This is a genomic window from Rhodococcus sp. OS5, from assembly GCF_056837585.1.
Window position 1 is genome coordinate 2,318,734 of sequence record NZ_CM166368.1, and the last position, 115,343, is coordinate 2,434,076.

General features: G+C 63.5%; 110 protein-coding genes and 1 tRNA gene (1 of these 111 running past the window's edge). 74 read left to right on the forward strand and 37 right to left on the reverse strand.

Annotation, left to right across the window (positions count from 1 at the left end):
• Positions 1–8: 8 nt before the first annotated feature.
• Both ACVZUB_RS10935 and ACVZUB_RS10940 read left to right on the forward strand, forming a co-directional pair.
• On the forward strand, positions 9–1,706 hold the full coding sequence (locus ACVZUB_RS10935; RefSeq protein WP_050654893.1) for an MFS transporter: 1,698 nt from the start codon (positions 9–11) through the stop codon (positions 1,704–1,706).
• Positions 1,707–1,767: 61 nt separating this feature from the next.
• Entirely contained in the window at positions 1,768–3,078 is a 1,311-nt protein-coding gene (locus ACVZUB_RS10940; RefSeq protein ID WP_482628413.1) for an HNH endonuclease signature motif containing protein, read from the forward strand.
• A 109-nt stretch (positions 3,079–3,187) separates the two neighbouring features.
• Here the strand turns inward: ACVZUB_RS10940 and ACVZUB_RS10945 are convergent, their stop codons facing one another.
• From ACVZUB_RS10945 to ACVZUB_RS10955, 3 genes are read right to left on the reverse strand one after another with little or no spacing between them, the layout of a single operon-like run.
• Positions 3,188–3,829 (reverse strand): Maf family protein, encoded by a 642-nt coding sequence (locus ACVZUB_RS10945; RefSeq protein WP_047271716.1) that lies wholly within the window; start codon positions 3,827–3,829, stop codon positions 3,188–3,190.
• Between the two features lie 16 nt (positions 3,830–3,845).
• Positions 3,846–4,187, reverse strand: a complete 342-nt coding sequence (locus ACVZUB_RS10950; RefSeq protein ID WP_007731147.1) for an acyl-CoA carboxylase subunit epsilon — start codon at positions 4,185–4,187, stop codon at positions 3,846–3,848.
• Complete coding sequence (locus tag ACVZUB_RS10955) at positions 4,184–5,824, reverse strand: acyl-CoA carboxylase subunit beta (protein ID WP_003940853.1); 1,641 nt, start codon at positions 5,822–5,824, stop codon at positions 4,184–4,186. Before ACVZUB_RS10955 ends, ACVZUB_RS10950 begins: the two co-directional genes overlap by 4 nt.
• A gap of 115 nt (positions 5,825–5,939) precedes the next feature.
• On the opposite strand from ACVZUB_RS10955, the gene ACVZUB_RS10960 reads away from it, so the two are divergent.
• The 5 genes from ACVZUB_RS10960 to ACVZUB_RS10980 all read left to right on the forward strand — a co-directional run bounded on the left by ACVZUB_RS10960 (position 5,940) and on the right by ACVZUB_RS10980 (position 10,196).
• A complete protein-coding gene (locus ACVZUB_RS10960) occupies positions 5,940–6,794 on the forward strand; it encodes a biotin--[acetyl-CoA-carboxylase] ligase (protein WP_482628414.1) in 855 nt (284 codons plus the stop codon).
• A 118-nt stretch (positions 6,795–6,912) separates the two neighbouring features.
• On the forward strand, positions 6,913–7,488 hold the full coding sequence (locus ACVZUB_RS10965; RefSeq protein WP_003941007.1) for an HdeD family acid-resistance protein: 576 nt from the start codon (positions 6,913–6,915) through the stop codon (positions 7,486–7,488).
• A 74-nt stretch (positions 7,489–7,562) separates the two neighbouring features.
• On the forward strand, positions 7,563–8,129 hold the full coding sequence (locus tag ACVZUB_RS10970; RefSeq protein WP_003941034.1) for a PH domain-containing protein: 567 nt from the start codon (positions 7,563–7,565) through the stop codon (positions 8,127–8,129).
• Between the two features lie 37 nt (positions 8,130–8,166).
• A complete protein-coding gene (locus ACVZUB_RS10975) occupies positions 8,167–8,847 on the forward strand; it encodes a response regulator transcription factor (protein ID WP_003940916.1) in 681 nt (226 codons plus the stop codon).
• A 26-nt stretch (positions 8,848–8,873) separates the two neighbouring features.
• Positions 8,874–10,196 carry a sensor histidine kinase gene (locus ACVZUB_RS10980; RefSeq protein ID WP_007731154.1) on the forward strand — a complete coding sequence of 441 codons (1,323 nt, stop codon included), beginning with the start codon at positions 8,874–8,876 and terminating at the stop codon, positions 10,194–10,196.
• A gap of 26 nt (positions 10,197–10,222) precedes the next feature.
• On the opposite strand, the gene ACVZUB_RS10985 is transcribed toward ACVZUB_RS10980, so the two are convergent.
• Complete coding sequence (locus ACVZUB_RS10985) at positions 10,223–10,822, reverse strand: GtrA family protein (protein ID WP_064688941.1); 600 nt, start codon at positions 10,820–10,822, stop codon at positions 10,223–10,225.
• A gap of 191 nt (positions 10,823–11,013) precedes the next feature.
• Here ACVZUB_RS10985 and ACVZUB_RS10990 point away from each other — a divergent pair, with 191 nt between their 5' ends.
• The 7 genes from ACVZUB_RS10990 (at position 11,014) to ACVZUB_RS11020 (ending at position 18,424) form a co-directional block, all read left to right on the forward strand.
• On the forward strand, positions 11,014–12,213 hold the full coding sequence (locus ACVZUB_RS10990; protein ID WP_202426942.1) for a 5-(carboxyamino)imidazole ribonucleotide synthase: 1,200 nt from the start codon (positions 11,014–11,016) through the stop codon (positions 12,211–12,213).
• Positions 12,197–12,709, forward strand: coding sequence for a 5-(carboxyamino)imidazole ribonucleotide mutase (gene purE, locus ACVZUB_RS10995; RefSeq protein WP_482628415.1), 513 nt, complete (start codon positions 12,197–12,199; stop codon positions 12,707–12,709). The genes ACVZUB_RS10990 and purE overlap by 17 nt, the downstream gene beginning before the upstream one ends.
• A 7-nt stretch (positions 12,710–12,716) precedes the next feature.
• Positions 12,717–13,094, forward strand: a complete 378-nt coding sequence (locus ACVZUB_RS11000; protein ID WP_054187635.1) for a hypothetical protein — start codon at positions 12,717–12,719, stop codon at positions 13,092–13,094.
• A 35-nt stretch (positions 13,095–13,129) separates the two neighbouring features.
• Positions 13,130–14,317, forward strand: a complete 1,188-nt coding sequence (locus tag ACVZUB_RS11005; RefSeq protein WP_007731164.1) for a sensor histidine kinase — start codon at positions 13,130–13,132, stop codon at positions 14,315–14,317.
• A gap of 35 nt (positions 14,318–14,352) precedes the next feature.
• The gene (locus tag ACVZUB_RS11010; protein ID WP_482628416.1) at positions 14,353–15,045 is read left to right on the forward strand and encodes a response regulator; all 693 of its coding nucleotides are present in this window, start codon (positions 14,353–14,355) and stop codon (positions 15,043–15,045) included.
• 134 nt (positions 15,046–15,179) lie between these two features.
• The gene (locus ACVZUB_RS11015) at positions 15,180–15,977 is read left to right on the forward strand and encodes an ABC transporter ATP-binding protein (RefSeq protein WP_007731166.1); all 798 of its coding nucleotides are present in this window, start codon (positions 15,180–15,182) and stop codon (positions 15,975–15,977) included.
• Positions 15,974–18,424 carry an ABC transporter permease gene (locus tag ACVZUB_RS11020; protein WP_039973206.1) on the forward strand — a complete coding sequence of 817 codons (2,451 nt, stop codon included), beginning with the start codon at positions 15,974–15,976 and terminating at the stop codon, positions 18,422–18,424. Before ACVZUB_RS11015 ends, ACVZUB_RS11020 begins: the two co-directional genes overlap by 4 nt.
• 3 nt (positions 18,425–18,427) lie before the next feature.
• Here ACVZUB_RS11020 and ACVZUB_RS11025 read toward each other — a convergent pair whose 3' ends face one another.
• A complete protein-coding gene (locus tag ACVZUB_RS11025; protein WP_482628417.1) occupies positions 18,428–19,141 on the reverse strand; it encodes a TIGR03089 family protein in 714 nt (237 codons plus the stop codon).
• 38 nt (positions 19,142–19,179) lie between these two features.
• On the reverse strand, positions 19,180–20,712 hold the full coding sequence (locus ACVZUB_RS11030; RefSeq protein WP_482628418.1) for an LCP family protein: 1,533 nt from the start codon (positions 20,710–20,712) through the stop codon (positions 19,180–19,182).
• A gap of 66 nt (positions 20,713–20,778) precedes the next feature.
• Here ACVZUB_RS11030 and rfbD point away from each other — a divergent pair, with 66 nt between their 5' ends.
• The 4 genes from rfbD to ACVZUB_RS11050 are packed head-to-tail and all read left to right on the forward strand — an operon-like array spanning position 20,779 to position 24,458.
• Complete coding sequence (gene rfbD / locus ACVZUB_RS11035; protein ID WP_063316637.1) at positions 20,779–21,618, forward strand: dTDP-4-dehydrorhamnose reductase; 840 nt, start codon at positions 20,779–20,781, stop codon at positions 21,616–21,618.
• 43 nt (positions 21,619–21,661) lie between these two features.
• A complete protein-coding gene (locus tag ACVZUB_RS11040) occupies positions 21,662–22,576 on the forward strand; it encodes a glycosyltransferase family 2 protein (RefSeq protein ID WP_003940999.1) in 915 nt (304 codons plus the stop codon).
• Entirely contained in the window at positions 22,573–23,655 is a 1,083-nt protein-coding gene (gene manB / locus ACVZUB_RS11045; protein ID WP_037125580.1) for a mannose-1-phosphate guanylyltransferase, read from the forward strand. The genes ACVZUB_RS11040 and manB overlap by 4 nt, the downstream gene beginning before the upstream one ends.
• Before the next feature lie 32 nt (positions 23,656–23,687).
• Positions 23,688–24,458: an SGNH/GDSL hydrolase family protein gene (locus ACVZUB_RS11050; protein WP_003940765.1), complete on the forward strand. Its 771-nt coding sequence runs from the start codon at positions 23,688–23,690 to the stop codon at positions 24,456–24,458.
• Here the strand turns inward: ACVZUB_RS11050 and ACVZUB_RS11055 are convergent.
• The 3 genes from ACVZUB_RS11055 to cofD are packed head-to-tail and all read right to left on the reverse strand — an operon-like array spanning position 24,449 to position 27,388.
• Positions 24,449–25,009: an NUDIX hydrolase gene (locus tag ACVZUB_RS11055; protein WP_003940680.1), complete on the reverse strand. Its 561-nt coding sequence runs from the start codon at positions 25,007–25,009 to the stop codon at positions 24,449–24,451. The two genes, ACVZUB_RS11050 and ACVZUB_RS11055, sit on opposite strands and share 10 nt — an antisense overlap.
• Before the next feature lie 4 nt (positions 25,010–25,013).
• A complete protein-coding gene (locus ACVZUB_RS11060) occupies positions 25,014–26,399 on the reverse strand; it encodes a coenzyme F420-0:L-glutamate ligase (protein ID WP_482628419.1) in 1,386 nt (461 codons plus the stop codon).
• Positions 26,396–27,388 (reverse strand): 2-phospho-L-lactate transferase, encoded by a 993-nt coding sequence (gene cofD / locus ACVZUB_RS11065; RefSeq protein WP_003940958.1) that lies wholly within the window; start codon positions 27,386–27,388, stop codon positions 26,396–26,398. Before cofD ends, ACVZUB_RS11060 begins: the two co-directional genes overlap by 4 nt.
• A gap of 380 nt (positions 27,389–27,768) precedes the next feature.
• Between cofD and ACVZUB_RS11070 the strand changes: the two genes are divergently transcribed.
• Positions 27,769–28,047: a WhiB family transcriptional regulator gene (locus ACVZUB_RS11070; protein ID WP_020907098.1), complete on the forward strand. Its 279-nt coding sequence runs from the start codon at positions 27,769–27,771 to the stop codon at positions 28,045–28,047.
• Positions 28,048–28,222: 175 nt separating this feature from the next.
• Here the strand turns inward: ACVZUB_RS11070 and ACVZUB_RS11075 are convergent, their stop codons facing one another.
• Positions 28,223–28,711, reverse strand: coding sequence for a metallopeptidase family protein (locus tag ACVZUB_RS11075; RefSeq protein WP_003940797.1), 489 nt, complete (start codon positions 28,709–28,711; stop codon positions 28,223–28,225).
• 79 nt (positions 28,712–28,790) lie between these two features.
• Between ACVZUB_RS11075 and ACVZUB_RS11080 the strand changes: the two genes are divergently transcribed.
• From ACVZUB_RS11080 to secA, 18 genes are all read left to right on the forward strand, one after another.
• Complete coding sequence (locus tag ACVZUB_RS11080) at positions 28,791–29,177, forward strand: DUF3499 domain-containing protein (RefSeq protein ID WP_007731177.1); 387 nt, start codon at positions 28,791–28,793, stop codon at positions 29,175–29,177.
• Between the two features lie 127 nt (positions 29,178–29,304).
• The gene (locus tag ACVZUB_RS11085) at positions 29,305–30,678 is read left to right on the forward strand and encodes a phosphomannomutase/phosphoglucomutase (RefSeq protein ID WP_003941022.1); all 1,374 of its coding nucleotides are present in this window, start codon (positions 29,305–29,307) and stop codon (positions 30,676–30,678) included.
• A gap of 163 nt (positions 30,679–30,841) precedes the next feature.
• On the forward strand, positions 30,842–31,936 hold the full coding sequence (locus ACVZUB_RS11090) for a tobH protein (RefSeq protein WP_217018684.1): 1,095 nt from the start codon (positions 30,842–30,844) through the stop codon (positions 31,934–31,936).
• Complete coding sequence (gene manA, locus ACVZUB_RS11095; RefSeq protein WP_063316634.1) at positions 31,937–33,169, forward strand: mannose-6-phosphate isomerase, class I; 1,233 nt, start codon at positions 31,937–31,939, stop codon at positions 33,167–33,169.
• Between the two features lie 8 nt (positions 33,170–33,177).
• Positions 33,178–34,137, forward strand: a complete 960-nt coding sequence (locus ACVZUB_RS11100; RefSeq protein WP_482628420.1) for a cation diffusion facilitator family transporter — start codon at positions 33,178–33,180, stop codon at positions 34,135–34,137.
• Between the two features lie 86 nt (positions 34,138–34,223).
• Positions 34,224–35,720, forward strand: a complete 1,497-nt coding sequence (locus ACVZUB_RS11105; protein ID WP_030535015.1) for an amino acid permease — start codon at positions 34,224–34,226, stop codon at positions 35,718–35,720.
• Positions 35,721–35,831: 111 nt separating this feature from the next.
• Complete coding sequence (locus ACVZUB_RS11110; protein WP_030535014.1) at positions 35,832–37,058, forward strand: alkane 1-monooxygenase; 1,227 nt, start codon at positions 35,832–35,834, stop codon at positions 37,056–37,058.
• Positions 37,058–37,243 (forward strand): rubredoxin, encoded by a 186-nt coding sequence (locus tag ACVZUB_RS11115; RefSeq protein ID WP_003940827.1) that lies wholly within the window; start codon positions 37,058–37,060, stop codon positions 37,241–37,243. Before ACVZUB_RS11110 ends, ACVZUB_RS11115 begins: the two co-directional genes overlap by 1 nt.
• Positions 37,240–37,422 carry a rubredoxin gene (locus ACVZUB_RS11120; RefSeq protein ID WP_003940894.1) on the forward strand — a complete coding sequence of 61 codons (183 nt, stop codon included), beginning with the start codon at positions 37,240–37,242 and terminating at the stop codon, positions 37,420–37,422. The genes ACVZUB_RS11115 and ACVZUB_RS11120 overlap by 4 nt, the downstream gene beginning before the upstream one ends.
• Positions 37,423–37,470: 48 nt before the next feature.
• Positions 37,471–38,112, forward strand: coding sequence for a TetR/AcrR family transcriptional regulator (locus ACVZUB_RS11125; RefSeq protein ID WP_003941024.1), 642 nt, complete (start codon positions 37,471–37,473; stop codon positions 38,110–38,112).
• A gap of 60 nt (positions 38,113–38,172) precedes the next feature.
• Positions 38,173–39,651, forward strand: coding sequence for an adenosylhomocysteinase (gene ahcY, locus ACVZUB_RS11130; protein WP_003940766.1), 1,479 nt, complete (start codon positions 38,173–38,175; stop codon positions 39,649–39,651).
• Between the two features lie 80 nt (positions 39,652–39,731).
• Positions 39,732–40,373, forward strand: a complete 642-nt coding sequence (locus tag ACVZUB_RS11135; protein WP_482628421.1) for a dTMP kinase — start codon at positions 39,732–39,734, stop codon at positions 40,371–40,373.
• A gap of 116 nt (positions 40,374–40,489) precedes the next feature.
• On the forward strand, positions 40,490–41,167 hold the full coding sequence (gene mtrA / locus ACVZUB_RS11140) for an MtrAB system response regulator MtrA (protein WP_003941013.1): 678 nt from the start codon (positions 40,490–40,492) through the stop codon (positions 41,165–41,167).
• Entirely contained in the window at positions 41,164–42,903 is a 1,740-nt protein-coding gene (gene mtrB, locus ACVZUB_RS11145) for an MtrAB system histidine kinase MtrB (protein WP_042450112.1), read from the forward strand. The genes mtrA and mtrB overlap by 4 nt, the downstream gene beginning before the upstream one ends.
• The gene (gene lpqB / locus ACVZUB_RS11150) at positions 42,900–44,678 is read left to right on the forward strand and encodes an MtrAB system accessory lipoprotein LpqB (protein WP_042450111.1); all 1,779 of its coding nucleotides are present in this window, start codon (positions 42,900–42,902) and stop codon (positions 44,676–44,678) included. The genes mtrB and lpqB overlap by 4 nt, the downstream gene beginning before the upstream one ends.
• A 33-nt stretch (positions 44,679–44,711) precedes the next feature.
• Positions 44,712–45,443 (forward strand): ComF family protein, encoded by a 732-nt coding sequence (locus tag ACVZUB_RS11155; RefSeq protein ID WP_054826505.1) that lies wholly within the window; start codon positions 44,712–44,714, stop codon positions 45,441–45,443.
• Positions 45,444–45,618: 175 nt separating this feature from the next.
• Positions 45,619–46,299 (forward strand): ribosome hibernation-promoting factor, HPF/YfiA family, encoded by a 681-nt coding sequence (hpf, locus tag ACVZUB_RS11160; protein ID WP_003940893.1) that lies wholly within the window; start codon positions 45,619–45,621, stop codon positions 46,297–46,299.
• A 131-nt stretch (positions 46,300–46,430) separates the two neighbouring features.
• Positions 46,431–49,274, forward strand: a complete 2,844-nt coding sequence (gene secA / locus ACVZUB_RS11165) for a preprotein translocase subunit SecA (protein WP_007731191.1) — start codon at positions 46,431–46,433, stop codon at positions 49,272–49,274.
• A 36-nt stretch (positions 49,275–49,310) separates the two neighbouring features.
• Here secA and ACVZUB_RS11170 read toward each other — a convergent pair whose 3' ends face one another.
• Positions 49,311–49,829, reverse strand: coding sequence for an Rv3235 family protein (locus ACVZUB_RS11170; protein ID WP_482628422.1), 519 nt, complete (start codon positions 49,827–49,829; stop codon positions 49,311–49,313).
• 130 nt (positions 49,830–49,959) lie between these two features.
• Here ACVZUB_RS11170 and ACVZUB_RS11175 point away from each other — a divergent pair, with 130 nt between their 5' ends.
• The 6 genes from ACVZUB_RS11175 to ACVZUB_RS11200 all read left to right on the forward strand — a co-directional run bounded on the left by ACVZUB_RS11175 (position 49,960) and on the right by ACVZUB_RS11200 (position 56,190).
• Positions 49,960–50,385 (forward strand): HAD-IA family hydrolase, encoded by a 426-nt coding sequence (locus ACVZUB_RS11175; protein ID WP_003940859.1) that lies wholly within the window; start codon positions 49,960–49,962, stop codon positions 50,383–50,385.
• Positions 50,379–51,788, forward strand: a complete 1,410-nt coding sequence (locus tag ACVZUB_RS11180) for a WS/DGAT/MGAT family O-acyltransferase (protein ID WP_007731194.1) — start codon at positions 50,379–50,381, stop codon at positions 51,786–51,788. The genes ACVZUB_RS11175 and ACVZUB_RS11180 overlap by 7 nt, the downstream gene beginning before the upstream one ends.
• Positions 51,789–51,811: 23 nt before the next feature.
• Positions 51,812–52,312: a DUF6912 family protein gene (locus ACVZUB_RS11185; protein ID WP_030535010.1), complete on the forward strand. Its 501-nt coding sequence runs from the start codon at positions 51,812–51,814 to the stop codon at positions 52,310–52,312.
• A 92-nt stretch (positions 52,313–52,404) separates the two neighbouring features.
• A complete protein-coding gene (locus ACVZUB_RS11190; RefSeq protein ID WP_003940928.1) occupies positions 52,405–53,523 on the forward strand; it encodes a ferredoxin reductase in 1,119 nt (372 codons plus the stop codon).
• A 24-nt stretch (positions 53,524–53,547) separates the two neighbouring features.
• Complete coding sequence (locus tag ACVZUB_RS11195; RefSeq protein WP_003940901.1) at positions 53,548–54,810, forward strand: fatty acid desaturase family protein; 1,263 nt, start codon at positions 53,548–53,550, stop codon at positions 54,808–54,810.
• Positions 54,811–54,948: 138 nt separating this feature from the next.
• The gene (locus ACVZUB_RS11200; RefSeq protein WP_003940700.1) at positions 54,949–56,190 is read left to right on the forward strand and encodes a fatty acid desaturase family protein; all 1,242 of its coding nucleotides are present in this window, start codon (positions 54,949–54,951) and stop codon (positions 56,188–56,190) included.
• A gap of 98 nt (positions 56,191–56,288) precedes the next feature.
• Here the strand turns inward: ACVZUB_RS11200 and rsgA are convergent, their stop codons facing one another.
• The gene (gene rsgA, locus ACVZUB_RS11205; RefSeq protein ID WP_007731200.1) at positions 56,289–57,326 is read right to left on the reverse strand and encodes a ribosome small subunit-dependent GTPase A; all 1,038 of its coding nucleotides are present in this window, start codon (positions 57,324–57,326) and stop codon (positions 56,289–56,291) included.
• Positions 57,275–58,588 (reverse strand): 3-phosphoshikimate 1-carboxyvinyltransferase, encoded by a 1,314-nt coding sequence (gene aroA / locus ACVZUB_RS11210; protein ID WP_081557667.1) that lies wholly within the window; start codon positions 58,586–58,588, stop codon positions 57,275–57,277. The genes rsgA and aroA overlap by 52 nt, the downstream gene beginning before the upstream one ends.
• Positions 58,589–58,637: 49 nt before the next feature.
• Here aroA and ACVZUB_RS11215 point away from each other — a divergent pair, with 49 nt between their 5' ends.
• A complete protein-coding gene (locus tag ACVZUB_RS11215) occupies positions 58,638–59,390 on the forward strand; it encodes an SOS response-associated peptidase (RefSeq protein WP_007731203.1) in 753 nt (250 codons plus the stop codon).
• A gap of 3 nt (positions 59,391–59,393) precedes the next feature.
• Here ACVZUB_RS11215 and ACVZUB_RS11220 read toward each other — a convergent pair whose 3' ends face one another.
• Both ACVZUB_RS11220 and ybaK read right to left on the reverse strand, forming a co-directional pair.
• Positions 59,394–60,107, reverse strand: a complete 714-nt coding sequence (locus ACVZUB_RS11220) for an SIMPL domain-containing protein (RefSeq protein WP_021332569.1) — start codon at positions 60,105–60,107, stop codon at positions 59,394–59,396.
• Positions 60,108–60,131: 24 nt separating this feature from the next.
• Positions 60,132–60,626, reverse strand: a complete 495-nt coding sequence (ybaK, locus tag ACVZUB_RS11225) for a Cys-tRNA(Pro) deacylase (protein WP_047271686.1) — start codon at positions 60,624–60,626, stop codon at positions 60,132–60,134.
• Between the two features lie 207 nt (positions 60,627–60,833).
• On the opposite strand from ybaK, the gene ACVZUB_RS11230 reads away from it, so the two are divergent.
• Positions 60,834–61,532: a sigma-70 family RNA polymerase sigma factor gene (locus ACVZUB_RS11230; RefSeq protein WP_042922166.1), complete on the forward strand. Its 699-nt coding sequence runs from the start codon at positions 60,834–60,836 to the stop codon at positions 61,530–61,532.
• The gene (gene rsrA / locus ACVZUB_RS11235; RefSeq protein WP_081557668.1) at positions 61,529–61,810 is read left to right on the forward strand and encodes a mycothiol system anti-sigma-R factor; all 282 of its coding nucleotides are present in this window, start codon (positions 61,529–61,531) and stop codon (positions 61,808–61,810) included. Before ACVZUB_RS11230 ends, rsrA begins: the two co-directional genes overlap by 4 nt.
• Before the next feature lie 102 nt (positions 61,811–61,912).
• Here rsrA and ACVZUB_RS11240 read toward each other — a convergent pair whose 3' ends face one another.
• Positions 61,913–61,987: a 50S ribosomal protein bL37 gene (locus ACVZUB_RS11240; protein ID WP_022597109.1), complete on the reverse strand. Its 75-nt coding sequence runs from the start codon at positions 61,985–61,987 to the stop codon at positions 61,913–61,915.
• 136 nt (positions 61,988–62,123) lie between these two features.
• On the opposite strand from ACVZUB_RS11240, the gene ACVZUB_RS11245 reads away from it, so the two are divergent.
• Together ACVZUB_RS11245 and ACVZUB_RS11250 are read left to right on the forward strand one after the other, a co-directional pair.
• Complete coding sequence (locus ACVZUB_RS11245) at positions 62,124–62,339, forward strand: biotin/lipoyl-binding carrier protein (RefSeq protein ID WP_007731208.1); 216 nt, start codon at positions 62,124–62,126, stop codon at positions 62,337–62,339.
• Positions 62,340–62,347: 8 nt separating this feature from the next.
• Positions 62,348–63,850, forward strand: coding sequence for a sensor histidine kinase (locus ACVZUB_RS11250; protein WP_003940890.1), 1,503 nt, complete (start codon positions 62,348–62,350; stop codon positions 63,848–63,850).
• A gap of 119 nt (positions 63,851–63,969) precedes the next feature.
• On the opposite strand, the gene ACVZUB_RS11255 is transcribed toward ACVZUB_RS11250, so the two are convergent.
• On the reverse strand, positions 63,970–64,224 hold the full coding sequence (locus ACVZUB_RS11255; protein ID WP_003940950.1) for a WhiB family transcriptional regulator: 255 nt from the start codon (positions 64,222–64,224) through the stop codon (positions 63,970–63,972).
• Positions 64,225–64,479: 255 nt separating this feature from the next.
• Entirely contained in the window at positions 64,480–65,436 is a 957-nt protein-coding gene (locus tag ACVZUB_RS11260; RefSeq protein ID WP_007731209.1) for a diacylglycerol/lipid kinase family protein, read from the reverse strand.
• Between the two features lie 41 nt (positions 65,437–65,477).
• Here ACVZUB_RS11260 and ACVZUB_RS11265 point away from each other — a divergent pair, with 41 nt between their 5' ends.
• Positions 65,478–65,948, forward strand: a complete 471-nt coding sequence (locus ACVZUB_RS11265; protein ID WP_019747799.1) for a membrane protein — start codon at positions 65,478–65,480, stop codon at positions 65,946–65,948.
• A gap of 42 nt (positions 65,949–65,990) precedes the next feature.
• Here the strand turns inward: ACVZUB_RS11265 and ACVZUB_RS11270 are convergent, their stop codons facing one another.
• Positions 65,991–66,470 carry a GNAT family N-acetyltransferase gene (locus ACVZUB_RS11270; protein WP_003940724.1) on the reverse strand — a complete coding sequence of 160 codons (480 nt, stop codon included), beginning with the start codon at positions 66,468–66,470 and terminating at the stop codon, positions 65,991–65,993.
• Positions 66,471–66,487: 17 nt separating this feature from the next.
• Positions 66,488–67,111, reverse strand: coding sequence for an acid phosphatase (locus ACVZUB_RS11275; protein WP_080552758.1), 624 nt, complete (start codon positions 67,109–67,111; stop codon positions 66,488–66,490).
• A 71-nt stretch (positions 67,112–67,182) separates the two neighbouring features.
• Here ACVZUB_RS11275 and ACVZUB_RS11280 point away from each other — a divergent pair, with 71 nt between their 5' ends.
• A complete protein-coding gene (locus ACVZUB_RS11280; protein ID WP_030535000.1) occupies positions 67,183–67,980 on the forward strand; it encodes a ParA family protein in 798 nt (265 codons plus the stop codon).
• Between the two features lie 13 nt (positions 67,981–67,993).
• Here ACVZUB_RS11280 and ACVZUB_RS11285 read toward each other — a convergent pair whose 3' ends face one another.
• Both ACVZUB_RS11285 and ACVZUB_RS11290 read right to left on the reverse strand, forming a co-directional pair.
• Positions 67,994–69,196 (reverse strand): Rv3212 family protein, encoded by a 1,203-nt coding sequence (locus ACVZUB_RS11285; protein ID WP_030534999.1) that lies wholly within the window; start codon positions 69,194–69,196, stop codon positions 67,994–67,996.
• 9 nt (positions 69,197–69,205) lie between these two features.
• Positions 69,206–70,810 (reverse strand): DEAD/DEAH box helicase, encoded by a 1,605-nt coding sequence (locus ACVZUB_RS11290; protein ID WP_030534998.1) that lies wholly within the window; start codon positions 70,808–70,810, stop codon positions 69,206–69,208.
• A gap of 377 nt (positions 70,811–71,187) precedes the next feature.
• Between ACVZUB_RS11290 and ACVZUB_RS11295 the strand changes: the two genes are divergently transcribed.
• Both ACVZUB_RS11295 and ACVZUB_RS11300 read left to right on the forward strand, forming a co-directional pair.
• A complete protein-coding gene (locus ACVZUB_RS11295; RefSeq protein ID WP_029255047.1) occupies positions 71,188–71,883 on the forward strand; it encodes a ferritin-like fold-containing protein in 696 nt (231 codons plus the stop codon).
• Positions 71,884–71,990: 107 nt separating this feature from the next.
• Positions 71,991–72,221, forward strand: a complete 231-nt coding sequence (locus tag ACVZUB_RS11300; RefSeq protein ID WP_058039094.1) for a DUF3107 domain-containing protein — start codon at positions 71,991–71,993, stop codon at positions 72,219–72,221.
• 75 nt (positions 72,222–72,296) lie between these two features.
• On the opposite strand, the gene fasR is transcribed toward ACVZUB_RS11300, so the two are convergent.
• Positions 72,297–72,968 (reverse strand): HTH-type transcriptional activator FasR, encoded by a 672-nt coding sequence (gene fasR, locus ACVZUB_RS11305; protein ID WP_003942309.1) that lies wholly within the window; start codon positions 72,966–72,968, stop codon positions 72,297–72,299.
• 328 nt (positions 72,969–73,296) lie between these two features.
• Here fasR and ACVZUB_RS11310 point away from each other — a divergent pair, with 328 nt between their 5' ends.
• The 3 genes from ACVZUB_RS11310 to ACVZUB_RS11320 are packed head-to-tail and all read left to right on the forward strand — an operon-like array spanning position 73,297 to position 76,478.
• The gene (locus ACVZUB_RS11310; protein ID WP_007731223.1) at positions 73,297–74,343 is read left to right on the forward strand and encodes a DUF3152 domain-containing protein; all 1,047 of its coding nucleotides are present in this window, start codon (positions 73,297–73,299) and stop codon (positions 74,341–74,343) included.
• Between the two features lie 47 nt (positions 74,344–74,390).
• Complete coding sequence (gene moeZ, locus ACVZUB_RS11315) at positions 74,391–75,578, forward strand: adenylyltransferase/sulfurtransferase MoeZ (RefSeq protein ID WP_003942292.1); 1,188 nt, start codon at positions 74,391–74,393, stop codon at positions 75,576–75,578.
• Positions 75,579–75,623: 45 nt separating this feature from the next.
• Positions 75,624–76,478: a TIGR02569 family protein gene (locus tag ACVZUB_RS11320; protein ID WP_007731227.1), complete on the forward strand. Its 855-nt coding sequence runs from the start codon at positions 75,624–75,626 to the stop codon at positions 76,476–76,478.
• Here the strand turns inward: ACVZUB_RS11320 and ACVZUB_RS11325 are convergent.
• Positions 76,475–77,155: a FadR/GntR family transcriptional regulator gene (locus ACVZUB_RS11325; protein WP_482628423.1), complete on the reverse strand. Its 681-nt coding sequence runs from the start codon at positions 77,153–77,155 to the stop codon at positions 76,475–76,477. The genes ACVZUB_RS11320 and ACVZUB_RS11325 overlap by 4 nt on opposite strands.
• A 93-nt stretch (positions 77,156–77,248) precedes the next feature.
• Here ACVZUB_RS11325 and ACVZUB_RS11330 point away from each other — a divergent pair, with 93 nt between their 5' ends.
• The 7 genes from ACVZUB_RS11330 (at position 77,249) to ACVZUB_RS11360 (ending at position 85,565) form a co-directional block, all read left to right on the forward strand.
• Positions 77,249–78,511, forward strand: coding sequence for a CynX/NimT family MFS transporter (locus tag ACVZUB_RS11330; RefSeq protein ID WP_482628424.1), 1,263 nt, complete (start codon positions 77,249–77,251; stop codon positions 78,509–78,511).
• A 113-nt stretch (positions 78,512–78,624) separates the two neighbouring features.
• Positions 78,625–80,025, forward strand: coding sequence for an MFS transporter (locus tag ACVZUB_RS11335; protein ID WP_085989607.1), 1,401 nt, complete (start codon positions 78,625–78,627; stop codon positions 80,023–80,025).
• A gap of 49 nt (positions 80,026–80,074) precedes the next feature.
• Positions 80,075–82,576 carry a nitrite reductase large subunit NirB gene (gene nirB / locus ACVZUB_RS11340; RefSeq protein ID WP_070386895.1) on the forward strand — a complete coding sequence of 834 codons (2,502 nt, stop codon included), beginning with the start codon at positions 80,075–80,077 and terminating at the stop codon, positions 82,574–82,576.
• Positions 82,577–82,666: 90 nt separating this feature from the next.
• Positions 82,667–83,080: a nitrite reductase small subunit NirD gene (gene nirD, locus ACVZUB_RS11345; RefSeq protein ID WP_003942316.1), complete on the forward strand. Its 414-nt coding sequence runs from the start codon at positions 82,667–82,669 to the stop codon at positions 83,078–83,080.
• Positions 83,077–84,237, forward strand: a complete 1,161-nt coding sequence (locus ACVZUB_RS11350) for a uroporphyrinogen-III synthase (protein WP_003942336.1) — start codon at positions 83,077–83,079, stop codon at positions 84,235–84,237. Before nirD ends, ACVZUB_RS11350 begins: the two co-directional genes overlap by 4 nt.
• The gene (locus ACVZUB_RS11355; protein ID WP_037130090.1) at positions 84,224–84,973 is read left to right on the forward strand and encodes a sirohydrochlorin chelatase; all 750 of its coding nucleotides are present in this window, start codon (positions 84,224–84,226) and stop codon (positions 84,971–84,973) included. The genes ACVZUB_RS11350 and ACVZUB_RS11355 overlap by 14 nt, the downstream gene beginning before the upstream one ends.
• Complete coding sequence (locus tag ACVZUB_RS11360) at positions 84,918–85,565, forward strand: maleylpyruvate isomerase family mycothiol-dependent enzyme (protein WP_007731241.1); 648 nt, start codon at positions 84,918–84,920, stop codon at positions 85,563–85,565. Before ACVZUB_RS11355 ends, ACVZUB_RS11360 begins: the two co-directional genes overlap by 56 nt.
• Positions 85,566–85,616: 51 nt before the next feature.
• Here the strand turns inward: ACVZUB_RS11360 and ACVZUB_RS11365 are convergent, their stop codons facing one another.
• Positions 85,617–86,384, reverse strand: a complete 768-nt coding sequence (locus ACVZUB_RS11365; RefSeq protein WP_003942311.1) for an 8-oxoguanine DNA glycosylase OGG fold protein — start codon at positions 86,382–86,384, stop codon at positions 85,617–85,619.
• 89 nt (positions 86,385–86,473) lie between these two features.
• Between ACVZUB_RS11365 and ACVZUB_RS11370 the strand changes: the two genes are divergently transcribed.
• A complete protein-coding gene (locus ACVZUB_RS11370) occupies positions 86,474–87,052 on the forward strand; it encodes a hypothetical protein (RefSeq protein WP_058226480.1) in 579 nt (192 codons plus the stop codon).
• A complete protein-coding gene (locus ACVZUB_RS11375; RefSeq protein WP_003942308.1) occupies positions 87,049–87,393 on the forward strand; it encodes a hypothetical protein in 345 nt (114 codons plus the stop codon). Before ACVZUB_RS11370 ends, ACVZUB_RS11375 begins: the two co-directional genes overlap by 4 nt.
• Before the next feature lie 5 nt (positions 87,394–87,398).
• Here the strand turns inward: ACVZUB_RS11375 and ACVZUB_RS11380 are convergent, their stop codons facing one another.
• Genes ACVZUB_RS11380 through ACVZUB_RS11390 form a run of 3 tightly spaced genes read right to left on the reverse strand, consistent with a single transcriptional unit; the run spans position 87,399 to position 90,290 of the window.
• Positions 87,399–89,144 (reverse strand): NTP transferase domain-containing protein, encoded by a 1,746-nt coding sequence (locus tag ACVZUB_RS11380; protein WP_341514193.1) that lies wholly within the window; start codon positions 89,142–89,144, stop codon positions 87,399–87,401.
• A 50-nt stretch (positions 89,145–89,194) separates the two neighbouring features.
• Positions 89,195–89,491, reverse strand: a complete 297-nt coding sequence (locus ACVZUB_RS11385) for an MGMT family protein (RefSeq protein ID WP_003942322.1) — start codon at positions 89,489–89,491, stop codon at positions 89,195–89,197.
• 10 nt (positions 89,492–89,501) lie between these two features.
• Positions 89,502–90,290 (reverse strand): alpha/beta hydrolase, encoded by a 789-nt coding sequence (locus ACVZUB_RS11390; protein WP_054187621.1) that lies wholly within the window; start codon positions 90,288–90,290, stop codon positions 89,502–89,504.
• A 52-nt stretch (positions 90,291–90,342) separates the two neighbouring features.
• Here ACVZUB_RS11390 and ACVZUB_RS11395 point away from each other — a divergent pair, with 52 nt between their 5' ends.
• Together ACVZUB_RS11395 and ACVZUB_RS11400 are read left to right on the forward strand one after the other, a co-directional pair.
• Positions 90,343–93,705 (forward strand): PD-(D/E)XK nuclease family protein, encoded by a 3,363-nt coding sequence (locus ACVZUB_RS11395; protein WP_165638257.1) that lies wholly within the window; start codon positions 90,343–90,345, stop codon positions 93,703–93,705.
• On the forward strand, positions 93,706–97,098 hold the full coding sequence (locus ACVZUB_RS11400; RefSeq protein WP_073512807.1) for an ATP-dependent helicase: 3,393 nt from the start codon (positions 93,706–93,708) through the stop codon (positions 97,096–97,098).
• Here the strand turns inward: ACVZUB_RS11400 and ACVZUB_RS11405 are convergent.
• Positions 97,095–97,496 carry a DoxX family protein gene (locus tag ACVZUB_RS11405; protein ID WP_003942341.1) on the reverse strand — a complete coding sequence of 134 codons (402 nt, stop codon included), beginning with the start codon at positions 97,494–97,496 and terminating at the stop codon, positions 97,095–97,097. The two genes, ACVZUB_RS11400 and ACVZUB_RS11405, sit on opposite strands and share 4 nt — an antisense overlap.
• A gap of 156 nt (positions 97,497–97,652) precedes the next feature.
• Between ACVZUB_RS11405 and ACVZUB_RS11410 the strand changes: the two genes are divergently transcribed.
• Both ACVZUB_RS11410 and nudC read left to right on the forward strand, forming a co-directional pair.
• Positions 97,653–98,720 carry a potassium channel family protein gene (locus tag ACVZUB_RS11410; RefSeq protein WP_003942296.1) on the forward strand — a complete coding sequence of 356 codons (1,068 nt, stop codon included), beginning with the start codon at positions 97,653–97,655 and terminating at the stop codon, positions 98,718–98,720.
• A 38-nt stretch (positions 98,721–98,758) separates the two neighbouring features.
• Positions 98,759–99,658, forward strand: coding sequence for an NAD(+) diphosphatase (nudC, locus tag ACVZUB_RS11415; RefSeq protein ID WP_007731249.1), 900 nt, complete (start codon positions 98,759–98,761; stop codon positions 99,656–99,658).
• A 14-nt stretch (positions 99,659–99,672) separates the two neighbouring features.
• On the opposite strand, the gene ACVZUB_RS11420 is transcribed toward nudC, so the two are convergent.
• On the reverse strand, positions 99,673–99,930 hold the full coding sequence (locus tag ACVZUB_RS11420) for a mycoredoxin (protein WP_003942350.1): 258 nt from the start codon (positions 99,928–99,930) through the stop codon (positions 99,673–99,675).
• A gap of 103 nt (positions 99,931–100,033) precedes the next feature.
• On the opposite strand from ACVZUB_RS11420, the gene ACVZUB_RS11425 reads away from it, so the two are divergent.
• Entirely contained in the window at positions 100,034–102,172 is a 2,139-nt protein-coding gene (locus ACVZUB_RS11425; RefSeq protein WP_482628425.1) for an ATP-dependent DNA helicase UvrD2, read from the forward strand.
• Between the two features lie 513 nt (positions 102,173–102,685).
• Positions 102,686–103,009: a WhiB family transcriptional regulator gene (locus ACVZUB_RS11430; protein ID WP_003942321.1), complete on the forward strand. Its 324-nt coding sequence runs from the start codon at positions 102,686–102,688 to the stop codon at positions 103,007–103,009.
• 26 nt (positions 103,010–103,035) lie between these two features.
• Here ACVZUB_RS11430 and ACVZUB_RS11435 read toward each other — a convergent pair whose 3' ends face one another.
• From ACVZUB_RS11435 to ACVZUB_RS11445, 3 genes are all read right to left on the reverse strand, one after another.
• The gene (locus ACVZUB_RS11435; protein WP_172403528.1) at positions 103,036–104,379 is read right to left on the reverse strand and encodes an ABC1 kinase family protein; all 1,344 of its coding nucleotides are present in this window, start codon (positions 104,377–104,379) and stop codon (positions 103,036–103,038) included.
• 4 nt (positions 104,380–104,383) lie between these two features.
• Entirely contained in the window at positions 104,384–105,298 is a 915-nt protein-coding gene (locus tag ACVZUB_RS11440; protein ID WP_482628426.1) for a hypothetical protein, read from the reverse strand.
• Positions 105,299–105,396: 98 nt separating this feature from the next.
• On the reverse strand, positions 105,397–106,797 hold the full coding sequence (locus ACVZUB_RS11445) for a zinc-dependent metalloprotease (RefSeq protein WP_042450102.1): 1,401 nt from the start codon (positions 106,795–106,797) through the stop codon (positions 105,397–105,399).
• Positions 106,798–106,920: 123 nt separating this feature from the next.
• Here ACVZUB_RS11445 and ACVZUB_RS11450 point away from each other — a divergent pair, with 123 nt between their 5' ends.
• Positions 106,921–107,943, forward strand: a complete 1,023-nt coding sequence (locus ACVZUB_RS11450; RefSeq protein WP_037130086.1) for a YlbL family protein — start codon at positions 106,921–106,923, stop codon at positions 107,941–107,943.
• A 26-nt stretch (positions 107,944–107,969) separates the two neighbouring features.
• On the opposite strand, the gene ACVZUB_RS11455 is transcribed toward ACVZUB_RS11450, so the two are convergent.
• Positions 107,970–108,572: a PPA1309 family protein gene (locus ACVZUB_RS11455; RefSeq protein WP_019747831.1), complete on the reverse strand. Its 603-nt coding sequence runs from the start codon at positions 108,570–108,572 to the stop codon at positions 107,970–107,972.
• Positions 108,573–108,740: 168 nt separating this feature from the next.
• Here ACVZUB_RS11455 and ACVZUB_RS11460 point away from each other — a divergent pair, with 168 nt between their 5' ends.
• Positions 108,741–111,716 (forward strand): UPF0182 family protein, encoded by a 2,976-nt coding sequence (locus ACVZUB_RS11460; protein ID WP_030534991.1) that lies wholly within the window; start codon positions 108,741–108,743, stop codon positions 111,714–111,716.
• An 88-nt stretch (positions 111,717–111,804) separates the two neighbouring features.
• Here the strand turns inward: ACVZUB_RS11460 and ACVZUB_RS11465 are convergent, their stop codons facing one another.
• Positions 111,805–112,359: a transglycosylase family protein gene (locus ACVZUB_RS11465; RefSeq protein ID WP_003942299.1), complete on the reverse strand. Its 555-nt coding sequence runs from the start codon at positions 112,357–112,359 to the stop codon at positions 111,805–111,807.
• Positions 112,360–112,809: 450 nt separating this feature from the next.
• On the opposite strand from ACVZUB_RS11465, the gene ACVZUB_RS11470 reads away from it, so the two are divergent.
• A tRNA-Met gene (locus ACVZUB_RS11470) sits at positions 112,810–112,883 on the forward strand.
• Between the two features lie 73 nt (positions 112,884–112,956).
• Positions 112,957–113,733: an esterase/lipase family protein gene (locus ACVZUB_RS11475; protein ID WP_073512805.1), complete on the forward strand. Its 777-nt coding sequence runs from the start codon at positions 112,957–112,959 to the stop codon at positions 113,731–113,733.
• Positions 113,734–113,737: 4 nt separating this feature from the next.
• Here ACVZUB_RS11475 and ACVZUB_RS11480 read toward each other — a convergent pair whose 3' ends face one another.
• Entirely contained in the window at positions 113,738–114,382 is a 645-nt protein-coding gene (locus tag ACVZUB_RS11480) for a GntR family transcriptional regulator (RefSeq protein ID WP_007731273.1), read from the reverse strand.
• A gap of 47 nt (positions 114,383–114,429) precedes the next feature.
• Positions 114,430–115,343: the 3' portion of an isopenicillin N synthase family dioxygenase gene (locus ACVZUB_RS11485; protein ID WP_482628427.1), read on the reverse strand. Its footprint extends 157 nt past the window's final position; the window shows 914 of its 1,071 coding nt (coding positions 158–1,071); its start codon lies off the right edge, out of view — the gene reads right to left on this strand; it ends in the stop codon at positions 114,430–114,432.

Here is a 115,343-nt window from a genome sequence, read left to right on the forward strand (position 1 = left end):
ATCATTCGGTGCTTCCGGACCCTTTAGGTGACGCTGTCGGCGCCGACCACAAGGGCGGGCGGCGAGCTGGTTCTCTGACGCCCTGGCTCGGGTTGGCGACGAGTCTGGCGGCGGCATTCATGCAATTGCTCGACGCGACCATCGTCAACGTCGCGCTTCCGAGTATCGCCGTCGATCTTCAAGCAGGCGTATCGGCGCAGTTGCTCATGGTCAGCGTGTACATCCTGGCTTTCGCGTGTTCGTTGATCACTGCAGCGCGGCTGGGGGACCTGTTCGGCCGTAGAGTTGTTTTTCTGACCGCCCTGTCCGTATTCGTGGTTGCCTCGTTGCTGTGCGGGCTCGCGCAGAGCGCGACGATGTTGATCGTCTTCCGGGGTCTGCAAGGATTGGCGGCCGGTTCGATGTCCGCCCAGACGTTCGCCATCATCTCGGGTCTGTTTCCGAAGGCCAGGCATCCGCGAGTCTTCGGGATCTACGGTGCGACCATCGGGCTCGCAACGGTCAGTGGGCCTCTGATCGGCGGGCTGCTGATCGAGTGGAATCTGTTCGACTGGGGCTGGCGCCTGATCTTCTTCGTCAACATCCCGATCGGCATCGCCGCCTTGATTCTCGGATATTTCCATCTCGTCGATGCTCGCGCTGAGCATGTGCGCTCACTGGACCTCATCGGCGCCGCACTGTCATCACTGGCGCTGTTCCTGCTGATCCTTCCCCTGGCCGAGGGAAGGGCGCGCGGATGGCCCACAGGTCTTGTCGTAATGCTCGCGATGTCGGTGCCGGTGGCATTGGCGTTTGTGCTCTACGAATCGCGTTTGGCGAAACGAGGCGGCGATCCGGTCCTTCGTCTCGAGCTTTTCCGCGACCGAGCCTTCACAATCGGCGCGGTTCTTGCGTTCGTTTTCTTCGGCACCCTGACTTCCTTGATCTTCACCATCAGTCTCACCCTTCAGTTCGGCTTCGGGTTCTCCGCATTGCGAGCGGGCGTCATGACGCTGCCGTGGGCCGTCGGAATGGGCGTGGCGGCGGTTCTCTCATCGGCGGTGTACCGGATGCTCGGAAACCGTGTTCTGATCCTGGGGATGGTCGTCTTTGCCGGCTCGCTGATCGCGCTGTCGATCATCCTCGAACGCGAAGGAACCGATCCACGCTGGCTCGCGCTCGCCGGTCCGCTGCTTCTCGGTGGCGCAGGTCTCGGACTGTTCGTGGCACCACTGCAAACCGCGATCCTTGCGACGGTCGAACCCGCGCACGCGGGTTCGGTGTCGGGACTGCTTCCTACCGTTCAGCAGGTTGGCAGCTCCATCGGACTGGCCTTGATCGGAGTGGTGTTCTTCTCGCTCGTCGCGGGGCAAGCTCCGCAAGCAGTGCAGGGGGAGCGGCCCGAGTACGTTGCGAACCTTGAAGCTGCCGGCGTTGGTCCCGGCCTGATCGACATCGCCGAAAAGGCCTTTGTCGATTGCGCGACAAGCCAATTGGCATCCGGAACACCGATGGAGGTGGCGCCGGAATGTCGCCGGGACGGCTCCGCCGGTGCCGGGGGTCAATCCGTTCAGGTGGCAGTTGATGCCGCGTACGCATCGACTCGCGCGGCGGCCGGCGAAGCATTTCTCGAAGCGCAGCGCCGTGTGCTCGCGATCATCGCAGCAATTGCGCTCGGTATCGGATTGGCGTCGACTGCTCTGCCGCGGGTCAATTCGCCGGTCTGAAAATTGCCCTTGACTCGAACGGGTGTTCGAGTACCCTGTGTGCAGGGGATCGGGGGATTCAATGAGCGTCTTGTTGTCGGACGTGGTGTCTGGTTCTGCGGTGGGGTTGCGCGGACGGTTGTGGCAGTTGACTGCTGCCGAGTTGCGCGCTGCTGCTGTCGAAGCGAGTGCGGAGATTCTGCGCCTCGAGGCGGTTCGTGTGGCCGTGGTGGACGAGTTGTCGTTGCGCCCGGATGATCAGGTGATTGCGAGCCGCGGGGTGGGTGCGTGGTTGGCGGGCAACACGATGCTGCAGGTTCGGGACGGGAAGAAGATCGCCGCGTTGGGTGCAGCGTTGCGGCCGTTTCCTGCGGTGGCTGCTCGGTTCGATGGCGGGGACTGTTCGTTCGAGCATGCGGTGTTGATCGTGGCGTTCTGTGAATCACCACCGAAGGGGATGCCGGAGGAGGCGCTCCCTCGTTGTATCGATTTGTTGCTCGCTGCTGCGTCGGGTGTGGAGGCGACGACGACGAAGGTGCGGAACGTGATCGCGACCTTGGAGCGGTTGTTCGAATCGGATGAGATCCCGCCCGCCGAGGATGTCGATCTCAATGAGTTGCGGATCGCGTCGACATTGAACGGTCGGGTGGTGGTGCGTGGGGATTTCGATGCCCTCACCGGCGAAATGCTGCTCTCGGCCCTGTCGAATCTGACGATGCCGACCCCGGCACCGGATGGGACGCCGGATTCTCGGTCGGCGGCGAAACGGACCGCGGACGGGTTCACCGAACTGATCCGGCGTTATCTGGACTGCGCCAAGACCGGTACCGATGGTGGTCAGCGTCCGCATGTGAACGTGCACATCAATGCTCGTGATTTGGCTGAGCATCGGGATTGTGCCGCACAGTCTTCGGATTCGGGTGATGACGGCTCACTGGAGCTGTCCGATCTTGATGTCGGGCACATGCCCTGGCTGGGACCACTGTCGGTGTCGCAGACCAGGCTTCTCGGGTGTGATTGTTTCCTCTCCACGGTCCTGCTCGACGATCACGGCGCGCCGCTCGATGCGAAACCAGGGAAGAGGTTGGTCACCGCCGAACAACGGACTGCGTTGATTGCCCGAGACAGAGGCTGCGCGTTCCCGGGTTGCACATGTGTACCGGCGTGGACCGATGCGCACCATATCCGGCACTGGGCCAACGGCGGCCCGACGGTGATGAACAACCTGGTCCTGCTGTGCCGTTCACACCACCGACTGATGCACCGGAAATCAGGGTTCGTCGGGAAGTGGGCGATTCAGATCGGTGTCGACAACAAACCCTGGTTCATTCCGCCGCCCTCGATCGACCCGCAGCAGCAACCGAGGCCGGCGAACACCACCTTCAAAACCTGAAGGGTCAAACCTTTTCGGTGACAACAAAAACGACCAGCTTCGCATCGGCATGGACCCGATGCGGGGCTGGTCAGTGGTGCTTGGAGAAAACGTGCTTGGAGAAAACGCGTCAGAAGATGCTCTGCGTGCGCCAGAGATCCGAGACGGAAACCCCGACACGCTCGAGAAGTGTTCGTACCAAAGGTAATCCGATACCGATGACACTCGAGGGATCACCCTCGATCCTCTCCACGAACCAGCCGCCGAGACTGTCGAGCGTGAATGCTCCGGCGACTTGGAGCGGCTCGCCCGTTGCCAGGTATGCCTCGAGATCCTCGGTGGACGGTTGCGCGAAATGAACCACTGTTGCGCTGTGATCCGAGGCCATGCGGACGATGCGGCCGTCGGCGACGCGTAGGACACAGTGCCCGGTCAAGAGAGTGGCGCTGCGTCCGGCCATTGCGGCCCATCGCTTTCGGGCGATCTCGACGCTGCCCGGCTTGCCTTGAAGTTGCCCGTCGATCAGGAGCATCGAATCGCACCCGACAACGACTACGTCGGTGAGATTGTCGGCGGCGAGGCCGGGGACGATTTCGGCGGCCTTGGCCTCCGCCAGCACCGTCACGACTTTTTCGGGGGCGGCGTCGGGTCCGAGGTTGTCGGCGATCTTGTCCTCGTCGACGCCGGAGACACGCACAAGCGGCGAAACCCCGGCCGCCCGCAGAACTGCGAGGCGAGCCGGGGACGCTGAAGCTAGAACCAGTTGAGTCACGTCAGCAGAGTGATCGTCAGCTGCGACGGATCGCGGGGTTCAGGTACGCGTACGGCGAGAACGGCGCACGCGTGCGGTGGAACTGAGTCGGATCGCCCCAGGTCTCCGCGGGAACGTTCGACTCGGGAGCTTGACCGCTGCCGGCAGCCGCAGCAAGCACGCTGACCAGTGCCGCGATCTCGACGTCCGTGGGCGAACCCTTGACGATCTTGATGACCGACGCGTCGGAGGTCGACGTCTCGGTCAGCTCCGTGAGCGAAGCATCCGTCGCGGTTCCCTCGACGACCGCACCGTTGGTCGGTGCGGTCTCCGCCAGTGCGACATCTTCGCTGAGAATGTCCTCGGTGGTTGCGGTCATAGGGGAATGTTCCCATGCTTCTTGGGCGGAAGGGAAACGGCCTTGCGCTCTAGCAGTCGCAATGCGGAAACGATTTGTCCGCGGGTGTGCGACGGAGGAATGACAGCGTCGACGTATCCGCGCTCAGCGGCGACGTACGGGTTGACGAGTGTGTCCTCGTACTCGTTCTGCAGCTTGAGGCGCAGTGCATCGACGTCTTCGCCGTTCTTCGCGGCTTCGAGAAGCTGCTTGCGGTAGACGAATCCGACTGCTCCGGATGCACCCATGACGGCGATCTGAGCGGTCGGCCATGCCAGGTTCACATCGGCGCCCATGTGCTTGGAGCCCATGACGTCGTACGCTCCGCCGTAAGCCTTGCGGGTGATGACCGTGATCTTGCCGACCGTTGCCTCGCCGTACGCGTAGAGGAGCTTCGCGCCGCGACGGATGATGCCGTTATATTCCTGCTCGGTTCCGGGGAGGAAACCGGGAACGTCGACGAGGGTGATGATCGGGACGTTGAACGCGTCGCAGGTACGCACGAAGCGAGCGGCCTTCTCCGAGGCGTCGATGTCGAGGCAGCCCGCGAACTGGGTGGGCTGGTTGGCGACGATGCCGACCGAGCGTCCGTCGACGCGACCGAAACCGACGATGATGTTCATCGCGCGCTCGGCCTGGACCTCGAGGAACTCGTCGTCGTCGAGGATGCGACGGATGACCTCGTGCATGTCGTACGGCTGGTTGGCCGAGTCCGGGATGAGGGTGTCGAGTTCGATGTCCTCAGCGGTCAGGCTGTCTTCGATCGAACCGACGATGGGGTCGGTGATCTCGCCGCGGGGAGCTGCTGCCTGGTTGTTGGACGGCAGGTAGCTGAGCAGGTCCTTGACGTAGTCGAGTGCGTCCTGCTCGCCGGAAGCGACGTAGTGGGCGACTCCGGACTTGACCATGTGGGTGCGAGCACCACCGAGGTCTTCCATCGTGACGTCTTCACCGGTGACTGTCTTGATGACGTCGGGGCCGGTGACGAACATCTGGGAAGTCTCGTCGACCATCACGACGAAGTCGGTCAGTGCGGGGGAGTAGACGTGGCCGCCGGCGGCGGGTCCCATGATCAGTGAGATCTGGGGGATGACACCCGAGGCCTGGACGTTGCGGTGGAAGATCTCGCCGTAGAGGCCGAGCGAGACGACGCCTTCCTGAATGCGCGCGCCTGCACCTTCGTTGATGCCGACGAGGGGCCGTCCGGTGCGGATCGCGAGGTCCATGACCTTGACGATCTTCTCACCGTAGATTTCGCCGAGCGATCCGCCGAAAACGGTGGCGTCCTGTGAGAAGACACAGACGTCGCGGCCGTCGATGGTGCCGTAACCGGTGACGACGCCGTCGCCGACCGGGCGGTTGTCAGCGAGACCGAAGTTCACACTTCGGTGCCGTGCCAGTGCGTCGAGTTCGACGAAGGAGCCCTCGTCGAGGAGGGCGGTGATGCGCTCGCGGGCGGTCAGCTTGCCTTTGGCGTGCACCTTGTCGATGGCGGCTTCGCCGCTCGGTGCCTGCGCCTGGGCTTGGCGATTCCGCAGGTCCGCGAGCTTTCCCGCGGTCGTGTGGATATCGGGTGCGGCCGCCGCCTCCGGCGCGTTCGGCTCTTGGACAGTGGTCATGGACGTGAGCTTAACGAGAGTGCGTGGGGGGCTTCGAAGGCAGGTCCGATTGTCGCTGTCTTGCAGGCTCAAGCTACTGACCAGTACATTCTCGCCGTCGTCATAGGCTGGGGCTATGTGGACCGACTTGAACCGACCGCCCCTCGACGGCAATGCCCTACGACGCGCACTGGTGCGCAGTGACAACGACGACGCGCGCGTTTTCTGGAAACGCCTCGACGTTGTCGAGGAGACCGGTTCGACGAACGCGGATCTCCTTGCGCGAGCGGCAGATCCGGATGCCGACCGTCACGTTCTGATCGCCGAATATCAGGCGAGTGCCCGTGGCCGTCATTCGCGCACGTGGGTGAGTCCGCCGCAAGCGCAGATCTCGATGTCGGTTCTGCTGTCGATGCCCGGAATGAATCTCGCGGACATGGGTTGGCTCCCGCTACTGTCGGGAATCGCGGTCGTCGACGCGCTGCGCAACGTGGCCGAAGTGCCCGCAGAACTCAAGTGGCCGAACGACGTTCTCATCGGTGACAAGAAGGTCGCCGGCATTCTGGCCGAGGTGGCGAGGACGGCGCCCGATCCCGTGGTGGTGGTGGGGATCGGGCTGAACGTGAGCCTCGGCGTCGAGGAGCTGCCCGTCCCGACCGCTACGTCACTGCTGATCGAAGAAGCATCGACTGTCGACCGCGACACTCTCGTTCGCGCAATCGCCCGTGAATTGGCGACGCAATTCCGTGCTTGGGAATCGTCGAAATGGGATACATCTGTGTTGGCTGCCGAATACCGGCAGCGCTGCGGGACGCTGGGCAAACGAGTCCGCGCGGTTTTGCCGGGCGACAAGGAGGTGTTCGGTATCGCGACCGACGTCGACACTTCCGGACGCGTCGTCATCGAAATCGAGGGAACAGATGGGGAGACCTTTGCGGTCGCAGCAGGTGATATCACGCACCTTCGCGCCGCCCCGGTCACCGAATCGTGAACGTTGCCGGATTTTCTGGCACCAAAGTGCTAATTTTTGGCCCGGACCGGTTTTCGAACCAACCGTCCGTCCTTCATTTCACTCAACTGCGGGATTTACCGAGCTGCCTAGGGGCGTCATGACCACACCGATCGTTGTTCCGACCGAAGCCGAGACGGCCGAGAGCGCTCGCCGCGTACTCACCGGCGTGACGGTGCTGCTCGGTGTCCTCACATTGGGCCTGGGTATCGCGGTACTCGCGTGGCCGGATGCCACCCTGTTCGTGGTCGCGGTTGTCATTGCGATCCAGCTGTTCGGATTCGGAATCGTTCAGATCATCCGTTCGTTCGCGGACGTGACGGCTTCGGGTGGAACTCGCACGCTCGTCGCGATCTCCGGCGCGTTGGCAGTGCTCCTCGGATTCTTGGTTCTCCGTAGCCCTTTGCAGACGGTGGTTCTGATCGCGTTGGTGATCGGTGCCTGGTGGGTATTCCGTGGCGTTCTCGATCTGGTCGACGCGGCGTCCGGGCACACCGTCGATCGCGGTCTGTCGATCGTGCTCGGAGTCATCAGCATCGTCGCGGGTGCAATCGTCCTTCTGCAGCCCGAACTCTCGCTCGACGTCTTCCGCATCGTGGTCGGCGTGTGGATGGTGCTGTACGGCATCATCATCGTCGTGACCCCGTTGGTGCTGCGAAAGATCGCGCAGCCCTGAGCGTTGCCCTGAAGGCGGGTGTGCCTGAAAGTCGGTGTGCCTGAAAGTCGGTGCGGGGTGGCAGACTTCCCGTCATGGGATATCCCGAAGACGCCCTCGCTCAGGACGAGGAACTGATACTGCATCGCCATCCTCATTGGAAGATGTTGGTGCTTCCGGCGCTGACGTTCGTACTTGCGACGGCCGTCGCCGGTTTCTTGTTGGGCCTCGCACAGACGAGATTGGACGGCACGGCTCGCACCGTGTCGTCCATTGCCGTCGGAATCATCTGGCTCGGTGTCGTGGCCTGGCGGTCGGTTGCGCCCTTCACGGTTTGGAAGTTCACGCATTTCATCGTCACCGATCGGCGAGTGCTCATCCGCCACGGAGTGCTCACGCACACGGGTATCGACATTCCCATGGGACGGATCAGCAATGTTCAGTTCCGTCACGGCCTGATCGATCGAATGCTCAAGACCGGAACTCTGGTCATCGCATCTGCCAGTGACGATCCGCTCGAGTTCGACGACATTCCTGACGTCGAGCACGTTCACGCCCTGCTGTATCACCAGGTTTTCGATTCCATGCAGCAGCCACCATCGCAGGCACCGCAGTGGCCGTCAGGTGAAAACGACGACCCGAATGATCGAAATGGCTGGTAATCAACGTGCAAAGGCGTGTTGTCCGTAGTCTGTTCGTGTGACTGCCGTATTGCTAGCCGAAGACGACGAGGCCATTGCTGCACCCCTTTCCCGCGCCTTGGGGCGTGAAGGGTATTCGGTGACGGTCGAACCGACCGGACCCGCTGCGTTGCAGCAGGCGCTCGAAGGTGATTTCGACCTGTTGATTCTCGATCTCGGCCTTCCGGGCATGGACGGCCTCGAGGTCTGCCGACAGATTCGTGCGCATCGCACCTCGCTCGCCGTGCTGATGTTGACCGCCAGGACCGACGAAGTCGACTTCGTGGTCGGGTTGGACGCGGGCGCCGACGACTACGTCAGCAAGCCGTTTCGTCTCGCCGAGTTGATGGCACGTGTGCGAGCACTCCTGCGTCGCCACGGTGGCCGCGAGGACACGATCGTCGAGGTCGGTGGCATCAGGCTCGAGCCCGCGGCACGACGCGTACTCGTCAACGGCTCCGAAATCGCCTTGGCCAACAAGGAATACGAGCTTCTGCGGGTCCTCCTCGAGCACGCCGGGGAAGTGGTCTCGCGCGATACGATCCTTCGTGAGGTGTGGGGCGACGTCGAGCTTCGTGGATCGAAGACGCTCGACATGCACATGTCGTGGCTGCGCCGCAAGATCGGCGACGAGGGCCCCGCCGTGGAACGCAGGATTGCCACCGTCCGCGGTGTCGGTTTCCGAATCAACACCGACTAACTTCTCGAGAATCAGGAACTGCCGGCATGCGGCGTCGCATATTGCAGTCGATTCTCGCTGTCGTGATCATGACGGCGTTGCTGCTGGGGGTTCCGCTGATCTACACGGCGTGGCTCTGGGTGGAGGACGTGACGCGAAGTGATCTCCGGGTGCGCCTCGACCGGATGGCCGCTGAGGTCATCGCGCAAGAGGGGACGAACGGACTCGTCGAAGGTGCGTTGAACACCGATTCGCTCAAGGTTCTCACCCCGAACGACGGGCGCCTCGTCGTCGTGTATCCGACCGTCGTCGACGGCGCCGCACGCGTCGACGTCGGTGAGGCGACGGTCAAGAACGCACTCGTCGAATCGCTCGCGATGGGAACGTCCGGCTCGTTGCGTCTCGAGGTGCCGTCGGAGAACCTGCGCACCCAGCAGAAGCAGGCGGTGATGGCTGTCGGCGTGCTCGTGCTTCTGTCCATCACGGCAGGCACCGTGGTTGCTGTGGTCACTGCGCGTCGGCTGGCCGATCCGCTGCAGGATGTGGCCGACCGGGCGGCGCGCCTCGCCGAAGGCGACTTCCGGCCGGATCCTCGTCGGCACGACATCCCCGAACTCGACCGCGTGTCCGACGTCCTCGATGCGGCAACCGTGGAGATTTCGGTGCGGCTGCAACGAGAGCGCGCGCTGGTTGCGGACGTCTCGCATCAACTGCGCAGTCGACTGACTGCAGTGCGGCTGCGCCTGGACGAGTTGTCCGTTCACGAAGATCCTGACGTCGTGAACGAGGCCGAGGAAGCCATGGCGCAAGTGGACAGGCTCACCGACGGAATCGACGACCTGATTCGCTCGTCGCGCACCAGTGGGTCATCGGCGAGTCTGGTGTCGGTAGTCGGCGAGCTGGAACAGGTGACTCGCGACTGGCAGGCTCAGTTCGACGGAGAGGGACGCAGGCTGCGACTACGCGGCGATCGCACGGTGATGGCTGCGACCACAGGTTCGCGTCTGCGTGAAGCTGTTTCCGTTCTGGTCGACAATTCGTTCGAACACGGTGAAGGCACGTGCACGGTGTCAGTGCGATTGATCGACGGTACGGGTCGCAGTTCGTCTCGCCGTGACTCGATGGTGTGCGTCGAGGTCACCGACGAAGGCTCCGGTGTGGAGAACGATCTGGCGCCGCACATCTTCGACAGAGGATTTTCGGGGGCGGGGTCCACCGGCGTCGGGTTGGCGCTCGCACGCGCACTGATCGAAGCCGACGGGGGCCGACTGGAACTGCAGAGGCGTAAGCCTGCCTTGTTCGCGGTCTTCCTGCCGGTGGCCAACACGGCGCCGACCGCGGACGTCGTTCCGCACCGCGAACCGCGCTGACCGAAAGGCCGGCGCAGACGGAAAACTCAGGAGTGCCCGAGCTCCTCTTCGGCGTCAGGAATTACCGGCTCAGGCGCCGTGGTTTCGGATAACGCTGTGGTTTCGGACAATCCTGTGGTGTCGGACAGTTCGAGCGGTTCCGGATTCTCGTCGGGAAACACGAACTTGCGGAAGGCCCAGAATCGGAACGCCATCTGCAGCAGGTTGCCGATGACATACGCACTGATGAAGTCGGCGATGTTCTCCGTCGCCAGGCTGACTTCGGGTACGCGCAGGTTGAAGACGTAACTGGAGATGTACAGCGGGATGAAGCTGATGACGACACCGATGGCGCTGATGATGAAGAACAGCGCAGCTTCGTGCGCTGGTTCACGGCCACCACGGTTCTTGAACGACCACTCGCGGTTGAGAATGTACGACGCGATCACCGCGACGACGCCGGCGATGATCTTGGCCGTGATCGGCTTGGATTCGAGGATCGACAGCTTGAGTGTGTAGAAGATGCCCGAGTCGATGAGGAAGGTCGTTCCGCCGACGATCGCGAATTTGATCAGCTCGCTGTGACGCAGAGCGATGTCACGAAACGGTTGGGGTATGCGGGCAATGACCCCGTCGACAAATGGCACAACAGATGAGTTTACGAAACGAAACCGCGTTACCACCAATTTGCCGTGGATTCATCAGCAGAATCACAGATTGGGAACGCTGAATGAACGGGCGAACGCGGCACATGACAACATAGAGAGCCGTGACCGGCAACAACGATCCCGCGCAGATCCCCGCCCGCCCGACCACCCCTCGACCGGCAAAAGCATCCATGCCCGTCGTCACCATGATCGGTGGCGGACAGTTGGCCAGGATGACTCACCAGGCGGCGGTGGCCCTGGGCCAGACGCTCCGAGTGCTCTCCGGGACTTCGGACGAGCCGGCAGCTCAGGTCAGCCCCGACGTCGTGCTCGGCAGCCACACCGACCTCGACGCTCTTCGACGCGCAGCGGTCGGTTCCAACGCGTTGACGTTCGACCACGAGCACGTGCCCACGGAGCATCTCGAGGTTCTTGTTGCCGAAGGCGTGAACGTTCAGCCGCCGCCGCAGGCTCTGATCTTCGCTCAGGACAAACTTCTGATGCGTCGCAAACTTGCCGAACTGGGCGCGCCCGTACCCGCGTACGCCGAAGTGACGTGGGCAGAAGACGTCGTGCGTTTCGGTGCCCAACACGGTTGGCCGCTTGTCATCAAGGCAACACGCGGAGGCTACGACGGCCGCGGCGTCTGGATCACCGACGATCAGGACGAAGCAGAAGCCATCGTCACCGAGCAGCTGAACAAGGGTGTTCCGCTGATCGTCGAGGAAATGGTCTCGATGCGTCGGGAGCTGTCCGCCATGGTGGCGCGGTCGCCGTTCGGACAGGGCGCTACGTGGCCGGTCGTGGAAACGGTTCAGCGCAACGGCCAGTGTGCCGTCGTGATCGCACCTGCCCCCGAGCTTTCGAGTGCCGTTGCCGAGGAAGCCGAACAATTGGCGTTGCGCATCGCGTCGGAGCTCGGTGTTGTCGGCTCGATGGCCGTGGAACTCTTCGAGACGACTGACGGCACTCTCGTGGTCAACGAGTTGGCGATGCGCCCGCACAACTCCGGTCACTGGACGATGGACGGCGCCCGCACCTCTCAGTTCGAACAGCATCTGCGCGCGGTTCTCGACTACCCGCTCGGCGACACCTCGCCGATCGCACCGGTCACGGTGATGGCCAACGTTCTCGGTGCGCCGGAAGCTCCCGAGATGACGATGGACGAGCGCGTCCATCACCTGTTCGCGCGGATGCCTGACGCGAAGATCCACCTGTACGGCAAGGGTGAGCGCAAGGATCGCAAGATCGGTCACGTCAACATCGTGGGCGGCGCCGGATCCATCGACGATCCGAATTACGTTGCCGCAGTTCGGGAACGCGCCGAGCGCGCAGCACATTGGCTTTCGTATGCAGTTTGGACCGACGGATGGGATGTACACGGTGAGTGAGAGCGCGCAGGTCGGCCTGATCATGGGCAGCGATTCGGATTGGCCGACCATGGAAGCTGCCGCCGAAGCTTTGGCCGAGTTCGGTATCCGCTTCGAGGTCGGTGTCGTCTCGGCGCACCGCACGCCTCAGCGGATGCTCGACTACGCCAGGGAAGCCGCGGGCCGCGGAATCAAGGTCGTCATCGCCGGTGCCGGTGGCGCCGCGCACCTTCCGGGCATGGTTGCCTCGGCTACGCCGTTGCCGGTCATCGGTGTTCCGGTGCCGCTCAAGTACCTCGACGGTATGGATTCGCTGCTTTCGATCGTCCAGATGCCGGCCGGCGTCCCGGTGGCGACAGTGTCGATCGGTGGCGCTCGCAACGCCGGTCTGCTGGCTGCTCGGATTCTCGGTGCTTCGGATCTCGCACTGCAGCAGCGGATGGTGGCGTTCCAGGAGAGCCTCGAGTCGATGGTGCTCGACAAGGACAAGGCGCTCCGCGAAAAACTGCTGGGCTGATCTTCTCGTGTGTGCACGACGCGGGCTGCCGCTGATCCGAGCGAGTCGGGGCAGCGCGCAGTCCGCGTTCGTCACCCGTGTCGCCCTGCTGTACGCCAGGATTCTCGGCGCGGACATCCGCTTCGACGACGAGTCCGGAATCTTTGTCGCCTCCGGACTGCGCTGCGGGTTCGCCAGAGGCGGAACAACTCTCGGTGGTGTATATCTCACCCGGCGGAACACGACTCGATCCGTCCTTCGTCACGAGGCCGTTCATGCGGACCAATGGGCCAGGTACGGAATCATATTCGGGTTGTTGTACCTGCGTGAGGAACTGCGTCATCGCGGGCCGCGCAACCGCTTCGAAATCGAGGCCGGTCTCGAAGACGGCGGTTACCGCACCTGAGTGAAAGCTCGTCAGTAAAAGCTACTCTTGGCGGCATGGCTCGTTTTCCGACTAGTGAACGCTTCGTCCGCTGGAGCGCGGATCATGCTCGCGGTGTGGACATCTGCATTGCGACGGTTGCCGCACTGTTCAGCGTTGTCGTTGCGGTCGAGGCGAGTCCGCTGGCGGTGTTCATCTCGCTGGGTATGACCGTTCCGTTGGCGTGGCGACGCTCGCGCCCCGAACTCTCCGGCATGGTGATCGCAGGATTCGCAGTTCTACACGTGATCTTCATCGGCAACACACTGCTCGCATCGGCCGTTGTCGTCCCCATCTCCCTGTACGCGCTGGCGGCCTATGGCGCTCGGTGGAGTTCACTCACCGGGCTGGTGCTTGCGTTGCTCGGCTCGATTGCCGGAACTGTTCGATACTTCGGCTACGACGGAATCCCGGTGTCCTCGCAGGTCATGCAGTCCGTGGCCGTCATGATCTTCATGCTCGCGGTCTGGGCGTTCGGTGATTTGCGTCGAGTTCGCACCAAACAATTGGAAGGTCTGACCGAGCGCGCACGGTTGCTCGAACTCGAGCGTGCGCAGGAAGCGGAAATCGCGACGATCAGCGAACGCTCGAGGATTGCGCGCGAGATGCACGACATCGTCGCGCATTCGTTGACCGTTGTCATCGCTCAGGCCGACGGTGGACGCTACAGCGCGGCCAAGGATCCTCAGGCTGCAATTCAGGCACTCGAAACAATTGCCTCCACCGGCCGCCAAGCGTTGACCGACATGCGATCGCTGCTGTCCGTCCTGCGTGAGGACACGCCCCGGGATTTCTCGGTGATCCCGGGCGCCGGCGACATCGACAGTCTCTTCCACGAGTTACGCAGCAGCGGCCTCGACATCGCCGTCAGTGTGACCGGGGAACCACGCGAACTCTCTGCGGGTGCGGGGTTGACGGCGTATCGCATCGTGCAGGAATCGCTGACGAACGTTCTCAAACATGCGGGGCCTGGAGCACAGGCTAGCGTCGAGATGACTTGGGCTGAAACCGAACTCGTTCTCGGTATCACCGACGACGGACGAGGCGGCAGCGCCGCGCTGGTCGAATCGTCACCAGGCGGACAGGGACTGATCGGAATGGCCGAGCGAGCCAAGCTGCACGGAGGCAAAGTGACCGCCGGACCGAAATCAGGCGGCGGATACAGCGTCCGGGCCGTCTTGCCGTACGAACGAACGTCTGGGTAGGTCTTGAAACGTCCGAAGGTCTTAAGGTGAGTGGCATGGACGAACACGTGGCTCCGATCGCAGTGGCACTGATCGACGATCAGCAGCTGGTCCGCGCAGGTTTTCGAATGGTCATCGACTCACAGCCGGATCTGTCGGTGGTTGTCGAGGCTTCGGACGGTCAGCAGGCGTTGACCGAGTTGGCCGCCCGTCATGTCGACGTCGTTCTGATGGATGTCCAGATGCCGAAGATGGACGGCATCGAGGCGACTCGTCGGCTCCTGGCCGACCTCGATGCGCCGAAGGTCGTGGTGCTCACCACCTTCGACAACGACGAGTACGTGATGTCGGCTATCCGGGCGGGCGCCAGTGGTTTCCTGCTCAAGGACGTGCCACCGGAGCAGTTGCTCGACGCCATCCGCACCGTGCACCGCGGGGACGCGGTGATCGAAGCCCGGGCCACTCGGCGACTGCTTCAGCACGTCGGGCCACTCCTGGAAGGCTCGGCGCCCGAAGCGCAGTTGCCCGAAGAGTTGACGCCGCGCGAGGTCGAGGTGCTCGAAGCCATGGCGTACGGGCTGTCGAATTCGGAGATCGCTGCGAAATTCCACGTCTCCGAGACGACAGTGAAAACCCATGTCGGACGGGTTCTTTCAAAGACTCATTCTCGTGATCGTGTACAGGCAGTCGTCTTCGCCTTCCAGATCGGACTCGTCCGGCGCGCAGATCTCCTCGGCACCGAGGGCTGACACGCCGCCCTGTCCAGTCCTACCCCGGGATGACACCGGGCTCTCCAAGATCGCCCCGCACTCCGACGCGGAGACCACTTGCGCTGCAATAACGTCGATTCCGTCATAGCGAGAAGCTTTACGGAGGGCAAAAAATGCATGCGCACACCACGACGGAACCAGCCGCAGTGCCGGCGATCACTGCCCGCGGTGTCACCAAGGTGTACGGCACCGGTGAGACCACGGTTCACGCGCTCGGCGGAGTCGACGTGGACTTCGGTCGCGAGCGGTTCACCGCGATCATGGGCCCGTCCGGCTCCGGAAAGTCGACGCTCATGCACTGCCTGGCCGGACTCGACACGGTCTCGGGTGGGCAGGTTTTCCTGGGCGACACCGAAGTCACGAAACTCGGCGACACGGAGCTCACCGAACTGCGACGCGAGCGGATCGGATTCGTCTTCCAAGCGTTCAACCTGCTACCGGTGCTCACTGCTCGGGAGAACATGCTGCTGCCGATGAAGCTGGCAGGTAGTGAACCCTCGTCCGAGTGGATGGACGAGGTGATCGGAAAGCTGGGCCTGTCGCAGCGCCTCGACCACCTGCCGCACGAGTTGTCCGGCGGTCAGCAGCAACGTGTAGCTGTCGCCCGTGCATTACTGCCCCAGCCCGACGTGATCTTTGCCGACGAGCCTACCGGCAACCTGGATTCCCGTTCCGGGACAGAGGTTCTGGGACTCTTGCGCACCAGTGTCCGGGAGACCGGTCAGACGGTCGTGATGGTGACACACGATCCGGTGGCGGCGTCGTACGCGGATCGAGTCGTGTTGATCGCGGACGGGCGTATAGCCGGAGAGATCGACCATCCCACCGTCGACTCGGTGATCGGTGCCATGCGAGCTCTCGGTGCCGACGACCTGGCCGATGTTCCTGCAGTTTCGGGTGCATTGCGATGAGAGGTCTGGCTTTTGCGCAGGCGCGGGCACACGCCGGGCGCTATGTGGCGTCGATACTCGCGGTGGTGATCGCCGTCGGATACATCGTCGCGACGTTGACTTTGAGCTCGACGGTCGACGCGAGTGTGAGCAAATCACTTGCGACGCAATACGAAACCACAGATGTCGTCGCGTCCGGTCCAGGCGTGACGGAAGCACTGCTGAGCGCGGTGCCGGGCGTCTCGGCGGTGGCCGACGACGTGTCGACCTATGTTCGTGTCGACTCCGAGGCAAAGGGCGCGTCCTACGGGGATGCGCTCTCGATTGCCGACAATCCCGAATTGCGTTGGGAGAAGGTGTCGGAGGGATCGATTCCGGCCGGTCTGGGGCAGGTGTTGGTGAGCGCGGACTCCGGGATACCGATCGGTGCCCGAATCACAGTCACGGCACGTGATTCGACGGTCGGTGCCGCCGCACCCACCGCGGAGGTAGTCGGACTGGTCGACCTCTCCGGTTCGGCGCAACGACTGGGCGGGATCAAGATATTCACCACCGCCGAGCAGGTGAGCGCGTGGGCCGGTGACAGTGCCGAACGTGAGTTCCGTGTCGCCGGTGACGGTTCACGCTCTCAGCAAGAACTCGTGGATTCGATCTCGAGCGCGTTGCCCGCGGACTCCACCGTGCTGACCGGCGAAGAAGCCACAGACAATGCCGCAGCCGAATACATGGGCGGCACCAAGATCCTCAGCACGGTGTTGCTCGCCTTCGGCGCCATCGCCGTTGTTGTTGCCGCGCTGGTGATCGCCAATACATTTGCCGTGCTGCTCGCGGCGCGCACTCAGGAACTTGCGTTGCTGCGATGCGTCGGCGCCACGGCCAAACAGGTTCGCCGGAGCATTCGCAGTGAAGCCGCGGCGGTCGGCGTGATCGCCTCGGTGATCGGCGTCGGACTCGGTGTCGGACTTGCCTGGGCAATCGGTCGCGTAGCAACGGCCGCAGATGTGCCGGTTCCTCTTTCGTCACTGAGCGTCACCCCGGTGACCGTGCTCGTCGGTCTTGCCGTCGGCATCGTGATGACGATGCTCGCTGCATCTGCGCCCGGGAGGGCGGCAACGAGGCTCTCCCCGCTGGCAGCACTGCAGCCGATGGAGTCCAAGCCCGAGAGCGTTCAGGTATCGGTGGTGCGCCGGGTTCTCGGCGTCGTGATCCTGCTCGCGGGCATCGCGATGACCGTCCTGGGAGTGACGAATCAGCAGGTGCCGGCCGCAACCGCCGGTGGACTGTTCTCGTTCCTGGGGATCGCGGCACTGTCCGGTCGAATCGTGCCTGCACTGATCAATGCGGCCGGCGGAGTGTTGGCGAGACTGATCGGTCCGGTGGGAAGCCTGGCAGCAGGCAACGCCGGTCGGAACCCACGCCGCACCTCGGCGACGGCCACCGCATTGTTGATCGGTGTTGCCTTGACGAGCACGCTCGTCGTGGGAATCGCGACGGTCAAGGAAGCCGCACCCGCGGCGATGGACAGTCAATTCCCCGTCGACGTCATGGTGAGCAGTTCAGGTTCGGCACCGCTTCCCGCAGGGTTGGGCACAGACATCGCCGCGGTCAACGGTGTCGGCGCGGTGAGCGGTCTGGACAAGGCCGAACTGACGATCGACGGGCGCGGTTCGTTGGCCGGATTCGGCGTCGACGCTGCGCGGGTGAAAGATGTTCTGCGTACCGAGATCTCGGTACCCGCGGCCGGTCAGTTGGTGCTCTCGCCCGCTGACCTGACCGAATACAAGCTCTCGGCGGGCGATACGGCGACGGTGCGTGGGGATCGCGGCGTCGTGAACGTCAGCGTGGTCGAGGGCGTGAAAGGTCAACCAGCACTACTGGATCGAGGCGATCTCGGTGCAGCGGCCACCGCGCCGACCACCGATTCGTACTGGGTAAGGCTGGGGACGGATACTGACGAACAGGCTTTGGCCGCCACCGACCGCATCACGGAACTGGCACGCCAGGAAGCGCCGGGCAGCGATGTTCAGGGCATGACCGAGATGCGTTCAGCTCTCGATTCGATCCTCGACACCATGCTCATGGTGGTTGCCGGATTGCTGTCGGTAGCGGTGTTGATCGCTTTGATCGGCGTCGGAAACACCATGGCACTGTCCGTTCTCGAACGGCGCCGCGAATCCGGACTGCTTCGCGCACTCGGACTGACCAAGAAGGGAATTCGAGCCATGTTGATCTGGGAAGCGCTGCTCGTGGCAGGAGTCGCATCGGTGATCGGAGTGCTGTTCGGGATGGTGTTCGGTGTAGCCGGTACCGCATCGGTATTCGGGATCGAGGACGTCGCCCTCAGCGCAGTGCCGTGGGTGCAGTTGGTAGCCATCGTGTTGATCGGCGGAATCTGCGGTGTGATCGCGTCACTGCTCCCCGCTAGGCGGGCGGGGCTGGTGTCACCGGTAACAGCTCTCGCGAGCTAGCGTTCAGAACTGTTTCGTGACCTTCTCGGTGCCCACTCGGCGCGCGGTAGCTTCCGCGTCCGGGTGGGCCACCTGCACGAGTGAGGCGCCCGCGGCGAGAACTGCCAGAAGCCCGTCGATCAATTCGTCTGCCGTGTCCCACGTGCGACTGGAGAGGACACGATCCGTCGACACCAATTCGACGTTCTTCGCCGATGCCCGTGCCGCGTCGATCGTGTCCGCTACGGACCGGCCTTCCAGCGCCGAACCGGCCCCGGCGCTACGGAACTGGTCGCCGTGCACACGGATGGAGGTTGCGTAGTCGGCGACGCCGAGCGGAAGATCGCTCAAACCTTTGCCGAACGCGTCGAGGGAGAGTGCGGCTACCTCCGGTACCTCCGCAACATCGTCCAGTCGGTCGGCAGTGACAAAAGCCAGTTCGGCGTCGGCGTCGGGGGAGAGGACCACCTCACCGCCTGCCCACCACACACCCAGCAAGACGGCGACGCTCTGCCAGTGCGCGGGAAGCAGCACGGCAACTTTGCCGCCGGGCTCGAGAGCGAACTCGTCGCGGACCATATTCGCTGTCTTTGCCGCCCAGTTGGCCAGAGTGCTCGCAGACAATTCGATGCGCTCGCCGGTGGCGTCGTCGTAGTAGGTCACGCGAGGGCCGGCCGGGTCGGCAGCCAGGATCGGTCCGAGGAGGGCGTCGGTCAGGTTGTCTACAGGCGAAGGCACGTCGTCAGCTTACGCAGCCGTTCAGTTCACACAATTTTTCAGTTGACACAGCGCGGGCCGTTGGAGGCCGCGTCGATCGGCGGGCCGGGAGGGGCGGGAGTGGGGCTGGTCTCGGTGGTGCTCGACGATTCAGTCGTGCTTGTCGCTCCTTCGGACGGGGATACCGCATCCGCGGACTGCGGGCCGCTGTAGTCCTCGGCAATGACAACCCGAATTTTGCCCGAGGACAATGACGAATCCGCCTTGACCGTCAGACCGCCGAGTGCCTCGGCCACCGCGAGTGCTGCGTCGTCGTCCGCGGACTTTGCGAACACCGTCGATTCGGTGACGTCGGAGCCGGTGTTGTTGCCGACCTGACCCTGCTTGTACCCGAGGGCACTCAACGCTTCGGAAACCCCGCTGGCCAACCCTGCGATGTCACTGGCGTTTGCGACGTCGACCGTGATCGAGGACGCATTCACCGTGGTCGGTGCTTCGGAGGTCTCCTCCGAGTCCTCGCTGTCGGCGCCGACCAATCCGGCGATGTACTTCTTGACGGCCTTGGGATCGACCTTGACGATGGATTCGCCGTAATCGGTCATGCCGTTGATGTCGAGAACGGGAATGGTCTCGAATTGCACCTTGCCGCCGGCCAGATTCTGCAACTGCTTGGCGAACTCGATGATGTCCCAATCGTCGTCGATCACGACGGAACGCTGGACAGCCGAGGTCAGCTGGCTGAGCTTGCCGGGGTCACTGAGGGTTTTTGCGCTGAGTACCTTGCTGACGAGAGAAGCCATGAACACCTGCTGGCGAACGATCCGGTCCAGGTCGCCGCGAGGAAGGTCGTGTCGTTGTCGCACGAAGCTCAGCGCGTCGGCGCCGTCGAGTGTCTGTTTCCCGGCCGCGAAATTGGCTCCGGACATCGGTTCGTCTACCGGCGCGTTGAGGCACACGTCGACTCCGCCCACTGCGTTGGTCAGCAGGACGAATCCGAGTAGTCCGACTTCGGCGTAGTGATCGACGGTGATGCCGGTCAGATTCGCCACCGCTCCGATGAGCGCGGTCCGGCCGGCTTCCGTCGACTTCTTGTCTGCGTCGCCGTCGGACGACCCGTTGTTGACCAACTTCAGCCGCTCGGTTTCCTTGGTGGCACCGAACGCGGCGTTGATCTTCGACATACCGATACCCGGGACGTTGACGTACGCGTCGCGGGGAATCGAGATCGCGGTCGCGGAACTCCCGTCGTTGGGGACGCGGATCAAGATGATGGTGTCGGTATTGGATGCAACTTCCTCACCTGCGCGCAACGAGTCGAGCTCGCTTTGTGAGAGCGGGTTGCCGTGCGCGTCGGTTCGACTGTCCGTTCCCACCATCAGAATGTCGATTGCTCCGTCCTTGCCGCCACCGAGGCCGAGTCCGCTGGCAGTGGCAAGGCTGTTTCTCAACGAGTCCACACCCCGCCATGCGAACCCGGTGACCAGCAGTACGAGCACGGACAGCACCGCGACCGCTATGCGAGCCGGGCTCGTCTTGGTCCGAATCGGCGCAGGTCGTGGACGCGCGCGGCGCTGCGGTTGCTGGTGGGACACCCCTTCAGGTTACTGGTCCGATGCTCGGCCGCGGGTACCTCGACGCGGCGTGCCAGACTCAACCGTGTGACGAATATCCTGCTCACCGGCGCCCGAGGGCAGCTCGGAACACGTATCGATGCTCTCGCAACGTCGGCGGGTCACACTGTGACGGCCGTCGGTTCCCGCGAGCTCGACATCACCGACAGCCGCGCGGTTGACGACTTCGTCTCGCCTGATTCGGTGCTGATCAACTGCGCTGCGTACACGGCCGTCGATGCTGCCGAGACCGACCAGGAGGCGGCGAGCGCGGTCAACGAGATCGGACCGCGGAATCTCGCGCAAGCCTGTGCGCGGGCGGGTTCGCGGTTGATCCACGTTTCGACGGACTACGTCTTTCCAGGCGATGCAAGCTCGCCATACGACGTCGATGCACCGACCGGTCCCGCGACGGTCTACGGCCGAACCAAACTGGACGGCGAGATCGCTGTTCGAGAGTCGGGGGCTGACGCGGCCGTTGTCCGCACCGCGTGGGTGTATTCCGGTGTCGGCACGGATTTTGTCGCCACGATGAGAAGGCTCGAAGCCGAACGCGAATTCGTGAACGTCGTGGACGACCAGATCGGGTCACCCACGTACAGCGTCGATCTGGCCGGCGGCATCGTCGAACTCGCGCTGCTGGACTTCACGGGTGCGTCGACATTCCACGTGACGAACGGCGGGCAAGCAAGTTGGTACGAGTTGGCGCGAGCTGTTTTCGAGGAGATCGGAGCAGACCCTGCTCGGGTGCGCCCGTGCAGTAGTGCGGAGTTCGTACGCCCTGCCCCGCGCCCGGCATATTCGGTCTTGTCCGAGCGCGCGTGGGTTACCGCGGGAATGACGCCGCTGCGTCCGTGGCGAGAGGCTCTGCACGCCGCTCTGGCGTGAGCATTGTTCGGGACAGTGGCCGCGGACGGCTAGGCTGACCGGCGTGAGTCCCAAGCTGGCCGTGGTAACGGTGACCTACTCGCCAGGCGAGCATCTCGAGAATTTCTTGAGCACGCTCGCTGTGGCGACGACAGAAAAACCCCAGGTCATCATGGCCGACAATGGGTCGACCGATGGTGCCCCCGAGGCCGCCGATGCCAAGTACGAGCATGTCCGTCTGCTTCGAACCGGCGGAAACATCGGGTACGGGGGAGCGATAAATCGGGCTGTAGCGGAGATCGATTCGTCGATCGAATTCGTCGTGATTTCCAACCCGGACGTCCAATGGGCACCCGGTTCACTCGACGAATTGGTGGCTGCGGCAAATCGGTGGCCAAGGGCCGGTGCACTGGGGCCGAAGGTCCTCGAACCGGACGGCAGTGTCTATCCGTCGGCGCGAACGGTGCCCGACATCACCTCGGGCGTCGGGCACGCGTTGCTCGGTACCGTATGGCCGAAGAACCCGTGGACTGCTCGTTACCGTCAGGAGAACGAGGCCGTCACCGAGCGTGCAGTGGGGTGGCTTTCCGGGTCGTGCCTGCTGGTGCGACGCGACGCCTTCGACACCATCTCAGGTTTCGACTCTCGTTACTTCATGTACATGGAGGACGTGGACTTCGGTGACCGCCTCGGAAAAGCCGGGTGGCTCAACGTATTCGTCCCCTCGGCCGTCGTCACCCATGCCAAAGGCCATGCGGCAGGACGTCATCCGGAACTGATGTTGCCTGCCCATCATCGCAGTGCGTACCAGTTCCAGGCTGATCGCCATCCGCACTGGTGGCAGGCTCCGCTACGACTTGCCTTGCGCGGTGGCCTCGCGGTGCGATCCAAGATCGCCGTAGCTTCTGCAGTTCGCGAGCGCGCTCGCACCGACAACTCGACCGACAACCCATCAGTTTCGAACCACGGGGGAAAATGATGTCCGATCCGAATCCGACCGACGCCGTAATCCTGGTAGGCGGCAAAGGCACTCGGCTGCGTCCGCTGACGCTGTCGGCACCCAAGCCGATGCTTCCGACCGCCGGCCTGCCGTTCCTGACGCACCTGCTCGCCCGCATCGAGGCAGCCGGAATCAAGCACGTCGTGCTCGGAACGTCCTTCAAGGCAGAGGTATTCGAGGACTACTTCGGCGACGGCTCCAAGATGGGCCTCGAGATCGACTACGTCTTCGAGACCGAACCGCTGGGCACCGGTGGCGGAATCCGCAACGTTCTCCCGAAGTTGCGCGGTGACAACGTCATGGTGTTCAACGGCGACGTGCTCGGTGGCACCGATCTGAACGGCATTCTCGAGACCCACGAGAAGACGGACGCCGACGTGACCCTGCATCTGGTTCGTGTGGGAGACCCGCGAGCATTCGGTTGTGTTCCGACCGACGAGGACGGACGAGTCTCGGCATTCCTGGAGAAGACCCAGGATCCGCCGACGGATCAGATCAACGCCGGCTGCTACGTCTTCAAGCGCGAAATCATCGAACAGATCCCCGAAGGACGACCGGTGTCGGTCGAGCGCGAGGTGTTCCCGAATCTGCTGGCCGAGGGCAAGCGGGTGTTCGGCCACGTCGACTCGTCGTACTGGCGTGACATGGGAACCCCCGAGGACTTCGTTCGCGGTTCCGCCGACCTGGTGCGAGGTATCGCACCTTCGCCGGCTCTCGAAGGTCCGCGCGGCGAGTCGCTGGTTCACCCCGGAGCCGGAATCGCGCCGGGCGCTGTCCTGATCGGCGGCACGGTTGTCGGTCGGGGCGCAGAAGTCGGCGCAGGCGCTCGCCTCGACGGTGCAATTCTCTTCGACGGCGCCGTTGTGGAAGCCGGCGCGGTGGTCGAACGATCGATCCTCGGATTCGGCGTCCGTATCGGACCCCGAGCGCTGGTCCGCGACGCTGTCATCGGCGACGGCGCGGACATCGGTGCGCGGTGCGAATTGTTGCGCGGCGCACGCGTGTGGCCGGGGGTGACGCTGCCGGACGGTGGCGTGCGCTTCAGCACAGATGTGTGATCGTTAGCTGACCTACTGGAATACTGGCGGGTATGACTTCTCTTCCGAGCCGTTACGTTGCCCTCGGTGACTCGTTCACCGAGGGCGTCGGCGACGCCGACGAACGATTCCCCAACGGTCTGCGCGGGTGGGCAGACCGAGTGGCCGAGCAGCTGGCGGTGAACAATCCCGACTTCCGCTACGCCAACCTGGCGATTCGTGGTCGCCTACTCGGACCGATCATCGACGAGCAGTTGGAACCCGCTCTGGCGTTGAAGCCCGATCTGGTGACCATCTACGCCGGCGGAAACGACATGATGCGTCCGAAGCTCGACATCGATGCGATGGTCGCCCGCTACGATTCGGCAATCGGTCAGCTCACTGCATCCGGCGCTCGGGTTCTGATGTTCACCGCGTACGACACCGGATGGTCCGCCTTCTTCGGCAAGCTCCGCGGACGTCTGGCGATCTACAACGAGCTTGTTCGCGAGGTGGCCGACCGCCACGACGCGACCCTCGTCGACTTCTGGCGATTCTCCGAATATCAGGACCTTCGGATGTGGGACTGGGATCGCCTCCACATGTCGCCCTCCGGGCACGAGAACATGGCGACGCGTGTGCTCGACGTGCTCGGCGTCGAACACGGATTGACCCCGCCCGATCTCGGGCCTGCGCCGGTTCTCACGAAAGCCGAAACTCGTCGCGAGGATCGTCAATGGGCGCGAGAGTTCTTGGTGCCGTGGGTAGCTCGGCGCGTGAAGGGAACATCTTCGGGCGACGGCGTGAGCGCCAAGCAGCCCCAGCTTTCTCCGATTCAGTCCTGATTCTTGCGCTGACGGGCGAGCGCGACCAGGTGGTCGATGGTCTCGCGTTCCGCTGTAGGTGGGAGCGCGTCCACCGGCCACCATCTGAGGTCGGTGGACTCTGCGCTGCGGACGATATGTGAATTGTCCGGCGCCACAACAAGAAACCGTAGATCGAGATGGCGAGTCGGTACTCCGAGTGAGCACGTGATCGGATGCGTGTGGGCGGAGAGTAGGTCCGCGTCTATCCGAACGTCGTGAATTCCGGACTCCTCGCGAGCTTCCCGCAATGCCGCATCTACCACCGTCTCGTCGTCGGGCTCGCAGTGGCCGCCGAGCTGAATCCACCTGCCCACCTTGGGATGCAGGGTCAGCAAGACGTGGCAGCCACTCTCGTCGAGAACGAGAGACGACGCGGTGATGTGTCCCGGTGCGTGGCGACGAAGGCAGCCGTCCGGAGCCGAATCGAGGAACGCGAGCATCGTGTGCCGCAATGATTCGTCCGCTTCGGAGGACGTCTCCCAGCCCTCCAGGACGCCCTTGGCGGAGGCGTGCAGCGATTCGGCTGACATGGACCTACAGCTCCACCAACGCGTCCCCGGGGGCGGAGACAGAGCGCGGAGTCAGTGGTTCGAGGGGGTGCCCGATTGCGATGGCACCGAGTGGCTGCCAATCCGCCGGGAGATCGAGTTGTTCGCGTACGAGATCGGCGGCGAAGATCGTCGATCCGATCCAGCAGCTTCCCACGCCGCGCGTAGCCAACGAGACCAGCAGTCCCTGCACTGCCGCGCCGGCGGCGACCGTGAACATCGTCGACTCCGCCGCGGTTCGTCCGGCATCCGGATAACTGTGTGCGCCATCGGGCACACAGAAGGGAATGACGACCTCGGGGGCCTCGAACAGGATGTTTCCGCGGGCAACCCGGGCCTCGACGGATTCGTCACTGCGACCGTCGGCGCGAAGATCGGCGACCCACTTCTCGCGCATCTGCTCGAGAAGAGCCGTGCGGACCGACTCCGTGCGTAGCCACACGAATCGAACCGGTCTCGTGTGGTGCGGTGCGGGAGCGGTGAGTGCCTCGGCGATCGAGCTGCGAATGATCTCCGCGTCGACGGGATCACTTGCGAACTGTCGAACCGATCGACGCAACAGCAGCGCCTGGCCACGGCCCATCGCCGTAGCTTCCTCGGTGCCCAGCCAGAACAGATCGTCCGGGCCGCGGCGAATCAGATCCTGGCCACTCGAACCGTCGTCCTCGAACCGAAGCCCACGAACGACGGCGACGGGAACGCCGCCCAGCTTGCCCTTGACCAAGTCGCCCGCAGCGGCGATTTCGTCCGCGATCGCGATCTCGGTGACGATCAGATCGTTGCCCTGACTGTCCTGTGCTCCGAGGTAGCCGTGCAGGACCGGAATGCCGGAGGAACCGATTGCGGCGTCGGTCTGCCCGTTGCGCCACGCACGACCCATCGTGTCGGTGACGACGACGGCGACGGACTTGCCCGTGCTCTCGAGAATTCGGGCGCGCAGACGCGCAGCGCTCGCATCCGGATCCACGGGGAGCAGCGCCAATTCGGCACCGTCGACGTTGGAGCCGTCGATGCCCGATGCGGCCTGCACGATTCCGAGTTTGTTCTCGGTGATCAGAGTGCGGCCCTTGCGTGCCACGACGCGGACGGCTTCCTGATCCACCAGGAGGCGTCGTGCCGCGTCGCGCTCTTCCGGATCGGTCGGTGAGGAAACGATGCGACCCTCGACTTTGGAGAACACCTTGCTCGTGACGACAACGACGTCGCCGCTCTCGAGCCACGGCGTCGCGTCGACGACAGCGGTGGCCAAGTCGTCTCCGGGCCGGAACTCGGGAAGCCCGAGCACGGGAATGACTTCGATTGCGGCGCCGGGGGAGTGATCACCGGGAGAGTGATTTCTGTCGCGGCTTGCTTCGGTTCCGGGCTCGGTCACAGTTCGACTCCGGCGATCTCGAAAGCCGTGCGAACCATTTTCGCGGTCTCTTCGGGGGACGTCATCAAAAGTGGGATGCTTCGCACGTCCACCCCGTCGATGTCGGCCGTGTCACCTTCGTCGACGAGCCAGCCGTCGAGAATACCGTTGATCGAACGAGCTCCGTAGTGGCGACCGATCGCCTCCGAAGTCGTCTCGACCCCGATCACCTCGAGGCACTCGTCAGCCATGCCGCGCAACGGTTTTCCGCCGATGACGGGGGAGAGGCCGACAACCTTGGCCGCGGTTGTTCGCAGGGCACCGCGAATGCCGGGCACCGCGAGGATCGCGCCGACGCTCACGACGGGATTGGACGGTGCGATCAGCACGATGTCGGCACCGTCGATCGCCTCGACTACCCCTGGCGCAGGCTTGGCCTGCTCGGCGCCGACGTGAGCGAAGCTGTGCGTTTCCACCTGTGCCCGATGGCGTACCCACCACTCCTGGAAATGAATCGCCTTCTGCTCACCGTCTTCCGGATCGGTGATCACGACGTGTGTTTCGCTGCGGTCGTCGCTCACGGGAAGCAGTGCGACACCGGGATTCCAGCGATTGCACAACGCTTCGGTGATCGCGGACAACGGATATCCCGTGCGGAGCATCTGGCTGCGAATCAAATGCGTTGCGATATCGCGATCTCCGAGGCCGAACCAGTCCGGCTTCGCGCCGTACGCGGCGAGTTCTTCTTTCGCATTCCAGGTTTCGCCGGCGTGCCCCCACCCGCGTTCGGTGTCGATGCCGCCGCCGAGTGTGTACATACAAGTGTCCAGATCGGGGCAGATGCGCAGACCGTGCATCCACACGTCGTCCCCGACGTTGACGACGGCCGTGATGCGATGTGGGCCTTCGTATTTCTCGAGGGATTCACCACCGGCGATTCCGAGCGCGTTTTGAACACCTTGAAGGAAACGGGCCCCGCCGACGCCGCCAACCAATACAGTCACGTTCACGACAACAGAGCCTAGGCGGTCGGCGCGTCGTCGTGTCTGGCGGGCAGAAGGTCCCGTCAATTGAGGGCCGGAATACTAATGGATTCATCTCGTTTAGCTTGACCGCGACACGCTGGACGTGTGTAATCTCAAATGTGTCATTCCAACCGCTACTTGTGAGTTCACTTGCAGCGGGGCCGGTTTCGAACACAGTTTCGAACGGTCGACGGGGTGGGGTTGAAGATGGAGTGAAAATTCTGCGCTATTACAGGTGAGGAGGCGGAACGATGCCCAATGAAAATGTCGAGATCAGTTCTCTCGCAATGACAGTAAGCGACGAACCGCAGACCGATTCCCGAGCAGGCGCAGCAGAAGGTGCCTGCAGCAGTGAGTTCGACGGTATGAGTACTCGGCCAGTGCTGAGTCTCGTCACCGGCTTCGAAGAATTGTTCGACACCATCGAGGATCAGTGGCAGGAGCGTGCTCTCTGCGCGCAGACCGATCCCGAAGCGTTCTTTCCTGAAAAGGGAGGATCGACGAGGGAAGCAAAACGGATCTGCCTCGGTTGTGAAGTTCGTGACGAGTGCCTCGAGTACGCGCTCGCGAACGACGAACGGTTCGGAATCTGGGGAGGGTTGTCCGAGCGCGAGCGTCGGCGACTCAAGCGGGGGATCATCTGATCTGCTGCTGAATCGGTTCTGTCAGCGTCGGGGCTGACGGGCGGTCTTCGAAAGTCTGACCTGCAACGGGGAATTGCAGGTCAAGCAACGACTGTTTTGTTCTTCGTGTGGATTTACTTCTTCGTGTGACATCAGTTTTTTCGTCTGACAGTGCGTCAGTCCTCGTCGGGCAGTATCAGTCCTCGTCGGGCAGCGTGGGGTCGATGACCTGTGGGTCGACGCCCAGATACGTCCCGACTTGATGGACCAACACGTCGTGCACCAGATCCGTGAGTTCTTCCGGATCCTTCGCTCGCTGCTCCAATGGGCGGCGAAACAGCACAATTCTTGCGCGAGTCGTATTTCCGTGACGGTCGATTCCGGCCGGAATCAGTCGTGACAGTGGAACCGGGCCGTCTGCGATGACCTCCGGCGGCCATGTGACGGACTCCGGATCGTGCGCGTGAATCTTCGGAACTTCGTCCACTGCGATGTCGAGTTTCGTCAGCCGGTCGTGCCATGCGAGGTCGACGGGAGAGAAGGCGTCGAGCACCAGGAGATCGAACTTCTCCGCGCGGGTACGCCTGGCGGGCACCTCCGGGGGAAGTAGCGGTCCGCGCAGGCCACGGCCGTGTCGCTCGATGGAACGAGTAGTGACCGAGCGTCGGCGGCGGGCTTGTGGCATGGCGCCAGATTACGACAGGAGAAACTGCTCGGTGTGTCCGAGTAGGTTCCGGACGTGGGGAGGGCTAGGCTCCGTACCTGTGAGATCTCTGCGTCGCTGCTGCCGCCCCGGGTGCAAGAACCCCGCCGTCGCGACGCTTACGTATGTCTACTCGGACTCCACTGCGGTTGTCGGGCCGCTGGCAACCGTCGCCGAGCCCCATTCATGGGATTTGTGTGACACTCACGGCTCTCGAATCACCGCCCCCAAGGGGTGGGAACTCGTCCGCCACGAAGGCGGATTCGCGTCGAGTACTCCCGACGAAGACGATCTGACCGCTTTGGCCGAAGCTGTACGTGAGGCCGGTCTCGGAGATCGCAGCAAGTCCAACGTCGATGCAGATGAGGACATACGTCCCGCAGCTCCGAGTACTGCCCGTACAGGGCGTCGTGGACACCTACGCGTTCTGCCCGACCCGTCCAACTGACGCGAGATTCGTCGCCGTAGACGCTAGGCTCGACCGAGTACTTCCACACCCGAGTACTGCGAATCTCCGGACGCCATGCGCCCGGACGTTCCCGTCTGTGAGGGTGCATGCACAAGGAGAGTTTTCAGTGGGGCGAACAGCCGAGTCGGTTGCTGCAATCATCAAGGCGTACGACGTACGCGGTGTGGTCGGTGAGCAGATCGACGAAGATTTTGTCCGCGACGTCGGTGCGTCGTTCGCCCGCCTGGTCCGCGACGAGGCCGGCGCCGCCACGACGGTTGTGATCGGCTACGACATGCGCGCATCGTCGCCCACACTGTCTTCGGCTTTCGGTGACGGCGTGCTTGCTCAAGGGCTCGACGTCGTCTACATCGGATTGGCGTCGACCGACGAGCTCTACTTTGCATCCGGTTTGCTGAACTGCCCGGGCGCGATGTTCACGGCGAGCCACAATCCCGCCAAGTACAACGGCATCAAGATGTGTCGGGCCGGCGCCAAGCCGGTCGGTCAGGACACCGGCCTCGCAGTCATCTCTGCCGAGGTCGTCTCGGGTGTTCCCGCGTACGACGGACCGGCAGGCACCGCCAGCACCAAGGACGTCCTCGAGGAATACGCGAGCTACCTCCGCGGATTGGTCGACCTGGCTGCGTTGCGCCCGCTGAAGGTCGCAGTCGATGCAGGCAACGGTATGGGCGGCCATACCGCGCCGGCCGTATTCGGGCCGATGCCCCTCGACGTCCTGCCGCTCTACTTCGAGCTCGACGGCACGTTCCCCAACCACGAAGCCAATCCGCTCGATCCGGCCAACCTCGTCGACCTGCAGGCCTACGTGCGCGAAACCGGAGCGGACATCGGCTTGGCGTTCGACGGTGACGCGGACCGTTGCTTCGTCGTAGACGAGAAGGGCGACCCGGTCTCGCCGTCCGCGGTGACGGCACTTGTCGCCAAGCGCGAACTCGCGAAGGAACCGGGCGCGTCGATCATCCACAACCTGATCACGTCACGGGCAGTGCCCGAACTGGTCGAAGAACTCGGCGGCGTCGCTATTCGTACCCGAGTCGGCCACTCGTTCATCAAGCAGGAGATGGCCGAGACCGGTGCGGTGTTCGGCGGCGAGCACTCCGCTCACTACTACTTCCGCGACTTCTGGGGCGCCGACTCCGGCATGCTCGCGGCGCTGCACGTACTCGCCGCACTGGGCGAGCAGGATCGTCCGCTCTCCGAGTTGATGGCGGAGTACACCCGCTACGCGGCCTCGGGCGAGATCAACTCCACCGTGGCTGACGCGGCAGATCGTACGGCCGCTGTACTGGCGGCATTTGCCGACCGCACCGAGTCGGTGGATCGCCTCGACGGTGTCACGGTCAGTCTCGAGGGAAATGCCTGGTTCAACTTGCGCGCGTCCAACACCGAACCACTGCTGCGACTCAACGTCGAAGCACCCACGTCCGCCGATGTCGACGCATTGGTGAACGAAATTCTGGCGATCGTCCGGGCTTGAATCCGAGTCTGATCGGTTTGTCGGTGAGCCGAAGCCCTGGGATAGTTGGGGGACTATCTCAGGAACGACGGCCTCGGGAACGAGGGCTTTGCCACCACGGACCGCGTGGAGCTGGAATGCTGGATGGTGCGGGAACTGCTAACGGAGAAGGGGGTGCGGTGAGATGACAGCGCCGATGCCGCTTCTCGACCTCGACGACAGCGAGGGTTTGTCAGCTGCCGATTCGGAAGGGCTACTGCGGTCTGTAGCCATGGGCGGCGCACAGATTCGGGCCACCGCGTCGGCCGTCGGTGAGGGTGTGATCTCCCGATTGGCCGGTCTGCGTCCGCGCAGCGTCGTACTCATCGCCGGCGCGGGTGGCGCCCGGCACGGAGCCAGGATCGCGCTTGCTCTCGTCGGAGATTCGGTCGGTTGCCCGCTCCTCGTTCTCGACCGGACGCCGTCGTGGGCCGGGCCATTGGACGTGATCGTCGTCGCCGGTGACGATGCCGGTGATCCACGCCTCGTCGAATCCGTTGACAGTGCCGTACGCCGCGGCGCCGAGGTTGTTGTCGCCGTTCCCGACGAAGGGCCCATGCGAGCCGTGGCGGCCGGGCGCACCATGCCCTTGCCACCGCGGCTCTACGCCTCGCCCCGGCACACTATGACGCGGTTCCTCGCCGTCTTCCTCGCGGTTGCCGCCGAAATCGAGGGCAAGGGATCGATCGAGGACCGTTCGGCGGTGCTCGGTCGAATCGCCGACGCAGTTGATGCGGAGGCGCTGCGGGACGGACCTGCCAACGAGGTATTCCACAACCCGGCCAAGTCGTTGGCCACCAGGATGAGCGGCCGGCGAGTCGTTCTGTGTGGAAGTGGTTCCGTGACAACAGCACTCGCAGAGTTCTCGAGCGTTGCGTTGATGAGCTCCGGCCTGAACGCCGCTGCCGCCGAGATATCCGAGGTGATTCGTTCGGCGCGGGCACTGTTCGCGCCGGACGCAGCTTCACGTGATTCGGTGTTCCACGACCCCTTCTTTCACGATCCGCAACTCGACGGCGCGCTGCCGACCCCGCCGGCGCGGGCGTTCGTCTTCGCGACCGAATCCACGCGCGGGGAGGCGAGGCGCCGGATGGACGCACTGGCTGACGCCGACCTGGTGGTTGCGGCAGACGAAGACCAGACCAACGTGGTCATATCGGAGATGGAGCAGGTATTCGTGTTGGCGTCTCGAGTAGACATGGCCGCGGCGTACGTGCAGTTGACGGGCGGTGCGAAGTAAGTGCGTGAACTCGAAGGTGCACTTCGTTCTTACGCGTGGGGCTCGCGAACGGCAATTGCCGAACTACGCGGTCTTTCGACTCCGTCGAATCATCCCGAAGCGGAATTGTGGTTGGGCGCGCACCCGGGTGACCCGGCGCGCGTGATCACCGAATCCGGAAGCGAGTCGTTGCTCGAGGTCCTGCACCGCGAACCCGAACGCGAACTCGGCCGTGAGAACCTCGAGGCATTCGGTGAGCGACTCCCATTCCTGCTCAAGCTGCTTGCGGCGGAAGAACCGCTGTCGCTTCAAGCGCACCCCAGCGCCGTTCAAGCCGACGAGGGTTTTCGTCGTGAGAACGCACTCGGCGTTCCCATGGAATCGCCGATTCGCAACTACAAGGACGGCAGCCACAAGCCCGAACTCGTTGTCGCGCTCAGCAGATTCGAAGCGCTTGCCGGATTCCGCGAGCCGACGCGGACTGTCAAACTGCTGCGCGCTCTGGCCGTCGACGAGTTGGAGCCGTACATCGGTCTGCTCGAAGGCCAACCCGATTCCGACGGACTGCGGGCGTTGTTCACGACATGGATCACGCTGCCGTCCACGGTGCTCGGGACCTTGCTCCCTGCCGTACTTGCCGGGTGCATCACCTACGTCGCGCACCACGACGCCGAATTCGTGACCGAGATCCGCACCGCGCTGGAATTGAGCGAGGCGTACCCCGGCGACGCCGGTGTTCTGGCGGCACTGCTGCTCAACCGCGTCACCCTCGAGCCCGGCCAAGGACTGTTTCTCGCTGCCGGCAATCTCCACGCGTATCTCCATGGACTCGCGGTCGAGATCATGGCCAACTCCGACAACGTTCTGCGCGGCGGGCTGACACCGAAGCACGTCGACGTGCCCGAATTGCTGAGGGTTCTGGACTTCGTCGGGGCCGATATCGAAGTGCTCGATCCGGCCCCGTCATCTGGATCAGGTCAGTCAGGATCAGGTAGATACGAGTACGTCACGCCGGCGCCCGAATTTCGTTTGACGCGTCTGGAGTTCGACGCTAATTCCACGGACATCGTCGTCGACGCTTCAGGCCCGCGGATTCTGATCTGCACCGACGGCGCGGTCACTGCGACGTGCGGCGCCGACACTCTCGACCTCGATCGAGGCCGCGCGGCGTGGATCGCTGCCGACGAGCCTGCGATACACCTGAGCACACGGACCCCGACTGCGCAGGTTTTCAGTGCCGTAGTCGGAAACTAGGAGACATTGTGTCGGCTCATGGTGGCAAGAAGGCAATTCTGGCGGCCCTCGGAGCCAATGCCGGAATTGCCGTAGCCAAGTTCGCCGGATTCTTGATCACCGGATCGTCGTCGATGCTCGCCGAATCGGTGCACTCGGTGGCCGACACGTCCAATCAGGGTTTGCTGCTCCTGGGGCAGAAGAAGGCAGAACGTGACGCGGATCAACTGCACCCGTTCGGCTACGGGCGCAACCGATACTTCTATTCGTTCGTCGTTGCACTGGTGCTCTTCACCCTAGGTTCGCTGTTCGCGATCTACGAAGGCATTCACAAGATTCAGCATCCGGAAGAACTCAATTCGGCTTTCGTGGCAATCGCGATCCTGTTCATCGCGATCTGCCTGGAGGGCTACAGCTTCCGGACCGCAGCGAAGGAATCACGACCGCTCAAGGGAAATGCGTCGTGGTGGAACTTCATCCGAACCTCTCGTAGCCCGGAACTCCCGGTTGTGCTGCTCGAGGACACCGGCGCATTGATCGGTCTCGTCCTTGCACTCGGCGGCGTCGGTCTCACGATGGTGACCGGAAATCCGGTCTTCGACGGCATCGGAACTCTGTGCATCGGTGCCCTGCTCGGCATCATCGCGATCATTCTGATCATCGAAATGCAGTCGCTGCTGATCGGTGAGGGCGCAACGGCGGTGGAGACCGAACTGATCCTCAACGCCCTGGTCGACGGAACTCGTATCGAACGCGTCATTCATTGCAAGACGCAGTACCTGGGTCCCGAGGAGATCCTTGTTGCTGCCAAGGTTGCGGTGCCGATCGGATCGACGATCTCGGATGTGGCGACGGCGATCGACGAGGCCGAGTCTCGCGTGCGCGCTGCAGTGCCTGCGGCGCGGGTGATCTACCTCGAGCCGGACCTGGATCGTCTCAGCGCAGGAGATCGCCCTGAAACAGATCTACAGGCTCCCGACAAACCCTGAACAAAGCTGCGCCTGCGGGCTTAGGCTGATGCCATCTCTCTACTTGCCCATGGTGGGACCTGCTGGTCCCCAGCAAGGAGGCGGCAATGGCTGTCAAGGACGAGCAGGCCGGATCTGGACGGTCGAAGCTGTTTCGAACCAAATCGATCGAGCAGTCCATCAAGGACACTGACGAGCCGGAAACCAAACTCCGGAAAGAACTGAACTCGTGGGATCTCACGGTGTTCGGTGTCGCAGTCGTCATCGGTGCGGGCATCTTCACACTCACGGCTCGGACGGCGGGAAATGTCGCCGGGCCGTCGGTCTCGCTCGCGTTCGTCATTGCCGCCATCGCCTGCGGACTGGCAGCGCTGTGTTACGCCGAATTCGCGTCGACGGTCCCGGTTGCCGGTAGCGCGTACACGTTCTCGTACGCGACGTTCGGCGAATTCGTCGCCTGGATCATCGGCTGGGATCTCATCCTCGAATTCGCCTTGGCGTCTTCGGTGGTCGCCAAAGGCTGGTCGCTGTACCTCGGCGAAGTGATGGGCTCACGCAGCCCGATCGTCGAGTTGGGGCCGATATCGTTCGACTGGGGTGCGGTGCTGGTGATCGCTGTCATCACGATCCTGCTCGCGACCGGCACAAAACTCTCGTCGAGGGTGTCACTGGTGATCACGGCGATCAAGGTCGCGGTGGTGTTGCTGGTGATCATCGTCGGTCTGTTCTACATCGACACCGACAACTACTCGCCGTACATTCCGCCGTCGGAGCCGGGCTCGACGGGAGAGGGCATCCACCAGTCGTTGTTCTCGTACGTGACCGGGGCCGGTGGCAGCACGTTCGGGTGGTACGGATTGCTCGCGGCAGCCAGTCTGGTGTTCTTCGCGTTCATCGGCTTCGACGTCGTCGCCACGACGGCGGAGGAGGCGAAGGAGCCGCAGAAGGCGCTGCCACGCGGCATCCTGGGTTCTCTCCTGATCGTCACGGTTCTGTACGTGGCGGTGACACTGGTGCTGACGGGGATGGTGAAATACACCGAGCTCGAGGGCGATACCTCCAACCTGGCAACGGCATTCGCTTTCCACGACATCACGTGGGCGAAAAACGTCATCTCGTTCGGCGCTTTGGCCGGTCTCACGACAGTGGTGATGGTGCTGATGCTCGGGCAGACCAGGGTGCTCTTCGCGATGGCACGCGACGGTCTGATGCCACGACGCCTGGCACCGACCGGCAAGCACGGAACCCCTGTGCGGATCACGATCTTGGTCGGCGTCGTGGTCGCGGTGCTCGCCGGCGTTTTTCCGATCGGCACCCTCGAGGAAATGGTCAACATCGGCACACTGTTCGCTTTTGTTCTCGTCTCGATCGGGGTTCTCGTGCTCCGTCGGACGCGTCCCGACCTACCTCGCGGATTCAGGGTGCCGCTGGTCCCGCTGGTCCCGATTCTGGCCGTCCTCGCGTGTCTGTGGCTGATGTTCAACCTGTCGGTGGAGACCTGGATGAGGTTCGTGGTCTGGATGGCCCTCGGCGTTGTCATCTATTTTGCCTACAGCAGGCAGCATTCGATGATCGGGAAGCGTGAACGCGGCGAAATCGAGTAGATGTACAAAGTTTATGATTCGTCTATCACTTGTACAAAATCAGTAGTACTGTCTACCTCATAGTGAACTGACTCACAGTTTTCGGGTCGGTCCGAATCGAGGAGGTAGACCGTGTCGACGCACGTGGACTCGCAATCCGGCCAGACGCTCCCGCCCGAGCAGTGGCGTGACAAGAAGAGATACCTCTGGCTGCTCGGCCTCGTGCCGCCGACGGCGGTCTTCATCGCCGTCGGATTGGTCGCGTTGTTCAACAGTCTCGGATGGAATGCGGTCTCGCCGGTGTGGTGGTGGATCGGGCCGCTTCTCGTCTACATCCTGCTCCCGATCCTCGACATCTTCTTCGGCCCGGACGGCGAGAATCCGCCGGACGAAGTGATGGAGCGCCTCGAGAACGACAAGTACTACCGGTATTGCACCTACATCTACATACCGTTCCAGTTGGTCAGCCTGGTCCTGGCCTGCTACCTCTGGTCGGCGACCGATCTGTCCTGGCTCGGAATCGACGGGGGACTTGGGCTGATCTCCAAGATCGGTCTGGCGATCAGTATCGGTTGTGTCGCAGGAATCGGGATCAACACCGCACACGAGCTCGGTCACAAGAAGGACGATCTCGAACGCTGGTTGTCGAAGATCACTCTGGCGCAGTCGTTTTACGGCCACTTCTACATCGAGCACAATCGTGGACACCACGTGCGCGTCGCCACGCCCGAGGATCCGGCGTCGTCTCGCTTCGGTGAGAGCTTCTGGACCTTCCTGCCGCGCAGTGTGTGGGGATCTCTGCGCTCGTCGTGGTCCCTGGAAAAGGCCAGACTCGATCGACTGGGTAAGAAGCCGTGGACAATTCGCAACGACGTCCTGCATTCGTGGTTGATGTCCGTCGTACTGTTCGGTGTCCTCGTCGCCGTCTTCGGCCTCTCGGTACTGCCGTTCCTGGTGCTGCAGGCCGTGTTCGGATTCTGTCTGCTCGAAACCGTCAACTACCTCGAACATTACGGACTGAAGCGTCGTCGTCTGGACAGCGGGCGGTACGAGCGTGCAGCACCGGAGCACAGTTGGAACAGTGATCACATCTGCACCAACATCTTCCTGTATCACCTCCAGCGTCACAGCGATCATCACGCGAACCCGACGCGTCGGTATCAGACGCTTCGAAGCATGGACGGTGCGCCCAACCTACCCAGTGGGTACGCGAGCATGATCATCCTCGCCTACGTTCCACCGCTGTGGCGAAAAGTGATGGATCCCAAAGTCCTTGCGCACTACGGCGGCGACATCACCCGCGTCAACGTTCAGCCGTCCAAGCGTGATCGCATCCTTGCTCGGTACGGAGCAGCGTGATGAGCAGCTATCGATGCCCGGTGTGTGAATACGTCTACGACGAATCGAAGGGTGCACCACGAGAAGGGTTTCCGGCGGGCACGCCGTGGGATGCCGTGCCGGACGACTGGTGCTGTCCGGACTGCGGCGTGAGGGAAAAGCTGGACTTCGAGCCGATGCCGGCAACGGCGGGGAGTGAATCATGAACGACTACAAGCTGTATCAGTGCGCGCAATGCGGCTTCGAGTACGACGAGGCAGTCGGCTGGCCGGAGGACGGTATCGAACCGGGCACTCGCTGGGACGACATTCCCGAAGACTGGAGTTGCCCGGACTGCGGGGCGGCGAAGAGCGACTTCTTCATGGTTGAGGTCGAACGACGGTGAGATGCGTCGGCGTCGAACGGCCCTAGGTGCGGCGGTAGTGTCGTCACCATGACTTCGACGCCCACTCGTCTGCCGCAGAAAGAAGCGTCGCGCCTGCTGCTGCGTACGTCGGTGCTCGATTCGATGCGTGAGTTGTTGACCGAGCGCGACTGGTCCGAGGTGACGCTGACGGTTCTGGCCAAGCATGCCGGTGTGAGTCGTCAGACGCTCTACAACGAGTTCGGCTCGAGGCAAGGGCTTGCCGAGGCGTACGCGCTTCGCCTTGCTGACGGCTTCGTCGACGCGGTGGACGAGGCCATGGTGGCGAACGACGGACGTGCAGTCGAGGCGTTGACGGCGGGTTTCGGATCGTTTTTCGCCTCCAGTGCAACCGACCCGTTGGTGATCTCTCTGCTCACCGGTGAGGCCAAGCCGGACCTGCTTCGCCTGATCACCACCGACAGTGCGGTCATCATCGAGCGCGCGTCGTCGCGGCTTGCGGAGAGTTTCCAGCGAGGGTGGATACAGGCGTCACCCGCCGACGCCGGAATTCTGGCCAGGGCGATTGCGCGTCTCGGGCTGAGCTACATTTCGATGCCGCCGGAGTCCGAGGCTTCGGTGGCGGAGGATCTGGGCATACTGCTCGGGCCGTTCATCGACGTGGCGCGCGAGGGCCGCGCAGTAGAGGGGCGGGCGGGAGAGGGCGTCTAACCGATAGCCTGGTACACCGATAGGCTTGTGCAGAGTATGCACGTCAACCAGGAGAGGCAGATGACGACCTCAGTTTCAACAACGCCCGTGGCCGAGAGCCGTAACGGCATCGACTTCAAAGTTGCAGATCTTTCGCTCGCGGAGTTCGGTCGCAAGGAAATCCGTCTGGCAGAGCACGAGATGCCCGGCCTCATGGCGCTTCGTCGCGAATACGCAGAGGTGTTGCCGCTCAAGGGCGCTCGCGTTTCCGGCTCGCTGCACATGACCATTCAGACCGCGGTGCTGATCGAGACGCTGACCGCGCTCGGCGCCGAGGTCCGCTGGGCTTCATGCAACATCTTCTCCACGCAGGATCACGCTGCCGCCGCCATCGTCGTCGGTCCGCACGGCACCCCGGAAGAGCCCAAGGGCGTTCCGGTTTTCGCCTGGAAGGGTGAAACTCTCGAAGAGTACTGGTGGGCGGCCGAGCAGATGCTGACCTGGCCGGGTGAGCCTGCCAACATGATTCTCGACGATGGCGGCGACGCCACCATGCTGGTGCTCAAGGGCGCACAGTTCGAGAAGGCCGGCGTCGTCCCGCCGACGGACGACGACCAGGATTCCGACGAGTACAAGGTCTTCCTTGCACTTCTGCGTCAGTCCCTCGAGTCCGACAAGGGCAAGTGGACGGCAATCGCCGAGTCCGTCCAGGGCGTCACCGAGGAGACCACCACGGGCGTTCTGCGCCTGTACCAGGTTGCCGCTGCCGGTGAACTCACGTTCCCCGCTATCAACGTCAACGACTCGGTCACCAAGAGCAAGTTCGACAACAAGTACGGCACGCGCCACTCGCTGCTCGACGGCATCAACCGCGGCACCGACGTTCTGATCGGCGGCAAGGCTGCGCTGGTCTGCGGTTACGGAGACGTCGGCAAGGGTTGTGCCGAGGCACTTCGCGGCCAGGGCGCTCGCGTCGCGGTCACCGAGGTCGACCCCATCAACGCCCTGCAGGCGCTCATGGACGGCTTCGAGGTCAAGACAGTCGAGCAGGCCATCGGCTGGGCCGACATCGTGATCACGTCCACCGGTAACAAGGACATCATCACGTTCGAGCACATGAAGGCCATGAAGCATCAGGCCATCCTGGGCAACATCGGTCACTTCGACAACGAGATCGACATGGCCGGCCTCGAGAAGTCCGGCGACGTCACGCGGATCAACATCAAGCCGCAGGTCGACGAGTTCACGTTCGCCGACGGCCACTCGATCATCGTGCTGTCCGAAGGCCGCCTGCTCAACCTCGGCAACGCGACGGGCCACCCGTCGTTCGTGATGAGCAACAGCTTCTCCAACCAGGTCATCGCGCAGATCGAACTGTGGACGAAGCCGGACGAGTACGACAACGAGGTCTACCGCCTCCCGAAGCACCTCGACGAGAAGGTCGCCAAGATCCACGTCGAGGCACTCGGTGGCACGCTGACCAAGCTCACGAAGGATCAGGCAGAGTACATCGGCGTCGACGTCGAAGGCCCGTACAAGCCCGAGCACTACCGCTACTGACCCGGTGATTCGTCGCTGAGGATGTAGTGGCCGCCGTCCCCCGGTCTGCGCAAGCAGGCCGGGGGATAGGCTTGTCCGCCGTGGGAACACTGGTGGCATTGGAAGGCCTCGACGGCGCTGGAAAGCGAACGTTGATCGGCAAAGTGGAGAGCGAACTCCGCCGCGGCGGCACGTCGATCGCGACTCTGGATTTTCCGCGGTACGGGAAGTCGATCCACGCGGATCTTGCTGCCGAGGCACTCAAAGGATCGCACGGAGACCTGGCTGAATCCGTGAACGCGATGGCAGTCCTGTTCGCCCTGGACCGCGCGGGTGCGGCGGATCGGATCTCGGACCTGTTGTCCGCCAACGACATTGTTCTCCTCGATCGCTACGTGGCGTCCAACGCCGCCTACAACGCGGCGCGCGCGCATCAGGGCGTGGACGGCGAGATGGTCGCCTGGGTCCGTGAATTGGAGTTGGGTCGACTCGCTCTTCCCGCTCCCGATCTGCAGTTGTACCTCGACGTACCGGTAGCTCTGGCCGGGCAGCGTGCCCGCTCGCGTGAGGCCGAGGACGCGTCGCGTCAGCTCGACGCCTACGAGCGCGACGGCGGCCTGCAGGCCAGAACCGGTGAGCTCTACAAGCAGTTGGCAGCGACGGACTGGGTCTCGCCCTGGTGGATCGTGGGGCCGGAGACGGACCCGGGCGAACTGGCGCGCAGGCTCGCGGATTTCGCGTGATCGGTCACCCTTGCGGCCGGGATTCGAACTTTCCGGCACAGTAGAGGGAAAGACGCGGCACGCCGCACGGCCTCGTAACGGTCTGATTCATCGCTCCGAGATGCAACGATAGGGATATGAAACCAAGGATTCTGGTTGTCGACGACGACACGGCACTCGCCGAGATGCTCACGATCGTGCTGCGTGGTGAGGGTTTCGATCCCTACGTGGTAGGCGACGGAACCCTGGCGCTCGCGGCAGTGCGTGAGACCCGGCCCGACCTCGTCCTGCTCGATCTCATGCTTCCCGGAATGAACGGGATCGACGTATGCCGAGTTCTGCGTGCGGATTCCGGCGTGCCCATCGTGATGTTGACGGCCAAGACCGACACCGTCGACGTCGTGCTCGGCCTCGAATCCGGTGCGGACGACTACATCATGAAGCCGTTCAAGCCGAAGGAGCTGGTGGCGCGGGTGCGTGCTCGCCTGCGCCGTACGGAAGAGGAGCCGGCCGAACTGCTGAGCATCGCCGACATCGTGATCGACGTTCCGGCACACAAGGTCAGCCGCGGCAGCGAGCAGATCTCGCTCACACCACTCGAATTCGACCTGCTGGTCGCATTGGCGCGCAAGCCGCGCCAGGTGTTCACCCGTGAAGTCCTCCTCGAGCAGGTGTGGGGATACCGCCACGCCGCCGACACCCGCCTGGTGAACGTGCACGTTCAGCGTTTGCGCGCCAAGGTCGAAACTGATCCCGAGAATCCCGAAGTGGTTCTGACGGTCAGGGGGGTCGGCTACAAGGCCGGACCGCCGTGAGCGGAGTTTCCAGGTGGCGTCGTCGTCTCAACCGACGGCTGACGCCATTTCTGCGGTGGTGTCACTCGATGAGCAACACCCTCGCGCACACGTGGCGACGTTCGCTCCAATTGCGAGTGGTCGTCTCGACTTTGACGTTGTCCTTGATCGTCATCGTCATTCTCGGTGTCGTGCTGACCAGCCAGATCACCGATCGGCTGTTGGAAACGAAGATCACCGCGGCGACCGAGGAAATGGACCGAGCCCGCGGCATCGTCGAAGACCAACTGGCGGGCGTCGACGATTCGACGGCGCTCAACGTTCAATTGGAAAGCGCTGCATCCGGACTGACGAGCCGTCGAAACCAGACCTCGGGCCAGGCCTCCGGGTCGGCCGGCACCTTCGACCCGGTGCTCATCGTGCCAGGGGACGGGCCGCGCCAGCCGACGAGTTCGGGACCGGTCGATCAGATCCCCGACAACCTTCGCGAGTTCGTCAAACGCGGCCAGATCAGTTACCAATTCGCGACGGTGTCCAACCCGAACGGTTACTCCGGACCGGCGCTGATCATCGGTAGCCCCACCGCGTCGTCGATATCGGGACTCGAGCTGTATCTGATCTTCCCGCTCGCCAGCGAAGACCGAAGTCTGTCTCTTGTTCGAAGCACCCTGCTGATCGGTGGAGCCGTGTTGCTGGTGCTCTTGGCGGCGATTTCGCTGTTGGTTGCCAGACAGGTCGTGCTTCCCATCCGGTCGGCCTCGCGAATCGCGGTGCGTTTCGCAGACGGCCGACTCAAGGAACGAATGCCGGTCCGCGGCGAGGACGACATGGCGCGCCTGGCCATGTCCTTCAACGAGATGGCCGAGAGTCTGTCCAAACAGATCACCCAGCTGGAGGAGTTCGGCAGCCTCCAGAAGCGCTTCACCTCCGATGTCAGCCATGAACTGCGCACACCACTGACCACGGTCCGGATGGCAGCCGACCTGATCTACGACGGCAGCGAGAACCTCGACCCCATGCTGCGTCGGTCGTCGGAACTGCTTGTCGCCGAACTGGACAGGTTCGAAGGGCTACTGGCGGACCTCCTCGAGATCTCCCGTCACGACGCCGGTGTCGCGGAACTTGCGTCCGAACAACTCGACGTCCGTATGTGTGCGCGAGCGGCGGTTTCCACGGTTCGCCATCTCGCCCGCGAATCCGGCACCGAACTGATCGTGGACATGCCCGACGAGCCGGTCATGGCAGATGTCGATCCGCGCCGCGTCGAACGCATCCTGCGAAATCTCCTTGCCAACGCCATCGACCACGGTGAGGGGAAGCCGATTCTGCTTCGCCTTCGCGCCGACGACAATGCCCTCGCCTTCATCGTCCGCGACAGTGGCGTCGGGTTGCGTCCGGGCGAGGAGAAGTTGGTCTTCAACCGGTTCTGGCGATCGGACCCGTCCCGCGTGCGCCGCAGTGGCGGCACCGGACTCGGCCTCGCGATCAGTGTCGAAGACGCGAATCTGCACGACGGCAAGCTCGAGGCCTGGGGCGAACCGGGAGTCGGAGCCTGCTTCCGGCTGACGCTCTCGCGCACCCGTGGCAAGAAAGTCGTGTCGAGTCCGCTGCCACTCAAGCCGACGACCACCAAATTCGTCCGCACGCCGAGCGAAGCCGACATCGTCGCCGATACCGTCGGCGAGGTCACATCGTCCTTGCCGACTCCGCGCGAAACTGACTCACGGAACGAGTCCAACGGTGGGGATCGATCATGATCGGAACCCGCCGTCGTCTGGGACTTCTCGCAACAACCCTGAGCGTTCTGTTGCTGACCGGTGCATGCGCGAGTTTGCCGGAGTCCTCGTCGCCACAAGCAATCGGAACTCTGGCGACAGCCGTGCCCGGAACCTCCGTCGAATCACCGGCATCGGGGCGAGAGCCGGACCTGCTGGTACGTGACTTCGTCAAGGCGAGTACCGATCCGTCCAACCGGCACGCCGCAGCCCGTCAGTACCTGACCAAGGACGCTTCGGCGCGTTGGGACGACGCGGCAAGTGCTGTCATCGTCGACAAGGTCGATGTGCTCTCGGTTTCTCGCACCAGCACCGAAGCCGTCTACACGATTCGTGTGAACAAGGTCGGTCGCCTCGACCCGGGAGGACTGTACGTTCCCGAAGAGGGCAGCTTCGAAGCGAGGATGACCCTGGCGTTGACCGACGGCGAATGGCGGATCAGTGATCTGCCTCCCGGCGTGATCATGGAGCGTCCGCAGTTCCTCGGCGCTTACCAGCGGAAGTCGTTGTTCTTCCTCGACCCCACCAGCCAGACGGTCGTCCCCGATCTTCGCTGGATCTCCGGCGGGCAGGACCAGGTGGCGGCTCAGCTGATCGGTCTGATGATCGACGGACCGAAGGCAGCGCTGGCGCCGGCTGTGCGAAACGAACTGGGCAATGGCGTGTCGGTGATCGGTCCGATCACCAAGGCCGACGGTAAGCCGGGACAGGTCGGAGTCGGTCTCGGTGGTGTGCGCATCAACTTCCGCCTTGACAACCCGATGGATGCTGCTACTCGCGGTTTGTTTGCAGCACAGGTCATTTGGACGCTCGCCAACGCCGATGTGGCAGGGCCGTACGTTCTGGAGATCGACGGCGAACCGCTGGACGCGGCTCATGCCGACGGCTGGACCACCGCCGACGTCGCATCCACCAACCCACTGGCCACCACGAGTGCAACCGTCGGACTGCATGCACTGCGCAACGGTTCACTGGTGAGTGTCACCGAGCAAGAGGCGACTCCGGTGCCCGGTTTCGCGGGCAATGCGGGCAACCTCACGGCGGCTGCTCTCTCACGGGACGGCAAGTTGGTGGCAGCCGTCGCGGACACCGCTCGGCCGGATCCCGGCACAAGATTCGACTTGTCGCTCGGGACATACGGCGAAGGGTCCGTTCCGGTACTCGAAGGCAGCGCCATCACCAGGCCCTCGTGGGAGCTGGACAACAACGCGGTCTGGACGGCTGTGAACGGCAATACCGTCGTTCGGGTCGTCCGTGAACCAGGCACCGGCCGGGTGTCGGTCACCAACGTCGATGTCGGGGCCCTGACGTCGGTCGGTTCGACGATCTCGGAACTGCGTCTGTCGCGGGACGGCGTGCGAGCGGCGATGATCATCGACGGCAAGGTCTACCTGGCTGTGGTCGTGCGCACCGCCAGCGGGGTCTATGCCCTGACGAGTCCACGCGCAGTGGCCTCCGGCTTGGGCAGTACCGCGCTCTCACTCGACTGGAGCAACAGCGACACCATCGTGATCGCGCGCAGTGGAGCCGACATACCGGTCGTCCAGGTCGCGATCGACGGCTCACGAATGGACGCGCTGCCGAGTGGAAACCTGACCGCTCCCGTCACCTCCGTGGATGCGTCGCCGACCACCGAGTACGTCGCCGACGCGCGTGCGGTGTTCCAACTGAACAACAACGACCCCGCCGGGGATCGCCGCTGGCGTGAGGTGACCGTGCTGACCGGACAGAAGGCGATTCCGGTTCTGCCTGGCTGACGCCTCTGCGCTCTGGTGAATGTCTGCGCTCTGATGCATGTCGGTGCTCAGGTTCATGATTCGGCCATGGGGGACAAGAAATTCGGTGCCGGTCTGCTCGACCTGCTGTTGCCACGCGAGTGTGGTGGGTGTGGCCGCTCGGGGACTCTGTGGTGCGGTGAGTGCGCGGAACTGCTGCGCGATCATCCGCTTCAACTGAGTCCGCGCGTGGATCCGGGCGTGCCCGTCTGGGCACTCGGCCGCTACGACGGCCCCAGGCGGCGCAGTGTGATCGAGATGAAGGAACGGGGTCGTCGGGACCTCGCGATGCCTCTGGGGATCGCTGTGGCCGATGCGTTGGCCACTCTGGAACGGTGGGGCGAGCTCGGCAGCGGGGGTCGTCCGCCGATCGTGCTGGTGCCGGCTCCCACGCGCGCCCGAGCGGCGCGATCTCGCGGGGGTGATCCGGTTCGCCGGATAGCCGAAAGTGTGCGCGGAAAGCGGGAAATTGGTTCTGTCGCGGGGCGTCCGGTACGTGTCTGTCCGATTCTCCGGATGACGCGAGGTGTACGTGACTCGGTGGGACTGTCCGCGGCCGACCGGGTGACCAACGTGAACGGTCATGTGTCTCTCGACACCACTGCGATCTCTTCGATCGCCGGGGACAGTGACATCGTCCTGCTCGACGACGTCCTCACCACGGGAGCGACTGCGGCAGAGTCGGTTCGGGCCCTCTCGCTCAGTGGGATTCGGACAACTCTCGTGCTTGTCCTTGCAGGGGCTTAGATGAATTTCGTTGGAACAGTGGCACTCGCGCGCGTTACGTACTAGCGTCGGCGGCACACCCGAAAATACTGGTAGGAGGTGGTACTTCGATACTGGTGCCGGGCGGATCCCCTCTCGGTACTTGCAGAATTTGCCGCCGCCCACCGTGGGGCGGGGCCGTAATTGGGAGGTACGAGTGACGACCCCTTCGCAAGCCTCGTTTTTCATCGAGGACGCCACCATCGAGCGTTCCGAGAATGCCGCAGCTCCGAGATCCGACGTCGTAGTCAAGGGACGAAATGTCGAGATCCCCGATCACTTCCGAATCTACGTTTCGGAAAAGCTGGCGCGACTCGAACACTTCGACCCCTCCATATTCCACTTCGACGTGGAACTCCAACATGAACGCAACCGACGACAGGCCAAGAGTTGCCAGCGCGTCGAGATCACCGCTCGAGGTAAAGGCCCGGTGGCCCGAGCCGAAGCGTCCGCAGACAGCTTCTACGCCGCCTTCGAATCGGTGATCGACAAGCTCGAGAGTCGCCTCCGTCGAACCAAGGACCGCAAGAAGGTCCATTACGGCGACAAGCGACCGGTGTCCGTCGCGGAGGCAACCGCCTCCCTCGTCGACGCAGACTCACTCGGAGTCACACCGGACATTTCGCTGAACGGTCAAGAGCCGGACGAGTACGACGGCCCGGGACGCGTGGTCCGCACGAAGGATCACCCGGCCGAGCCGATGACCATCGACGACGCTCTCTACGAGATGGAACTGGTCGGACACGACTTCTTTCTCTTCCATGACAAGGAGTCGGACAAGCCGTCCGTCGTCTACCGTCGTCACGCTTTCGACTACGGATTGATCCGCCTGACATGACCCAATCGGTGGTGGGTTTGCTCGCTCGCCGCCGGTAGCGCCTACCATGGAATCCGGCCGGAGTTTTCGGACCCCGGCCGGATTTTCAGTGTGTGACCCCCTGTCGCCGAAGATTGAGGACGAAGAAGACTGTGCCGTCGCTGTCGCTATCGAAGCTGCTCCGTGTTGGTGAAGGTCGCATGGTCAAGCGGCTCAAGCACATCGCCGAGCATGTGGAATCTCTGTCGCCCGATGTCGAAGGCCTGACAGACGAGCAACTCAAAGCCAAGACCACCGAGTTCCGTGAGCGCTATGCCGCCGGGGAAACTCTCGACGAGTTGCTACCCGAGGCATTCTCGGTTGCCCGCGAGGCGTCGTGGCGCGTGATCGACCAGAAGCACTTCCACGTGCAGATCATGGGCGGCGCGGCCCTGCACTTCGGCAACGTCGCCGAGATGAAGACCGGTGAGGGCAAGACCCTGACCTGTGTTCTTCCGGCATACCTGAACGCGATCGCGGGTGACGGCGTCCACGTGGTGACGGTCAACGACTACCTCGCCAAGCGTGACTCCGAGTGGATGGGCCGCGTTCACCGCGCCCTCGGCCTCGAGACCAGTGTGATTCTCTCGGGCATGACGCCGGCCGAGCGCCGCGTCGCCTACGCAGCCGACATCACGTACGGCACCAACAACGAGTTCGGCTTCGACTACCTGCGCGACAACATGACGCATTCGTTGGACGACCTGGTCCAGCGTGGCCATGCGTTTGCCATCGTGGACGAGGTCGACTCGATCCTCATCGACGAAGCCCGAACCCCCCTCATCATCTCGGGCCCGGCCGACGGCTCCAGCAAGTGGTACAGCGAGTTCGCGCGCATCGCGCCGCTGCTGAAGAAGGACGTTCACTACGAGGTCGACATCCGCAAGCGCACCATCGGTGTGCACGAGGCGGGCGTCGAACTGGTCGAGGACCAGCTCGGTATCGACAACCTGTACGAAGCCGCGAATTCGCCGCTGGTGAGCTACTTGAACAACGCGATCAAGGCCAAAGAGCTCTACACCAAGGACAAGGACTACATCGTCCGCGACGGTGAGGTCATCATCGTCGACGAGTTCACCGGCCGCGTGCTGGTCGGCCGCCGCTACAACGAGGGCATGCACCAGGCGATCGAGGCCAAGGAGAAGGTGGAGATCAAGGCGGAGAACCAGACCCTTGCCACCATCACCCTGCAGAACTACTTCCGTCTGTACGACAAGTTGTCGGGCATGACGGGTACCGCCGAGACGGAAGCTGCCGAGCTTCACCAGACTTACACGCTCGGTGTGATCCCGATCCCGACCAACCGTCCGATGGTCCGAGTCGACAACGGCGACCTCATCTACAAGACCGAGGAAGCCAAGTTCGACGCGGTGGTCGACGACGTCGTCGAGCGCCACGAGAACGGCCAGCCCGTCCTGATCGGTACCACCAGCGTCGAGCGCTCGGAGTACCTGTCCAAGCAGTTCACCAAGCGCGGCGTTGCCCACAACGTCCTCAACGCCAAGTTCCACGAGAAGGAAGCGACCATCATCGCCGAGGCCGGTCGCTCCGGCGCGGTCACCGTCGCGACCAACATGGCCGGCCGCGGTACCGACGTCGTGCTCGGTGGTAACCCGGACATCATCGCGGACATCGCGCTGCGCAAGAAGGGCCTCGACCCGGTCACGACGCCGGACGAGTACGAAGCAGCCTGGGACGCAGTCCTGGACGAGGTCAAGGCTGAGGTCAAGGCAGACGCCGAGAAGGTCCGTGATGCCGGCGGCCTGTACGTCCTGGGCACCGAGCGTCACGAATCGCGCCGAATCGACAATCAGTTGCGTGGTCGTTCCGGACGTCAGGGTGATCCCGGCGAATCGCGGTTCTACCTCTCGCTCGGTGACGAGCTCATGCGCCGCTTCAACGGTTCGGCACTCGAGTCGATCATGACGCGCCTGAACCTGCCCGACGACGTCCCGATCGAAGCCAAAATGGTCTCGAAGGCCATCAAGAGCGCTCAGACCCAGGTGGAGCAGCAGAACTTCGAAATTCGCAAGAATGTCCTCAAGTACGACGAGGTCATGAACCAGCAGCGAACGGTCATCTACAAGGAGCGCCGCCAGATCCTCGAGGGTGAGGACATGGAAGGCCAGGTCGAGCAGATGATCACTGACGTGGTCACCGCCTACGTCGACGGTGCCACCGCCGAGGGATACGTCGAGGACTGGGATCTCGAGCAGCTGTGGACGGCGCTGAAGACGCTGTACCCGGTCGGCATCGATCACAAGACGTTGGCCGGGGAGGACGGCGCAGGCATCAACAGTGACCTGAGCCGTGACGACCTGCGAACCGCTTTGCTCGAAGACGCCCACGCGGCGTACAAGAAGCGCGAAGCCGAGATCGATGCGATCGCCGGCGAAAACGGTATGCGTGAACTCGAGCGTCGTGTCTTCCTCTCGGTCCTGGACCGTAAGTGGCGTGAGCATCTCTACGAGATGGATTACCTCAAGGAGGGAATCGGTCTGCGTGCGATGGCCCAGCGCGATCCGCTGGTCGAGTACCAGCGCGAGGGTTACGACATGTTCATCGGCATGCTCGACGGATTGAAGGAAGAGTCCGTCGGATTCCTCTTCAACCTGCAGGTCGAGGCAGCTCCGGCTCAGCCCGCAAGTGGAATTTCCGTCACCGCGGGCTCTGCCGCCGCGGCGTCCGCCACGGCGCCCAAGCCGCTCCCGACGCAGGAAGCTGCGGCCAGGACAGCCGGAACTGCCGCCCCGACGGCGTTGCGCGCCAAGGGACTTGACGACGAAGGTCCGTCGCGTCTGACGTACACCGGCCCGGACGAGGACGGCAAGGCAAAGGCAACACGTGACTCGGCTGCCGACACCGGCGACGGTGCCGCCTCTCGTCGCGAACGTCGTGAAGCCGCACGGACGCAGTCGAAGAGCAATCGAGCTCCGAAGTCCAAGCGCAAGCGCTGAGGTATTAGCGCAGTCAGTACTCGGCAGGCTGGACGGTCACACCACGTGTAGTGCGGTGACCGTCCAGCCTGTTTCGTCTGTGTGGTCGATCCGGCCTGCGACGGCAAAAGTCTGCGTGCCTCGTGTGTACGTCGCACAGACTTCGGCGGTACTCTCCGACACTGCTTGAACGTGGGTGCGGTGAACGGCCGCGCCGCCCAGCTTCCGGGCCGAGAAATCCGAAGTGTAAAGTCTCGCAACAACTTCCAGGGCGGACGGCGTCAATACGCCCTTGAGCTGCCGTGGATTTCGTCGTCGGTCGACGGTTTCGAGAACCAGACGTAGTGATCGGTTCCAGAAGATGTCGGCACCTACCAGCCGCGGTTCCGGAGCGTGAGTGAATCCGGTACTGGGCGACGTTCCGTTGTGTGGCGTCTTTCGCGGGCGACGCAGCATCCGGTCTGTTCGGCACTGCGTTCGGTCTGGCCGGCACTGTGGCCGCGACAGCACGACGGTATGCGGGTGAGGCTCGAATTGCGGCGCCGGCTCGAGAACGATCTTGCAGTCCTGCTTCATGACATCCCCCCGGATGATCCTGCGTCCGAGACAGCTGTCTCGGACTTCGCTCCCCCGAGCGATGGTGAGAAGCATGACACGAATCGCTCGAGATGTCGCCGTGATCACCATCGCGACTTAGGGTGATGGCGTGCGGGGACTTCTGTTGGATGTCGGTGGCGTGCTGTTCGGTCCGGGATCGGATCTCGACGGCTTGAGCGCGGTCGTGCGCGCGGTGAAGGCCCGCGGAATCGTGACGGGAATCGTCAGCAACGATCCCGGCGGCGCCAGTGCTCAGTGGTTGCGGGATCTCGGCGACGGGGTCTTGGTCGACGACGTGATCTTGTCCGGTGATGTCGAGATGGCAAAGCCCGACGCCGAGATCTATCTTTTGGCAGCGAGTCGTTTGGGCGTCGAGCCGGAGGATTTCGTTTTCGTGGATGATCTCGAAATCAACGTCCGGGCGGCTGTGGCCGTCGGGATGGTCGGGGTCCATCACGTCGGCTCGGAATCGACCATCGAGGAGTTGTCGATTCTGTTCGATCTCGGCGAAGGAGGGGACACGAAGCCATGGTGAACAGACTGACGACTCAGGATGCCGCTTTCTACTTCCTCGAAGCCGGGACGACGCCGATGCATGTCGGCTCGTTGGGGATCTTCAGGCAACTGCGAAACGGGATCGATCACGAGGAGTTGCTTCGACTTGTCGAAGAGCGGCTCGGATCGGTTCCGCGGTACCGACAGAGAGTTCGCGAGGTGGCGTTCGGTCTGGCCCGCCCCGTCTGGGTGGACGACTCGGATTTCGACATCACTTATCACGTACGCCGATCTGCTCTGCCCAAACCGGGTTCCGACGAACAGCTGATGGATCTGATCGCGCGGCTGACGTCGAGACCACTCGACAGCACGAGGCCGTTGTGGGAGATGTACCTGGTCGAGGGGCTGACCAGAAACAGATTTGCCATCTTCACGAAGTCTCATTCGTCGTTGGTGGACGGCGAGGCGGCTCCAGAGATCAGTCAGGTGATCTTCGATCCGGAGAAGAATCGAGCGCCAGGCCCCGAAGAATTGTGGATGCCCGCCAGGCCGCCGAGCGATACCAGCTTGTTGGTCAGTGCACTGGCGGATCTCGTGACGAGCCCGGGGGAGGGGATCGCACGGGCGCGTGCAGCGTTCAACGACGTGACCACGTCCGTCACCGAGGCTGTGAGTGCACTCGGGAAACTCGCGGAAGTGGTTCGAACGGCGACGCAGGTAGCCCCGTCGAGCCCGCTCAACGCCACCATTTCGCGCAATCGACGCCTTGCGGTGGCCAAGACGTCTCTGGAGGACTATCGACGCATTCGTGCGCGGTACGGGTGCGAGATCAACGACGTGATTCTGACCGTCATCGCAGGTGCGATGCGGAACTGGTTGCTCTCGCGCGGTGAACCGGTGACCGAGGCGACCATCGTGCGAGCGATGGTGCCCATGTCGGTCTACACCGACGGCCCGGAGAGTCCTGACGTCGACGATCCGCAAGCGCCCGGACATGTTTCCTCGTTCCTCATCGACCTGCCTGTCGGTGAACCCAACGCGGTGGTTCGGCTCTCGCACGTGGCCCATGCGACGGAGGCATTCGCGCGTCAGGGTCGGCGGGTCACCGCGCAGACGATGGTGCGAATGTCCGGGTTTGCGCCGGCGACGCTGCATGCGATGAGCTCCCGCGCGGCCAGTAGTCTGTCGCAGCGAATGTTCAACTTGATGATCACCAATGCGCCAGGGCCGCAATTTCCGCTTTACCTCGGTGGTGCTCGGATGCTCGAGATGTATCCCGTGTCGCCACTGCTCAAGAATCAGACACTCAGCATCGCCCTGACGTCGTACGACGGAAATGTCTACTACGGTTTGAATGCCGACCGTGACGCGATGTCGGACGTCGACGTCGTTCGTTCGCTGATCTTCGAGTCACTCGAGGAATTGACGGATGCGAGTCGGTGACGAACGAGCATGAAGGTGGTCTCATGAGGGTGTACGTACCGGCGACGGTCGAGATTTTGCAGCAGTTGGTCGCAGATCAGGAGTTCGACCCTATGAGCCGGACGGCTTTTGCGGTCACCCCGACTCTGCGTGAGTCGTACGCGGCGGGGGACGACGACGAGTTGGCCGAGGTCGCCATGGGTGAGGCTGCGCGTGCGTCGCTGCGACTGATCGCCGGAACCGAGGGTGACGTCACCTTCCGGCGTGCTGTCGTTGCCGCCGACGTCGACGATGCCGATGTGAAGTTACGGCCCGATCTCGACGATTCGGTAGTCCGATTGGCGGGTCCTGTCACGATGGCTCAGGTTGCATCTGTGCATGTCGACCTCGAACAGGCAGAATCGGACATCGAGCGCGCTGCTGGCATAGTCGACGCGGCGGATCTCGGTGACGCCGATGCCGAGTTCACGCTCGGTGACGCGGAGGACCACGAGTTGGCGTGGTACGCCGCGCAGGAGTTGCCGTTCTTGCTCGACCTGCTGTGAATGTGCTTACCGTGAAGTAACCTACGGTACCGTAACCTGATAACCTACGGTACCGTAGGCAGTGGGTTCGGAAGGTGAGAGGTGGAGGTCTGATGGGTCTGAAGGACTGGATCGAGGCACCGGCAGCGTCGGTAGTTCCGGCAGCGCGGTCGAAGCTCAATCTGCTTCGCGGTGCGGCGGCTCGGCTGACCACACCATTGCTTCCCGACGACTATCTTCACCTCGCGAATCCGTTGTGGTCCGCGCGCGAGCTGCGTGGTCAGATCGTCGAAGTCCGGCCCGAGACCACGGACTCGGCGACCATCGTCATCAAGCCGGGTTGGGGATTCGACTTCAACTACCAGCCAGGGCAGTACATCGGCATCGGTCTGCATATCGACGGCCGTTGGCATTGGCGGTCGTACTCACTTACCTCGCCTCCCAACTGGGAGAACAAGCGCATTTCCATCGCGGTCAAGGCCATGCCCGAGGGCTTTCTCTCGAGCCACCTCGTCAGCGGGGCCGTGCCGTCGGGAACCATCGTTCGACTGGCCACGCCTTCGGGCAACTTCGCGTTGCCGGATCCGCCACCGGAGAAGATCTTGTTCATCACTGCCGGCAGTGGCATCACTCCGGTCATGGGCATGTTGCGGACGATGAACCGGCGCGGTCAATTGCCCGACGTCATGCACATCCACTCGGCTCCGACGGAATCCGACGTGATGTTCGCCGACGAACTCACAGCACTGCACGCCGAGCACGAGGACTTCGTGAGCCACGTTCAACTCACGCGACGTGACGGAAAGTTCAAACTCAGTTCTCTCGACACGGTCTGCCCCGACTGGCGCGAGCGCCACACCTGGGCGTGCGGACCCCTCCCGTTGCTCGACGAGCTCGAAGACGTCTGGAAGGCGGAAGGCATCGAGGATCGACTCCACATGGAGCGGTTCGCCGTATCGCGCATCGACGCTTCGGCCGACGGTGGCACGGTCACGTTCGAGAAGTCGGGTAAGACGATCACCGTCGACGGTGCGACGACGCTTCTGGAGGCAGGCGAGCAGTCCGGTGCCTTGATGCCGTTCGGTTGCCGCATGGGCATCTGCCAGACGTGTGTCGTACCTCTCGTTGCCGGCCACGCGATCGATCTACGCTCGGGGAAACAGCACGCGGAGGGCGAGCGCATCCAGACGTGCATCTCCGCCGCCGCCGGCGACTGTACGCTGGACGCATAGCTTCTAGGCACACGGAGGACCACGGTGGCCATCACCGATATCAAAGAGTTTTCGCACCTCACCGAGGCCGATGTCGAAGCTCTCGGACGTGAACTCGATCAGATTCGACTCGACATCGAAGACTCTCGTGGGATCCGGGACGCCCGCTACATTCGTCGCGTCATTCGCGTCCAGCGGGCGTTGGAGCTCGGCGGGCGTATCGCATTGTTCGGCAGTCGGTACCGACCGGCATGGTTGGTCGGCACGACCCTGCTGAGCCTGTCGAAGATCATCGAGAACATGGAGCTCGGGCATAACGTCATGCACGGGCAATGGGACTGGATGAACGATCCCGAGATTCACTCCGTCTCGTGGGAGTGGGATCAGACCGGTCCTTCCGAGCATTGGAAGCGCGCCCACAACTACCAGCACCACACGTACACCAACGTCGTCGGTATGGACGAGGATCTCGGTTTCGGGATTCTGCGTATGACTCGTGACGAGCCGTGGAAGCCGATCAACCTCTTCCAGCCGATCGCCAACGTGATCTTGGCGGCCACGTTCGAGTGGGGCATCGCGCTGCACGACCTCACGGCGGCAGCCGAGTTGGAGGGCGCGGAAAAGGGGCAGCTGAACTCGCAGGCGAACAAAGACTTCGCGCGCAAGATATTTCGTCAGGTGGGCAAGGACTTCATCTTGTTCCCGGCGCTGACGGGTCCGGCGTGGAAGTCGACCATGTCGGCCAATGCGACCGCGAACCTCGTGCGCAACCTGTGGGCGTACGTCGTCATCTTCTGTGGCCACTTCCCGGACGGTGCCGAGAAGTTCACTGTTGCCGAATTCGAGCAGGAGACTCGTCACGAGTGGTACCTGCGCCAGATGCTCGGTAGTGCAAACTTCAATTCCGGCAAGCTCATGGGACTCATGAGCGGCAATCTGAGCTACCAGATCGAGCACCACGTGTTTCCTGATCTGCCGAGTAACCGCTATCCCGAAATCGCTGTGAAGATGCGTGCATTGTGCGAGAAGTTCGATCTCCCGTACACCACCGGCTCGCTCTTCAAGCAGTATCTTCTGGCTCTGCGCACCATCCACAAGTTGGCTTTGCCGGACAAGTGGCTGACCGCAACCTCGGACAATGCTCCGGAAACGTCTTCGGAACTGCGGTTCCGCGACTCGGGATTCCGGGACGCAGCCATGGCGATGGTCGAGGACCTTCGTACCGATCCGATCACCGGTAAGCGTCTCGGTTTGCTGACCGCACTCAAGTCGCAGGCCCGTTCCCGCATGCCGAAGCGCCGGAAGTGATATAGGTTACATCGGGAAAAACCTAACCTACGGTGCCGTAAGTTACGCTACAGTAGGTGCAGTTGATCTGAACGATTCGAATCGATGATCGTTCTGCACTTACTACTTTGCGCCTAACTCACTGCTAGGAGGCTTTCCATGGCGATTGCAGATGTCAAGGAATACGCACATCTCACGGACGCCGACATCGAAGCGCTCGGCCGCGAACTCGACGCGATTCGTCGCGACATCGAGGAGTCGCGCGGCGAGAAGGATGCGCGATACGTGCGCAACGTCATTCGTCTGCAGCGTTCGCTCGAAATCGGCGGCCGCGCAGTGCTTTTCGCCAGCCGTCGTCGTCCGGCGTGGCTCGCCGGAGTTGGCCTGCTGACGCTCTCGAAGATCATCGAGAACATGGAACTCGGGCACAACGTGATGCACGGGCAGTGGGACTGGATGAACGACCCGGAGATCCACTCCACCTCGTGGGAGTGGGACGTCACCGGCCCGTCTGCGCACTGGAAGCAGACCCACAACTACCTGCATCACAAGTACACCAACGTCCTCGGAATGGACGACGACGTCGGATACGGACTCCTCCGCGTCACCCGCGATCAGCGCTGGAAGCCCTTCAACGCCGGCAACCTGGTCTACAACACGCTGCTCGCGCTGTTCTTCGAGTACGGCATCGCCGCTCAGCACCTCGAGCTCGGCAAGGTGGCCAAGGGCCGCGCCGACAAGGAAGAGACGCAGCGCAAGCTCCGTGAGGTCGGCGAGAAGATCGGCAAGCAGGTCCTGCGCGACTACGTCATCTACCCGGCCATCACCGGCCCGGCGTGGAAGAGCACATTGTCGGCCAACTTCACCGCCAACACTCTGCGGAACGTGTGGACCAACGCGGTCATCTTCTGCGGCCACTTCCCGGACGGTGCCGAGAAGTTCACCAAGGAAGACATCGACAAGGAAACGCAGGCTCAGTGGTACCTGCGTCAGATGCTCGGCAGCGCCAACATCGAGGGCAGCGCGCTCATGGACTTCATGACGGGCAACCTGAGCTACCAGATCGAGCACCACCTGTTCCCCGATCTGCCCAGCAACCGCTACAAGGACATCGCGGTCACGGTGCGTCAGCTCGCGGACAAGTACGACTTGCCGTACACGACCGGCCCGCTTGCCGTGCAGTACGCCAAGTCCTGGCGAACCATCGCCAAGCTGTCGCTGCCCAACAAGTACCTCAAGGACACCGTCGACAATGCGCCCGAGACGGCGTCGGAGCGGATGTTCGACGGCGAACTGACCTCGACTGTCGATCCCGTGACCGGGCGTCGCAGTGGCCTCAAGAGCGCCATCGCACGTAAGCGCAAGAGCGGAAAGCTGCGCAGCCTCCTCGGCCTGCGCTGATCGTCGACTGCGCTGACCGTAGACAGCAAGCGGCCCGACACCATTCGATGGTGTCGGGCCGCTTTGCTGTTCTCGCCCGGAACGTCGCTCGGGGGCGCTCAGTACTGATCGTTGGACTTGATCGCTTCCAGCAGTTGTCGCACAGCGACGACGCGTCGAGCTGATTTGCCCTCCAACAGGTCGAGCTTGCATTCGGGATCTGCCGGCGGTCCGAGGTGCGTGCATCCGCGCGGGCAATCCTCGATCGCCGCAGCGAGATCCGAGAACGCCGCCACTACGTTCTCGGGCGAGATGTGCGCCAGACCGAACGAACGGATGCCCGGGGTGTCGATCACCCAGCCGCCACCGGCGAGAGGGAGTGCCACCGATTGCGTTGACGTGTGCCGGCCCTTCCCGACTCCGGATACGATGCCGACCGCTCGATTGGCATCGGGGACAAGGCGATTGACCAGTGTCGACTTTCCGACGCCGGAATGTCCGATCAGGGCGGTCAACTTGTGCTCGAGGATCTGCGTCAGTTCGTCCAGGGGATCGTCGCGACCGGCGACGACCACTTGGATGTCGAGGTCGGCGAACGTGCTCGCGAATTCCTCCGGCGGTTCGAGGTCGCTCTTGGTCAGGCAGACGATCGGCGTCAGGCCACCCACGTAGGCGGCGACCAGTGCGCGCTCGACGAAGCCGGTGCGCGGTGGGGGATCGGCGAGTGCCACGACGATGAGAAGCTGCTCCGCGTTCGCGACGACGATGCGTTCGAAGGGATCGGTGTCGTCGGCGGTCCTTCGCAGAACCGTCGAACGCTCGGAGACCCGGACGATGCGCGCAAGGGTGTCGGTTTTGCCCGACAGATCGCCGACTATGTCCACCTGATCGCCGACGACGATGGGGGTTCGGCCAAGTTCGCGGGCGCGCATCGTGACGATCAGCCGGTCGGGATCGCCGCCGAGGACGCAACCCCAACGGCCACGATCCTTCGACACCACCATCCCCGATTCGGCCGAGAGATGTTCGGGCCGAGTCTTCGTACGGGGGCGGGATCCGCGCCCGGGGCGTACCCGGACGTCGGACTCGTCGTACTGCCGCGGACTCAGAAGCTTGCCTTCGGTGTCGCCGGCGAACTCTCGAGCATGTCGATCCACATGTTCTCGAAGCCCGGCAGTGTCTTGGCTGTGGTTCCGACATCGTCGACCTCGACACCGTCGACGACCAGGCCGATGATGGCGCCGGCTGTTGCCATGCGGTGGTCGGCATACGAGAGCCATTGTCCGCCATGGAGTTCCGCGGGAACGATCGTCAGGCCGTCATCGGTTTCGGTGACGGAGCCGCCGAGTTTGTTGATCTCGTCGGCGAGGGCGGCGAGACGGTCTGTCTCGTGCCCGCGCAGGTGCGCGATTCCTCGTAGATGCGAGGTGCCCTCGGCGAGAGCGGCCAGGGCCGCCACGGTGGGGGTCAGCTCTCCCACGTCGTGGAGGTCGATGTCGATGCCGCGCAGTTTCTCCGGGCCGCGGACGGTCAGGACACCATCGGCGAGAGTGACGTCGGCCCCCATCGAGGCGAGGATCCCGCGGATCGCGTCGCCGGGTTGCGTCGTCGACGACGGCCACATCGGGACGCTGACGGTTCCGCCGGTCACTGCGGCAGCGGCCAGGAACGGTGTGGCGTTGGAGAGATCGGGTTCGATCGCCCAGTCCACGGCGCGCACCGGCCCCGGTGCCACACGCCAGGTGTCCGCGTCACCGCCCGTGGCTGGCGTCGTCACGGAAACTCCGGCCTCGCGGAGCATCTCGACGGTCATGTCGATGTGTGGCATGGACGGGACGGGCTTGCCGTCGTGGTGAACGGTGACACCCTCTTCGAACGCAGTAGCCGAGAGCAGGAGACCGGAGACGAACTGCGACGAACCGGATGCGTCGATGGTGACCGTCCCGCCGCGTAGGGATCCGGTTCCGGTGACGGTGAACGGGAGTGCGTCACCCTCGATCCGAGCGCCGAGACCGCGCAGTGCTTCCAAGATGGTGCCGAGCGGTCGTGTGCGTGCTTGCTCGTCGCCGTCGAAGTGGACGATGCCGTCGGCCATCGCGGCGAGTGGCGGCAGGAAGCGCATCACGGTGCCGGCCAGGCCGCAGTCGACCTCGCCGCCGCGCAGGGGTCCAGGGGTGATGCGAAGCGTGGTCGCATCACCGGCTTCCGCGACGCCGATGCCGAGGTCACGCAGAGCTGCGATCATCAGGTCGGCGTCACGGCTGCGGAGTGCACCGGTGATCGTGGACGGGCCATCCGCAAGTGCGGCCAGAATCAGAGCTCGATTGGTGATGGACTTGGATCCGGGCAGCGTCACCACTGCATCGACGGGTGCTTGGGCCCTCGGGGCGCTCCACAGACTCAGACTCACATGGTCCATCTTCTCTCATCGGTGGGGGAATGGTCGAAACCGTGCCACCCTGGGTGTCATGTGCGGAAGGTATGCGACCACAGCGGACCCGGCCACCCTGGCGGTGGAACTCGACGCGCTCGACGAGACCGACCACTCGGCGCCCGTCGAAGCCGATTACAACGTGGCCCCCACGACCGAGGTGTTGACCGTCGTCGAACGCCACGATCGGGAGAACCCCGACAGCGATCCGGCCAAGAGGATTCGGCGGATGCGGTGGGGATTGGTGCCGTCGTGGACCAAGGAACTGGGCAAAGGCCCGGTCCTGTTCAACGCCCGCGCCGACTCGCTGGCGGAGAAGCCGGCGTTTCGGACCGCCTTCAAGTTCAAGCGTTGCCTGGTCCCCATGGACGGGTGGTACGAGTGGCAGACCGAGGCCACCGGCGGGAAGAAGGCAGCGAAGATTCCTTACTACATGCACCCCGACGACGGATCACGGCTGTTCATGGCGGGCGTGTGGTCTGCCTGGCGGGACCCGAGGGTCGAGAACGCGAGCCCCGTTCTGAGCTGCTCGATCGTCACGGTCGACTCTCTCGGTCACCTCGAGCAGGTTCACGACCGCATGCCCCTCGCCCTGCCTCGTGACCGCTGGGAGGCGTGGCTCGATCCCGACAACACCGTCGATTCGGCTCTGCTCGAACCGGTACCGGACCTCTTCGAGCGGATCGACGTCGATCGAGTCCGGCCGCTGGTCAACAGTGTCAAGAACAACGGGCACGAGTTGATCGAGCCGGACGTCGACCGTGCCGGCGAGCAGATCAGCCTGCTCTAGCAGTCAGCCGAGAGCCCAGGTGACGGTCACTTCGAACGAGACCTGCTGGGTTCCCGGGGCGAGAACCATGTCGGACATCGAGGCGTCGGGAGCGCGCATGGTCTGACCGCCACTCGTGTCGTGTGCCTCGGTGATGGTCACGACGTTTTCGAGCGACGTCCCGGACAGATCCGCGTACTGCTCGGCACGGTTCTTCGCGTCCTCGAAGGCACGGGTGCGAGCGTCGGCCAGAAGCTGAGAGTCGTCGTCGATGGCGAAGGCGACGTTACCGAGCCGTGCCGCGTTTCCGCCCGCCGCGATGCCGGCGTCCAGGACAGAAGAGGCCTTGTCGAGATCGCGGACGACGATTCGTACCGAGTTGGTCGCCCGGTAGCCGGTCACGTTGCCGCCGACGAACGGTCCGCCGCTGGCGTCGTACTGCGGCTGGACGGACAGATCGCTTGTCTGCACGTCCTCGGGGGCAACCCCGGCGGCGACTATCGCGTCGATCATCTGACGGGCCTTGTCATTCGCCTCCGAGACCGCTCCCGATACATCCGGGGCAACCACCTCGATGCCGATGTCGGCATTGAGGATGTCCGGCGCCCCGCGGACCTGCCCTGATCCGACTACCGTGACTTCCTTGGCGGCATTGTCCGAACTCCCGCAGGCCGTCAGCGAGACGGTGAGGGCTGCCGCTGCAGCGGTCAGTGCAAGAGTTTTCAGGTGTGGTCGCATGGTGAGACCGTAGCGACCGGATACTCAGCCCGCCGTGATTTGCGCCGTGACCGCGCCACTGAGCTGCGTGAGGTCCGTCGGAGCCAGCTCGATTTCGAGCCCGCGTCGGCCGGCGCTGCAGAGAATGCGGTCCCAGTCGAGCGCCGACGCATCGATCACTGTCGGCAGTTTCTTGCGCTGGCCGAGCGGTGAGATACCGCCGAAGACGTAGCCGCTCGAGCGCTCGGCTTCGGCGCGATCGGCCATGACGGCTTTGCTCGCACCGAGGGCAGCGGCTGCAGCTTTGAGCGAGAGCTTGTCCGGGACCGGCAGGACCGCGACGGCGAGCTTGCCGGTGTCGAGTTTGACGACCAAGGTCTTGAAGATCTGGGCGGCCTCGACGCCTGTCGACTCTGCCAGTGCAGTGACCGCCTCGTCGCCGAAAGATTCGGCGCGAGGATCGTGGTCGTAGCTGTGGACGCGGTGCGGTGTCTTCGACTTGTCGAGAAGTACGGTCGCAGGGGTCGCTGTTCCGGCCATGTGGAACACCCTATGTGGATCGCCGACAGGTGCATTCGACCAGGCCGGGAACAGAGTCGCTGACTCCCGTGTTGGTACCAGTTGATGAAACTTGTCCCGAGAAGCGAAGGAGCGACCGTGCTGGCTGTGTGTGAGCCACCACCGGCCCGTGGGTCGGATCTTCAGTTGGCGGTAACCTTGATCCCTACGGCTAGTGAAGGGATCAGAGTGCTGGAACACGACCGGCCCAAGGACGAACCGTCAGGGGTAGCTGAACCTATCGACGGCGCAGTGTCCGAAACGCCCGAAACTGCGGATGAGTTGATTGCCCGGTTCGAGCGCGACGCGCTCCCGCTGCTCGACCAGTTGTACGGCGCTGCCCTGCGCATGACGCGGAATCCGGCTGATGCCGAGGATCTCGTGCAGGAGACGTACGTCAAGGCGTACACCGCTTTCCGTTCGTTCCGTGCCGGTACCAACCTGAAAGCCTGGCTGTACCGGATTCTCACGAACACCTACATCAACTCGTACCGCAAGAAGCAGCGCCAACCCGCGCAGTATCCGACGGACGAGATCACCGACTGGCAGTTGGCCGCCACCGCCGAGCACACTTCGACGGGGCTGCGATCGGCCGAGGTGGAGGCGCTCGACGCGTTGCCTGACGACGACATCAAGGCGGCGCTGCAGTCGCTTCCCGAGGAATTCCGTATGGCCGTGTACTACGCCGATGTCGAAGGATTCCCGTACAAGGAGATCGCGGAGATCATGGGCACACCCATCGGAACGGTGATGTCGCGACTGCACCGTGGTCGCAAGCAATTGCGTGGTCTTTTGGCCGATGTCGCAAAAGACCGGGGATTCAATCGGGACGGCGCGGTCGACACAGCCACAGTCGCAGCCACCGAGACGGAAGGTGTCACACGATGAGTGAGCAGGACGAATTCGAAAGGCTCGACTGCTCGGCAGTCATCGCCGACGTCTGGTTGATGCTCGACGGTGAATGCGACGATTCAAGTCGTGCTCGCCTGCAGCGTCATATCGACGATTGTGGATCGTGCCTCGAGGCCTACGGGATCGAAGAGAAGGTCAAGAGCCTGATCAACCGTAAGTGCGGCGGAGACCATGCGCCGGAAAGCCTGCGTCAGAGGCTCACCGTCGAGTTGCGTCGGACCATCGTCATAGCGACTACCGAAACCGACAGCTAGCCCGTCAGCGAAGATCTGAGCGGCAGCAGTCGTAAGGCAGTAACGCCGAGGGGCGGGGAAGCAATGCTTCCCCGCCCCTCGGACGTTTTGTTGCGCTACATGTCAGGCGTTTGGACGCTTGCCATGGTTAGCGGCGTTGCCCTTACGGCTGCGCTTCTTACGACCACGCTTACCCATGATTGGTCTCCCTTCTGTTTCTTTCGCGTCATTGTTTCACGCCGATGCCGGTGTGGTTCCATTGGCAGGTCGATCGAGTGATCCGTCGACGTATTTTCGTGGTCAGAGTGCAGTTCCGACAGAAGTGAGGTTCACGATGGCAGAAGACGTGCGCGCCGAGATGGTTTCGACGGTCTACCAGGTCGTCGTGAGCGAGGGAGACGTCGTTGCGGACGGCGACACCCTGGTCATCCTCGAATCCATGAAGATGGAGATTCCCGTCCTGGCCGAGGTTCCGGGAACGGTGACGACGGTGGGCGTCAAGGTCGGCGACGTGATTCAGCAAGGCGATCTGATCGCCGTGATCTCCTAAGCCGGACGATGTCCACTCTCAGTGACCTCCTCGCCGAACACACCGATCTTCCCGGTGCGGCGGTCGACCATCTCCAGCGCGTCGTGGGGGAGTGGCAACTGCTCGCCGACCTCTCCTTTGCCGACGTTCTCTTGTGGGTGGGCACCGAATCGGAGAAGAACCGATCCGAGGGGACGGTCATCTGCGTCGCGCATTGCCGGCCGACAACGGCATCGACGGCTTTTCCGGAGGATGCGGTCGGAACGGTCGTTTCCGAGTCCGAGCACCCGCAGGTTCTTCGCGCTCTCGTGGAGGGCCGCGTCGTGCGCGGGGAAGACGAGACGTGGCGTGAAGGAATGCCGCCGCGTCGGGAAGCCGTTCCGGTGCGTCTGGACGGGCGAGTCATCGCTGTTCTGAGCCGCGACACCAACCTGTCGCACCAGCGAGCGCAGAGTCCGCTCGAACTCGCGTATCTCGATTGCGCCGAAGACCTGTGTCAGATGATCAGCGACGGAACCTTCCCGATCCGAGAATCGCGCTCCGACACGAACTCGAGCCCACGTGCGGGCGACGGCTTCATCCGCCTCGACACCGAAGGCACAGTCGTCTATGCCAGCCCGAACGCCCTCTCGGCCTATCACCGGATGGGTCTGAGCTCGGATCTGGTGGGCCAAGACCTCGCGGCACTGACCCGTTCGTTGGTCACCGACCCGTTCGAGTCTCAGGAAGCTGCGGGATACATCCGAGATACGTTGGCGGACAAGCCCGGTCGCCGTATGGAGATCGAGGCGCGCGGGGCAACCGTTCTGCTGCGGGCCCTGGTTCTCAAGCCTGGCGGCCGGCATGTCGGTGCTGCGGTCGTCGTCCGCGACGTCACCGAGGTCAAGCGTCGTGATCGCGCTCTGCTGAGCAAGGACGCAACCATCCGCGAGATTCACCATCGAGTGAAGAACAATCTGCAAACCGTCGCGGCGCTTCTGCGTCTACAGGCCAGGCGAACCGGCAACGACGAAGCGCGACAAGCGTTGACAGAGTCGGTGAGACGCGTGACGTCCATCGCCCTCGTTCACGACACCTTGTCGATGTCGGTGGACGAAGAGGTGGATCTCGACGAGGTGATCGACCGGTTGGTTCCCATGCTCTCCGATGTCGCGGGAGTAGGTGTGCCGGTGACGATTCGGCGTGAGGGCAGTTTCGGAGTGTTCTCCGCCGAGCGCGCCACCCCGCTGGTCATGGTGCTGACGGAGTTGGTGCAGAACGCGATCGAGCACGCTTTCGATCCGGGTGTGACCGGCACGGTCACACTCAGTGCCGAGCGTTCTGCACGCTGGTTGGACGTGATCATCCACGACAACGGGCGCGGCCTGCCGGAGAACTTCGACCTCGAGAAATCCGATCGCCTCGGACTCCAGATCGTGCGGACTCTGCTGGGAGCCGAGCTCGGTGGCTCGCTCGGACTGCACCCGGGAAGCGGAGGCGGTACCGACGCGGTTCTGCGTGTGCCGCTCGGTAGACGTTCTGCGCGTTACTGATTCGAGCCGCGTTAGCGATTCGAGCAGACAAAAAGCCCGGCACCATGTGGTGCCGGGCTGTCGTCTTCGACTGTGCAGAGGGGCTGTTCTCCGCCGCGAGTCGAACGTCTCGGTTCTACCTAGACGGAAGTGCGTGCACGGGTACGTGCGTTACGACGCTTGAGTGCGCGACGCTCGTCTTCGCTCATTCCGCCCCAGACGCCTGCATCCTGGCCGGACTCGAGAGCCCACGACAGGCACTCGGCGGTGACGGGGCAGCGGTTGCAGACAACCTTGGCATCAGCGATCTGAGCGAGGGCCGGTCCACTGTTTCCCACAGGGAAGAACAGTTCGGGATCCTCGTCGCGACAGATTGCGTTGTGGCGCCAGTCCATCTTTTTTCGCTCCTTAATTGGGTGTGTATTCACACCATTTGGTACCAATGAGTTTGTGTGTGCGTCATCAATGTTTCCGCACTGTTACTTGTGAATGCTTTCACGAACTCGCGGTATGTCAATAGGTTTGAACGGGTTCGTGGGCCAACTCACTAATTTGTGACACACCTGACGGCCACCTGGGCGTCACCGGCATTTTACCCGATTTCGACCTTTTGGCACCAGAGTTTTTGCAGGTCAAACGTGTTGCCTGACTCACGTCGTAATCGGTGCGAACACTTCCAGTGCATCCGGGACCGAGGTGAATTCGACCTTTTCACGAAGTCCGATGTAGTCGCCGTCCATCTGGAGTCCGATCGGTCGCGACGATTCGATGGTGATTGTCGGGACGTCGTCGGTGCGTAAGAGGACCTTCGATTTCGGCTCCGCGCCGCGTGCGAGTAGTTGCCGCACAACCCGCAGGGACGGCAGAACTTTGGTGCTCGTCATGGCGAAGATGCCGAGTCCACTGTCGAAGGTCGTTCCCGGATTGGTGTGGACGGGACGCTCTTCCAGATATGTCCACGGGCTCGAGTTCGAGACGAATGCGTAGTGGACTCCGGAGACGGGATCCTGATCGGGAAGGTGGACGGTCAGCGCTGGTTCGGCTCGCTTGGCACGGAAGAACGCCGCGATCGCGGTTCGGACATACCGGGCGGGTGTGGCGGCGTCACCGTTCTTACGGCTGGCGTCGACGGCCTCGCACACATCGGCGTCGAGGCCCATTCCGGCGTTGAACGTGAACCAACGGTTGTCGCAGTGTGCGAGCCCGATTCGGCGCCTGGTCCGTTCGGAGAGGAGGTCGACGAGTTGGTTCGTGGCGTCGATCGGGTCGGCGGCAATACCGAGTGAGCGCGCGAAAACGTTTGCCGAGCCTCCCGGGACGACAGCGATCGTCGGGATCGGACCGACCGGAACCGATTTCATCGACGCGGGATGCGGTGACCCGAGCAGTCCGTTGACCACTTCGTTGACCGTTCCGTCGCCACCGTGGACGATCACCGAGCCGAAGCCGTCTTCGTGGGCTTCGCGCGCCAGTTCGGCAGCATGACCCCGATGTGTGGTGTGCGCCACAGTAAGTCGCACCCGACTCTCGAGGGCGTGTGCCAACAGGTCACGACCGGCAGCGGTGGTGGAGGTGGCATTGGGATTGACGATCAGCAGTGCGCGCACGGGGCATGAGCCTATCCGGTGTCGTGTTCTAGGCTGGCCTCGTGCCGAATACCGCCAGTCCGAACGCCCTGCCCAAGACAGTCACATGGGCAGGTGCCCTCGTGACGCTTCAAGGGCTGGTTGCCGCCGGGTTCGCGATCGTCGCAGTGATTCGCGGTGCAACCGGCCACGATCAGAGCGTCACCAACGGATACGGATTTGCCGCCTGGGTCGCGATCCTCGGCGGCGCGGTGTTGGCTGCCGGTATCGCTTTGCTGACGGGCCGCCGGTGGGGCCGGGCAATCGCCGTCGTCGCGCAGTTGCTGCTCCTGCCGGTCGCCTGGTCGCTCCTGACCGATTCGCATCAGGTGCCACTCGGCATCGTTCTGGGTGTCGTCGTTCTCGGCGCTCTGGGCTGCCTGTTCTCGGCTCCGACGTCTCGATGGATGGCAGCGGAGTACGGAGCGTACGCAGACGAGGTCTCGCCGGAAGAGGGGCGCCCGGACGAGACCGAAGAGCCGCGGGACAAGTAGGACGGAACGCCTACGCTGCTTCAGACCTACTCAGCTTCCGCTCTACTCAGCTTCGGCGGCGAGAGCTCCGAGGTGAGTACCGGTCAGGCGATACGTGGTCCACTCCGTCTTCGCGTCGGCGCCGAGTGACTCGTAGAACTTGATCGAGGGGGTGTTCCAGTTGAGCACCGACCAGGACAGCCGGGTGTAGTCGTTGTCGGTGCACTCCTTGGCGAGTGCGGCCAGAAGAGCCTTCCCGTGGCCTGATCCGCGCTGACTGGGCTTGACGTAGAGGTCTTCGAGGTAGATGCCGTGAGCGCCGTCCCACGTCGAGAAATTGCGAAACCACAACGCCATGCCGACGACGTCGTCGGCCGAATTCACAGCGACGTGCGCGAAGGCCGTCGCGGCCGGCCCGAACAACGCCTCGCCGATCTGTTCCGCCTTCACGGTGCACTCGTCGAGGGCCTTCTGGTAGTCGGCCAACTCGTAGATCATGTCGGTGATCGGCTGGACGTCTGCGGGCGTGGCGCGTCGGATCATAAGGAGAATCTTAGGCCTCAAGCCTCGACGAGCGGCGGCACGTTGTGATGGACGAGGTGGGTGGCGCCGTGCTCGTAACCGAGAACCGAGTATGCGCCGGGGGACAAGGCGAAACGCTTTCCTTCCGTCACCGGGAGCTCGAGCCAGCGGGCGATGAGTGCGCGTGAGAAGTGGCCGTGCCCGATCAGGATCACGTCGCGTTCGGGTAGTTGTGAACGCACCATCGACAGCACCATGTCGGTGCGGGCGTGGATCTGATCGGCCTGCTCGCCGCCGGGGCACGGGTGCGTCCAGACGGTCCAATCGGGCACAGTTGCGCGGATCTCGGGCGTCGTGAGGCCTTCGTAGTCGCCGTAGTCCCATTCGGACAGTGCGTCCCAGGTTCGCTCTTCCGGCAGGCCGGCGAGATCGCCCGTCAACTGTGCGCGCAGCCGCGGACTCGTCAGAATCATGGGGTTCCGGAGGTCGAGGGTTCGCAAGCGATTTCCGGTCGCGGTTGCCTGCATCTCGCCGAGCGGAGTCAGCGGAACCTCGGTCCGGCCCGTGTGTTTCCCGGTGCGTGCCCACTCGGTTTCACCGTGTCGCATGAGTACGACGCGAGCACCGAGGGGGATCGACGAGGGGGCGGACTGGGACGTCATGTCGACCATCATTGCAGGCTGCCTCGCGTGTGTAGCTCGCCTCCTGGCGCGAAGTGCGCAAGGATCTACGTGTGACGACGGTTCTCGCAGTGGCGAATCAAAAGGGCGGCGTGGCTAAAACCACCACCGTCGCTTCTCTCGGTGCGGCTTTGTCCGCGCTCGGACAACGAGTTCTGGTGGTGGATCTCGACCCGCAGGGCTGCCTGACGTTCTCGCTCGGACACAACCCGGATCGCCTCGAGCGTTCGGTCAACGAGGTCCTGGCAGGTGATCTCGACGCGGTCGACGCCGTGCTGAAGACGGACGACGGTATGGATCTCCTGCCGGCCACGATCGATCTCGCGGGCGCCGAAGCGCTGCTCCTGATGCGACCCGGTCGAGAGTTCGCGCTCAAGCGGGCGCTGTCTCCGCTCCTGGGCTCTTACGACGTCATCATCATCGACTGCCCACCGTCGTTGGGTGTGCTCACACTCAACGGATTGACTGCGGCGCAGTCGGTTCTGGTTCCACTACAATGCGAAACCCTCGCACACCGCGGCGTCGGACAGCTGCTGCGTACGGTTCGTGAAGTCCAAGCCATCACCAACCCGGATCTTGTTCTGCTCGGCGCACTTCCGACTCTGTACGACGCTCGAACCACGCACAGTCGCGACGTGCTCGCCGACGTCAGCGACCGCTACTCCCTGGCCGTTCTGGCGCCTCCGATCCCACGCACCGTCAAGTTCGCCGAGGCGTCCGCGTCGGGTGCGACGGTCCTCGCCGGACGAAAGAACAAGGGCGCGGATGCCTATCGAGAACTCGCCGACAATCTCGTAAAGCATTGGGCTGGAAACGAAGTCGTGACTTTCGCGCCGGAACTGGCGATCTGAGGAAGGTGAGCTTCTAGCGCAGCGCGAACAAGGTATCGCCGCGCTGTTCCAGAATCGTCTCGCCCGCACTGGCGAGCACGATCGGCGTCGCCGTCTCACCGCGGTCGACTGCGATCATGCGCTGCACCGCTCCGTCCGACGGACTGACGGCTGCAATGCCGCCCGGAACGGGGATGAGCATCTGACCGGCAACCATGCTTCCGGGTCCTGACGTTCCGTTGACGATCCACGTCGGAGCCAGATCGCTCAGGCGCAGGTTGACGGTCTGCGAGCCGGTCCACCACGTGATCGAAGCCTTGTCGGCGTGGGTGCGGGCGCCTTCGGTCACCGTTCCCTCGATCGGATAGTCGACGATCGGATTGCCGGATCCGTCGAAAATGGTGATGCGAGAAACGGTTCCGTTGGCTGCGGGGAGATAGACCGCCGTCTTTTCGCCGGCCACGGCCAGCAGGCGGGCGCCCTCGGAGTCGAGGAGAATCGCGGATCCGTACTCTTCGGGTTCCTGGGCGTCCTTGGGTGCGGGATTCATCACCGTCAACCTGTTGGAGGCTTCACCGGGGCAGCGTTCGAGTACCGAGACTCGGTTGGCGCTCGACGCAGCGTCGAGCAGCGTGCATCCGGTGCGGGGTTGCTTGTTGGGGTTGACCTTCGCGTCGACCCGGCCGTACTCGAGGGTTCGGACGAGGTCCGAGCGCCACAGCTCCATTCGCTCACTGCCGCGCGAAATCAGGTAGGTGCCGTCCGCTGAAAGGCTGACCGCGGAATCGGCGTCGCTGTTGCGCTGGTCCTTTCGGGCGCCGGTGTCGGCGACCAGTGACGTGACCTGAGAGCAACCGCGATCATCCTGATAGACGCTGACGACGCGATCCCACGAACCGATCGCGCCGCACAGCGGAATGTTGCGCGCGTATCGCCACACTTCTTCGCCCGTTGCCGGATCGCGGCCGATCACCTCGGAGCCGTCGGCGGTGACGACGGCATTTCCGACGGTGATCGGTGCCGTCGAGTCGGCACTGGGAGATTCCCACGTCTGCTTCAGGATGTCGGGTAACAACACCGACGTCGACAGAGGTGGGAGTGGAGATTCGGCGGTGACCGAGGTGGTTCCGCGCGCATCACTGCGCAACCACACAACGGTCACCGCCACGATTACGGCCAGCGCGATTGCCAGCGCACCGATCACATCTGAGCGAGTACGCCTTTCGGGAGCCAGCACATCGGCAGCTTACTCTGCGGCGCCTGCCGTCGCGGAAGCCGCGGGGCGACGACGCCGACGGCGACGCGGCTTGGCCGCTCCGTCTTCGTCCGAGTTCTCGGCAGCGGTTGCCGCGGGTGCCGAAGGGGGAGCTGTGGTGGCGCCGGCGGTGGTGGACGTCGCAGCGTCGGTCGAAGCGCCGGCGCGGGTGCGGCGACGGGTCCGGTTGCGGCGGGGAGCGGCCTTCTCTTCGTTGCCGTCCGAGTCGGTCGACTTCGGCGCGTCTGCTTTGTCCGTTGCTGCTTTGTCCGTTGCTGCCTTCTCAGGGGCGGCCTTGGCCTTGCGAACAGTGCCCTTGGCATCGGCCGGAATGGACAACTCTTCGTAGAGGTGCGGCGAGCTGGAGTAGGTCTCGACCGGGTCGGGGATTCCGAGGCTCAGTGCCTTGTCGATGAGCTGCCAGCGAGGGATGTCGTCCCAGTCGACCAGCGTGACGGCGATGCCGGTGCGTCCGGCGCGGCCGGTACGACCGATGCGGTGGACGTAGGTCTTCTCGTCCTCGGGGCACTGGTAGTTGATGACGTGGGTGACATCGTCGATGTCGATACCGCGGGCAGCGACGTCGGTGGCGACCAGAACGTCGACCTTGCCGTTACGGAAGCCCTTCAGCGCCTTTTCACGGGCGATCTGGCCGAGGTCACCGTGGACGGCACCGACGGAGAAGCCGCGCTCGGCGAGATCGTCGGCGACTTTCTGGGCTGTGCGCTTGGTGCGGGTGAAGATCATCGTCGCGCCGCGGCCTTCGGCCTGCAGGACGCGGGCGACCATCTCGGCCTTGTCGAGCGCGTGTGCACGGTAGATGTGCTGGCTGGTGCGATCGTGCACCGCGGAGGATTCGGCCTCTTCGGCGCGGATGTGCGTCGGCTGCGTCAGGAAGGTACGAGCCAGGGTGATGATCGGGCCGGGCATCGTCGCGGAGAAGAGCATCGTCTGACGCTTGTCGGGGACCATGCCCATGAGGCGTTCGATGTCGGGGAGGAATCCCAGGTCGAGCATTTCGTCGGCCTCGTCGAGGACGAGAACGCCCACCTTGCCCAGGATCAGGTGCGACTGGTTGGCGAGGTCGAGCAGGCGACCCGGGGTGCCGACGACAACGTCGACGCCCTTCTGGAGTGCCGAGATCTGCGCCTCGTACGGACGGCCGCCGTAGATGGGCAGAACCTGGAGACCGCGGTCGCCGACTCGGAGGTACTTGCTGGCGTTCTCGAGGTCGCGGGCAACCTGGATGCACAGCTCGCGGGTGGGAACGATGATCAGAGCGCGGGGCGTGCCGTCGAGAACAGCCGTGCCGTTCTCGGCGGTGACGATGCGATGCAGGAGCGGGACGCCGAAACCGAAGGTCTTGCCCATTCCGGTGCGGGCCTGACCGATGAGGTCGTCACCGGCGAGAGCCAACGGAAGGGTGAGTTCCTGGATGGCGAAGGTGCGCTCGATGCCGATCTCGTTCAGTGCGCGGACGATTTCGTCGCGGACACCGAGTTCGGCGAAGCTCGGGGGTACATGGGTGTCGTCGAGCTGGACGGAAACGGTGTTCTCGGTTGCTTCGTCTTCGTGGTCGACAGTGATCTTGCTCAGGGGACTAGCCTTTCCTCGTGGCGGTACGCACGCACAAGGTAAGGGGCCAGGCCGTAAGTCGGCCGATGTCGATGCCCTCTTTTTCTTCGGTCATGCCTACGCCTCAGCACTGAATTCCACTCGGACGAATTCGAACCGTCCGGAGATCTCGGCGAAGCGGGCGACAACCGTCGATGCAGGTGCGCGCACATTATCGGTGGGGTTCGTGTGAATACAGCCGTCCCGGCTAACCAATTGGCCCGGGGGAACTGGCGAACTCCCAAGACCATTGTAGCTGCACGTTGTCCGTCCCTCGCGATGACATGTCGAAGATCACCGAATCGGACATGCGGTCCTTGCCGGTCGCGTCGGCCGTCGAAGCACTACAGTTCGTAGTCATGGGCGCACACGATCTTGATGCTTCGACGGACGCTGGAACCGGAGGCCGAGTCGCTTCCGATCACCCTGGCGTGATCGATTTGTTTGCCGTTCTCGCGTATGGCGAGATTTCGGCGTTCTACCGTTTGGCGGAGGACGCACAAATGGCACCGGACCTGCGAGGCAAGGTGGCGTTCGCCAGCATGGCCGCCGCCGAGATGGACCACTTCGAGACTCTGGAAACGGCGTTGACGGAACGTGGCCACGAGATCTTCGCCGTCATGGACCCGTTCGTTCGAGCTCTCGACAACTACCACGCGTCGACGACACCGTCGACGTGGCTGGAATCGCTCGTGAAGGCGTACGTCGGCGACGGAATCGCTGCCGACTTCTATCGCGAGATCGGGCACTCCCTCCCGGCGGATGTCGCGGAAATCGTCGAGGACGTGCTGTCCCAGACGGGCCACTCGGAGTTCGTGGTGCTCGAGGTGAAGGCAGCAGTGGAGGCCAGTACTCGCGCCAAGGACCGGTTGATGCTGTGGGGACGCCGTCTTCTGGGCGAAGCAATCACGCAGGCACAGTTCGTGCTGGCGCAGCGTGAAGATCTCACCGATCTGGTGATCTCCGCCTCCGGCGACCTCAACGGAGTTGTCGCGTTGTTCGACGGCATGCAGGCAAAGCATGCCGAGCGGATGGCGATTCTCGGACTCGTCTAGGTGCCTGTTCGCTCTGGGCACAGCGTGCAGAGGAGCGTGGGCGGTCGTTGCTGCATTAGCCTTGCGTCGACAACGGATGTAATTCACGAACAGTTCGGAGGTTGACCGTGGAGGTCAAGATCGGTGTAATCGACAGCCCGCGTGAGCTCATCGTCAACAGCGAACAGACCCCTGACGAGGTCGAGACACTGGTCGCGGCTGTCCTCGGTGGCCGCGAGCCGGTTCTGGCTCTCGTCGACGACAAGGGCCGCAAGTTCCTGGTGCAGGCCGCTCGTGTGGCGTACGTGGAGATCGGTCCGTCCGATATCCGCAAGGTCGGATTCGCGCCTACCGTCTGACGCGTAGCTGTAACAGCAGAATGGGCGGGCAGTCGTGAGACTGCCCGCCCATTCTCGTTCGGGTTCGGGTTCCGGTTACTTCGTTTCGGCTTGCAGCGGCACGTGTGAGAGACCGCCCCACGCGAGGGTCACGGTGATTTCCACGGCTTCTTCCTTCGGGATCGGCCGCGCGGCTTCGAGCCAGTACCGCGCAGTGAACTGGCTGGCACCGACAAGACCGACCGCAAGGATGCGCGCACGGTACGGATCGAGTCCGGAATCCTGACTCACCAGGTCGAACACGGCGTCGACGCAGGCTTCGGTGGCTTGTTCGACGCGTGTCTGGACCTGAGGTTCGCCCATGATGTCGGACTCGAACACCAGGCGGAAGCCCTGGGAGTCGTTGTCGACGAAGTCGAAGAACGCCTGGACCGCGGCGCGGACACGCTGTTTGTTGTCCGTCGTCGATCGCAGGGCCTGGCGTACACCCGAGATGAGGCTGTCGACGTAACTCTGCAGGACTGCGACGTACAGTTCGAGTTTGCCTGGGAAATGTTGGTACAGAACTGGCTTGCTGACACCGGCACATTCGGCGATCTCGTCCATGCCGGCCGAGTGGTACCCGTTCGCAACGAATACCTCACTTGCAGCTGCGAGGAGCTGGAGGCGGCGCGCATCGCGGGGGAGGCGGGTGCTGCGACGTGTTCCGGCAGGCTTGCCAGCCGTTGTACCGCGATCGGAGTCAGTCCGATCCGCGAGTTCTGTCATGTCGCTTCCAATCTGAGCAAAAGTAATTCGGTCGGCGCGCGGATCCGCGAGTCGCGTGTGCGTACCCGCCAGTATCCTCCGTCACACCGGTCGTAGCCGAATGAACGATACCGTGTGTCGCCCGGGCGAGTCGCGCGTGCCTCGGTGAGCGAGACCAGCGGTCTTTCTCGTTACAGGACGGGCTGCCATGACACGCCAGGACCAGCAAGTTTCGGTCAGCCCGGGCGAGCGACTTGCCGTGTGTGAGATTCTGGACGACGTGACTGACCCAGGGGGACCGCGCATGCGTGGACGAACTACGCAGAACCCTGAACGTGAGGAACGTCGAATGCGTAGCGGAACTGGAGCGCCTCGCGACGAACGTCGGCCGGAGGTGCCGGATGATCGTGCCTACGGCGAACGCGACTATCGCGGCATTTCCTCCCATCAGCCTTTGCGCGCCCAATGGGATCCGACCAAACGAGAAGTGGGCCGAACCCCGCGTAATCCGCGACCGGACCGGGCAGCGCGAAAGCAGAGCAAGCTCGGGCGCTTCGTCTCGACCTACGGTTGGCGGGCCTACGCGATTCCGGTTCTCGTGGTGCTCACCATTCTTGTGATCGTCGATGCGGTACGGCCGGACGCCACAGACTCCGCGAGCAAGACGTCGGCCACCGCCGACCTCGCGCACAGCACCGACGGAACCGACGTCATCGGCGCCCCACCGGCCGGAGACGGAACTTTTGCCTCGTCGATACCGTCCGGTGCCCTTCCCGACGGTGGTCCGTTCACCGTCGCGGGGGGTGGAACGTGGCACGTCGTACCAGGTACGACGGGCAAGGTTGGACAGGGAACCGAACGCGAGTTCACGTACACGGTCGAGATCGAGGACGGCGTCGACACGACCGGCTTCGGCGGAGACGAATCGTACGGACGCATGGTCGACCAGACACTGGCCAATCCGAAGAGTTGGACCAACGATCCCAAGGTCGCGTTCCGGCGCGTCGACGCCGGCGAGCCGGACTTCCGGATCTCCTTGACCTCACAGATGACGATCCGCGAAGGCTGTGGATACGAAATCGAACTCGAAGGATCCTGCTACAACCCGAGCATGGACCGAGTCCTGCTCAACGAACCGCGATGGGTGCGAGGCGCCATTTCGTTCCAGGGCGACATCGGCTCGTATCGGCAGTATCAGATCAATCACGAGGTCGGCCATGCCATCGGATACGCCGCTCATCAGCCGTGCGAGACCGAAGGCGGACTCGCACCGATCATGATGCAGCAGACCTTCGGAACCGCGAACAACGACATCGCTAGGCTTGATCCCGAGGGCGTCGTTCCGATGAACGGACTCACGTGCCGCTTCAATCCGTGGCCGTACCCCCGAGCGTGACCGGATCGAGAATCCCTGATCTCGTCTTGAACTAGGAGTGTTTCGCGGTGTCTGCAACACCCGTCGTATTGCCACCACTGGTGGAGCCGGCAGCCGAGTTGAGCCGGGAGGAAGTTGCCCGATACAGCCGGCACCTGATCATCCCGAACGTAGGCATGACCGGTCAGAAGCGGCTCAAGAATGCACGAGTCCTGTTCATCGGCGCCGGTGGATTGGGTTCACCGGCACTGCTCTATCTCGCGGCCGCAGGAGTGGGCACCATCGGGATCGTCGAGTTCGACGAGGTCGACATGTCGAACCTGCAGCGTCAGGTGATTCACGGACGCTCCGACGTCGGACGCCCGAAGGCGCTCAGTGCGAAGGAGTCGATTCTCGAAATCAACGAGCACGTCGACGTCCGGTTGCACGAGTTCCGCCTGGACAACTCCAACGCGGTCGAACTGTTCTCCGAGTACGACCTGATCCTGGACGGTACGGACAACTTCGCGACGCGGTACCTCGTCAACGATGCTGCCGTCATCGCGGGAAAGCCGTACGTGTGGGGCTCGATCTACCGCTTCGAAGGGCAGGTCTCGGTCTTCTGGGAAGACGCCCCGGACGGCGCGGGACTGAACTATCGCGATCTTTACCCGGAGGCGCCGCCGCCAGGCATGGTCCCCTCGTGCGCCGAGGGTGGTGTGCTCGGAGTCCTGCCTGCGACCGTCGGTTCGATCATGGCGACCGAGGCGGTCAAGCTCATCACGGGGATCGGCGAACCGCTTCTCGGACGCCTGATGATCTACGACGCACTTGCGATGACGTTCCGGACGATCCGCCTTCAGCGTGATCCGACCCGCGTGCCCGTCACCGCCTTGATCGACTACGACGCGTTCTGCGGTGTCGTGTCCGAAGAGGCGAGTGCCGCTGCTGTCGGTTCGACGATCACGGCGCCCGAACTGGAGGCCATGATCGGCGAGGGACGGTCGATCGAGCTGGTCGACGTACGAGAACCGGTTGAATGGGACATCATGCATCTGCCGGGGGCCGTGCTGATCCCGAAGGACCGCATCCTGTCCGGTGAAGCTCTGGCGACGTTGCCGCAGAACAAGCAGATAGTGCTGTACTGCAAAACCGGCATTCGTTCCGCCGAGGCACTCGCATTTCTCAAGAACGCCGGTTTCTCCGACGCGGTCCACGTTCAAGGCGGCGCGATCGCCTGGGCGAACCAGGTGGATGCGAGTCTGCCGGTCTACTAGGCGCGCCTCGCGGGAGGCGGCGCCGCGCACCGGTAGCGTTGGGGTGTGAGCACAGGCCAACCTCCCCAGCACGTGTGCTCCACCTTCGGCCTCCGTGAAGTCGATCCCATCCCACTCGGTGCGGATTGGGACGGCGGGTGGCTGTGTGGAGACGTCGTCCTTTCAGCAGTCGCGGATCATGCCCGCGCAGCGTGGTCGGCGAAGGTGCGAGAGAACCTCGAAGTCGACGGCGTTCGGCTGGCTCGACCGGTGCGTTCGACCGACGGTCGTTACGTCGTCTCGGGCTGGCGTGCCGACACCTTCATCGTCGGATCGCCGGAACCACGTCACGACGAAGTGGTCTCGATGTCCTGCCGACTGCATGCGGCGACGGCCTCGCTCGAGCGCCCGCGCTTCCTTGCGCAACCGCCCGTGCCGCCGTGGGCCGAGGTCGACGTATTCGTCGCCGCTGATCGCGCGGCATGGGAAACGGTTCCGCTGAGGATCGCGAAGGGCGTCGAGCAACTCGAGACGCCCACTCCTGACGGTCGCAAAAGTCTGGAACTGATCGCCGGGCTCGCTACTTTGCGTAAGCCGGTGCAGAGCCCGGACCAGCTCGTGCACGGCGATCTGTTCGGGACAGTGCTGTTCTCGGGCAGTATGGCGCCCGGAATCACCGACATCACGCCGTATTGGCGGCCGGCTGCGTGGGCCGCCGCCGTCGCTGTGGTCGACGCGATCTCGTGGGGCGGTGCCGACGAGGCACTGGTCGGCCGGTGGGAAGATCTCCCCGAGTGGCCACAGATGCTTCTACGTGCGGTGATGTTCCGCTTGGCGGTTCATGTTCTGCATCCTCGCTCGACGGCGGACGCGTTCCCGGGGTTGGCCCGTACGTCCGACATCGTGCGCTTGCTGCTCTAGATCGGGGCGCCGGTACCGAAGTCCGAGACCAGGCCCTCGAACAGCTCGCGTGCGGCGTTCGAGGCGGCCACGGTGTTCCCGTCGACGACAGCGTTGACGAGGTTCGCGTGCTGCGAGTGGAATCCTTCGCCGGTTGCATCGATGTGCTGTTGGATCGTGGTCTCGATGACCGGGAGCAGGGAGTCGTAGAACTCCAGGTAGACCTCGTTGTGGCTGGCCGCGACGATTGCTCGGTGCAGGGCGACGTCCGCGGTGGTGGCGGCGTCGACGTCCTGACCCTCCCACGAAGCGGTGCGAAGCTCGAGTAGTCGCGTCAGTTCGGCGATGTCGTCTTTGGTTCGCCGTGCGGCGGCCAGGGTGGCCGCGGTGATGTCGAGTGCGCGCCGTAGTTCGAGTACATCCCGCTGGTGGGCGCCGGCAAAGTAGTTGCCCAGAGTGCCACCGAGGTCGGAGACGGCAACGACGTAGGTGCCAGATCCTTGACGACGTTCCAGCATTCCGGCGTGAACGAGCGCCTGGACCGCCTCGCGCACGGTATTGCGACCGGTGCCGGTCAACTCCGACAGTTCCGGTTCGGTGGGGATTTTGGAACCGATCGGCCAGGTTCCGCTCCGGATCTCGTTGCGGAGTTGTTCGGTGACCTGAGAGATGAGACTTGCGCGTCGAACGGGTTGCACGTGGTTGTTTCCTCGGGTCCGGGTAAGTGGTGTGAATGTGACGTTAGATTACCGCGCTTGTGCGAGTTCGTCCGGTCATCCTATGATTTCCCGGTGACTGCTCAACTGGAGAGAACCGAAACCCGCTCGTTGGTACAAGGCCGTGTGCTCGTCTTCGCAGCGATTGCGATGTCTGCGCTCGTACTTCGACTTGCGGTGACCTCGTTCTCGCCTTTGGCGGCCGAGATTCGCGACGAGATCGGCTTCTCCGCCTCGATCGTCGGTGTCTTCGGCATGGTTCCGACCGCAATGTTCGCCATCTTCGGTCTCGTCACTCCCGCCATCGCGAAACGTATCGGGCTCGAGCGAACGGCCCTCGTTGCGATGCTCATGGCCGGCGTCGGAATGCTGTTGCGCGCCATGATGTCTCAGACATGGTCGTTGCTGGCCCTCTCGGCTCTGGCACTGGCAGGCATGGGAATCGGCAATGTCGTGATCCCACCGTTGGTCAAGCGGTACTTCTCGGATCGCCTCGCCACCATGAGTTCGGTCTACATCGTGGCCGTGCAGATCGGCACCATCGTTCCGGCGTTCGTCGCAGTCCCCGTTGCCGACGCCTTCGGGTGGCGGTTCTCGATCGGCTGGTGGTCCGCCTTCGGCTTCGCCGCAGCAGTGCCGTGGTTGATCACCCTCGCTCGCTCGCGCAAGGCTCGCGCGAACGAAGCCGGGTCCGTCGAGAATTCATCGGATTCGGTTGCGGCAGTGGCAGAACAGCCACGCGGTCAGGTCTGGCGTTCTCCCGTGGCCTGGGGGATGGCCGGCATGTTCGGCATGACCTCACTGATCACGTATTCGATGTTCACGTGGATTCCCTCGATCCTTCGTGACGCCGGAGCCAGTGACGCCTTCGGCGGAACGATGGTCGGAATGTTCTCGGTGATCGGGCTCGTCGCAGCTTTCGGTGCACCGACGCTGTGCGCCCGCATGGCCAATCCCTTCCCTGTCGTGATCGCGTGTGCCGTCTGCTACCTGGTCGGCATGGGCGGGCTGTACTTTGCCCCGATGGCGGCGCCGGTCGTGTGGGTTGTCGTCCTGGGCCTCGGTCCGAGCACGTTCCCGATGTCGCTCACGCTGATCAACCTGCGTACTCGTTCGCACATCGGTTCCTCGGCACTGTCCGGCTTCACCCAGGGCATCGGCTACTCCGTTGCCTGCCTCGGTCCGCTCCTGTTCGGCGTTTTCCACGACGTGTCCGGTGGATACGCTGCGCCGTTCGGCCTGCTCGTCGTCGCGGTGGTCGTGGTGCTCCTGGGCGCTTACCAGGCATGCAAGCCTCGGATGCTCGAGGATTCCTGGCACGCACCTGCGAAAAACTAGCTCACACCCGGTCTTGTTACCGGGTGAGGATCAATTGACTTCGCGGTCATCGCACGCAGCACCGGCGCAATAACCGTTTTCTACCTTTGGGTCTCCAACATATTCAGGAGGCCCTGGTGAGTCATTACATCGAGCATTGGGATGCAGAGGACGTCGACGCCTGGGAATCCGGCGGCAAGGACATCGCGAAGCGGAACCTGATCTGGTCAGTGGTAGCCGAACACGTCGGCTTCTCGATCTGGTCGATCTGGTCCGTGATGGTGTTGTTCATGCCGACGGATATCTACGGCATCGACGCGGCCGGAAAGTTCTTCCTCGTCGCAGTGCCCACACTTGTCGGGTCGGTCCTCCGTATTCCCTACACGGTTGCCACCGCACGGTTCGGCGGTCGTAACTGGACCGTCATGAGTGCGCTGTTCCTCTTCGTGCCAACACTTCTCACGCTCTACCTGATGATGAACCCGGGTGCGTCGTACACCACGTTCATGTTGGTAGCGGCCACTGCAGGTATCGGCGGCGGCAACTTCGCGTCGTCGATGACCAACATCAATGCCTTCTACCCGCAACGCCTCAAGGGGTGGGCGCTCGGTCTCAATGCCGGCGGCGGCAATATCGGTGTGCCGATGATTCAGCTGATCGGTCTGCTGGTGATCGCCACCGTCGGTAACCGCGCTCCGTGGATCGTCTGCGCCGTCTATCTCGTGTTCATTGCAGCCGCCGCCGTCGGTGCCGCGCTGTTCATGGACAACCTGGGCAACCAGAAGTCGGACCTGCGCTCCATGGCCAAGGCACTCAAGTTCTCCGAGTCGTGGGTGATCAGCTTCCTGTACATCGGTACGTTCGGTTCCTTCATCGGATTCAGCTTCGCCTTCGGTCAGGTTCTGCAGATCAACTTCCTCGCCGGCGGTGCCACTCCGGCCGCGGCGGCGCTGCATGCAGCACAGATCGCCTTCATCGGACCACTCCTCGGTTCGATCGCCCGGCCGCTCGGTGGCAAACTGGCCGACCGCATCGGCGGCGGCAAGATCACCATGTGGACGTTTGTCGCCATGGCATTCGCGGCATCGATACTCGTGACGGCCGGAACGATGGACGACAACACCGCCGGCGTCGCCAGCGCCGGGATCATGGTGACATTCGTTCTCGGATTCATCGCTCTGTTCCTGCTCTCCGGCATCGGAAACGGATCCGTTTACAAGATGATCCCGGCGATCTTCGAGGCGAAGGCTCAGAGCTTCGACCACATGGATCGAAGCGAGAAGGCGACGTGGTCGCGCAGTATCTCCGGCGCTCTCATCGGATTTGCCGGTGCGGTAGGCGGTTTGGGCGGCGTCGGCATCAACCTGGTGCTGCGCGCGTCGTACAGCAGCCCCGCGAAGTCGGCGACCATGGCCTTCTGGGTGTTCCTGGCCTTCTACATCGCCTGCATCGCAGTCACCTGGTTCGTCTTCCTGCGCAAGCCGTCGACGCTGACCACAGACGTCGACGAGGCGAAGGTCGCAGTCACGGCGTGAGCGGTCCGCGGAATCTCAGAACTATCTCGTACCTCAGGAAGTAGGCGTCATGAGCAAGTCGGTTGTTGTCATCGGACACGGAATGGTCGGACACCGATTCGTCGAGGCACTGCGTTCGCGCGACGAAGCGAACAACTGGTCGGTGACCGTACTCTGCGACGAGCAGTACGCAGCGTACGACCGAGTCGGGCTGTCCTCGTACGTCGGAGCGTGGGACCCCAAGGAATTGGCACTGGCCGGCAACGATTACGTCGGTGACGGCCTGGTCGATCTCCGAGTGGGGGAAGGCGCGCTCTCGATCGACAAAGATGCACGCACGGTCACGACGACAACCGGCGAGACGATCTCCTACGACGCTTTGGTGATGGCGACCGGTTCGTATCCGTTCGTGCCTCCCGTACCGGGGCACGACGGCGACGGATGTTTTGTCTACCGCACCCTCGACGACCTCGACGGTATCCGGGCCGCCGCCGAGAAGGCTGGTCCTGGCGCTGTCGGCGTCGTGGTGGGCGGAGGTTTGCTTGGACTCGAGGCCGCAAATGCTCTCTCGCTCATGGGGATGACGGCACACGTCGTCGAACACAATGCGCGATTGATGCCGATGCAGGTCGACGAGGGTGGCGGCGCACTGCTCGCTCGCCTCGTCACCGAACTCGGGCTCACTGTCCACACCGGAGTCGGGACGGCGGGAATTTCGCAGGCCGACAACGGAATCGTGGTCGAACTCTCCGACGGCTCCACCATCGACGCGTCGCTGCTCGTCTTCTCCGCCGGAGTACGTCCGCGTGATCAGCTGGCCCGCGACGCCGGCATCGCAGTGGGGGAGCGCGGTGGCATTCTGACCGACCTCGGCTGCGTGACTTCGGACGAGAACATCTATGCCGTCGGCGAATGTGCTGCGGTGGAAGGCCGTTGCTACGGTCTGGTCGCTCCCGGTTACACGACGGCCGAGATCGTGGCCGATCGTCTGCTCGGCGGCGCCGCGGATTTCCCGGGCGCGGACATGTCCACCAAGCTCAAGCTCATGGGCGTCGACGTCGCCAGTTTCGGTGACGCGATGGCGACCTCACCGGGCGCCCTCGAAGTCGTCCTCAGCGACGCGTCCAAGGGGACGTACGCAAAGCTCGTGGTCTCCGACGACGCGAAGATCCTGCTCGGCGGCATTCTTGTCGGTGACGCATCGGCCTACGCGTCGCTGCGCCCGCTGGTCGGTCGCGAACTACCCGGTGACCCGGCGACATTGATCTCGCCTGCGGGGGAGAAGCCGGGTGCAGGCTCGCTGCCCGACGACGCCGAGGTGTGCTCGTGCAACGCCGTGACGAAGGGAGCCATCTGCGGTGCAATCGCAGCCGGCGCATGCGACATCGCTTCGGTGAAGGCGTGCACCAGCGCCGGAACCACTTGTGGCGGTTGCCTTCCCACCGTGAAGCAGCTGCTGGCCGATTCCGGCGTCGTGATGTCGAAGGCACTGTGCGAACATTTCGCGCAGTCGCGCGCCGAGTTGTTCCAGATCGTCCAGTCGACGCAGACCAGAACCTTCTCGGCGCTGATCGCCAAGTACGGCAAGGGCGCCGGTTGCGACATCTGCAAGCCCGTAGTCGCTTCGATTCTGGCCTCGACGGACTCCGATCACATCCTGCACCGCCAGCAGGCGTCGTTGCAGGACACCAACGATCACTTCCTCGCGAACATCCAGAAGAACGGTACGTACTCCGTGGTACCTCGGATGCCGGGCGGCGAGGTCACGGGTGAGCAACTCATCGTCATCGGAGAAGTGGCGCGAGACTTCGGCTTGTACACGAAGGTGACCGGCGGTCAGCGCATCGACTTGTTCGGTGCCCGCGTCGAACAGTTGCCCGCGATCTGGAAGCGCCTCGTCGACGCCGGGATGGAATCGGGTCAGGCGTACGGCAAGTCCCTCCGGACGGTCAAGAGTTGCGTCGGTTCGAGTTGGTGCCGCTACGGTGTCCAGGATTCGGTGGGTATGGCCGTCGACCTCGAGAATCGCTACCGCGGTCTGCGTTCGCCGCACAAGATCAAGTTCGGCGTCTCGGGTTGCGCCCGTGAATGTGCCGAAGCGCGAGGCAAGGACGTCGGCGTCATCGCGACGGAGAACGGTTGGAATCTGTATGTGGGCGGTAACGGCGGACAGTCGCCCAAACACGCTCAGTTGCTTGCCGGAGGCCTCGACGACGCGACCTTGGTCAAGTACATCGACCGCTACCTCATGTTCTACATCCGTACTGCCGATCGCCTCCAGCGCACGGCGCCGTGGGTCGAATCACTCGAAGGCGGACTTGATCACCTCAAGGCCGTGATTTGTGAAGACAGCCTGGGTATCGGCGAAGAACTCGAGGCACTGATGGCCAAGCACGTCGAGGGTTACCAGGACGAATGGGCCGGTGTGCTGGGTGATCCGGAGAAATTGTCGAGGTTCGTCTCGTTCGTCAACGCACCGGAAGAAGCCGACCCGACGGTTGTGTTCGACGAGACCGGAGTGCGCAAGGTTCCGGTCCTGATGGGCATGCCGAGCATCCCCACGCGCCGGTAATAGTCGCGTAACCCGTGGGAAACACGGGATCAGTAGAAACGTAGACAAGAACCCGCGCGACGTTGTCGCCGGATCGACAGGAGGACTTCGATGAGTGTCATCGATGCGCAGATCGCCAAGCTGGATTCGGATCGACTCGAATGGACGTCGGCCTGCCCGCTGAGCCATCTGATCCCTGGGCGCGGAGTTGCCGTGCTTCTTCGCGGCGGCGAGCAGGTGGCACTGTTCCTACTCGAGGACGGCACACTCCGGGCTGTCAGCAACTTCGATCCGTACGGCCGCGCCGCGGTGATGTCTCGCGGACTCGTCGGCGACCGGGACGGTGAACCGATCGTGGTCTCGCCACTGCTCAAGCAGGCGTTCTCGCTGGTCGACGGCCGGGCGCTGGACGACTCGTCGGTTGCGCTGCCGGTGTACGGCGTTCGCGTGTGGGCTGGAGTCGTTCAGGTACACAGCTTGCAGATGCAGGGTGTTCGCTCGACTGTCGCCGATGCAGTCTCGTGAGTGACGACATGCCGTTGGCTGGATTCACGGTAGGTATCACTGCTTCGCGCCGCGCCGAGGAGTTCGCGACCTTGCTGACTCGTCGGGGAGCGGATGTCGTTCACGCTCCGGCGATTCGAATCATTCCGTTGGCCGACGACCGTGAGCTCGAAAGGGTGACACAGCAGATCATCTCGGATCCTCCCGAGGTGGTTGTCGCCACCACCGGGATCGGATTCCGGGGTTGGCTGGAAGCAGCCGACGGGTGGGGTGAGGCGGAAAATCTCGGATCCGCGTTGGGCTCGGCTCGTCTGCTCGCGCGCGGACCGAAGGCCAAGGGAGCAATCCGCGCGGCCGACCTTCGTGAGGAATGGTCACCGGCATCCGAGTCTTCCGCCGAGGTGCTCGAACATCTTCTGGCAGAAGGTGTCTCGGGAAAGCGGATCGCTGTACAACTGCATGGTGCGACCACCGAGTGGGAGCCGATTCCCGACTTCTGTCAGGTGTTGCGCGAGGCCGGCGCCGAGGTCATCGCGGTGCCCGTCTATCGATGGGAACCGCCGGAGGATCCGACGCTGCTCGACCGGATGATCGACGCCATCGCGTCAGCCGGAATCGACGCCGTCAGTTTCACCAGTGCACCGGCCGTAGCCTCGATGTTGATGCGAGCCGACAAGACCGGGGATCTCGGAGACATTCTCGACGCGATGCGGGGTCCGGTGGCGGCCATGTGCGTCGGCCCGGTCACCTCGGCGCCGCTCGAAGCCTTGAATGTACCGACCACAGCCCCGGCGCGGGCACGTCTGGGCGCGCTCGCGAGACACATCGTCGACGAACTCCCGCAGCGAGCCAACAAGATTCAAGCCGGCGAACACGAAATCAGCATTCGCGGCGGTTGCGTAGTCGTGGACGGTGAAGTGAAGCAATTGCCGCCGGCTGCGATGTCGTTGATCCGCACTCTCGGTGCCAGCCCCGGTCGAGTCGTCTCCCGCGACGAACTGCTGGCTTCTCTTCCCGGCGGCGGCGGCGACACCCATGCCGTCGAGACCGCCGTCGCCAGATTGCGCGCGTGCCTCGGCGCGCCCAAAGCCGTTCAGACGGTGGTCAAGCGGGGCTATCGACTTGCCCTCGACCCCGGCGACTACGTACAGAATCCAGGTGACTATGCAACGCGATGACGATGTCCTCGTCCTGGTAGCTCATGGCACGCGTAGTGCACGTGGCGTGGAAATGGTTGCCGCACTGGCCGACGCCGTCGGCACGCGCGTCGGACGCACGCGCGTTGCCTTTGTCGATGTGCTCGGTCCGTCACCTTCGGAAGTCCTCCGGGACACTCCGGGGCGAGCGATTCTCGTACCGGCGTTCCTGGCGTCCGGCTACCACGTTCACACCGATGTTCGACGCGAAGTGGCGATCAGTGAGCACTCGGCTGTGAGTGTGACGCCCGCACTCGGACCCGATCCGGCGCTTGCACGCGTGCTGCTTCGGCGCTTGACCGAAGCGGGGTGGAATCCGGGTGACGCGACAGTGCTTGCTGCCGCCGGGTCGTCCGATGCGCGGGCGCTGCGAGACGTCGAGCGTGCTGCGCTGATGCTTGCCGAAGCGGCGGGGACTCGTGTCGACATCGGGTACATCGCGACCGGGGAGCCGAAGGTAGCCGATGTTGTTGCAGCAGCACGCGTTCGCGGCGCGAAGCGAGTTTTTGTCGCCTCGTACCTCCTCGCGCACGGGCTGTTCCACGAAAGGTTGCACGCTGCAGGAGCCGATGGTGTGACCGAACCGCTCGGCGTCGATCCGGGAGTGGTGGACCTTGTCGTGAATCGGTATGAGAGTGCGCGAAGGGAACTAGTATCGCTGCATGACGTCTCACTCCGTAACGCCGACGTATGCCGACCTGGTCGCAGCAGTTCGTGAATCCGACGTCAAGGCACAGGCTCTCATCGGTGCACTGACCGAAGAGCAGGCGCGGGAGCCCTCCGGGCTCCCCGGGTGGAGTCGGGGACACGTCGTGACGCACATGTCGCGCAACGCCGACGCGCTGGGCAGATTTGTTGCCGGCGTGCAGGGCGGCGAATCGGGGGAGATGTATCCAGGGGGGCCGGATGCGCGCAATGCTGCAATCGAAGAGGGCGCAGATCGCCCGGCTGAATTGTTGGCCCTCGACTACCGCTTCTCGGGAACGAGGCTGGTCGACGCGTTGTGCGAGATCCCGACAGATCGACTGGACACACCGGTGCCGTGGCGCAAACCTGTGACGGCATTCGATCTACCGATCCTGCGCTGGAACGAGATCGAGATTCACCTGATGGACCTCGACATCGGTTACACCTGCCACGACTGGCCTGCCGAGTTCGTGGAATTCACTCTCGCCAGTCAGTTGGGCGCACTCGAGACGGCGGTCCCGGGTGTACGAGTGCCGTCACTGTCCGACGCGGAGACCTTGGCCTGGTTGGTCGGGAGGCCGACGAGGGTGGGGCTGCCGACTCTCCCTGCCTGGCCGTTCTGAGATGCAGCCGTTCTGAGATGCAGCCGTTCTGAGATGCAGCCGTTCTGAGAGTTAGAACAGGGTGGGGGCGCTCACGTCGTTGCGTGCTTGGGCCAACCGCGCACTCCACCTTTTCACCAACCACATCTCGACGATCTCGGGTTGGGTGCCGGCGGCATAGGCCCAGCTGTCGAGAAGTTCGCAGTACCGGCGGTAGCGACGCGTCGTGAAGCCGGTGACGGAAGGATCCTCGAGCCAGCCCTCGTGGATGAGCGTCGAGACTCCGTACTGGTCGATCATCTGAGCGCGTCGGCCTTCGTCCTGTACGCCCACTGCCCACATGAAAGCGGCCATCAGCGATACCCCGACACCGGGGGTGAGTGGCCACCCGGACCAGGTGTCGCGCCGGACGACGGGCATCGACTTGTTTTTCGAGCAGTGATCGAGAATGGCTGTGATCTGGGTCAGCGGATCCTCGTCCTCGCGGTGATGGGGATTGAAGACGTTGGGGAACCGCCGTGTGAAACGTCGGCTCTCGTGCGAGCCCTGCCAGGCCGCGCAGAGAAACAGTAGTCCGAGGCCGTCGTGCTGGGCGACAACGAGATCGCTCGACGGGCGAAGGTCGTTGCGTTGAACGATGGCTCGGCCTTCGGTGATCACTTTGCCGTCGAGATCACGCCCGCGAAGGCTGATGGTGTGGCCGGCGTCCTTCAGGTGTGCGTTCCACCAATCCAGGTCGACGGTGGCTTCGTCGTCGAGGACGTGCAGTGGAAAGGTGCGGGAGCGGCACCACTCGACCAATGCGTCCGGCGGTTCGAATCCTTCGTCGACACGATTCATGGCGCGATGATCCCACGAGTCGCCGACAGTAATTCGTGCGACGCGCAGTCCACCGGGATGGAACCGGACACTCGCGGTACGCTCCGCTCATGAAATTCGCGTCCTCGCAGGTGCGGTCGGCGCTGTGGACGGTAGCCATCGCTTTGGCGGCCACGAGTCTGAGCGGATGTATCGGTGCCGTCGATCGGATGGATTTCGACAATCAGATGCGCGAACGTGGCGGTGGGATGACGTCGGAGTTGGTGCGAGGCGGGTTCGACAGCCTCGCACATAGATACGGCGTCGACGCGGTATCGGTGACCAGCATCGACATCAGCCCGATCGAGACGCTCGGAGTCACCGTTCGAGACCCCGGGAAGCCGACCCAGCTCGACAGATTCTCTTTCGACGGAGTCATTCTCGGCGAGCCGAGCCCCGTGCAAGTCAGTGTCACCGACGATCTCGATGCACGATCGTTCACGCTGGATCAAGTGCCGGCATTGACGAACCTCGAGAAGTTGGTCGACGACGCGCTGGAGAACAGCGGTGTCGACGACGGCGAAGTCACCGGGATCTCGGTCAGTCGCACCGAGGCGATTCGCGCATCCGTGATGGTGGAATCTCCACGCTCGCGGGCGCTGGTGGTCTTCGAGCCTGACGGAGCTCCCTTCCTGGTGCACCCGCTGTGAGCCGCCGTATCGCTCCGTTGCTGATCTCCGTAGTGGTGATCGTGGTCGTGGGAATCTTTGCTGCACTACTGTCTTCGGTGATCTGGCCAGGACAGGTCGCTCATTTGGCGCCGATTTTCTGTGAAGCTCCCACATCGAGCGCGATGGTCGTCTCGGATACCTTTTCCGACGGCGACGGTACGTCCACCAATTTCACGCTGTACTGCGTCGGACCGCGCGGTCAGACCGTTGATGCCGGCTGGTTGCTGCCGTTCTTGGTGCTGTGGGGCGTGTATTCGCTGGTGCTTGCGACAGTGGTCGGCGTGGTCGGGGTCAACCGGCGTAGGCGCCCAAACGACTGACCCGATCAGCGTGGGAGGACAACCACTTCGGCTACGGCACCGTCTTCCGCGTGTGGCGGAACGAGTGCAAACGCGGAGCGCCCGATCAACCCCGCCAGGTGTGCGGTACGTACAGACCGTTCGGCGCGCCAGCGACCGTCGGCGGATTGTGTGACCGGCAGTAGGCGTACCGCATCGGAAGTCACCGCAGCGGCGTTCTCGATGATGCCGAGCAGTGGCGGTGGTGTGTCGCTTCCCGTCAAGGCGGCCACGACGGTGGGCAGCATCGTCAACAGGGTGGTCACTGCGGCGTACGGGTTGCCGGGGAGGCCGAGAACCACCCGACCACTGGGCAGGACAGCCGTTATCTGAGATCCGCCCGGGCGCGATGCGACTCGCCCGACAATCGTGCGAGCGCCGAGTCGATCGAGCGCACTGCGCATTTCGTCGGCAGCGCCGCCGCCCGTCGCACCAATGACAACAAGCAGGTCCTGTTCAGTCGCATCCGCCAGTACACGCTCGAAACTGTCGGCCGTGTCCCTCAGGTGCGAATTCGCCACGCACCGTACGCCGTTGCTTTCCAGTAGGTAGGGGAGAATCCCACCGACGGAGTCGCGGGTCTGACCTTCACGCAGTGGACCGGTCCGCCGGATCTCGTCGCCGGTGACTATCACGCGTGCCCGTACCGGACCACGGACGAGGGCGTCGAATACCTCGCCGCTGGCAGCTGCGGAGACCACCGCCGGAGTCACCGCGGTACCGGTCGGAGCGATCGTGAATCCGGTGGTCCAATCTTCCCCTCGTGGTCGAGCGTCGTTGCGGTGCGGCGCATCCGGCAGTCTCCGTACCATCCGAGATGGCTCGTCGACGGACAGATACTCGTCACGAATCACCGAGGTGGCGCCGAGGGGCAGGTGTGCTCCCGTGGCAATGCGAATCGCTTCGCCTTCACCGAGTTCGAGTTGCCCGTCGGCGCCCGCGATACGGATCTCGGTGCGGATTCGCCAGGGACCCTCGCCGGAGACGGCGTACCCGTCCATCGCCGAGACATCGGATCGAGGAAGATCACCCAGGGCGACGAGAGGCTGCGCGAGCGTTGCTCCGAGACTGTCGGCGAGGGCGGCCCGATGTGGTGACAATGCTGTCAGTGAGTTCCTGACGGCGGCGCGGGCTTGCTCGATCGTCAGGCGCGGATGGTTTCGCGCGCGGTCGATGTCCGCCGGTGTGTCGCAGTCAGTGGTGCCAGTGACACGCAGCGTCGAGAACGGTTCGGTGACAATCGCTTTCATAGGTTGATTCTCCAACCCCGAACTCTCCCGCAATGTGGACAGGCGTTGCCGGAGCTCGCGAAATGTCCACGCGGAGAGCAGGAATTGGGTTCGGTTGTTCTCGTCCACGGCACACGTCACCGGACTGTCCGTCGACGTGGCAGCTATCAAAGCGTCGACTGATACGGCCTCGATGTGCGGCAGATCGGACGCCAGGACCACCACCACGGCGTCGTCGGGTAACCGGGTCGCAGACAATCCGGCCCAGATCGCCTCGACAGGGCCGGCTCCGGCCGGAGTTTCCTGAGTTTGAGTGATGCCAGGATCAAGTTCAGGGCGATGTGGACCGACCACGACGACGGCGTCCAGATGCGCCGTCGCTGAAAGCGCGATGTCGAGGAGCCTGCGGCCGTGAACGAGCAGGCCGGGTTTGTCGACACCACCCATTCGGGTCCCGCGACCACCCGCCAGAATGAGGGCGGCGGTCGGCGGCGTGACGGTCATACCTCCATGCTGCCCCATCGCCCGCGTCACGACGACCGGTGACACGTGAATCAGAAGTGATACCGAGCTTTCTTCAGGTCGATCCGACCGTCCTTGATCGGCACGCCTTCGAGTTCGAGCTTGGCGATCTGACGATGAGCCAGGTGCGCCGACGGTTTGCCGGAGGCGCCGAGAACCCGATGCCACGGCAGGTCGGCAGAGTCCGTTCGCATGATCCAACCGACCGTGCGAGCACTGGAAAGTCCTGCAGCATCAGCGATATCGCCGTATGTCGCCACGAAACCGGCCGGAATCGACGCGATGAGGCGCCGTACCTCTTCGATCTGCTCTTCGGTGGTGGCTGCCATGTCGGTTCCTTCAGAGCATGCTGCGAACGAGGGCGGCGACTTCGTCGGCCCGTACGTGCGGGACCATGTGGTCACAGTCGAATTCGACACCGGTCAGATTTTCACCGAGGTGCTCGGTGAGCGCTGCCCGGAACTCGTCGGTGACGTACGGCGGTTGGACCTTCATCGCCTGAACCAGCACGGTGGGCATTGACGACGGAGGCAGCACGATCGGGCGAGCGAGTTCGCCCCACCCGGTCACGATCGCGGGCGTGGACAGGCGCCAGTTGACGCGTCCGTTGTCCAGTTCGATCAGGTGTTCCGCCATCTCGACGTCGAGGTCCTGGGTGGGAACCTCACCCCACGAGCCGTGAATCTTCTCGGAGTAGGCCTCTGCCGCATCGGTGTAATCCGGTGAGCCGATTGTGAGTTCGGCCACTTCCTGCATGAAAGTCGGATCCAACCCGATCGCCGGGTCGAGCAGGACGAGCCCACGAATGCGTTCCGGTGCGGTGGCCGCGAGGTGCAGCGCCAGCATTCCGCCGAAAGAATGCGCGACGATCACCACCGGTCCGGTGGCATGTTCGTCGAGCGTCTCCAGCAGGCTCGCCACGTGGGATTCGATGTTCCACGGAGGAGCCCAGGTGGAACGCCCGTGACCGCGTAGATCCGGCGAGATCCAGCGCGCTTCGGGCAGTTGGTTCTCGGCCATCGACTGCCAACGTCGGCCGTGACCGGTCAGACCGTGCAGCGAAAGGATCTCCGGTGCCCCGACGGGTCCGTAGAGATACGTATGGAGTGCAGACACGAGGTCAATCATGCCGGATGCAGGCGATGTGTGAGTTGTCGGTGCGCTCTGGTGGAATGCCTGGGTGAGTGAGACGGCAACACGCAGCAAGGTCACCATTCCGCGGGCGCGGTTGGTGCACCGAACTGCGCCGTCTCCGATACCCCGAACGTGGGACGAAGGGACGGCCCGGCTGTTCGCGCCGCCGTCCGAGGATCCGTTCCAACTCGCGTTCGGCCCTGTTTCATTCGGCTCGGGGGCCGCCTGGAGTCCCTGGCAGGTACTCGGCAGCCCCGGAACCGGCAAGACGTCCCTTCTGGTGGATCTGGCAGTGCAGAAGATCTCCGGTGGCGAAGATCCTGAATCGGTCCTGGTGCTCACCCAGTCGCGCCGGGCAGCGACGCAGGTCCGCGAGAAGATCACGGCCGGGTTGCTCGGGTACGAACAAGAACGCGGACCGCAGGCAACTCGTGAGCCGTTGGTCCGCACCGTTCACTCGTACGCCTTTGCCGTACTCCGGCTTCAAGCCGCAGCGCACGGCAACGCGCCGCCACGCCTGATCACCGGCGCCGAGCAGGACTCGGTGCTCCGAGAGATGTTGCGCGGCGACATAGAAGACGGTGCGCTCCGGTGGCCGGAGCGCCTGCGACCCGCATTGGGTTTGAACGGCTTTGCCGTCGAACTTCGAGATCTGATGTTGCGAGCGAACGAGCGCGGACTCGGCCCCGAAGATCTGGTCAAGCTCGGCAAGAAGCGTGGACGTCCGGAGTGGGTGGCGGCCGGGCGGTTCGCCGAGGCCTACGAGCAAGGCGTGCTGCTGCGCGGCAGTGTCGGTGTCGAGGCTCCGGAGGCGACGGCGCCGGCGCTCGACGCGGCCGAGTTGATCGGTGCGGCATTGACCGCGTTCGCCACCGATCCCGAATTGCTTCGCTCCGAGCGCGCTCGGATCCGGCACCTACTCGTCGACGACGCACAACATCTGGATCCGCAGGCGGCGCAACTGGTTCGGCTGATCGGAACCGCAACTGCGGGCACGGTCATCGCCGGTGATCCCGATCAGTCGGTCTTCGGGTTCCGCGGTGCGGATTCGGCGTTCCTACTCGGACTCGCCGAGCGCGGAGACGAGCGCCAGATCGTCCTGCCCACCACGTTTCGCAACAACGCCGACGTCGCGTCGATCGCGGCGAAGATCGCTGCGCGGCTGCCCGGCAACCTCGCTCATCGCATCGCGGTTCCATCCGATCTCGCCGATGAGGACCCGGGGCGGGCGTCGGTGCGGGTTCTCGGTACGACGGCCAAAGAAGCGGCAGTCGTCGCAGATACCTTGCGCCGGGCGCATCTGCTGGACGGGATTGCTTGGTCCGACATGGCCGTCATCGTTCGGTCGGTCCCGCGCACTCTCGCCCCTCTCCGGCGAGCCCTGCTCGCGGCCGGGGTACCCGTCACGACCGCTGCCACCGAATTGCCGCTGGCCAGGCAACACGGAGTGTCCGGCCTGCTGCTGGTCCTTCGGGCGCTCGGCGGCGATCAGTTCACCGGCGACGAGGCGCTTGCCCTGATGGCCGGTCCCATCGGCGGCGCCGAGCCGGTCACCCTGCGCCGGTTGCGTCGTGGCCTGCGCCGGGTCGAGTTGGCATCGGGAAGCGATCGGGACTCCTCGGAGTTGTTGCGGCTCATTCTGATCGACGAGGATCGTGCGCAGTCCAAGCGCCTCATGGGCAAGTTGACAGACGTCGAAGCTGCGGCACTCAATCGCGTGCTGTCGGTCCTTCGCAAGGCCCGAGTGCCTCTCGAGCGAGGTCTCGGGGTCGAAGAAGTTCTGTGGGCAGCATGGCAGGCGACGGGGCTGGAACGACGCTGGGCGGCTGCGTCGGCGCGCGGCGGACCTATCGGCTCACAGGCCGATCGAGACCTCGACGCAGTCGTCGCACTTTTCGACGCGGCCGCCAACTACGTCGACCGGTTGCCGCGTTCGCAACTCGCCGGTTTCGTCGACTACTTGACCAGCCAGGAGATACCGACCGACTCGCGGAGCCGATCGGTCATCACTCCCGACGCCGTCACCGTGGTCAGCGCTCACGCCGCGGCGGGTCGCGAATGGGCGGTCGTGGCGGTGGCGGGTGTGCAGGAGGGACTCTGGCCGAGTTTGCGGGCACGCGGATCGCTACTGCGTACCGAAGCGCTGATCGACCTGGTCAACGGAGTCTCCGACGGCAGTGACTCGGCTGCCGAACGACTCTCGCGAACCGCACCGCTTCTGGCCGAAGAACGCAGGTTGTTCCTGGTTGCCTGTAGCCGTGCTCGTCGCCGTCTGCTGATCACCGCAGTCGAATCGGCTTCGGGGGACACCGACTTGGTGCCTTCGCGGTTCGTGGACGAATTGATCCGTGGTGACGCGTACTCGGACGATCCGTCCTCCGATCTCGACGTCGTTGCACCCGAGACCGGGGATACCCGGGTTCTGTCGCTGCCTGCACTGGTCGCACAGCTTCGCAGCGTCGTGTGTGATCCCGACATCGCGCATTTCGACCCCGAGAAGCATTCCCGGGCCGCTCGCCAGTTGGCACGTCTGGCTGCTGCCGGGGTACGCGGCGCGCACCCGGATCAGTGGTACGGCACAGCCGAGCCGAGTACCGCTGCTCCCATGTGGCAGCCCGAGGACGGACCGGTTTCACTATCGCCGTCCACCATCGAGCTTCTCGAAACATGCCCTCTCCGATGGGTGTTCGAGCGTCATGGCGGCAGCGACGGAGACAACACTCATGCGATCGCCGGTACGCTGGTCCATACCTTGGTGCAGGCATTGGCCGGCCGGATTCCACCGGATCAGGTCGAGAAGGCACTCGAAAATGCCTGGGAATCCATCGATCTGGGATCGCAGTGGTACTCGCGCCGCGAACTCAATCGAACTCGGGAGATGCTGGCGACGTTCACCGCCTGGATGAACGCAACTCGCGGTGAACTGACCGAAGTCGGCGTCGAGGTCGCGGTCGAGGGGGTCCTCGAACCACGTGAGGAGGGAGCGCCTGCGGTCAAGCTTCGTGGCCGGATCGACCGGCTCGAGCGCGACACCGAAGGCCGTCCGGTGGTTGTCGACGTCAAGACTGCGCGAAACCCTGTCAGCAACGAGGCCGCGCAATCTCACGCGCAGTTGGCGGCGTACCAGGTCGCAGCGGCCGAAGGTGCGATTGCCGGCGAACCGGCCACACAACCCGGCGGTGCACGCCTGGTATTCGTGGCCAAGTCCAACAAGAAAGACGGTGCGGCGCAGCGAGTTCAGCCGCCGCTGACGGCCGAAGCCGTCGAGATGTGGCGAGACGTCATCCACAACGCAGCGGCAGCGACCCAAGGGCCGCAGTATCTGGCCAGGGTCAACGACGGATGTAGACATTGCCCGGTGCGCTCGAGTTGCCCGGCACACGACGAGGGACGACAGGTGAGTAACTAAGTGGCTGCCGCGACGCAGAAGGCACGCCGACCGAAGATCGATCCTGTCGACCTGGCGGTCGCGCTCGGTCAACACCCGCCGACGCCGGAACAGGCGGCTGTCATCGCCGCACCGCTCGGTCCGACATTGGTCGTCGCCGGTGCCGGTGCCGGTAAGACCGAGACGATGGCTGCTCGCGTCGTGTGGCTGGTGGCCAACGGCTTCGTCGATCCCGAGGCCGTTCTCGGATTGACCTTCACGCGCAAAGCGGCACAACAGCTCACGTCGCGAATCCGCAAGCGCTTGGCGCGACTGGCGGGTTCGGACGTTCTGCGGGCACTCGACCCGACCGGCGGAGTGCGTTCCCGGATTCTGGCCGGGGAACCCGAAGTCAGTACCTACCATGCTTACGCGGGACGGTTGCTGTCCGAGCACGGACTGCTGTTGCCGATCGAACCCTCGGCGACGCTGTTGTCCGAGACCGAACTGTGGCAGGTTGCGCACCGCGTCGTGAGCGGCTGGGACAGTGATCTGGACACCGACAAGAATCCGGGGTCCATCACCGAAACCGTTCTGGCCCTTGCCGGTCAGTTGGCGGAGCACCTGGTCGACCCCGAGCAGTTGCTCGAGGCTCACACCGAGTTGGACAAGCTGATTCACACTCTGCCCGCCGGTCCGAAACAGCGGGGTGGGCCGAGCAAAGAGCTGTTGAATTACCTTGATGTGCAACACAAACGCATCGAGCTACTGCCCCTCGTTGCCCGGCTGGGTGAGACGCTGCGGCGTGAAGGCGCATTGGATTTCGGCAGCCAGATGTCGCTGTCGGCCCGTGTCGCCTCCGAACATCCCGAGGTCGGGCAAACCGAGCGTGAGCGCTTTCGGGTAGTTCTTCTCGACGAGTACCAGGACACCGGTCACGCTCAGCGAGTGTTGTTGTCCTCGTTGTTCGGTGGGGGAGCCGACGGCCGGTTGGCGCTGACAGCCGTCGGCGATCCGATGCAGTCGATCTACGGTTGGCGAGGCGCGTCGGCGGCCAACCTGCCACGGTTTGCAACCGACTTCCCGCTTGCCAACGGAAAGCCGGCTCCGACGCTCGAACTGCTCACCAGTTGGCGTAACCCGCCGGAGGCTCTCGAACTGGCAAACCTGTCGTCGGCACCGTTGCGCCGACGCGGTGTGGCCGTCAGCACACTTCGTGCGCGGCCGGGAGCCGTCGCCGGAGACGTTCGACTGGCGCTGCTCGGAGACGTCGAACAGGAACGTCAGTGGGTTGCGGAGAAGATCGCCGAAGAATACGAGGCGGCTCGTGCCGAAGACCGCCCGACGCCCACGGCAGCGGTGTTGATCCGCCGCAACGCCGATGCTGCCCCGCTGGCCGAGGCTTTGCGGTCCAAAGGTCTGCCCGTCGAAGTGGTCGGACTCGGTGGGCTCCTGCACACACCCGAGGTGGCGGACGTGATCGCCATGCTCCGAGTGGTCGCCGATCCGCTGGCGGGCAGCGCCGCCGTTCGGCTGCTCACCGGAGCGAGATGGCAGATCGGCGCGAAGGACCTCGCCGCACTCTCGCAACGCTCCCGCGAACTTGCCATCTCCGCCGGATACGGAACAGCGGGTGCGGTCACCGACGCCGAGGCGCTCACCTCGGCAGTTCAGGACGCGCTGCCGGGGGAGAACGCCGAGCAAGCAGGATTGGTCGATTCGATCTCCGATCCAGGCCCGGCAGAACGTTATTCAGCTCTCGGGTACACACGCATCAACGCGATAGCGGCAGAGTTGGCGTCGTTGCGCGAACGTATCGGCCAGCCGCTCACCGAACTGGTGGCGGAGGTCGAGCGTGTGCTCGGTATCGGAATCGAGGCAGGCGCGCGAACCCGAGTCGGTGTCGTCGGGACCGCGGGCCGCGAGCATCTCGACGCATTTGCCGACGTCGTCGCCAATTACGCGACGCGTCCAACAGCCAATCTGCCCGGGATGCTCGCATTCTTCGCGGCCGCCGAACAGATCGAAAAGGGCCTCACTCCGGGCGAAGTGGAGGTGGCGCCGGATCGCGTGCAGATCTTGACCGTGCACTCGGCGAAGGGGCTCGAATGGGAAGTAGTGGCGATCCCGCATGTCAGCGACGGGGTGTTCCCCTCGTCCACCGCGTCCGGATCGTGGCTCGGGGCGCTCGCCGAACTGCCACCGTCGTTGCGTGGTGACCGGGCGGTCGACGCGGATTCGGCCGACGGAGTTCCGGTGCTCGACCTCGAGGAGCTCTACAACCGCAAGGACCTCGAGAACGCGATCACGGCGCACAAGAAGGCCTTGTCCAACCGTCGACTGGACGAGGACCGGCGACTGTTCTACGTCGCGCTGACCAGAACCGAACGGGCGCTGTTCATCTCGGCGCATCACTGGGCGGAATCCGGTTCGGAACCGAAGGGGCCTTCGGAGTTCCTGGACGAGCTGCATCAGATGGTCACGGCCGAAAACGATGCCGGTGAAGAAGACTCACGCGGTGCGATCGGCGTCGTGGAGGAATGGGCGCCTGCACCGGAACCCGACACCGAGAACCCGTTGGCCTCCACACCCCGTACGGCGCAGTGGCCGCCCGACCCGCTGGGTGCGCGTCGCGGCGCGGTCGAGGCCGGAGCCGCGAGCGTCCTGTCCGCACTTGCATCGCTGCCGCAAGACAGCAAAGAGACGGAAGAACCGGAGGACGATCCGGAGAACTGGGCCTCGGACGTCGACGTTCTCCTGGCCGAGCGCGAAGCCCGGGCAAACGCGCGTGCCGAAGTGATTCTCCCGGCGCAGCTTTCGGTGACTCAGCTCGTAGACCTCAAGGCAGATCCGGATGAACTCGCGGCACGGCTGCGTAGACCACTGCCGTACCCACCGAACCCGCTCGCTCGGCGCGGCACGGCTTTTCACGCCTGGATCGAGCGAAGGTTCGGTGCGACCCGACTGTTGGATCTCGACGAACTACCCGGCGCCGCGGATACCGGCGCGGGTCCCGAGACCGATCTGGTGAAACTTCAGGATGCGTTCCTGCGGTCCCCGTGGGCCAATCGCAGCCCGATCGAAGTGGAAGTTCCTTTCGAAACATCCATTGCCGGAACGGTTCTCCGCGGTCGGATCGACGCTGTGTTCGCCGATCCCGACGGCGGATGGACGGTGATCGACTGGAAGACCGGTGCCGAACCGTCGGCCGCTAACGAGGACGCTGTTGTGATGCAGTTGGCCGCGTATCGGGTGGCCTGGGCCGAATTGATGTCGGCCAGAGCCCGTTCGGCGGGGCGCAACGAACAGTTTCCGGCCGACAAGGTGCGGGCGGCGTTTCACTACGTTCGATCGGGTCGCACCATCGCACCCGAGAACCTGCCGGACGGTGAGGCTCTCGCTCGCCTCATCCGAACGGCAGGCGCGCAAGATTAGCTTGCGTTTCGACGAGCCTTGAGTGCTTCGGTCACCAGCGGAACCTGCAGGGGAAGACGTGCGATCGAACCGATCTTCTGCGGTGTGGACGTCTTCGGGCTTCGGCACCAGTCGATCGCCATCTGGATGTTGGCGGGGAACACGGCGACAAAGAGCGCGGCGGCAAGGCCCGCGCCGAGCTTGCGGGTCTTCGGCACGGCCAAGGCAGCGCCGATCGCCAGTTCCGCGACGCCGGACACCTGGGTGTAGGTGCGGGCCTGTCCGGGAAGCTGGCGGGGAACGGTGCTGTCGAAGAAGGAAGGCGCCACGAAATGCATGGTGCCGGCGCCGAGAAGGAGGGCCGACAAACGAAGAGCGGCCGCTTGGCTGGGAGTGGACGTCGAACCGGTGAAAGGCATTTGCCCAGCCTGCCTCACGGTGGACCTTCTTGCCACTACCGGCGCCACGACCCGCGCGCTATTCGGCGCCCGAGTTCCGAAGTCGATCTTCGAGGGTTACGCTGCCTGCCGATGTCCGTGTAGGTATTTCGTAAGTTCGAGTGAGAGAGTCGATGTATGGCCGGTAAGCTCCGGGCGCGTTTGACCAGGTCGGAAGCATTGACCGATCAGCCTGACTTCGCCCTTGTCGGGGTGCTGCGCATTCCCCAGCTACAGACAAGTCCGGCGCGGGCCATCTACAAGCGAGTTCTCATCGCGTTGGGTGCTCTCGGCGCCGCCGTGTTGATCGTGTACATCGATCGCGCGGGATACCGGGACGCACAGGACAACGAGCTGTCGCTGCTCGACTGCATTTACTATGCGACGGTTTCGCTCTCGACCACCGGCTACGGCGATATCACTCCGTTCACGCCGTCGGCGCGCCTGGTCAACGTCCTGTTGATCACGCCACTTCGGATCTTCTTCTTGATCGTGTTGGTCGGAACAACACTTTCAGCTCTGACCGAGAGTTCGCGTCAGGCGTTCAAAATTCAGCGTTGGAGGCAGCACGTGCGTAATCACACCGTCGTCGTCGGATACGGGACCAAGGGGCGGACGGCAATCGAAGCAATGCTCGGTGACGGTGTACCGGCGTCGGAGATCGTGGTCGTGGACACCGATCAGACCGTCCTCGATTCGGCGGCGAGCAAGGGCCTGGTGACGGTGTTCGGTTCGGCGACGAAATCGGACGTACTTCGGTTGGCAGGTGCGCAGAATGCGTCGTCGATCATCGTGGCAACCAACCGTGACGACACCGCAGTGCTCGTGACGCTGACAGCCCGCGAAATCGCGCCGAAAGCCAAGATCGCCGCAGCCATCCGTGAAGCCGACAACGCGCATCTTCTGCGTCAGTCCGGCGCAGACTCCGTCGTCGTGTCCTCGGAGACGGCGGGTCGACTCCTCGGCATCGCGACCACGACGCCGACCGTCGTGGAGATGATCGAAGACCTGCTGACTCCGGAGGCCGGATTCGCGATTGCCGAGCGTGCCGTCGAGCGCGACGAGGTCGGCGGCTCTCCGCGTCATCTCTCCGACATCGTGCTCGGGGTCGTTCGTGACGGCCGTCTGGTTCGCGTCGGTTCGCCCGAGGTGGACGCCGTCGAGGAGAACGATCGACTGCTCTACATTCGCCGCGTCACGAACTGAGTGTTACCGAGCTTCGTGCGCGCAGTAATGTCGTGAGCGTGAACGACTTCCAGCTGACCGAAACACCTCTGCTCTCACGCTCGAGCGTCGGCCGCGCCGAGGAATTGCGGTCGGACGCCGCTGCACTGACGACGGGTTGGGCGGACGCACTGCTCCTCCGTGTGAATTCACGGGGTCAGGTCAAGGTGTCGCCGGAAGGTCAATTGGTCTTCGCCGAGGCAACCGAGTTGGGGCCCGAACCGGTGCGCGGCGCGGTCTTCCTGGGAATTCGGGAGAATCGCCACGTCTGGGCGGTGCGGGTGTCGCTGCTGGCGGGCACTTTGTCTGAATTGCGGATGCTCGGCGGAACACTCGACGACGCGGACGCCGGTTTGTTGACCGGTGCCGTCGCGATTCTCAACTGGCACGACAGTGCCGGATTCAGCGCTATCGACGGCGCACCGAGTGAACCCACGATGTCCGGCTGGTCACGCATTTCCACGTCCACCGGCCACGAGGAGTTTCCCCGAACGGATCCGGCGGTCATCTGCCTGGTGCACGACGGCGGCGATCGAGTTCTACTCGCGCGTCAGCCGACCTGGCCGCAGCGCCGTTTCTCGATTCTCGCGGGATTCGTCGAGGCCGGGGAGTCACTCGAAACGTGTGTTGTCCGCGAGATCAAGGAAGAAGTCGGTATCGACGTGCACAGCGTTCGATACCTCGGGAGCCAGCCTTGGCCGTTCCCTCGCTCGGTGATGTTGGGCTTCGCCGCAATCGGCGACCCCGCCGCTCCGCTGCTGTTCGCGGACGGCGAGATCGCCGAGGGCACCTGGTTCACGAAGGACGAGGTGCGCGCCGCTCTCGAACTCGGCGACTGGGGTTCGGAAGCGGACGCGCCACTGCTGCTGCCCGGGTCGATCTCCATCGCTCGCGGAATGCTCGAGAGCTGGGTCAAGTAGCAGCCGGAGAAGGTCTACAGACCCAGAGCCTGCTTGACCTGGTTGAGCGACGGGTTGGTCGCAACGCTGCCGTCGCCGTACTTCACGGTCGGAACGACGTGATTGCCACCGTTGACGCTGCCGACGAAATCGGCTGCTGCCGGATCGTTCTCGATGTCGATCTCGGTGTACTCGATCCCCGACGCGTTGAGCTGCGTCTTGAGGCGACGGCAGTAGCCGCACCACGTGGTCGAGTAGATGGTCAGGGCAGGCGCATTTTCGGTAGAAGTCACGGCCGATATAACACCACGACCGAGAGCGTTGTTCCGTATCGGCCCGTGTTCTCTTGCCCACATACCGTCGGGCGCGGCGAATGGAGTGTCGGAACGTCCTGCCATGATGGTCCCCATGCCTGCGGACACCGGACTGGATCCAGAACAATCGGCCGCCGTGCTCGCGCCACGCGGCCCGGTATGTGTCCTCGCGGGCGCTGGAACAGGCAAAACCCGCACCATCACGCGCCGGATCGCTCATCTGGTTGCCGACGGTCACGTGTCGGCCGGTCAGGTGCTTGCCGTGACGTTCACCGCTCGTGCGGCCGGGGAAATGCGTGGACGTCTCCGTGAGCTGGGCGTCGGCGGGAGTGGGCCGCAGGTGCAGGCTCGAACTTTTCACGCTGCTGCTCTCCGTCAACTGAAGTACTTCTGGCCGCAGGTTGTCGGCGACACGCCGTGGCGTCTGCTGGACCGAAAGTTCGCCGTTGTCAGCAGTGCCGCAGCCCGGGTGGGATTGTCCACCAGCACGGAAAGCGTCCGCGACCTCGCCAGTGAAATCGAGTGGTCGAAGGCGTCGCTGATCGCGCCGGAGGATTACCCACGCGCGATCGCCAAGATTCGCCGTGAGGCACCGGTCGATGCCACCAAGGTGGCCCAGGTGTATGCCGCATACGAAGAGCTGAAAGCACGCGGCCAGGACGGCATGCTGCTTGATTTCGACGATCTCCTACTGCACACGGCGGCAGCTCTCGAAGAGCATTCGACAGTCGCCGACGAGTTCCGCGAGCGGTATCGCTGCTTCGTCGTGGACGAGTATCAGGACGTCACCCCACTGCAGCAGCGTGTGCTCGACGCCTGGCTGGGCGACCGAGACGATCTGACCGTGGTGGGCGATGCGAATCAGACCATCTACTCCTTCACCGGAGCCACCCCCAACTATCTGTTGGACTTCTCCCGGAAATTCCCCGAAGCGACCGTCGTTCGGCTCGAACGGGATTACCGCTCCACCCCTGAGGTCGTGTCGTTGGCGAACCGCGTGATCGGTGCGGCGCGCGGGCGGATCGCCGGGACGCGTCTGCAGCTGATCGGGCAGCGCGCGCCGGGGCCTGAGCCGGAGTTCATGGAGTTCGACGACGAGCCGGCCGAAGCACTCGGCGTTGCGCGGGCGATCAAACGGCTGATCGCGGCAGGCACCCCTGCGGCCGAGATCGCTGTTCTGTACCGGATCAATGCTCAGTCGGAGGCGCACGAGCAGGCCCTGACGAAGCTGGGCATTCCGTTCCAGGTGCGCGGTGGAGAGGGCTTCTTCACTCGCACCGAGGTACGTCAGGCGGTGGCAGCGCTGCGTCAGGCTGCTGGACGCGACGACCTCCCCGAAGGTGCAGACAACGGCGAAGCACTGGTCTCACTCGTCCGCGCTGTGCTCGCGCCGCTCGGCCTGACCAACGAAGAGCCTTCGGGTACTCAGGCACGCGAGCGCTGGGCTTCGCTCTCGGCTCTCGTGGCGCTCACCGAAGAACAACTTGTCCACGAACCTGAACTGACGCTCACCGGGCTTCTACAGGAGCTCACGGCCCGAGCCGAGGCGCGGCACCCACCGACCGTGCAAGGTGTGACGCTGGCCTCGCTCCACGCGGCCAAGGGACTCGAATGGGATGCGGTGTTCCTGGTCGGCCTCAACGACGGCACCCTGCCGATCCAGCACGTTCTCGGCGACGCCAATTCGGGCGCCGACGACGTCGCGGTGGAGGAGGAGCGTCGGCTTCTGTACGTGGGTGTTACCCGCGCCCGCGAGCATCTGCAGCTGTCTTGGGCATTGGCCCGCAATGAGGGTGGACGCAAGTCCCGTCGCCGGTCGAGGTTCCTCAACGGGCTCATCCCCGAGGACTCACCGGCTTCGCGCGTTGCCGCGCCGTCGTCGGGGAACAAGAAGCGTCCGCGCTGCCGCGTCTGCGGCAAACCGTTGATCGGGACGTCGGCGACCATGCTCGGGCGCTGCGAAAAATGCCCGTCCAATGTCGACCTGGAATTGCTCGAGCACCTCAAGGCCTGGCGTCTGGACAAGTCCCGAGAACTCAAAGTTCCGGCCTATGTCGTCTTCAGTGACAACACACTGATGGCTATTGCCGAACAACGACCACAAGATAATCGTGGACTGGTTTCGATCCCTGGAATCGGGCCGAAGAAACTCGACAACTTCGGGGAAGACGTACTATCTGTCATTCGCGGTGAACTGCGAGCGGCAACACTCGATATCTGACAACACATCCGAATCGACAACGGTGAGTTACATAACCGCAGGTCAAAAATAGGTTGTGCAGATTCGGCAGATTCTCTACTCTGGTTTTCAGTGTTACGGGGCAACCTGTGCGCAGAAACTATCCGGACCGACACGAAATGGAGGTGGCAAAAAAATGACGAACTTGATCTCTTACGAAGCGTGCGCAAGCGCAAAGTTCGCTGTTGCCGCCCCCATGCTGCCGCGTGCAGCGGGATGGGCGCAGCATGCGTTCCGCCTGCGCCCTCAAGCAGCAGCAAAGAAAGCAGCTGTCGAGTCCGTGTTCTTAAGCCATCGAGGTATTTCTCGGTAGGACACATCCGTTCACTTACGGCCACGGACCCGCAGCCCCTGCGGACCGTGGCCTTTGTGTTGGATACCCCTCTTTATCCGGTTTCCGACTCGGCTCAGGTTCGCACCCATCGAACCCATATCGTGCGACACAGTTTCGCATCCGAGCACTAGGAGACCGAGTTGTCTGCCCAGACAATCCGCGTGGAATCCGAAAACTCCACCACTGCAGTAACTTCCACCGACGTCACTTCGGCTGCAGTCACGTTCATCGAGGTCGCGTCCACCCGCCGCGACCTGCCGTGCCGGGCATCCAACCCCGATCTCTGGTTCGCCGAAGCTCCGGCCGAACTCGAGCAGGCCAAGGCACTGTGCGCGCAGTGCCCCATCCGTTCCCGTTGTCTCAGTGCGGCTCTCGACCGCGCCGAGCCATGGGGGGTGTGGGGCGGCGAGATCCTCGATCAGGGGGCCGTCATAGCGCGCAAGAGACCGAGAGGGCGCCCACGCAAGCAACTTGTGTGCGCGTGAGAGCCCTATTCGGCGGAGCCGGTGTCTTAGTCGGCGGAGCCGGTGTCATCCAGAACCGGCTCCGCGAACCCTGGCAACCAACGAGTCAGGATTTCCATGTACGGGGCATATGCGTCCAACTGGGCGCATATGCCGACCGAACCGAGAAGAACACGGAAGATCATCAAATACTCGGCCGGAAGGTTGAGTGCACGGGCCGTTCGGAACTGCGCACTGTTGAAGTCAGTGGCGGTTCCGGCGGCCTTTTGCAGCCATGCCCGAGTGAAGTGAAATGACTCGGTCTGGATCGGGTCGGTGAAGGGTCGCAGGTAATCCGCGATCTCCTTGTCGGTCACCGTGCGTCCGGGGATCACGAAACCGTTGGCGCGCAACAACTCCGTCAACTCGTCGAATTGTTCCTCGACAGCCAAGCGCACCATCGTGCCGAGAACCCGTGGCAGTCCGTTCGGGAACGGCGCAGCAGCACCGAAGTCGATGACGCCGAGTCGGCCGTCCTCGAGAAGCATGAAATTGCCGGGGTGCGGGTCACAGTGGAGCAATCCGACACGGGCCGGAGACGCGAAGTGGAATTCGGCGAGTAGTGCACCGGCCGCATTGCGCTGCTCCGGCGTTCCACTCTCGATGATTCTGGTCAACGGGGTTGCCGTCATCCATTCGGTCACGACCACTTTTGGCGCGCTCGCCACGACGTGCGGGATCACGAATTGGGGATCTCCGTCGAACTCTTTGGCAAAAGCTCGCTGATTGTTCGCCTCGATCCGATAGTCGAGTTCTTCCTCCGTGCGCGCGGTGAACTCCTCGATCACGGGCCGTACGTCGACACCGGGCATGACCGAACCGAAGAGACCGGCAAATCTGCCCAGGGTCTTGAGATCGGCGCGTAGAGCTTCGTCGGCGCCGGGGTACTGAACTTTCACGGCTACGTCGCGGCCGTCCGCCCAGACGGCTCGATGAACCTGCCCGATGCTTGCCGACGCGGTCGGTTCATCGTCGAACGACTGGAATCGGTCGCGCCACTTGGTTCCGAGTTGCTGGTCGAGCATCTTGTGTACTTGCTTGGTCGGCAGCGGTGGGGCAGCGGCCTGAAGCTTGTTCAGCGACTCGCGGTACGGTTCGGCGAATTCCTCCGGAATAGCCGCCTCCATGACGCTGAGCGCTTGGCCCAGCTTCATCGCGCCACCCTTGAGTTCGCCCAGCACCGCGAACAATTGCTCGGCGGCCTTCGCGCTCAACTGTGCGTCGATCTCGCCTTTGTCACCGCCGGCGAGCTTGCGTCCGAAGCCCATGGCGGCGCGACCGGCCATCCCCAGGGGGATGCTCGCGAGTTTGGCAGTACGGGCAGAACTCTTGCGTGGGATCTCGGACACCACACCATCATGTCTGACTGGGGCGTCCTTTGCCCGAAACAGGTGCCAGGTATTGGCAACTGCAGGATATTTGCCGAGGCCAGCGCCTGGTTGTGATCCGATACGGACGCAGCGCGATCTCGAGCGTCGACGACAGGCTCGCCGCATGCGTCGCCGCTGTCTCCGATAATGCGGAGTCGATCTCGGCCAGGGCCAGCGCGACACTTGCATGGATCATCGCCGATTCCGCGTGGCCTGCGCTGCCGAGTAGCTGCGCGGACAGATGAAGCCAATGAGGGTCGAGTTCGGATCGGAGGATGTCGGCGCACCGCAGGCAACTCGACTGACCAGGCAGGACAAGAGGCCCGACCACACCGTTGCCGTCGCGGATGCGGATGGAAAGGTGGGGGAGTCCGCAGCGAACGAGATCGCTGACCAGACGAGGATCAGTTACGACGTCGTCGGCCAGGACCACCAGTTGTTCGTTCCACGTGCGCACGACGTCGGTGTTGCGATACCCGCGCGAGCGACGCGTGCTGACCCCGCCGGCGACCAGTGCGCGCTCGATGGCGTCAGAGAGCGGACCGACACCGTGAATCCGTACCGTCGCGGTGCTTCTGCGGGCAGTGTGGACGAAACCGGAATCGGCGAGTTGCTCGAGCAACTCCTCCGTCACCGACGTGGGAATCCCGCGCCTCGACGCTTCCCAGAGGATGTTTGCGCGGGATCTCGAGCCGTCCATTTTGTGCAGGATCGACTTCACCGCGCGATCGTCGACCCCGACAGGCAGAGTCAGCAGGACGGCATGTCCGGGGGTCCATCCCAGCTGCAGTCGACCATCCGGGCGCGACAGAACAGCGATCCGCGGGTCCCATCGAGGTCCCGCGGATCGCTGTGAAGTGCTGTCTTGTCTGGTGTCGTCGTGTGTGTGACCGGTCATCATTCGATGCTGGCACGACGGGCCCTCGGCGAGTCCCCGTCAGCGGCAGTTATCCACAGGCGGTCATCGCGGCTGATCTGCGAAAATCGGTCGTGAAGGGATTACTTCTCTTCGTCGTCCTCGCGGGTCTTGTCCATCGCTGCCTCGGCCGCACGCTCTTTTGCCACGACGGCTTCGAGCTGGGCTATCGGGTCGTCGAAATTACCGGCTTCGCCGGCGCCGAGGACACGGGCGACAAATCCGTCCGGTGCGTCGAGATCGCTCGAATCGGGCATCAGGTCGGGATGCGACCAGACGCCGTCGCGAACGTCCATACCGGCTTCCGCGGTGAGCTTCTGCCACAAACCGGCCGCTTCACGGACCTTGCGAGGACGAAGTTCGAGTCCGACCAGCGTCGCAAAGGTCTGTTCGGCGGGGCCGCCGGTGGCACGGCGACGCCGCAACGTCTCGCTCATCGCGGCAACACCAGGCAGTCGCTCGCCGAGTGCGGCGGTGACGACCGTCTCCACCCAGCCCTCGACCAGCGCAAGCAGAGTCTCGAGACGTTCGAGAGCGGCTTTCTGCTCCGGTGTGTTCTGCGGCTCGAACGTGCCCTGCTGCATCAACGCTTCGAGCTTGCTCGGATCGGTGAGAGCGGATGGATCGAGGTCCTTGGCGAATTCTTCCATCGCCGAGAAGTCCATGGTGATTCCGCGGGCGTATTCCTCCACTGTCGCGAGAACACGCTGGCGCAGCCACGGAACGTGACTGTAAAGGCGCTGATGAGCGGCTTCCCGCGCGGCGAGGAAGACCAGAACTTCCTGATGCGGCTGTTCGAGACCCTCACTGAAAGCCTGAACCGCAGCCGGGAGAAGGGCCGCGGTGCCTTCGGGGCCGAGGGGCAGGCCGATGTCAGTGGAGGAGAGCACCTCGGTGGACAGTTGGCCGAGTGCCTGGCCCAATTGCGAGCCGAACGCGAGTCCGCCCATCTGGCCGAGCATGCCCAGCATCGGGCCAGCCATCTGCTGTGCTTCGGCCGGAAGACCCTGGACCCACATGCCCGCTACCTTCTCGGCCACCGGATCACAGAGTCGCTTCCAGGTGTCGATCGTGTTGTCGAGCCAGTCGTTCGGAGTCCACGCAAGAGTGCGGCTCGCTCCGGCAGGGAGCGTTGTCGCGGCGTCCAGCCACATCTCGGCCAGGTGCGCGGCGTCGGCGATCGCCTTGACGTTGCCCTCGGTGATCGGTGTGACCGATCCGATCTGTTGGCGTGCCAGCTTCTTGGCGATGTCGTAGTTGACCGGGCCGGACGTACCGCCCTGGCCCATCGACGAGCCCATTCCGCTCAGCATCTGCCCGAACTGGGTGAGCATCTGGCCGAGCTGAGCCGGATCGAATCCCTCACCGCCCGCGCCGAACCCGAACGGCATGTCACCACCCCCGAACGGATTGCCACCCGCCGCGTTCTTGTCGCGATCGGGATCGTCGTCGGAGTTGGAGAAGCCGAACGGCATATTGCTCATACCTCAACGGTACAAGGCTCGAGCGGTCGGAGTCGCCCTCCGAGTCACGCTGACGGCGAACACGCACGGCGCTCAGGCGGTGCGATCGGTGCTCCGGAGCCTTCGCGCTTTACTCTGGATCAGGTGAATCGACGGATAGTGACGCTCTTGGCCGCACTCGCACCCATCGTCGTGTTGGGAGTCGTCGGAACAATGGTCACTGTTCCTTATGTCGCACTCGGTCCGGGCCCCACCTTCAACACGCTCGGCGACGTCGACGGTAAGCCCGTCGTGGACATCCAGGGGACCGAGGTCGATCCCACCGACGGCAACCTCAACATGACAACGGTGTCGGTTCGCGACGGCCTCAACATCTTCGAAGCGTTCGGACTGTGGGCGAGTGGCAGCAACGGACTCGTCCCTCGCTCGGAGATCTATCCGCCCGAGAAGTCGAAGGAAGAGATTCAGCAGGCCAACACGGCCGACTTCCAGCAATCCGAGGACAGTGCCGAGTTGGCGGCACTGCACTTTCTCGGCAAGCCGGTGGCACTGACTGTTTCGAAGGTGACTCCGGACGGTCCCGCTGCGGGTGCCCTGCAAGAAGGCGACGTCCTGGTCAAGATCGGCGACACTCCGGTAACCACCATCACCGGCGTTCAGGACACGGTCGGTGCGATCGCGCCCGGCACCGCGATCGACGTCACCGTCCTTCGTGAGGGTGTGGAGACCGTTGTGCCGGTCACCGTCGGGGCGCGGCCCAACAAGCCCGAATCGGGTTACCTCGGCGTCACACCCAGCGAGGTCCCGGACGTTCCCTTCACCGTGCAGTTCAATCTCGCCGACATCGGCGGTCCTTCTGCCGGACTGATGTTCACACTGGCCTTGGTCGACAAGCTGACTCCGGGGGAGCTCAACGGCGGAAAGTTCGTAGCCGGAACGGGCACCATCGACTCCGACGGCGAGGTCGGTCCGATCGGCGGCATCAGGTACAAGTTGATCGCCGCGTCCGAAGCCGGTGCTGAGACCTTCCTCGTGCCGGCCCAGAACTGTGACGAGGCGAAACAGAATGCGCCGGACGGGCTTCGACTCGTCAAGGTCGACAACCTGCCCGGCGCAGTGGACTCACTCGAAAGCCTCAACACGGGTGGCGACGCACCCCGCTGCTGAAAGCTGCCTGGCCGCCGACGACTCTGTCAGTCTTCTTCGACCTCGTCGAGCGTCGCGTACAGGGCGTGCACGAGGTGAGGTGCAAGACCGTCGTAGGTGAGCAGTTCCAAGTCACCGTACGGATCCGCATCCTCGTCGGGACGCATCTGTAGGAGCGACAGCGAGGGACCGTCACGGAGCACGCCGACGAACAGTCGAGCCTCGCGTCGATCGGGATGCGCGTTGGCCGTCAGCCGCGCGACCTCGTCCGCCGCGTGCTGATCGGTCAACACCGGCGCCGTGGCGTGGTCGAGATCCGATTCCGCCTCGGGCGGCAGGACGACGATCTCCTGCACCAGGATGCAACCCTGCACGGACTCGGGCCAATGCGTCGTCGCCAGGAACTCGTCGAGTGCCCGTGAACCGCCGATGATGTCCTCGGGAAGCGATTCCTGTTCGATCGGTGTGTATTCGGCGCCCTCGGCGAGTTGGTCGAGCAGTCCGGGTTCGGCCGCGGCGAGCATTTCGGTGGGTACCAACGCGTACAGCTTCGGCGGCTGATCCCAGCCTTCGGCGTCGATGTGGTCGACAACTTCATGAACGCACCGGGCGAGGGCACTCGGTGATCTGCTCATATTCTCTTCACTCACACGTTCATCCTCCCACCTTCTGTCCGGCTCCCCGCTCTCCGTGTTGTCAACCCGTGACCGTTGTTACGTAGAGTGGTCGGAAACGGCCAAGTCCACTCGGGCGTGGCCGCAGTGATCGATGCAATCGGTTGCGACGCCACGGCGTCGCCAAATCTTGGAGCGTGGCACGTGGGCATGCGGCCCCCCGCAGGTTTACCCTCTCTGTCCAGACGCAGTCGAATCTTGTTGGTGGTGGCTGTCGTAGTGGCGGCCTTGCTGCTCGTGGGGCCGCGACTGATCGGCATGTACACGGACTGGTTGTGGTTCGGCGAAGTCGGCTTCCGCGGTGTCTTCACCAAGGTTCTGCTGACGCGATTCGTGCTCTTCCTGGTCGTCGGAATTGTCGTCGGCGCCATCGTGTGGCTCGCGATGCTTCTCGCGTACCGCGCACGCCCGGTGTTCGTCCCGGTCTCCGGGCCCAATGATCCGATCGCGCGCTACCGCACCACCGTTATGTCGCGTCTTCGTCTGTTCGGCGTGATCATTCCGGTAGCGATCGGCATCCTGTCCGGTCTCATCGCGCAGGCCAACTGGGTCACTATCCAGTTGTTCCTCAACGGCCAGGCATTCGGTATCACCGATCCGCAGTTCAACATGGACGTCAGCTTCTACACGTTCGATCTGCCGTTCTACCGTTTCGTTCTCAACTGGTTGTTCGTCTCGATCCTGCTGGCTTTCGTGGCAAATCTGATCACCCACTACGTTTTCGGTGGAATCAAATTGGCCGGACGAGCGGGGACGTTCACTACCGCCGCTCGTGTGCAGTTGGCTGTTCTGGCCGGCACTTTCGTGCTGTTGAAGGCCGTCGCCTACTGGCTCGATCGCTACTCGTTGCTTTCGAGCGGCCGTAAAGAGCCGACGTTCACCGGCCCGGGGTACACGGACATCATGGCTGTGCTCCCGGCAAAGCTGATATTGATGTCCATCGCGATCATCTGTGCTTTGGCTTTCTTCGCTGCGATCTTCACCCGCGACCTTCGTATCCCGGCTATGGCCGTTGCTCTGCTGGTTCTCTCGTCCGTGCTCGTAGGCGCAGTCTGGCCGATGATCGTCGAGCAGTTCTCCGTCAAGCCCAACGCGGCGGACAAGGAGAGTACGTACATCGAGCGGAACATCGCGGCCACCAGGCAGGCCTACGGAATCACGGACGACAAGGTCACATATCAGCCTTACTCGGGTGACGGCGACGCAATTCCGCGCGAGGTGCCGGCAGACGTCACCACTATTGCCAATGCTCGTCTCCTCGATCCGAACATTCTGTCGCCCACTTTCACCCAGCAGCAACAGCGTCAGAACTTCTACGGGTTCCCGCCCTCGCTCGACATCGATCGCTACGACATCGACGGTGAGATGCGCGACTACATCGTGGCGGCGCGTGAGATCTCACCGAACAACCTGCAGGGAAACCAGACGGACTGGATCAACAAGCACACGGTCTACACCCACGGCGACGGCTTGGTGGCCGCTCCGGCGAACAAGATCACTGCGCCGGTCCTGGACCCGACGAAGGACAACGCGAACAACAACAATGCGGGCTACCCGATCTACACGGTCAGCGACATCGCCTCGCAGGACGCGGGAACACAGGTCATCAAGGTCGATCAACCGCGCATCTACTACGGCGAGGTCATCGGTCAAGGCGCTGACGACTACGCAATCGTCGGTGGTGCCGGTGGTTCGGAAGCTCGCGAATACGACACGGAGCAGACCAAGTACACCTACACCGGTTCCGGCGGCGTCTCCATCGGAAACTGGGTCAATCGCTTGGCTTTCGCGGCGAAGTACACGGAGAGGAACATTCTCTTCTCGGGTGCCGTCGGTTCGGATTCCAAGATCATCTACAACCGTGATCCTCGCGATCGCGTCGGTCAGGTTGCTCCGTGGTTGACCACTGACGGAGATGCGTACCCGGCCGCAGTCGACGGCAAGATCGTCTGGATCGTCGATGCGTACACCACGCTGGAGAACTACCCGTACGCACAGCGCAGTTCGCTGGACGGACTGGTCGCGGACAGTGTGGATGCAACGACCGGTCGTTTGTTGCCGAAGAAGGAAGTCTCGTACATCCGCAACTCGGTCAAGGCAACCGTCGATGCCTACGACGGCACCGTGACGCTCTATCAGGTCGACGACAACGACCCGGTACTCAATGCGTGGAAGGGTGTGTTCCCGGACACGGTCAAGCCGCAGAGTGATATCTCGGACGATCTGCGGGCACACTTCCGCTATCCCGAAGACCTGTTCAAGGTTCAGCGGGAAATGTTGGCGAAGTACCACGTCGACAATCCGACCGAGTTCTTCACCAACAACGCTTTCTGGTCGGTGCCCAACGAGCCGACGGTGGAGAATTCGAAGGAAAATGAACCGCCGTACTACGTGATGGTGGGGGACCAGGAAACCGGCGCGCCGTCGTTCCGGCTCACAAGTCCGATGGTGGGATTCCAGCGAGACTTCCTGTCGGCTTACATCACCGTGAATTCGGATCCGAAGGACTACGGCAAGATCACTGTTCTGCAGTTGCCCGTCAACAAACAGACGCAGGGTCCGTCACAGTCGCAGAACTCGATGATCTCGGATGCTCGCGTGGGCTCGGAGAAGGCACTGCTGGAGAGAACCAACACGATCCGATACGGCAACCAGTTGGCCTTGCCGATCGCAGAGGGTGGAATTCTCTACGTCGAACCCATGTATACCGAGCGAAGTAACACAACGACTTCGTTCCCGCAGCTTTCCCGAGTTCTGGTGAGTTACCAGGAGTCTGCGAAGGCTGGCAGCAGGGTTCGTGTCGGTTACGCATCCACGTTGGCCGAGGCGCTCGATCAGGTCTTCGACAATGGTGGAGCCGCGGGTGCTGCCACCGCACCGGGTGGAACTGCCACGACGGAACCGCCGGCGGGAACCGGGACCACCCCCGCGCCGACGGCGCCGACGACGCCTACAGGTCCGGCATCATCGGAAGATGTGTCGAAGGCTCTGGCAGAGGTCAACGCTGCCATGGATGCATTGAAGTCTGCGCAACAGACTGGTGACTTCAGTGGTTACGGAGCCGCGCTGGATCGCCTGCAGAAGGCGGTTGACGCTTACCAGGCGCTGCCGCCCAGCTAGTCGACCTCGTTCGTGAGTCACAGAAGGCCCGCCATCCGATCGGATGGCGGGCCTTCTTGTGTTCTCAGGTGAAGCTGTACGAGCTGAATCAGCGCAGTGCTGCAACGATCGGTGCGTTGGCATCGGAGAGCTGCTGGAACTGTGCGGCGAAGCCGTACTGGCCGGCGAGGTCACGAGCGGTGTCGTAAGCCTGCTGTGCGGCGGGCTTGAGCTCGGCCGGGATCTCGATGGCGGGAGCAACTGCGGGTGCCTCGGCGACGGGAGCCGGTGCTGCGGCGGGAGCTTCTTCGACTGCAGGCTCGCTCGCGACGGTCAGACGCTGGCCGCAGACGGGCCATGCGCCGGGGCCCTGGCTCTGCAGGGTGTTCTCGGCGACGCGGATCTGCTCTTCCTTGGAAGCGTTGGCGGGCGAGCCGGTGCCACCGTTGGCGGTCCAGGTGCTCTGCGAGAACTGCAGGCCGCCGTAGTAGCCGTTTCCGGTGTTGATGTTCCAGTCGCCACCGCTCTCGCACTGTGCGACGCCGTCCCAGTTGTGGGTGGCTGCGGAAGCGGTGCCGGTGCTCATGGTGAGGGGCACTGCGACAAGTGCGCCGGCTACTGCCAATGTGCCGAATGCACGCTTGCTGATGCTGGTGTACGTCATGTCGGGGTAAATCCTCTCCGCGCTTGCTGACATCGGCGGGCCTGCGGGTCGGCGATGATGCTGACTTTCCCGGGCGCTTGTCTCTCCGTGTCTCTGCCCCTCGAAGGTTTCGGGGGTTCCGATCCCGCGGGGCAGAGTGGAGCAGCGGCGGGTCGGCGTTCGCCCGGTTGATTCGGGCCGGGACCGACCGTACGGGAGCGTCGAACGAGGGTCGATTCGCAATTTTCCGGACTGTCTGGTCTGCTCTCGACCCAAGATTTTAGCGTTTGTGCTGGTAGAGACTATCCGATGCCGTTTCGACGTACGTTCGTTACATGCTTGTTATGTGTTGATGCTCACGGGCATTTTGTGAACCCAGTCACCCGATTTCTCCACTTTCAGGCGTGTATTTCGCTCTAGCGCAGGCGATTTGCGTTCCGTTCACCTGCTCGTGTAACTTTGTCCATGCATCGCGGGGTGGAGCAGCTCGGTAGCTCGCTGGGCTCATAACCCAGAGGTCGCAGGTTCAAATCCTGTCCCCGCTACTAGAAAAGGACCGCCGCACTGGATTCCAGTGCGGCGGTCCTTTTTTGTGCGCAGCCGTCGTAGGGTGGCGACGTGCGACTCTCGAAGATTCTCTTGGCGATGGCGGTGTCTACTTCGCTGGTGACCACCGCTCTGGCGTTCTCGGCAGGAAGCGCTGCCGCCGGTGGGCGGATCACCGATGCGAAGCGCGTGGTCTTCATCGTTCCGGGGCAGCAGCTCTACAACTCGGGAGAAACGCACCAGGCGACCTACCGCGCCCTCGACAAGGCACTGAGCGCTGCGGGCTACGAGACACACTTCGTCGATGCACCCGGCAAGATGATTGCGGCCGACGCCGAGCTGATTGCCGATTCGATTCGCTCCTACGCTACCGGCGCTGACTCCGTCGGGGTGATCGCGCACAGTGCGGGTGGACTGAGCTCCCGGTACTACGCGAAGTTCCTCGGTGGCTCCGAAGTAGTGGATTCATTCGTCGCCATCGGTGCGCCACAGTACGGTAGCCCCGGTGGCTGCGTACAAGGCCCTGCCGACGGTTACGACACCTGCATGTTCTCCGAAGTTCTCACCAAGCTCAATGCCGGTGAGGACACTCCTGGATCTGCCTACTATTCGGTGGTGCAGAGTTCGGGCGAGTGGGCGGACGGTCGGTTGGACGGGGGCCAGTGCCGGGTGTACGTCGATGGCGTTCCCGGGGCCGGAACCGGAGGAGACCACCTCACCGAGCTCGAGCATCCAGAGGTCATCTCGGGAGCGATCAGCGCTTTGGGGCGCGACTGTGTCGGTACGTTCGTGGACGAGAACGACGGCGACATCACCTGGCCTGACACACTGTTTCCGTCATTTCGGTAAAGCTTCAGGTCCGGGTTGTTCGGACGAGTAGCCCGGCTACGTGTGCGCTCGCGGCAGTCCTCGCCCCCAAGGCGTCACCCGATTCGATGGCCGCGACTATACGTGCGTGCTCGGTGACGGCGATCCGCCGATTGAGCTCGAGGCTCCACATGTCCGAACGGTAGAGATGTGACTGTCCATCCAGACGATGCAGGGCTTCGCTGAGTGGGTGATTGCATGCAGTCTCACGAATCAAGGTGTGGAACTCGAGGTCGAGCTTCGAATCCCGACGCTGATCCGGCGGGCTCTCGAGAAGTTCGCGTTGCACCTGCACCATCTTGTTCAGCTGTGACACGGTTTCGTGCGTGGCATTGGCCGTGGCGTTGAACGCCGCGAGACCGTCGAGTACCTCACGCACCTCGAAGACCGCGCGCAGAGACTCCGCGTCCAGCGAATCGACTTTTGCACCCGCATTCCGTGTGTGGACGGCGATGCCCTCGTAGATCAACTGCTGCACGGCCTCGCGGACCGGCGTTCGACTGACATTGAGCTTGCTCGCCAGCGCGGGAACACTCAGTGGTGTCCCCGGCGCCAGCTCGCCCGAAAAGATCAGTTCGCGAAGCGTCTCGTGCACGGACTCGGTGAGTAAAGCTCGTTCGGTGGTGGTCATCTTGTCCTCACTTCGATCCTGCACGATGTCGACGGTACCCGGGAGCGCTATCCAGCGGCGCGCACCCGGTCAGCGCTGCGACTGTCGACCTCGGGCGCCGTCGCGCCTTTCAGTCCGGCCACTTTGGCCGCGATGTTCTCAGCGATCGTGATCGGCGGGTATCCCACTTCGCCCGGTGTGAGAGTCCCTGGCAGTGCTTCGATGACGGCGTCGTAGTTCCCGTCGAAAAAGAATGCGGCAGAGCGACGTCGGATGATCTGACCATCGACGATAGGTGGGTCGACTCGGTGCACTGTCGAGCGCCATCGGTCGTTCGTCCAGCGTGCCATCGCGTCGCCGAGGTTGATCAAGAGTGCGCCGTCGGCAGGTTGGACGTCGTGCCATACGCCGTCGGCACTCAGAACTTGAAGGCCCGGAACTTGATCTGCCCACAGGATGGTCAAGATTCCGAAGTCGGTGTGAGCGCCCATTCCCGTCATGTCGCCGGAGATGCGGATCTCGCCCTCGGGCAGTGCGTAGTTGTTCATCTTCATCGCGTCGATCGAATGGTCGAGCATCGAATCGAAGTACCCGGGCTGCAATCCGAGACCGTCGGTAAAGGCGCACATCAGGATTCGTGCCAAGCCCTGGGCATGACGGAAATACTCTTCGATTGCCGGTCGGAATCCGGGCGCGGCCACGGGCCAGGTGTTGGCGGCGTAGCTGGACTCGGGTAGGTCGACGCCCGGATAGTCGCTCACCTCTGTGCCCACGACTATTGCTTCGTAGAAATCGTTCATCTGGTTCGCGGCGGCGACGCCCAGGCTCATGCTGAGTGATTCCGATTTCGGTGGTGAGTAGCCGCGGTTCTCGGACGAGGGACGGCGATAGTTGTTCTTCACCGTCAGTGGGAGAGCAAAGAACTCGTCGAGAGCGTCGGCCAGTCCTTTGGTCGCCGATCGTGGAATGCTGTGTCCGACAA

Bases quoted from the DNA above. Each gene is read 5' to 3' on its own strand.
- ACVZUB_RS10940 (WP_482628413.1), top strand. From the start codon at position 1,768: ATGAGCGTCTTGTTGTCGGACGTGGTGTCTGGTTCTGCGGTGGGGTTG.
- ACVZUB_RS10950 (WP_007731147.1), bottom strand. From the start codon at position 4,187: ATGACCGCAACCACCGAGGACATTCTCAGCGAAGATGTCGCACTGGCG.
- ACVZUB_RS10955 (WP_003940853.1), bottom strand. From the start codon at position 5,824: ATGACCACTGTCCAAGAGCCGAACGCGCCGGAGGCGGCGGCCGCACCC.
- ACVZUB_RS10960 (WP_482628414.1), top strand. From the start codon at position 5,940: ATGTGGACCGACTTGAACCGACCGCCCCTCGACGGCAATGCCCTACGA.
- ACVZUB_RS10965 (WP_003941007.1), top strand. From the start codon at position 6,913: ATGACCACACCGATCGTTGTTCCGACCGAAGCCGAGACGGCCGAGAGC.
- ACVZUB_RS10970 (WP_003941034.1), top strand. From the start codon at position 7,563: ATGGGATATCCCGAAGACGCCCTCGCTCAGGACGAGGAACTGATACTG.
- ACVZUB_RS10980 (WP_007731154.1), top strand. From the start codon at position 8,874: ATGCGGCGTCGCATATTGCAGTCGATTCTCGCTGTCGTGATCATGACG.
- ACVZUB_RS10990 (WP_202426942.1), top strand. From the start codon at position 11,014: ATGCCCGTCGTCACCATGATCGGTGGCGGACAGTTGGCCAGGATGACT.
- purE (WP_482628415.1), top strand. From the start codon at position 12,197: ATGTACACGGTGAGTGAGAGCGCGCAGGTCGGCCTGATCATGGGCAGC.
- ACVZUB_RS11005 (WP_007731164.1), top strand. From the start codon at position 13,130: ATGGCTCGTTTTCCGACTAGTGAACGCTTCGTCCGCTGGAGCGCGGAT.
- ACVZUB_RS11010 (WP_482628416.1), top strand. From the start codon at position 14,353: ATGGACGAACACGTGGCTCCGATCGCAGTGGCACTGATCGACGATCAG.
- ACVZUB_RS11015 (WP_007731166.1), top strand. From the start codon at position 15,180: ATGCATGCGCACACCACGACGGAACCAGCCGCAGTGCCGGCGATCACT.
- ACVZUB_RS11020 (WP_039973206.1), top strand. From the start codon at position 15,974: ATGAGAGGTCTGGCTTTTGCGCAGGCGCGGGCACACGCCGGGCGCTAT.
- manB (WP_037125580.1), top strand. From the start codon at position 22,573: ATGATGTCCGATCCGAATCCGACCGACGCCGTAATCCTGGTAGGCGGC.
- ACVZUB_RS11050 (WP_003940765.1), top strand. From the start codon at position 23,688: ATGACTTCTCTTCCGAGCCGTTACGTTGCCCTCGGTGACTCGTTCACC.
- ACVZUB_RS11055 (WP_003940680.1), bottom strand. From the start codon at position 25,009: ATGTCAGCCGAATCGCTGCACGCCTCCGCCAAGGGCGTCCTGGAGGGC.
- ACVZUB_RS11070 (WP_020907098.1), top strand. From the start codon at position 27,769: ATGAGTACTCGGCCAGTGCTGAGTCTCGTCACCGGCTTCGAAGAATTG.
- ACVZUB_RS11075 (WP_003940797.1), bottom strand. From the start codon at position 28,711: ATGCCACAAGCCCGCCGCCGACGCTCGGTCACTACTCGTTCCATCGAG.
- ACVZUB_RS11090 (WP_217018684.1), top strand. From the start codon at position 30,842: ATGACAGCGCCGATGCCGCTTCTCGACCTCGACGACAGCGAGGGTTTG.
- ACVZUB_RS11105 (WP_030535015.1), top strand. From the start codon at position 34,224: ATGGCTGTCAAGGACGAGCAGGCCGGATCTGGACGGTCGAAGCTGTTT.
- ACVZUB_RS11115 (WP_003940827.1), top strand. From the start codon at position 37,058: ATGAGCAGCTATCGATGCCCGGTGTGTGAATACGTCTACGACGAATCG.
- ACVZUB_RS11120 (WP_003940894.1), top strand. From the start codon at position 37,240: ATGAACGACTACAAGCTGTATCAGTGCGCGCAATGCGGCTTCGAGTAC.
- ACVZUB_RS11125 (WP_003941024.1), top strand. From the start codon at position 37,471: ATGACTTCGACGCCCACTCGTCTGCCGCAGAAAGAAGCGTCGCGCCTG.
- ahcY (WP_003940766.1), top strand. From the start codon at position 38,173: ATGACGACCTCAGTTTCAACAACGCCCGTGGCCGAGAGCCGTAACGGC.
- mtrA (WP_003941013.1), top strand. From the start codon at position 40,490: ATGAAACCAAGGATTCTGGTTGTCGACGACGACACGGCACTCGCCGAG.
- lpqB (WP_042450111.1), top strand. From the start codon at position 42,900: ATGATCGGAACCCGCCGTCGTCTGGGACTTCTCGCAACAACCCTGAGC.
- ACVZUB_RS11155 (WP_054826505.1), top strand. From the start codon at position 44,712: ATGCATGTCGGTGCTCAGGTTCATGATTCGGCCATGGGGGACAAGAAA.
- ACVZUB_RS11170 (WP_482628422.1), bottom strand. From the start codon at position 49,829: ATGAAGCAGGACTGCAAGATCGTTCTCGAGCCGGCGCCGCAATTCGAG.
- ACVZUB_RS11180 (WP_007731194.1), top strand. From the start codon at position 50,379: ATGGTGAACAGACTGACGACTCAGGATGCCGCTTTCTACTTCCTCGAA.
- ACVZUB_RS11185 (WP_030535010.1), top strand. From the start codon at position 51,812: ATGAGGGTGTACGTACCGGCGACGGTCGAGATTTTGCAGCAGTTGGTC.
- ACVZUB_RS11190 (WP_003940928.1), top strand. From the start codon at position 52,405: ATGGGTCTGAAGGACTGGATCGAGGCACCGGCAGCGTCGGTAGTTCCG.
- ACVZUB_RS11200 (WP_003940700.1), top strand. From the start codon at position 54,949: ATGGCGATTGCAGATGTCAAGGAATACGCACATCTCACGGACGCCGAC.
- aroA (WP_081557667.1), bottom strand. From the start codon at position 58,588: ATGGACCATGTGAGTCTGAGTCTGTGGAGCGCCCCGAGGGCCCAAGCA.
- ACVZUB_RS11215 (WP_007731203.1), top strand. From the start codon at position 58,638: ATGTGCGGAAGGTATGCGACCACAGCGGACCCGGCCACCCTGGCGGTG.
- ACVZUB_RS11220 (WP_021332569.1), bottom strand. From the start codon at position 60,107: ATGCGACCACACCTGAAAACTCTTGCACTGACCGCTGCAGCGGCAGCC.
- ybaK (WP_047271686.1), bottom strand. From the start codon at position 60,626: ATGGCCGGAACAGCGACCCCTGCGACCGTACTTCTCGACAAGTCGAAG.
- rsrA (WP_081557668.1), top strand. From the start codon at position 61,529: ATGAGTGAGCAGGACGAATTCGAAAGGCTCGACTGCTCGGCAGTCATC.
- ACVZUB_RS11245 (WP_007731208.1), top strand. From the start codon at position 62,124: ATGGCAGAAGACGTGCGCGCCGAGATGGTTTCGACGGTCTACCAGGTC.
- ACVZUB_RS11250 (WP_003940890.1), top strand. From the start codon at position 62,348: ATGTCCACTCTCAGTGACCTCCTCGCCGAACACACCGATCTTCCCGGT.
- ACVZUB_RS11255 (WP_003940950.1), bottom strand. From the start codon at position 64,224: ATGGACTGGCGCCACAACGCAATCTGTCGCGACGAGGATCCCGAACTG.
- ACVZUB_RS11270 (WP_003940724.1), bottom strand. From the start codon at position 66,470: ATGATCCGACGCGCCACGCCCGCAGACGTCCAGCCGATCACCGACATG.
- ACVZUB_RS11275 (WP_080552758.1), bottom strand. From the start codon at position 67,111: ATGACGTCCCAGTCCGCCCCCTCGTCGATCCCCCTCGGTGCTCGCGTC.
- ACVZUB_RS11295 (WP_029255047.1), top strand. From the start codon at position 71,188: ATGGGCGCACACGATCTTGATGCTTCGACGGACGCTGGAACCGGAGGC.
- fasR (WP_003942309.1), bottom strand. From the start codon at position 72,968: ATGACAGAACTCGCGGATCGGACTGACTCCGATCGCGGTACAACGGCT.
- ACVZUB_RS11310 (WP_007731223.1), top strand. From the start codon at position 73,297: ATGCGTAGCGGAACTGGAGCGCCTCGCGACGAACGTCGGCCGGAGGTG.
- nirB (WP_070386895.1), top strand. From the start codon at position 80,075: ATGAGCAAGTCGGTTGTTGTCATCGGACACGGAATGGTCGGACACCGA.
- nirD (WP_003942316.1), top strand. From the start codon at position 82,667: ATGAGTGTCATCGATGCGCAGATCGCCAAGCTGGATTCGGATCGACTC.
- ACVZUB_RS11355 (WP_037130090.1), top strand. From the start codon at position 84,224: ATGCAACGCGATGACGATGTCCTCGTCCTGGTAGCTCATGGCACGCGT.
- ACVZUB_RS11360 (WP_007731241.1), top strand. From the start codon at position 84,918: ATGACGTCTCACTCCGTAACGCCGACGTATGCCGACCTGGTCGCAGCA.
- ACVZUB_RS11365 (WP_003942311.1), bottom strand. From the start codon at position 86,384: ATGAATCGTGTCGACGAAGGATTCGAACCGCCGGACGCATTGGTCGAG.
- ACVZUB_RS11370 (WP_058226480.1), top strand. From the start codon at position 86,474: ATGAAATTCGCGTCCTCGCAGGTGCGGTCGGCGCTGTGGACGGTAGCC.
- ACVZUB_RS11380 (WP_341514193.1), bottom strand. From the start codon at position 89,144: ATGACCGTCACGCCGCCGACCGCCGCCCTCATTCTGGCGGGTGGTCGC.
- ACVZUB_RS11385 (WP_003942322.1), bottom strand. From the start codon at position 89,491: ATGGCAGCCACCACCGAAGAGCAGATCGAAGAGGTACGGCGCCTCATC.
- ACVZUB_RS11390 (WP_054187621.1), bottom strand. From the start codon at position 90,290: ATGATTGACCTCGTGTCTGCACTCCATACGTATCTCTACGGACCCGTC.
- ACVZUB_RS11405 (WP_003942341.1), bottom strand. From the start codon at position 97,496: ATGCCTTTCACCGGTTCGACGTCCACTCCCAGCCAAGCGGCCGCTCTT.
- ACVZUB_RS11410 (WP_003942296.1), top strand. From the start codon at position 97,653: ATGGCCGGTAAGCTCCGGGCGCGTTTGACCAGGTCGGAAGCATTGACC.
- ACVZUB_RS11425 (WP_482628425.1), top strand. From the start codon at position 100,034: ATGATGGTCCCCATGCCTGCGGACACCGGACTGGATCCAGAACAATCG.
- ACVZUB_RS11440 (WP_482628426.1), bottom strand. From the start codon at position 105,298: ATGATGACCGGTCACACACACGACGACACCAGACAAGACAGCACTTCA.
- ACVZUB_RS11445 (WP_042450102.1), bottom strand. From the start codon at position 106,797: ATGAGCAATATGCCGTTCGGCTTCTCCAACTCCGACGACGATCCCGAT.
- ACVZUB_RS11465 (WP_003942299.1), bottom strand. From the start codon at position 112,359: ATGACGTACACCAGCATCAGCAAGCGTGCATTCGGCACATTGGCAGTA.
- ACVZUB_RS11480 (WP_007731273.1), bottom strand. From the start codon at position 114,382: ATGACCACCACCGAACGAGCTTTACTCACCGAGTCCGTGCACGAGACG.